Annotated in this window: 100 protein-coding genes, 2 tRNA genes, 1 other RNA gene and 2 pseudogenes (1 of these 105 running past the window's edge); 22 read left to right on the top strand and 83 right to left on the bottom strand. The window is 41.0% G+C overall.

Annotation, left to right across the window (positions count from 1 at the left end; translation table 11 throughout):
• The 4 genes in view from cysC to HNR53_RS16120 are tightly spaced (at most 41 nt apart) and all read right to left on the bottom strand, a layout consistent with a single transcriptional unit that may run on beyond the window.
• Nucleotides 1-472: the 5' portion of an adenylyl-sulfate kinase gene (gene cysC, locus HNR53_RS16135; protein WP_184527851.1), read on the bottom strand. 131 nt of this gene lie to the left of the window's left edge; 472 of the gene's 603 nt are visible here — the first part of the coding sequence; it begins with the start codon at nucleotides 470-472; its stop codon lies off the left edge, out of view.
• Nucleotides 473-513: 41 nt separating this feature from the next.
• Nucleotides 514-1,224, bottom strand: a complete 711-nt coding sequence (locus HNR53_RS16130; protein WP_184527849.1) for a phosphoadenylyl-sulfate reductase — start codon at nucleotides 1,222-1,224, stop codon at nucleotides 514-516.
• Between the two features lie 26 nt (nucleotides 1,225-1,250).
• A complete protein-coding gene (locus HNR53_RS16125) occupies nucleotides 1,251-1,787 on the bottom strand; it encodes a histidine phosphatase family protein (protein WP_184527847.1) in 537 nt (178 codons plus the stop codon).
• Entirely contained in the window at nucleotides 1,769-2,539 is a 771-nt protein-coding gene (locus HNR53_RS16120) for a phosphosulfolactate synthase (protein ID WP_184527845.1), read from the bottom strand. The genes HNR53_RS16125 and HNR53_RS16120 overlap by 19 nt, the downstream gene beginning before the upstream one ends.
• A gap of 166 nt (nucleotides 2,540-2,705) precedes the next feature.
• On the opposite strand from HNR53_RS16120, the gene HNR53_RS16115 reads away from it, so the two are divergent.
• From HNR53_RS16115 to HNR53_RS16105, 3 genes are read left to right on the top strand one after another with little or no spacing between them, the layout of a single operon-like run.
• Nucleotides 2,706-3,950, top strand: a complete 1,245-nt coding sequence (locus tag HNR53_RS16115; protein WP_184527843.1) for an MFS transporter — start codon at nucleotides 2,706-2,708, stop codon at nucleotides 3,948-3,950.
• A gap of 14 nt (nucleotides 3,951-3,964) precedes the next feature.
• Nucleotides 3,965-4,249, top strand: coding sequence for a hypothetical protein (locus tag HNR53_RS16110; RefSeq protein ID WP_184527841.1), 285 nt, complete (start codon nucleotides 3,965-3,967; stop codon nucleotides 4,247-4,249).
• Nucleotides 4,250-4,265: 16 nt separating this feature from the next.
• On the top strand, nucleotides 4,266-5,729 hold the full coding sequence (locus HNR53_RS16105) for a spore germination protein (protein ID WP_184527839.1): 1,464 nt from the start codon (nucleotides 4,266-4,268) through the stop codon (nucleotides 5,727-5,729).
• Nucleotides 5,730-5,798: 69 nt separating this feature from the next.
• Here HNR53_RS16105 and HNR53_RS16100 read toward each other — a convergent pair whose 3' ends face one another.
• Nucleotides 5,799-6,464, bottom strand: coding sequence for an adenylate kinase (locus HNR53_RS16100; protein ID WP_184527837.1), 666 nt, complete (start codon nucleotides 6,462-6,464; stop codon nucleotides 5,799-5,801).
• Nucleotides 6,465-6,510: 46 nt separating this feature from the next.
• Nucleotides 6,511-6,660 (bottom strand): hypothetical protein, encoded by a 150-nt coding sequence (locus tag HNR53_RS16095; RefSeq protein WP_184527835.1) that lies wholly within the window; start codon nucleotides 6,658-6,660, stop codon nucleotides 6,511-6,513.
• Nucleotides 6,661-7,121: 461 nt separating this feature from the next.
• On the opposite strand from HNR53_RS16095, the gene HNR53_RS16090 reads away from it, so the two are divergent.
• Nucleotides 7,122-7,745 (top strand): LytR/AlgR family response regulator transcription factor, encoded by a 624-nt coding sequence (locus HNR53_RS16090; protein WP_246439618.1) that lies wholly within the window; start codon nucleotides 7,122-7,124, stop codon nucleotides 7,743-7,745.
• Between the two features lie 319 nt (nucleotides 7,746-8,064).
• On the opposite strand, the gene HNR53_RS16085 is transcribed toward HNR53_RS16090, so the two are convergent.
• The 8 genes from HNR53_RS16085 to HNR53_RS16050 all read right to left on the bottom strand — a co-directional run bounded on the left by HNR53_RS16085 (nucleotide 8,065) and on the right by HNR53_RS16050 (nucleotide 16,300).
• On the bottom strand, nucleotides 8,065-8,643 hold the full coding sequence (locus HNR53_RS16085; protein WP_184527833.1) for a DUF502 domain-containing protein: 579 nt from the start codon (nucleotides 8,641-8,643) through the stop codon (nucleotides 8,065-8,067).
• A gap of 302 nt (nucleotides 8,644-8,945) precedes the next feature.
• Nucleotides 8,946-9,116 carry a hypothetical protein gene (locus tag HNR53_RS23240; RefSeq protein ID WP_246439616.1) on the bottom strand — a complete coding sequence of 57 codons (171 nt, stop codon included), beginning with the start codon at nucleotides 9,114-9,116 and terminating at the stop codon, nucleotides 8,946-8,948.
• Between the two features lie 164 nt (nucleotides 9,117-9,280).
• Nucleotides 9,281-9,559 carry a ubiquitin family protein gene (locus HNR53_RS16075; RefSeq protein ID WP_184527831.1) on the bottom strand — a complete coding sequence of 93 codons (279 nt, stop codon included), beginning with the start codon at nucleotides 9,557-9,559 and terminating at the stop codon, nucleotides 9,281-9,283.
• A gap of 29 nt (nucleotides 9,560-9,588) precedes the next feature.
• A complete protein-coding gene (locus HNR53_RS16070) occupies nucleotides 9,589-11,091 on the bottom strand; it encodes a YHS domain-containing protein (RefSeq protein WP_184527829.1) in 1,503 nt (500 codons plus the stop codon).
• Between the two features lie 14 nt (nucleotides 11,092-11,105).
• Nucleotides 11,106-11,402 carry an MmoB/DmpM family protein gene (locus tag HNR53_RS16065; protein WP_184527827.1) on the bottom strand — a complete coding sequence of 99 codons (297 nt, stop codon included), beginning with the start codon at nucleotides 11,400-11,402 and terminating at the stop codon, nucleotides 11,106-11,108.
• A 23-nt stretch (nucleotides 11,403-11,425) separates the two neighbouring features.
• On the bottom strand, nucleotides 11,426-12,550 hold the full coding sequence (locus tag HNR53_RS16060) for a ferritin family protein (RefSeq protein WP_184527825.1): 1,125 nt from the start codon (nucleotides 12,548-12,550) through the stop codon (nucleotides 11,426-11,428).
• Nucleotides 12,551-12,865: 315 nt separating this feature from the next.
• Nucleotides 12,866-14,746: a XylR N-terminal domain-containing protein gene (locus HNR53_RS16055; protein WP_184527823.1), complete on the bottom strand. Its 1,881-nt coding sequence runs from the start codon at nucleotides 14,744-14,746 to the stop codon at nucleotides 12,866-12,868.
• A gap of 342 nt (nucleotides 14,747-15,088) precedes the next feature.
• Nucleotides 15,089-16,300, bottom strand: coding sequence for a GNAT family N-acetyltransferase (locus HNR53_RS16050; protein WP_184527820.1), 1,212 nt, complete (start codon nucleotides 16,298-16,300; stop codon nucleotides 15,089-15,091).
• 238 nt (nucleotides 16,301-16,538) lie between these two features.
• Here HNR53_RS16050 and HNR53_RS16045 point away from each other — a divergent pair, with 238 nt between their 5' ends.
• Nucleotides 16,539-17,285, top strand: a complete 747-nt coding sequence (locus HNR53_RS16045) for an SDR family NAD(P)-dependent oxidoreductase (RefSeq protein ID WP_184527818.1) — start codon at nucleotides 16,539-16,541, stop codon at nucleotides 17,283-17,285.
• A gap of 46 nt (nucleotides 17,286-17,331) precedes the next feature.
• Here the strand turns inward: HNR53_RS16045 and HNR53_RS16040 are convergent, their stop codons facing one another.
• The 6 genes from HNR53_RS16040 to HNR53_RS16015 all read right to left on the bottom strand — a co-directional run bounded on the left by HNR53_RS16040 (nucleotide 17,332) and on the right by HNR53_RS16015 (nucleotide 24,567).
• On the bottom strand, nucleotides 17,332-19,140 hold the full coding sequence (locus HNR53_RS16040) for a M3 family oligoendopeptidase (RefSeq protein ID WP_184527815.1): 1,809 nt from the start codon (nucleotides 19,138-19,140) through the stop codon (nucleotides 17,332-17,334).
• Nucleotides 19,141-19,275: 135 nt separating this feature from the next.
• A complete protein-coding gene (locus HNR53_RS16035) occupies nucleotides 19,276-19,836 on the bottom strand; it encodes a YhcN/YlaJ family sporulation lipoprotein (protein ID WP_184527813.1) in 561 nt (186 codons plus the stop codon).
• Nucleotides 19,837-19,899: 63 nt separating this feature from the next.
• Nucleotides 19,900-21,768 (bottom strand): Sec-dependent nitrous-oxide reductase, encoded by a 1,869-nt coding sequence (gene nosZ, locus HNR53_RS16030; RefSeq protein WP_184527811.1) that lies wholly within the window; start codon nucleotides 21,766-21,768, stop codon nucleotides 19,900-19,902.
• Between the two features lie 28 nt (nucleotides 21,769-21,796).
• A complete protein-coding gene (locus HNR53_RS16025; protein ID WP_184527809.1) occupies nucleotides 21,797-22,249 on the bottom strand; it encodes a cytochrome C in 453 nt (150 codons plus the stop codon).
• A gap of 159 nt (nucleotides 22,250-22,408) precedes the next feature.
• Nucleotides 22,409-23,374, bottom strand: a complete 966-nt coding sequence (locus HNR53_RS16020) for a ribose-phosphate diphosphokinase (RefSeq protein ID WP_343065349.1) — start codon at nucleotides 23,372-23,374, stop codon at nucleotides 22,409-22,411.
• A gap of 233 nt (nucleotides 23,375-23,607) precedes the next feature.
• Nucleotides 23,608-24,567 carry a 3-hydroxyacyl-CoA dehydrogenase family protein gene (locus HNR53_RS16015; protein WP_184527807.1) on the bottom strand — a complete coding sequence of 320 codons (960 nt, stop codon included), beginning with the start codon at nucleotides 24,565-24,567 and terminating at the stop codon, nucleotides 23,608-23,610.
• 162 nt (nucleotides 24,568-24,729) lie between these two features.
• On the opposite strand from HNR53_RS16015, the gene HNR53_RS16010 reads away from it, so the two are divergent.
• Together HNR53_RS16010 and HNR53_RS16005 are read left to right on the top strand one after the other, a co-directional pair.
• On the top strand, nucleotides 24,730-25,398 hold the full coding sequence (locus HNR53_RS16010; RefSeq protein WP_184527805.1) for a Crp/Fnr family transcriptional regulator: 669 nt from the start codon (nucleotides 24,730-24,732) through the stop codon (nucleotides 25,396-25,398).
• A gap of 42 nt (nucleotides 25,399-25,440) precedes the next feature.
• Entirely contained in the window at nucleotides 25,441-27,012 is a 1,572-nt protein-coding gene (locus tag HNR53_RS16005; protein ID WP_343065348.1) for a glycosyl hydrolase family 28-related protein, read from the top strand.
• 35 nt (nucleotides 27,013-27,047) lie between these two features.
• Here HNR53_RS16005 and HNR53_RS16000 read toward each other — a convergent pair whose 3' ends face one another.
• The 11 genes from HNR53_RS16000 to HNR53_RS15950 form a co-directional block, all read right to left on the bottom strand.
• Nucleotides 27,048-27,245: a gamma-type small acid-soluble spore protein gene (locus HNR53_RS16000; RefSeq protein WP_184527803.1), complete on the bottom strand. Its 198-nt coding sequence runs from the start codon at nucleotides 27,243-27,245 to the stop codon at nucleotides 27,048-27,050.
• Nucleotides 27,246-27,405: 160 nt separating this feature from the next.
• The gene (locus tag HNR53_RS15995) at nucleotides 27,406-27,846 is read right to left on the bottom strand and encodes a cell wall hydrolase (RefSeq protein WP_184527801.1); all 441 of its coding nucleotides are present in this window, start codon (nucleotides 27,844-27,846) and stop codon (nucleotides 27,406-27,408) included.
• Nucleotides 27,847-28,223: 377 nt separating this feature from the next.
• Nucleotides 28,224-29,702, bottom strand: coding sequence for a 4-alpha-glucanotransferase (gene malQ, locus HNR53_RS15990; protein WP_184527936.1), 1,479 nt, complete (start codon nucleotides 29,700-29,702; stop codon nucleotides 28,224-28,226).
• Nucleotides 29,703-29,907: 205 nt separating this feature from the next.
• Entirely contained in the window at nucleotides 29,908-30,111 is a 204-nt protein-coding gene (locus tag HNR53_RS15985; RefSeq protein WP_184527799.1) for a twin-arginine translocase TatA/TatE family subunit, read from the bottom strand.
• On the bottom strand, nucleotides 30,108-31,055 hold the full coding sequence (locus tag HNR53_RS15980; RefSeq protein WP_184527797.1) for a 4Fe-4S dicluster domain-containing protein: 948 nt from the start codon (nucleotides 31,053-31,055) through the stop codon (nucleotides 30,108-30,110). Before HNR53_RS15980 ends, HNR53_RS15985 begins: the two co-directional genes overlap by 4 nt.
• Nucleotides 31,056-31,063: 8 nt before the next feature.
• Complete coding sequence (locus tag HNR53_RS15975; RefSeq protein ID WP_184527794.1) at nucleotides 31,064-31,750, bottom strand: TorD/DmsD family molecular chaperone; 687 nt, start codon at nucleotides 31,748-31,750, stop codon at nucleotides 31,064-31,066.
• A gap of 23 nt (nucleotides 31,751-31,773) precedes the next feature.
• On the bottom strand, nucleotides 31,774-32,988 hold the full coding sequence (gene nrfD, locus HNR53_RS15970) for an NrfD/PsrC family molybdoenzyme membrane anchor subunit (protein WP_184527792.1): 1,215 nt from the start codon (nucleotides 32,986-32,988) through the stop codon (nucleotides 31,774-31,776).
• 14 nt (nucleotides 32,989-33,002) lie between these two features.
• Entirely contained in the window at nucleotides 33,003-33,626 is a 624-nt protein-coding gene (gene dsrO / locus HNR53_RS15965; protein ID WP_184527790.1) for a sulfate reduction electron transfer complex DsrMKJOP subunit DsrO, read from the bottom strand.
• Nucleotides 33,627-33,640: 14 nt separating this feature from the next.
• Nucleotides 33,641-36,004, bottom strand: a complete 2,364-nt coding sequence (locus HNR53_RS15960) for a molybdopterin-dependent oxidoreductase (RefSeq protein ID WP_184527788.1) — start codon at nucleotides 36,002-36,004, stop codon at nucleotides 33,641-33,643.
• Between the two features lie 405 nt (nucleotides 36,005-36,409).
• Nucleotides 36,410-37,987: a PucR family transcriptional regulator gene (locus tag HNR53_RS15955; RefSeq protein ID WP_184527786.1), complete on the bottom strand. Its 1,578-nt coding sequence runs from the start codon at nucleotides 37,985-37,987 to the stop codon at nucleotides 36,410-36,412.
• A 9-nt stretch (nucleotides 37,988-37,996) separates the two neighbouring features.
• The gene (locus tag HNR53_RS15950) at nucleotides 37,997-38,551 is read right to left on the bottom strand and encodes a 4Fe-4S dicluster domain-containing protein (RefSeq protein WP_184527784.1); all 555 of its coding nucleotides are present in this window, start codon (nucleotides 38,549-38,551) and stop codon (nucleotides 37,997-37,999) included.
• Nucleotides 38,552-38,756: 205 nt separating this feature from the next.
• On the opposite strand from HNR53_RS15950, the gene HNR53_RS15945 reads away from it, so the two are divergent.
• On the top strand, nucleotides 38,757-40,766 hold the full coding sequence (locus tag HNR53_RS15945) for a molybdopterin-containing oxidoreductase family protein (protein WP_184527782.1): 2,010 nt from the start codon (nucleotides 38,757-38,759) through the stop codon (nucleotides 40,764-40,766).
• A gap of 418 nt (nucleotides 40,767-41,184) precedes the next feature.
• Here the strand turns inward: HNR53_RS15945 and HNR53_RS15940 are convergent, their stop codons facing one another.
• Nucleotides 41,185-41,580 carry a hypothetical protein gene (locus HNR53_RS15940; protein WP_184527780.1) on the bottom strand — a complete coding sequence of 132 codons (396 nt, stop codon included), beginning with the start codon at nucleotides 41,578-41,580 and terminating at the stop codon, nucleotides 41,185-41,187.
• Between the two features lie 165 nt (nucleotides 41,581-41,745).
• On the opposite strand from HNR53_RS15940, the gene HNR53_RS15935 reads away from it, so the two are divergent.
• Entirely contained in the window at nucleotides 41,746-41,910 is a 165-nt protein-coding gene (locus HNR53_RS15935; protein WP_184527778.1) for a hypothetical protein, read from the top strand.
• Between the two features lie 111 nt (nucleotides 41,911-42,021).
• Here the strand turns inward: HNR53_RS15935 and HNR53_RS15930 are convergent, their stop codons facing one another.
• The 6 genes from HNR53_RS15930 to HNR53_RS15905 all read right to left on the bottom strand — a co-directional run bounded on the left by HNR53_RS15930 (nucleotide 42,022) and on the right by HNR53_RS15905 (nucleotide 47,717).
• On the bottom strand, nucleotides 42,022-42,273 hold the full coding sequence (locus HNR53_RS15930) for a heavy-metal-associated domain-containing protein (protein WP_246439614.1): 252 nt from the start codon (nucleotides 42,271-42,273) through the stop codon (nucleotides 42,022-42,024).
• Nucleotides 42,274-42,353: 80 nt separating this feature from the next.
• Nucleotides 42,354-42,581: a hypothetical protein gene (locus tag HNR53_RS15925; protein ID WP_184527776.1), complete on the bottom strand. Its 228-nt coding sequence runs from the start codon at nucleotides 42,579-42,581 to the stop codon at nucleotides 42,354-42,356.
• 143 nt (nucleotides 42,582-42,724) lie between these two features.
• Entirely contained in the window at nucleotides 42,725-44,365 is a 1,641-nt protein-coding gene (locus HNR53_RS15920; protein WP_184527774.1) for an acetate--CoA ligase, read from the bottom strand.
• Nucleotides 44,366-44,519: 154 nt separating this feature from the next.
• Entirely contained in the window at nucleotides 44,520-45,701 is a 1,182-nt protein-coding gene (locus HNR53_RS15915; RefSeq protein WP_184527772.1) for an iron-containing alcohol dehydrogenase, read from the bottom strand.
• A 144-nt stretch (nucleotides 45,702-45,845) separates the two neighbouring features.
• Entirely contained in the window at nucleotides 45,846-46,454 is a 609-nt protein-coding gene (locus tag HNR53_RS15910; RefSeq protein WP_184527770.1) for a TetR/AcrR family transcriptional regulator, read from the bottom strand.
• Nucleotides 46,455-46,646: 192 nt separating this feature from the next.
• Nucleotides 46,647-47,717, bottom strand: coding sequence for a phosphotransferase family protein (locus HNR53_RS15905; RefSeq protein ID WP_184527768.1), 1,071 nt, complete (start codon nucleotides 47,715-47,717; stop codon nucleotides 46,647-46,649).
• A 241-nt stretch (nucleotides 47,718-47,958) separates the two neighbouring features.
• On the opposite strand from HNR53_RS15905, the gene HNR53_RS15900 reads away from it, so the two are divergent.
• Nucleotides 47,959-48,915: an alpha/beta hydrolase gene (locus tag HNR53_RS15900; protein WP_184527766.1), complete on the top strand. Its 957-nt coding sequence runs from the start codon at nucleotides 47,959-47,961 to the stop codon at nucleotides 48,913-48,915.
• A gap of 200 nt (nucleotides 48,916-49,115) precedes the next feature.
• Here the strand turns inward: HNR53_RS15900 and HNR53_RS15895 are convergent, their stop codons facing one another.
• From HNR53_RS15895 to HNR53_RS15840, 12 genes are all read right to left on the bottom strand, one after another.
• Complete coding sequence (locus tag HNR53_RS15895) at nucleotides 49,116-49,613, bottom strand: nuclear transport factor 2 family protein (protein ID WP_184527763.1); 498 nt, start codon at nucleotides 49,611-49,613, stop codon at nucleotides 49,116-49,118.
• 97 nt (nucleotides 49,614-49,710) lie between these two features.
• Complete coding sequence (locus HNR53_RS15890; RefSeq protein WP_184527760.1) at nucleotides 49,711-50,775, bottom strand: LLM class flavin-dependent oxidoreductase; 1,065 nt, start codon at nucleotides 50,773-50,775, stop codon at nucleotides 49,711-49,713.
• 236 nt (nucleotides 50,776-51,011) lie between these two features.
• Complete coding sequence (locus HNR53_RS15885) at nucleotides 51,012-52,181, bottom strand: CaiB/BaiF CoA transferase family protein (RefSeq protein WP_184527758.1); 1,170 nt, start codon at nucleotides 52,179-52,181, stop codon at nucleotides 51,012-51,014.
• Between the two features lie 122 nt (nucleotides 52,182-52,303).
• Nucleotides 52,304-53,059: an SDR family NAD(P)-dependent oxidoreductase gene (locus HNR53_RS15880; protein ID WP_184527756.1), complete on the bottom strand. Its 756-nt coding sequence runs from the start codon at nucleotides 53,057-53,059 to the stop codon at nucleotides 52,304-52,306.
• A 42-nt stretch (nucleotides 53,060-53,101) separates the two neighbouring features.
• Entirely contained in the window at nucleotides 53,102-53,899 is a 798-nt protein-coding gene (locus tag HNR53_RS15875) for an alpha/beta fold hydrolase (protein WP_184527754.1), read from the bottom strand.
• Nucleotides 53,900-54,071: 172 nt separating this feature from the next.
• Nucleotides 54,072-54,626, bottom strand: a complete 555-nt coding sequence (locus tag HNR53_RS15870) for an NADPH-dependent FMN reductase (RefSeq protein ID WP_184527752.1) — start codon at nucleotides 54,624-54,626, stop codon at nucleotides 54,072-54,074.
• Between the two features lie 134 nt (nucleotides 54,627-54,760).
• Nucleotides 54,761-55,993 carry an acyl-CoA dehydrogenase family protein gene (locus HNR53_RS15865; RefSeq protein WP_184527750.1) on the bottom strand — a complete coding sequence of 411 codons (1,233 nt, stop codon included), beginning with the start codon at nucleotides 55,991-55,993 and terminating at the stop codon, nucleotides 54,761-54,763.
• Nucleotides 55,994-56,035: 42 nt separating this feature from the next.
• Nucleotides 56,036-56,821, bottom strand: coding sequence for an enoyl-CoA hydratase (locus tag HNR53_RS15860; protein ID WP_184527748.1), 786 nt, complete (start codon nucleotides 56,819-56,821; stop codon nucleotides 56,036-56,038).
• A 61-nt stretch (nucleotides 56,822-56,882) separates the two neighbouring features.
• Complete coding sequence (locus tag HNR53_RS15855; protein ID WP_184527746.1) at nucleotides 56,883-57,653, bottom strand: 3-hydroxyacyl-CoA dehydrogenase; 771 nt, start codon at nucleotides 57,651-57,653, stop codon at nucleotides 56,883-56,885.
• A 56-nt stretch (nucleotides 57,654-57,709) separates the two neighbouring features.
• Nucleotides 57,710-58,861: a thiolase family protein gene (locus tag HNR53_RS15850; RefSeq protein WP_184527744.1), complete on the bottom strand. Its 1,152-nt coding sequence runs from the start codon at nucleotides 58,859-58,861 to the stop codon at nucleotides 57,710-57,712.
• A 358-nt stretch (nucleotides 58,862-59,219) separates the two neighbouring features.
• Nucleotides 59,220-59,807, bottom strand: a complete 588-nt coding sequence (locus tag HNR53_RS15845) for a nitroreductase family protein (RefSeq protein WP_184527742.1) — start codon at nucleotides 59,805-59,807, stop codon at nucleotides 59,220-59,222.
• A gap of 50 nt (nucleotides 59,808-59,857) precedes the next feature.
• Nucleotides 59,858-61,918, bottom strand: a complete 2,061-nt coding sequence (locus tag HNR53_RS15840; RefSeq protein WP_221452357.1) for a sigma-54-dependent Fis family transcriptional regulator — start codon at nucleotides 61,916-61,918, stop codon at nucleotides 59,858-59,860.
• Between the two features lie 234 nt (nucleotides 61,919-62,152).
• Between HNR53_RS15840 and HNR53_RS15835 the strand changes: the two genes are divergently transcribed.
• Both HNR53_RS15835 and HNR53_RS15830 read left to right on the top strand, forming a co-directional pair.
• Nucleotides 62,153-63,208 (top strand): phosphotransferase family protein, encoded by a 1,056-nt coding sequence (locus HNR53_RS15835; protein ID WP_184527740.1) that lies wholly within the window; start codon nucleotides 62,153-62,155, stop codon nucleotides 63,206-63,208.
• A 13-nt stretch (nucleotides 63,209-63,221) separates the two neighbouring features.
• Complete coding sequence (locus HNR53_RS15830) at nucleotides 63,222-63,995, top strand: 2-phosphosulfolactate phosphatase (protein WP_184527737.1); 774 nt, start codon at nucleotides 63,222-63,224, stop codon at nucleotides 63,993-63,995.
• A 166-nt stretch (nucleotides 63,996-64,161) separates the two neighbouring features.
• On the opposite strand, the gene HNR53_RS15825 is transcribed toward HNR53_RS15830, so the two are convergent.
• The 5 genes from HNR53_RS15825 to HNR53_RS15805 all read right to left on the bottom strand — a co-directional run bounded on the left by HNR53_RS15825 (nucleotide 64,162) and on the right by HNR53_RS15805 (nucleotide 71,093).
• Nucleotides 64,162-64,932 carry an enoyl-CoA hydratase/isomerase family protein gene (locus tag HNR53_RS15825; RefSeq protein WP_184527736.1) on the bottom strand — a complete coding sequence of 257 codons (771 nt, stop codon included), beginning with the start codon at nucleotides 64,930-64,932 and terminating at the stop codon, nucleotides 64,162-64,164.
• Nucleotides 64,933-64,947: 15 nt separating this feature from the next.
• Entirely contained in the window at nucleotides 64,948-65,793 is an 846-nt protein-coding gene (locus tag HNR53_RS15820) for a 3-hydroxybutyryl-CoA dehydrogenase (RefSeq protein WP_221452356.1), read from the bottom strand.
• A 28-nt stretch (nucleotides 65,794-65,821) separates the two neighbouring features.
• Entirely contained in the window at nucleotides 65,822-67,000 is a 1,179-nt protein-coding gene (locus HNR53_RS15815; RefSeq protein ID WP_184527734.1) for a thiolase family protein, read from the bottom strand.
• A 171-nt stretch (nucleotides 67,001-67,171) separates the two neighbouring features.
• Nucleotides 67,172-70,447 (bottom strand): fused isobutyryl-CoA mutase/GTPase IcmF, encoded by a 3,276-nt coding sequence (gene icmF, locus HNR53_RS15810; RefSeq protein ID WP_184527732.1) that lies wholly within the window; start codon nucleotides 70,445-70,447, stop codon nucleotides 67,172-67,174.
• Nucleotides 70,448-70,529: 82 nt separating this feature from the next.
• Complete coding sequence (locus tag HNR53_RS15805) at nucleotides 70,530-71,093, bottom strand: TetR/AcrR family transcriptional regulator (RefSeq protein ID WP_184527730.1); 564 nt, start codon at nucleotides 71,091-71,093, stop codon at nucleotides 70,530-70,532.
• Between the two features lie 353 nt (nucleotides 71,094-71,446).
• On the opposite strand from HNR53_RS15805, the gene HNR53_RS15800 reads away from it, so the two are divergent.
• Nucleotides 71,447-72,040, top strand: a complete 594-nt coding sequence (locus tag HNR53_RS15800; RefSeq protein WP_184527728.1) for a helix-turn-helix domain-containing protein — start codon at nucleotides 71,447-71,449, stop codon at nucleotides 72,038-72,040.
• A 400-nt stretch (nucleotides 72,041-72,440) separates the two neighbouring features.
• On the opposite strand, the gene glnA is transcribed toward HNR53_RS15800, so the two are convergent.
• The 3 genes from glnA to nirB (HNR53_RS15785) all read right to left on the bottom strand — a co-directional run bounded on the left by glnA (nucleotide 72,441) and on the right by nirB (HNR53_RS15785) (nucleotide 76,828).
• Nucleotides 72,441-73,775 carry a type I glutamate--ammonia ligase gene (glnA, locus tag HNR53_RS15795; protein WP_184527929.1) on the bottom strand — a complete coding sequence of 445 codons (1,335 nt, stop codon included), beginning with the start codon at nucleotides 73,773-73,775 and terminating at the stop codon, nucleotides 72,441-72,443.
• 294 nt (nucleotides 73,776-74,069) lie between these two features.
• Nucleotides 74,070-74,390, bottom strand: coding sequence for a nitrite reductase small subunit NirD (nirD, locus tag HNR53_RS15790; protein WP_184527726.1), 321 nt, complete (start codon nucleotides 74,388-74,390; stop codon nucleotides 74,070-74,072).
• Between the two features lie 23 nt (nucleotides 74,391-74,413).
• Nucleotides 74,414-76,828 (bottom strand): nitrite reductase large subunit NirB, encoded by a 2,415-nt coding sequence (gene nirB / locus HNR53_RS15785; RefSeq protein WP_184527724.1) that lies wholly within the window; start codon nucleotides 76,826-76,828, stop codon nucleotides 74,414-74,416.
• A gap of 350 nt (nucleotides 76,829-77,178) precedes the next feature.
• Here nirB (HNR53_RS15785) and HNR53_RS15780 point away from each other — a divergent pair, with 350 nt between their 5' ends.
• Nucleotides 77,179-77,508, top strand: coding sequence for a MerR family transcriptional regulator (locus HNR53_RS15780; RefSeq protein WP_184527927.1), 330 nt, complete (start codon nucleotides 77,179-77,181; stop codon nucleotides 77,506-77,508).
• A gap of 147 nt (nucleotides 77,509-77,655) precedes the next feature.
• Here HNR53_RS15780 and nasC read toward each other — a convergent pair whose 3' ends face one another.
• Both nasC and nirB (HNR53_RS15770) read right to left on the bottom strand, forming a co-directional pair.
• On the bottom strand, nucleotides 77,656-79,743 hold the full coding sequence (gene nasC / locus HNR53_RS15775) for an assimilatory nitrate reductase catalytic subunit NasC (protein WP_246439610.1): 2,088 nt from the start codon (nucleotides 79,741-79,743) through the stop codon (nucleotides 77,656-77,658).
• Nucleotides 79,740-82,013, bottom strand: coding sequence for a nitrite reductase large subunit NirB (gene nirB, locus HNR53_RS15770; RefSeq protein ID WP_184527722.1), 2,274 nt, complete (start codon nucleotides 82,011-82,013; stop codon nucleotides 79,740-79,742). The genes nasC and nirB (HNR53_RS15770) overlap by 4 nt, the downstream gene beginning before the upstream one ends.
• Nucleotides 82,014-82,330: 317 nt before the next feature.
• On the opposite strand from nirB (HNR53_RS15770), the gene HNR53_RS15765 reads away from it, so the two are divergent.
• The gene (locus tag HNR53_RS15765) at nucleotides 82,331-83,551 is read left to right on the top strand and encodes a nitrate/nitrite transporter (RefSeq protein WP_184527720.1); all 1,221 of its coding nucleotides are present in this window, start codon (nucleotides 82,331-82,333) and stop codon (nucleotides 83,549-83,551) included.
• Nucleotides 83,552-84,500: 949 nt separating this feature from the next.
• On the opposite strand, the gene HNR53_RS15760 is transcribed toward HNR53_RS15765, so the two are convergent.
• The 14 genes from HNR53_RS15760 to HNR53_RS15695 all read right to left on the bottom strand — a co-directional run bounded on the left by HNR53_RS15760 (nucleotide 84,501) and on the right by HNR53_RS15695 (nucleotide 100,738).
• Nucleotides 84,501-84,950: an SgcJ/EcaC family oxidoreductase gene (locus HNR53_RS15760; protein ID WP_184527718.1), complete on the bottom strand. Its 450-nt coding sequence runs from the start codon at nucleotides 84,948-84,950 to the stop codon at nucleotides 84,501-84,503.
• A gap of 475 nt (nucleotides 84,951-85,425) precedes the next feature.
• Nucleotides 85,426-86,058 (bottom strand): hypothetical protein, encoded by a 633-nt coding sequence (locus tag HNR53_RS15755; RefSeq protein WP_184527716.1) that lies wholly within the window; start codon nucleotides 86,056-86,058, stop codon nucleotides 85,426-85,428.
• A gap of 56 nt (nucleotides 86,059-86,114) precedes the next feature.
• Complete coding sequence (locus HNR53_RS15750) at nucleotides 86,115-87,233, bottom strand: LLM class flavin-dependent oxidoreductase (protein WP_184527714.1); 1,119 nt, start codon at nucleotides 87,231-87,233, stop codon at nucleotides 86,115-86,117.
• 212 nt (nucleotides 87,234-87,445) lie between these two features.
• The gene (locus HNR53_RS15745) at nucleotides 87,446-88,183 is read right to left on the bottom strand and encodes a class II glutamine amidotransferase (protein WP_184527712.1); all 738 of its coding nucleotides are present in this window, start codon (nucleotides 88,181-88,183) and stop codon (nucleotides 87,446-87,448) included.
• Nucleotides 88,184-88,267: 84 nt separating this feature from the next.
• The gene (locus HNR53_RS15740; protein ID WP_184527710.1) at nucleotides 88,268-88,540 is read right to left on the bottom strand and encodes a hypothetical protein; all 273 of its coding nucleotides are present in this window, start codon (nucleotides 88,538-88,540) and stop codon (nucleotides 88,268-88,270) included.
• Nucleotides 88,541-88,577: 37 nt separating this feature from the next.
• Nucleotides 88,578-90,086, bottom strand: coding sequence for a glutamine synthetase family protein (locus tag HNR53_RS15735; RefSeq protein ID WP_184527708.1), 1,509 nt, complete (start codon nucleotides 90,084-90,086; stop codon nucleotides 88,578-88,580).
• 43 nt (nucleotides 90,087-90,129) lie between these two features.
• Nucleotides 90,130-90,711: an aromatic-ring-hydroxylating dioxygenase subunit beta gene (locus HNR53_RS15730; protein ID WP_184527706.1), complete on the bottom strand. Its 582-nt coding sequence runs from the start codon at nucleotides 90,709-90,711 to the stop codon at nucleotides 90,130-90,132.
• Entirely contained in the window at nucleotides 90,708-92,024 is a 1,317-nt protein-coding gene (locus HNR53_RS15725) for an aromatic ring-hydroxylating oxygenase subunit alpha (RefSeq protein WP_184527704.1), read from the bottom strand. Before HNR53_RS15725 ends, HNR53_RS15730 begins: the two co-directional genes overlap by 4 nt.
• 30 nt (nucleotides 92,025-92,054) lie before the next feature.
• Nucleotides 92,055-92,831 carry an SDR family NAD(P)-dependent oxidoreductase gene (locus HNR53_RS15720; protein ID WP_184527702.1) on the bottom strand — a complete coding sequence of 259 codons (777 nt, stop codon included), beginning with the start codon at nucleotides 92,829-92,831 and terminating at the stop codon, nucleotides 92,055-92,057.
• Entirely contained in the window at nucleotides 92,809-94,047 is a 1,239-nt protein-coding gene (locus HNR53_RS15715) for an acyl-CoA dehydrogenase family protein (protein ID WP_184527700.1), read from the bottom strand. The genes HNR53_RS15720 and HNR53_RS15715 overlap by 23 nt, the downstream gene beginning before the upstream one ends.
• Nucleotides 94,048-94,138: 91 nt before the next feature.
• Nucleotides 94,139-95,542 carry a purine-cytosine permease family protein gene (locus HNR53_RS15710; RefSeq protein WP_184527698.1) on the bottom strand — a complete coding sequence of 468 codons (1,404 nt, stop codon included), beginning with the start codon at nucleotides 95,540-95,542 and terminating at the stop codon, nucleotides 94,139-94,141.
• A 120-nt stretch (nucleotides 95,543-95,662) separates the two neighbouring features.
• Nucleotides 95,663-97,432 (bottom strand): hydantoinase B/oxoprolinase family protein, encoded by a 1,770-nt coding sequence (locus HNR53_RS15705; RefSeq protein WP_184527696.1) that lies wholly within the window; start codon nucleotides 97,430-97,432, stop codon nucleotides 95,663-95,665.
• The gene (locus HNR53_RS15700; RefSeq protein WP_184527694.1) at nucleotides 97,425-99,548 is read right to left on the bottom strand and encodes a hydantoinase/oxoprolinase family protein; all 2,124 of its coding nucleotides are present in this window, start codon (nucleotides 99,546-99,548) and stop codon (nucleotides 97,425-97,427) included. The genes HNR53_RS15705 and HNR53_RS15700 overlap by 8 nt, the downstream gene beginning before the upstream one ends.
• A gap of 5 nt (nucleotides 99,549-99,553) precedes the next feature.
• Nucleotides 99,554-100,738, bottom strand: a complete 1,185-nt coding sequence (locus HNR53_RS15695) for a M24 family metallopeptidase (RefSeq protein WP_184527692.1) — start codon at nucleotides 100,736-100,738, stop codon at nucleotides 99,554-99,556.
• A gap of 446 nt (nucleotides 100,739-101,184) precedes the next feature.
• On the opposite strand from HNR53_RS15695, the gene HNR53_RS15690 reads away from it, so the two are divergent.
• On the top strand, nucleotides 101,185-101,895 hold the full coding sequence (locus tag HNR53_RS15690; RefSeq protein ID WP_184527690.1) for a FadR/GntR family transcriptional regulator: 711 nt from the start codon (nucleotides 101,185-101,187) through the stop codon (nucleotides 101,893-101,895).
• An 83-nt stretch (nucleotides 101,896-101,978) separates the two neighbouring features.
• On the opposite strand, the gene HNR53_RS15685 is transcribed toward HNR53_RS15690, so the two are convergent.
• The 7 genes and pseudogenes from HNR53_RS15685 to HNR53_RS15660 all read right to left on the bottom strand — a co-directional run bounded on the left by HNR53_RS15685 (nucleotide 101,979) and on the right by HNR53_RS15660 (nucleotide 109,476).
• The gene (locus tag HNR53_RS15685) at nucleotides 101,979-102,194 is read right to left on the bottom strand and encodes a hypothetical protein (protein WP_184527688.1); all 216 of its coding nucleotides are present in this window, start codon (nucleotides 102,192-102,194) and stop codon (nucleotides 101,979-101,981) included.
• 14 nt (nucleotides 102,195-102,208) lie between these two features.
• Nucleotides 102,209-103,366, bottom strand: coding sequence for a Ger(x)C family spore germination protein (locus HNR53_RS15680; protein WP_184527686.1), 1,158 nt, complete (start codon nucleotides 103,364-103,366; stop codon nucleotides 102,209-102,211).
• A gap of 2 nt (nucleotides 103,367-103,368) precedes the next feature.
• Entirely contained in the window at nucleotides 103,369-104,472 is a 1,104-nt protein-coding gene (locus HNR53_RS23235; protein WP_281391849.1) for a GerAB/ArcD/ProY family transporter, read from the bottom strand.
• A gap of 36 nt (nucleotides 104,473-104,508) precedes the next feature.
• A pseudogene (locus tag HNR53_RS23230) lies at nucleotides 104,509-106,011 on the bottom strand (spore germination protein); the annotation flags it as partial.
• Between the two features lie 209 nt (nucleotides 106,012-106,220).
• Nucleotides 106,221-107,000, bottom strand: coding sequence for an IclR family transcriptional regulator (locus HNR53_RS15670; RefSeq protein WP_184527682.1), 780 nt, complete (start codon nucleotides 106,998-107,000; stop codon nucleotides 106,221-106,223).
• A gap of 7 nt (nucleotides 107,001-107,007) precedes the next feature.
• Nucleotides 107,008-107,799 (bottom strand): IclR family transcriptional regulator, encoded by a 792-nt coding sequence (locus HNR53_RS15665; protein WP_246439609.1) that lies wholly within the window; start codon nucleotides 107,797-107,799, stop codon nucleotides 107,008-107,010.
• Nucleotides 107,800-108,096: 297 nt separating this feature from the next.
• Nucleotides 108,097-109,476, bottom strand: coding sequence for an MFS transporter (locus tag HNR53_RS15660; protein ID WP_246439606.1), 1,380 nt, complete (start codon nucleotides 109,474-109,476; stop codon nucleotides 108,097-108,099).
• Between the two features lie 433 nt (nucleotides 109,477-109,909).
• On the opposite strand from HNR53_RS15660, the gene HNR53_RS15655 reads away from it, so the two are divergent.
• The 3 genes from HNR53_RS15655 (at nucleotide 109,910) to HNR53_RS15645 (ending at nucleotide 113,066) form a co-directional block, all read left to right on the top strand.
• Complete coding sequence (locus HNR53_RS15655; RefSeq protein ID WP_184527676.1) at nucleotides 109,910-111,121, top strand: 4-hydroxybenzoate 3-monooxygenase; 1,212 nt, start codon at nucleotides 109,910-109,912, stop codon at nucleotides 111,119-111,121.
• A gap of 104 nt (nucleotides 111,122-111,225) precedes the next feature.
• Nucleotides 111,226-112,164 (top strand): amidohydrolase family protein, encoded by a 939-nt coding sequence (locus HNR53_RS15650; protein ID WP_184527673.1) that lies wholly within the window; start codon nucleotides 111,226-111,228, stop codon nucleotides 112,162-112,164.
• Nucleotides 112,165-112,217: 53 nt separating this feature from the next.
• Nucleotides 112,218-113,066 (top strand): DODA-type extradiol aromatic ring-opening family dioxygenase, encoded by an 849-nt coding sequence (locus HNR53_RS15645; protein ID WP_184527671.1) that lies wholly within the window; start codon nucleotides 112,218-112,220, stop codon nucleotides 113,064-113,066.
• A 190-nt stretch (nucleotides 113,067-113,256) separates the two neighbouring features.
• Here the strand turns inward: HNR53_RS15645 and HNR53_RS15640 are convergent.
• Nucleotides 113,257-113,601, bottom strand: a pseudogene (locus tag HNR53_RS15640) (macro domain-containing protein); the annotation flags it as partial.
• Nucleotides 113,602-113,724: 123 nt separating this feature from the next.
• Between HNR53_RS15640 and HNR53_RS15635 the strand changes: the two are divergent.
• The 3 genes from HNR53_RS15635 (at nucleotide 113,725) to HNR53_RS15625 (ending at nucleotide 114,337) form a co-directional block, all read left to right on the top strand.
• Nucleotides 113,725-113,815 (top strand) — tRNA-Ser (locus HNR53_RS15635).
• A gap of 9 nt (nucleotides 113,816-113,824) precedes the next feature.
• Nucleotides 113,825-114,188, top strand: a transfer-messenger RNA (tmRNA) gene (ssrA, locus tag HNR53_RS15630).
• Between the two features lie 66 nt (nucleotides 114,189-114,254).
• A tRNA-Leu gene (locus tag HNR53_RS15625) sits at nucleotides 114,255-114,337 on the top strand.
• Nucleotides 114,338-114,510: 173 nt separating this feature from the next.
• Here HNR53_RS15625 and HNR53_RS15620 read toward each other — a convergent pair.
• Nucleotides 114,511-115,185: a metal-dependent hydrolase gene (locus HNR53_RS15620; RefSeq protein ID WP_184527667.1), complete on the bottom strand. Its 675-nt coding sequence runs from the start codon at nucleotides 115,183-115,185 to the stop codon at nucleotides 114,511-114,513.
• Between the last annotated feature and the right edge of the window lie 158 nt (nucleotides 115,186-115,343).

Genomic DNA, 115,343 nt, shown 5'->3' with positions numbered 1-115,343 from the left:
TAAAGTCGGAAATTTCACCTCTCCTTGCTCTTTTATACAAACCTTTCGGATCTCGGTCTTCACACACTTGCAGCGGACACTGGAGATAAACTTCAATAAATTCATCGGTCTCAAACATTTTCCGGATCGTTTCCCGATCCTCGCGAAAAGGAGAAATAAATGCCGTTAAGACAATGAGACCGCTGTCGACAAACAGCTTTGCTACTTCGCCAATCCGGCGGATATTCTCTTTACGATCCTCTTCTGCGAAGCTTAAATCACGGTTTAAACCGAGGCGGATATTATCTCCGTCTAAACAGAAACTTTTGATTTTCTTTTGAAATAAAGTGTAATCTACAGCATTGGCCAATGTCGACTTTCCTGAACCTGACAATCCGGTAAACCAAAGGACACAGCTCTTATAGCCATTTTGCAGCTGACGATCTTTTTTTGACACGGTAGAATGATGCCAAATAAGGTTGGCTTTTTGCATGGTTCTCTCCTTTACTTTTTCGTCAAAATCTCCCTCAGAGATTAGTTCTGATGCAATCCGCATTCCGTTTTGGAAAAGCCTGCCCAGCGCCCTGAACGGAAATCTTCATTTACTGCAGCAGGCAGAGTACAGGCCGTACAGCCTATACTTGGGTAACCCTTATCATGTAACGGATTATAGGGCAGTTCATTTCGGTGAAGATAAGTCATGACATCCTCCCAAGTCCAATGAATCAGGGGGCAAATTTTTATCTTTTTAAACTTCTCATCTTTATTGATGAATTGGATATGACTTCTCGCAGGAGACTGTTCCTTCCGTAAACCGGAAATCCATGCTTTTTTTTCGCTCAATGCTTCCCTTAATGGAACTACTTTTCTCATATGGCAGCATAGATTGGGATTGGTTTTCCATAATTCATCCCCATACCATTTCTCCTGCTGCTGCAGGTTCATTTGCGGTTTGATGAGGGAAATATTTAAGGATGGATAGCGTTTTCTCACTTTGGCAATTAACTCGTACGTTTCAGAGAAGTGAAGTCCTGTATCAAGAAAGATAATCTTTGCTCCTTTGTTTACTTTATGAATTAAATCCATTAATACGATCCCTTCAGCCCCAAAGGAACAGGAATAGATGATCTCATCTCCATATTCTTGATAGGCCCATTTCAGGACGTCTAAATAATCAGAATTATGACTTAAGGCTTTAACCTGTCTTTCTTCAGTCCAATTTTCATAGGTTAGGCTTTTGTTCATCTAACTCCCCCATTTCTTTCCTTCTCTCATTCTGGATTCACTAATAGAGTAAAGCACGCGTTATTGTCTACTGTCACTTTATTCATATCATTAATATGGCTGTATAAGGAATAGGAGATCATGGCCCGGATCCAAGAACCATGTCCAAAGACTAATAGATTGGAGAAATGCTGATATTTTTTTAAAAAGGATAAGATTCGTTCTTCTAAATGCGCCATGCTTTCTCCTAAAACTAATGTTTTTGGCTCCTCCAGCCACTGCTTTCCATATTCCTCATGCAATTCTTCCTTTGACCGTCCTTCAAATGGACCAAAATCTAATTCATCTAATAATGCATCTGTTTCACTTTTATACCCATACACTTCTGCTGTCTGCTGCGTCCGCTTTAAGCTGCTGGAAAGAACGATATCAAATGGAGCGAGTTTCTTTAGGTACCGCTGGTTGTGCCGGATTCCTTTTGCTAATTCTTTTGAAACCGGTAAAAGACTAATATCCATTCTGCCCTGAAGCTTTCCCATTTTGTTCCACTCTGTCGGCAAATGCCTTATAAAGGTAACTTGCATCCTTGCTCCTCCACAAAAAACGTTTCACTTCTTAATCCGCACCGCTGCGTCTCAAGGACCAGTACTTCACTTATTTTCACATTTCCGACATTCACATTTGCTCCGAGTAAATTTATAAAATACATTTGCTGCTTCGGAGTCGGAGCTTCGAAAATAATTTTCATATAATCCACTTCTTCTACAAGCTGATGGATCAAATTAGATTTAATTTGCCCATTATCCTCGTAAATTCCCGAAGTTCCGGAATCTCTTCCCTCTGTTATGACATATTCACTGCCTGCATCGAGTAACTGTTTCATCTCGTTCACCCATTCAAAAACAGTGAGATTATCGCCTGAATCTTTAGACCCCACTTCAGCGATAACATGAAAGTCTTGCTTGATTTCAGAAATCAGTTTAAGGCGTTCATGAAGGGGAATATCAATGGTGCCATTTGAAACTTCAACCCATTCGATCCCTAAATCAGTCAAACTCCTTAAGTATTGGGGCAATTTGTTTTGGTAATAGCATTTTTCAAATAAAGTCCCGCCGCAATAAGGTTTAATGCCGAACTGCTTATACAGGTCAATCTTTTTTTGCAAAATGGGTGTCACATACGCCGAGCCAATTCCTATTTTTGCAATATCGATAAAGGAAGAATAATCCTCTAATATATGGGTCAACTCACCAATGGATGTGCCTAAATCAATAATGGAAGTCAGGCCGTACGTTCGCTCTCCTGAAGTCCGTTGTGGTAAGTCTAAATAGTCCAAAATCAAACGCCTCCTCTATTTTTCTATGATAGATTATGCAGAGACTGGGTGAATGTGTAGATATTGGGCTCATGCCGATTTTGTCATAGAGGAAATGAACTTGTATAAACCATGATCAATTGTCAAACAATAGAAGAGATATTTTGAAAGTCAGGGGTGTAAATCATTGCCAAAGCAAAAACATAAAGGCTTAACCATACTCGCAATCGGTTCAATCCCGCTTATTCTCGTGTTAGGAAATTCAATGCTGATTCCCATATTACCGAAAATGAAATCAGAGTTGGACATTTCTCAATTTCAAGTCAGTTTAATTATTTCCGTTTTCTCTATTGCCGCTGCGATTTCCATTCCTATATTAGGCTATTTATCTGACCGTTTTTCTAGAAAGGCTGTGATTATCCCAGCACTCATCCTTTACGGAAGCGGTGGTTTTCTTGCCGGTGCCGCAGCTGCATGGTTCGCAGGCGCTTATACATGGATCTTGGCAGGGAGAGTCATGCAGGGAATCGGAGCAGCGGGAACCGCGCCGATTGCCATGGCTTTGACAGGCGATCTTTTCAAAGGTGGAGAACAAAGCAAAGTACTGGGACTTGTCGAGGCCTCCAACGGCTTGGGAAAGGTCATCAGCCCGATTATCGGATCATTATTGGCGCTTCTTTTTTGGTATGCGGCATTTTGGGCATTTCCGATTTTTTGCTTTATCTCCGTTTTATTAACGATTTTTTTTATCAAGGAGAAAAAGAAAAACGAGGAACCACCGCCTGTCAGCAAATATATAAAAGGGTTAAGGTCCGTTTTTAAAAGCGAAGGACGCTGGTTATTTGTTACATATTTAACCGGTGCGACCTGTTTATTTACCCTTTTCGGTATTCTTTTTTATATTTCAGATATTCTTGAAACAACCTATCAAAAGGATGGTGTGATCAAAGGCAGCATTTTGGCAATCCCGCTGTTATGTATGACGATTACTTCGTATATTACCGGAAGCAAAATTGGGAAAAACATGCGGCTGATGAAAACCTTAATTATTCTCGGCTTAATTTTTATGACGACATCCTTTGCCTGTTTAATTTTTGTCAAAGGCTTAATCCCTTTTTTTGCTGTTCTCGTTATCAGCAGTATCGGAACCGGTCTGACACTGCCCTGTATTAACAGCTTTATTACCGGCTCGGTTTCCAAAGATAAACGCGGCTTTGTCACATCCTTATATGGGTCTGTCCGCTTTTTAGGAGTAGCCATTGGACCGCCGATTTACGGTACATTAATGGCTTGGTCACGCACAGGAATGTTTTTAGTAACGGGAGGATTGACGCTCGTTGTCGCCCTCCTTTGTCTCCTGCTCATTGACGTGAAAAAGAAAAAACCTTCCAAAAATCAAGACACCTTATTTGAAAAATTACAATTTACTTAAAGGAGCCGGTGAACGTGCAAATATACTTTTCACCCGAGGTCATTACCCCTCATTTTGAAGTATTAAATGTAGTAGATTCTGCACAAAAAGCGGTCGGAACCGTTTCCCTGTTATTTGACGAAAAAAAAATCTATGTATACGGGATTTTGGAGGAACGAGGGGTACGAGAAGATTTTAAAGATTTGTTGACTCCTTATTTAAAAGGGCTGGCTAAGGCAAAAGGAGGAATGGACATTTACTCCTGTCAGTATGTCGGCTGTGAAAAAATTAAGCTGAATGATGAGGAGGAGAATGAATAATATTCGGAGGTGAATTATGGAAAAATTAATGGAAAAGGAAGCGGTCAAACCGAATATTGAAGAAAATGTTGCGTATTTACATAAAGAGCTGGGCGTTGGTAAAAGCTTTGATATTATTCAATTGGAACTTGAGTATGCGGAAACGAAAATGGCGCTTTTTCTTGTCGACGGTCTGGTCAAAGATGACCTGCTCCATTTGCTAATGAAGTTTTTTACTAAAGTAAAAAAGGAAGAAATTGAACCGGACACCCTGGAAAAATTGCTTAAAACCTATATCCCGTATGTGGAGATTAGCACCCAGGATAATTTAAACGAAGTGGTCGATGGTGTGCTTTCAGGTCCCACTGCTCTCGTCGTTGACGGAATCGATCAAGTGATTATGATTGATGCTCGTACTTATCCTGTCCGCGGGCCGGAAGAACCAGATACAGAAAGGGTCGTGCGTGGTTCCCGTGACGGCTTTGTCGAGACCATTGTCTTTAATACGGCCTTAACAAGAAGAAGAATCAGGGATCGTTCTTTAAGAATGGAGTTTATGCAGCTTGGGCGGCGCTCCAAAACCGATATTGTGATCTGTTATATTGAGGATATTGTCGATATGAATATGGTCGAAAAAATGAAAGACAAGCTTTCTAAAATCGACACGGATGGCCTGCCAATGGCCGAAAAAACGATAGATGAGTATATTTCAGGCGGCTTTTGGAATCCTTTCCCGGTGATCCGCTATACGGAACGGCCCGATACGGCGGCGTCACACCTGTTTGAAGGTCATGTCATCATCTTTGTTGACGGCTCGCCATCGGCCATGATTACGCCGGTCACCTTTTGGCATCATTTGCAGCATGCCGAAGAATACCGGAATAAACCATTAAGCGGTGCTTATTTAAGATTTGTCCGCTATTTAGCGGTAATTGCCTCGATATTTATTCTCCCGCTTTGGTATTTATTCAATATTGAACCAGAGCTGCTGCCGAACGGTCTTGATTTTATCGGACCAAATGACAAAGGCCAGATCCCATTGCTAGTGCAGTTTTTATTAGTAGAAGTCGGTCTTGATATGCTGCGGATGGCTGCGATTCACACTCCAACCTCCCTGGCAACAGCCCTTGGTTTAGTAGCCGCCTTAATGATCGGGCAGGTTGCGGTTGAAGTAGGCTTATTTACGAATGAGGTCATTCTCTACTTTTCAATTGCTGCGATTGGAACATTCGCTACTCCGAGTTATGAATTAAGCCTGGCTAACCGATTAATTCGGATCGCCTTATTGCTTGTCACAGCCTTGTTCGGTTCTCCCGGGTATGTTGTCGGTACGATTTTGTTTGTTTTCTTCCTCGTACGGATGCAATCCTTTGGTGTCCCATACTTATGGCCGTTTATCCCGTTTAATATCAAGGCATTCCGTGATGTTCTAATCCGGACCCCGATTCCATTAAAGAACCGCCGCCCGCGTGTGCTTCATCCACAGGATCCGGACAGGTAAAATAAAAGCATGTATATTCAGCAAATTTGACGCTGAATATACATGCTTTCCTGGGATGTCACAAATGAATTATTTATTTTCCTTAGCCACTGCCTGGCAAAGAACCTCTTCAATTTCCTTAAAGACATTGTCAATATGCTGCGAGCCTTCAATATGACGTAAATATCCCTTTTCCTGATAAAAATCAAGAAGCGGCTGCTGCTGCCGGATATTGACCTGCAGTCGCGTTGCAACCGTTTTTTCATTGTCATCATCACGCTGATAAAGTTCGCCGCCGCATTTATCACATACTCCCTCCACATTTACCGGATTGAATATAATATGATAGGTTCCACCGCAGCTGCGGCAAATACGCCTTCCTGTTAATCTGGCCAGCAGCTCTTTTTCTGCCACATCAATGTTCAGCACAAAGTGGATCGTCCGTCCCGTATCGGCTAATATTTGTTCAAGTGCCTCAGCTTGTGCCGTTGTTCTTGGAAAACCATCAAGTAAAAACCCTTTCCCGCAATCATCCTTGGCCAAACGTTCGCGCACAATTCCTATTGTGACTTCATCCGGCACTAAGTTCCCTGCATCCATAAACTCCTTTGCCTTTATTCCAAGTGTAGTTCCTTCTTTAATTGCTGCACGGAACATGTCCCCTGTTGAGATATGCGGAATGTCAAATTTTTCTCTCATTCGTTCTGCTTGTGTCCCTTTGCCTGCCCCCGGCAGTCCCATCAATAATAAATTCATCGTTTTAATTCTCCTTTTGTCATTTTTATCTATATCATCATGAACTCTAATAATGTTCACATTCATGCAATAATGATTCAGCCAGCTGTTTACTGTCTGAATATCCATATAACTTCCAGCCCTCGACGATTTTGTCCATCACCAGGTCGAAATTTTCACAAATGATATCTTCTTTCCCATACATAATGTAGTACATATTCATTTCCCCCTTATCCATTCATAATCAAGAATAAGCAAATCGTTTTAACTTCTGTCCTTTAATAGACCGAGGTTAAACAGATCTTCCAACCAAGAGAATGACATTAGCTGCTGGAGAAGTATACCTAGATGTATAAGGAAACTACTAAGCCTTGAAGTATTTTGAATACTGGAACAAATCAATCATGGGATGGACATCCTCTTTTGGAAGGTTTTCTTGTCTTGCAGTTTGGTTTCAAACGATGAGGAAAGCGCTTTCAATCAAGTTATTTCGTGTTGCTTCTTGTCATTAATTATATAACGATGATGTTTAGATGTCTAAAAAAAAGGATAGAACGGAATATTTTCCGATGAAGCGGATCCTGTGGAAATAGAACAAGATTTTCGTTATAATGTAGATTGAATATTCAGAAGGATGTGAAAACTCAAACGATGAATACTCTTGAGCTGAACAAATTCATGAAAGATTGGGTCCCGCCTGAAGCCTCTATTGCCATTGCCGATAAATCCCAATACATAGATTACATTTCCGGTATTCATGATATAAAAATTCGGCCCGGACAGCCAATCCCTGCGGGGAGTGTCGCTGAGCGGGTGATTAAAGAGCAGGACCGGGTTGAATTTTTGGTGCCGGAGACTGTATTCGGCATCCCTTATTACGGTGTCGGATATCCAATCGAAAACCAAATCGGCTTTCACGGTGCTGTAACCATCATTCTTCCCCCTTCCTTTTCATTAGAAAAAGCAGGTCCCCTTTCCTACCTAACAGGAAAGCAGGGAGAGTTTTGGACACCAACCCCTGTTGCAGAAATTGCTTATATTGAAAGCCACCAAAAGAAAACATGGTTTTATACCGACAAGGGCAAGTACAGCACGATTCAAACACTGAGAGTGCTTGAGGAAAGGCTGCCTGGTACATTCATCCGGATTCACCGTTCCTTTATTGTCAATATTGCTTTTATCCAGCATTTTTCCCGCGATTTATCTTCCAACTTAAATCTAAAGCTAAAGCTGCCGGACACTCCAGAATTAACCGTAAGCCAGACCTATGTAGCGAGTGTCAGGGAGATACTTGGATTTTGAGCAATATTTGGGATTTGCACCACTTTAGGACAGGCTCTGTTTAGTAAAAATGGAGCCCTCTTAATAATTTTTACATATTGAATCCAAATAATGGCGCATGTACGGTTGAAATGAATTTGTTTCACATGCTATCTTCTGTATTTGCTTATAATATTGTTCCGTTTTCTTAATGGCGGACCCTTTCTGACGTTTATCATCGACTTTGAAGTATATATCGTCGACTTTTGCTCAGATTTCGTCTTTTCTAAAAATCCGTTCAAATGCCTTTAAAAAGAGGCATCTCCTCTGCCAATAAATGGAGAGAACATACCTCTTACCTTCACTCTTTCGTTGATGTCATCCCTCCGGAAAGAATAAATTTCATCGCATCTTCCGGCTTCACATCGATAATTTCTACTTTTTCCTTGGGAATTAAAAAAGTCATCCCGGCAATTTGGAATGTCTGCTGGATATAGATGGCCACATGATCTTTTAACGGATTATAGAAGCTTTCCAAATCTTCGGAAGTAATAAAGCCGATCGTTTTTACTTCTGTTCCGGGAATCGTGATAATCGCCACCTTCGAAAATGATTTTTTCTCCCCGAAAAATGAATGGATGGTATCTTTAATCACGGAATAAAGCGTTTTGACTAACGGTATTTTTTCCAGAAGTCTGTCAACAATGCGGAGGATCCTCCCCGTAATAAACTTCGTCGACATCCATCCCAATACGGAAATCAAAACAAACGTAAACAATAGACCGAAACCAGGGATATAATCATCATGCAAAAACGGTTTTAAGAAACTGCCAAGAATTCCGTCAAGAAACATAAATATTTTATAAATGACGAAAATAACTAGAACAATGGGGACAATCGTTAAAACCCCTTTTACAAAATTACGTAAAATACTTTTCATCCTTCTACTCCTTCAAATGCCAAGGTCGTGTGCAGAGGCAGCCCTTGTATCTTCCAAATTCTAATTCCTTCCTGCCAACTCAACTATTATATGTGCGAAGCTGTTTTGCAAGCAAGTGTTATGTATTCGGACAGCTTTTCTCTTTCCAAGCTCTATTCTGTCCGAATCTCCTGCAAAAAAGCAAAAAACATAAAAAGCAGAAGATCTGCTTCGATCCTCTGCTATCATCTCAACCATTATTGCTTCTCCTTCTGCTAATCTCGTATGGTTGGAGATACGTGTAGTTGTGCAGCCGGATCGCTCTACTTGCTTTCATAGTAAGCTAAGTCATCGAGCATCTCCACTTTAAAGGCTACATAAGCTACACCGGCACTTTTTGCTTTTGTTAAAATCAAAGAATGATGATCGTATTCATCCCAAGCCTTAAAATAGACGCTGTCGCCAACACGGCCAGTTTCTTCAAGCCCGATCACATTTGTATAGTAATCTACTGATTTCTCTAAATCTAATACTTTAATTCAATGCGTCCCATGCGCATGATTCTTGCCATCTAATTTCCCCCTTTGTTCAATAAAAGGCGGCCTCACATGAATCACGAGGCCGCCTCAAGGGTATCATTTTTGAAAGTTCCGACTAGTTAAACCGCAATGATTTCTAAAAAATCTCCATTGCGAAACCCTGCTTCTTTTAACGTTTTATCTAATGGGATTTCAACATCACCATTTTCTCGTTTAAATACGAAACGGTAGTTTTTTCCTTTATCGGCCTGATAGGTGTCCAAACAGGCCTTCAGCAATTCATTCGTTGTCATATCATAATGAGTTGGCAATCCAATATTACTACGATTCTGTTCTGTTTCTCGTCTCATGACATGCCAAACAATTAGTTGATTTTCATGCTTTAAATAGTTTGCCATTTAAATTCCTCCTATTCCATTTACACTTTTTAGAAATATATCTTGTCCAATCCTAAATGTCTGCGGTGCTCTAACCAACGGGCATGATCCCTTGATGTATAGTGCTCACCCGTTTCTTCCGGAGTTAACCCGGTATATTTAAACATTCCGGCGATTGGATCCTCGCCAAATTCTCCACCTAAATATGCTTCTGCCGGCCACCAGAATTGGCTGTATTTTTCAGGCTCGTTATCAAAAATATGTTTACATCCCGGTGAACAAGTCATATACGTTTTTCCCTTGTATTCACTGTACTGTGTCAACAGCTCTAGCATATTATCCGGATTCGGAAATTCTGCCGGAACCTGACATACAGAACAAACAGCCGGAAGACCAGGATGACTATTCGCATGGATGTCCTCATCGTTATTATGGAAAAATGATGCATAATGCTGTTCAAACATCGGATATTCTTTCGACAGCCACTCATAGTCATCCGGCTGGAGTGTAAATACCCGATAAGGATTGGCCACTTTGTATTGATCAAGCAGGCGCATCACCGAATGAGAATAGGTTTCTTTTTCTTTGATGCTATCTTGGGCAAATTTTGGCAGACGGATGCCGTATTTTTTCAAATCTTTAAATAAGCCATTAAATACCTGTTCTTCAATATAAGTTTCAAACGCTTGCTTCCATGAGATTGGACGGATGCGCGGGTAATAATCGACAAGGGCAGCCAGTACACAGAACATACGGTATGCTCTCCAATACCACTTATCAAGCCATCCCTGGATAATTGGAACATTGCGCTCATCTTCTTCAAGAAGCATTTTCAGCGCAGCCATTCCTAATGCCATATGCCTGGATTCATCGGATTGCACCGTTTTCCCTACTGCGGCAAAGTTTTCATCCCCTACTGCTCCAGCCGAAGAAGCAAACGGTAAAAACAGAATATTGGTAAATACATACTCAAATGAGAACGAAATGGCGATAAGTGCCTCAAACGGACCTGCAGTCATCGCATCATCAAAGAATGATTTAACGACCGTATTCACCCATAGGTTTTGCGATGTACGAGGAATATTATGCAGCCCGTCCATTTGCTTACTCATATGGGCGTAATGTTTAATTTCAATTTGTGCATGGCGCAGCTCATCAATCGCTTGATTAAAGGTCGCAAAGCGAATCGCTTCAATTGGAATATGGCGCCCAATATAAGCCATTAAGCGGTGAGCTTGATATTCGCCCGGCTGCACGTTAACGGCAAATAATTTTACCCCTTCATACCAGCGGGAATCGACTACTTTTGCATGACCATCGTTTGCTTCAAAAGCATTGCGGACTGAATGATAAATGCCATCCTTCTCTGATTGGATCTTGACATATTGGTTGTAGGCCATGCGAAACGGGTCTTCCCATCTGCTTGGGTCCTTCAGGATGATTCCTTCTTTTTCAATCAAAGGATAGACTACTTTTTTATCATAATTTTGCGGATCCCACATTAAATCCCTTGTCATTGCATGATATTTTTCTTTAATTCCTAATTTTGCCATTATTCTTTGCCTCCTTATTCTGCTTCTGTCCATTCAATCGTGATCTGCTCTTCATCCCAATCGGTGATAAATCCAAAACAGGATGACATGTAAATGTGTAATTGATCCATGTCAAAATCAGCCCCGAGATGCTCTTCTACCGTTTCCCGGTTTAACACCATTTTCCTGGGGGATTTTACCTTTTTATAGACCATATAGTCTTCCACGATAACTCCTTCATTATCTTCTTCAATCGCGGAAATGATCGCTGTCACAATGGATCCGCCGCTTGTATCTAAATCCATACCAACATAGGCTTCTGTCACTGCCATGATTCTACTCCCTTTCTTCCCTCTTAGTTAATAGCTATTTCATATTGTTTTAGTGGTAATTTGTGTTTTTTATACACTGGAACGATATGTTCTTCTTCAATCTTTTTCAATGTTTCTTGAAGGTTGATTTCGACACCATTTTTCTCAAATAATGGGGCTAAAGCCAGCACGGCCTCGTATGCTTTTGGATACCACTTCTCTACCCATTCCTGGATAATTTCCAGATTTGTCTGCGTTTCTTCCGGAGTTTCTCTCGGGTCACTCATGATTCTGCCCCAGCGGTAATCGCCTTCCCAATCTTCATAGCCCATCGCTTTTAAATAATCCCAGCGGCTTTCTGCTTCATCCTTTGCCAGCATTCCTAAGAGCGATACAGCCCAGTCACGACTCCAATCCAACTGCTTGCCAATTACGAGGTTCAACAGTGATAAATGTGTATCCCCCTGTTTGACAGCTTCTTTATTAAATTCGCGGTACATCAGGTTTCCTAATAAAAGATCCAGTGTTAAATTGGTTGCGACAAGAACTTCTGCCCAGTCATCTGTCACAAGAACATCTTCAACATAACCGCGAAGGAGCTGAAATGCAGGTTCTGTTAAGAGAACTTCTTTTCCTGCTTTGAGGAAATCACCGTGATGCTCTTCCATATTGATCGCCCACTGCGTGATCCATTGGGCTCTGCCGATTTTGTCAAAAGCTTGGTATGTTGCACATTGTTCAATTGCGGTTCCCAAAGAATAACGAATGACATACTGCATTTGCACACTCTCGCCATATTCAAGATGGCGCAATGGTGTATAGAGTTCTCTTAGTGCGTCTACCCATAGCGGGGAAAGATTTTCAATCACGCCTAATTCCTTTGCATAATTAAACGCATTCTCTGTCTCTTCTGCCATTTTTTTACGATTATTGACATAAGTCGTATACCAGAATTTTTTTGGATCCCGAAAAGCTTCCCAGTCGGATGATTTTAATTTAGTATAACGAGGGTCATAGATATCAAAATCCTTCCCATCGTATTTGTGACGGTAATGCATGTGTACATACGGCTGCATTCTTAGCGTTACTTCTTCATACTCATTTTTCGTTTTAAAGTCCCAAGGCTGATCCCTGATCGTTTTCTTAAATCCAGTTTCTTCTTTTGTCATCACTTTTTCCTCCCTTGTCCATGCAAAAAATTCTATATAGAACTGACAAAACAAAACTCTGTATCCCCGTTTGTTTACAGGGAATTATATTTATTTAGGCTCTGTCAGAGCAGACACAATGTAAACGTTTTAACTTATTAAACTGCCGCGTTTCTTAATCACATTACCAGGTGATCAGATTACTTGCAGAATATTAAGCCAGGATAGATGGAATTCACAAGCTTATCGTCATCAGCTTGTTTTCTATCTTTACAGACTGCCCTTTTTTGAAAAAGAAAGGCAGTCTATAAAGACAACAAGTATGTTTACATTTGGTTAGTTCAGTATTTCCAGCCATTCATCATCTAAAATGATTAATGCCTTAAGCGCTAACAGCAATTGAAATCTTCTTTCCGGCTCGCGTAGGTCGCTTCCTAAAAAACTTGTGATTTTGGTTAGGCGGTAACGCAGGCCGCTGATCGAAATGGCCAATTGTTCTGCCGTTTGCTCAAAATTTCCGCCATTCGTAAGAAAGGTATACAGCGTTCCGATCAATTCGACTTTCCCCTGATCGAGATCTTTGTATAGATTCCCAAGTGTTAATTCAGCCATATTGCGAATCGCCACTTTATTGTCCTGCGTAATCAGAACCCCAAGGATGCCCAGTTCCTGAAAAAAGGTCATCGGCACTTCTCTAGTTGAGAGTTTTACTGCTGTGTACGCTTCGCGGAACGCACCTTGTACTTCTTCCAAAACTTTACTATGCATTAAACTAATCCCGGCAAACCAAACAGTATCTTTTAGCCTCTTTCGCAGAAAAGACATGAAAGGATACATCATCTGCCCTATTTGTTTCCCGCCTAACTGCTTTTGCGGCAGCAGCAGCTGCAAGCTGTCTGTTTTCTGCCCGATTAACACCCGGATATTTTGCTCCGACATATATTTGGTAACGCATTCAAAAATTTCATTATGAAAATTAGGGTTCAGTTTGTTTGGTCCAGCTGTGATATGATATTTAAGATGAAGCGCATAATATCCCCCTGTAAAATCCAGGTCGATAAAGAAAGCCTTCTGTAATACCTCCTGCTCTGATTGATATTTTCCATTCATGATTTCCTCAAAGAAATACCCTTTCACCCGTTCCATCGATTCCAATCTTACTTTTTCATTCAGCAAAATGAAGGAACAGACGGTAGACAGCCTGCGGATGATCATCGAATCTACTTCTTTGTGAAGCTTATCCTCTACATCATAAAGAAAGGAGCAATAACCAACCATTTTTTCTTGCAGGAAAATAGGAGTAACCAGCCGGCAACAGTCTGAGTGCTGCAATGTTTTAATATATTGTAAGGCATTTTTTTCGAGGAACCCTTTAAATTCGCTTTGAATCGGGTCGTACTCTTCTTTCGTAATTCCCTTTACTTTCAGTATCTGATGAAAGACATCTTCAACAATAACAGGCCTCTTAATATGTTTTTCCACAATGCACAATATGGTCTCGATATTATTTCCTTTCACGACTGCATCTGTCAGTTCATGCTCAATTTTCATGACTAGTGAAAGATTATTTTTTTCATACAGAAGTTTTTCATAGGTTTGTTCGAGTTCTTTTAAAATAGGAAGCTCTGAATTATTGATAAACTCTTCATAGGCTGATTCTTCCCAATCCGACAACATACGACCTTCCCATGTACAGTAAGAATCTCCGGCGCCTTTGCATTGGTGCTCTTTAAAAAAGACTTTTTCACCTAATATATGGGACATACTCCCGCTGGCGTAGCCGGTCAGCGTATAACAAATAGGATGATCCGCGATTCCTAAATTTTTTATATGCTGTTCCGCTTCATAGGATTCTTCCCAATATCCTTTAAGGAGGAACTTTACAACCCGATCACCGTCTGTTTCCAATTCCTGTTCGGTGATTTTTGCTACTACATGCCCTTTTAATGAGTGAAAAATTGGTGCCACTTGAATTTTTTCCATCAGACTAATGGATAAGTCCTTCGTAATTTCTTTTGCGTCTTCGATGCCGATATTCCAGCCGTAGCGAAAGAAAAAGGTTTTCATCCTCTCCAAACCAATATTCTCAATGAGTTCGCGCTGCAGAATGCCAAATGAACTGCTTGGAATTAAGAGATGCCGTATTTCATTCACATAGAGCAAATCATTTTTTTGATTAAGGTTAAATAAGTGATTTAGTTGATTCAGCTGCTCCATCCATTTTTATCCCCTTCACCTTCAATAGAATGAGAATGAATACTCAGATTCTTCTATCTATTAGTATACGTTAAAAATAATAATAAAGGGGATGCAGTCTGTCTAGAAAAAAATGAACCTTTTGGATAAATCTCTCACTCCTGTCATCTAAATTTACCAATGATAATGGACAGTACATTAGGTTTGCTCATCAATCATTTTTCATGTCGATGATAGACTTATTGTAAGTTTTCTGAATATTATAAACAATGACATAGATCTACGAAATTTTTTAAAAAAACTGTAGGTTTTATTTAGTTATCACGATAGAAAAGAAGAAAACTGCCGAATTGAGCGGCAGCTTTAAAAATAATCTGAGAAGTAAGGGGTTTCTCGTTCAATTAAGTGCTCCAAAATTTCCACCGTTTCTTTATTGCCGGTAAGACGGCCGATATTGGACAAATAAGAGGGTCTTTTGTAGCCAAGCAGCATCGTGGTTAGTGATTGAATATTTAACACAAAGTCCGGCGATCCCCCGCCTTGGGTTAATTCTCCTTCACCGGTACTAGAGACATGAAGGGTAAACAGCCCCTGATTCCACTCCAATATCGGGTCATCCAGCTGAAACGCCAATTTAATTTCTGTTCCCACTGCCTTAAAGGGAAATTGCACAATAAATTGTTTCACATCGACAATACGCGCCATGTAATACGGAGCGATCGTTTCTTTAATATCTCCGTCCTCGAGCCAAAAGGCCAATGGATCATTCGTGTATGTGTTCCCAACCACTTTTGAGACCATAGAAAAATGGGCACTGATGAAATTCCACAGTCCTGTCCGTGCCTCTTGATTAATATAGACCATTTCCTTCACGTGCAGCACATCTTTGGAAATCCAGTAAAGCAGGTACCCTTGCGGCTTATGTGTGGCATCATAATAAACGGCCGCTGTTAAATCGTCCAAATCCCATCTCCAGTACTCATCCCAAGCTAAATCATTACGAATCATCGCCGCATGGCGCATTTGCGAAAATCGTCTGTACACCATGCGCACATCCCGGTGTTCTGTATCGAGTCTTTCTACATAGCCAGGAACCTTTTTGGCTTTCGGCAATTGGTGATCTTGTATTTCAAAAGTCATCTTATCGGTTATGACCTCCCAGCCTTTGCGGCGGTAAAAAGGAAAAGAATAAGGATATAAGTAAGAAATGGACTGCTTTCTATCCCGCATGTCCTGTAACGCCTGCCGCATCAGCCTATTCATCAAACCCATATTGGCATATTCGGGATAAGTACCGACACCCGTCAAACCGCCCATTTCAAAGACTCTACCAAAAATATTTACTTGAAAGGGATAAACCGCCAGCTGGGAAATCAGTTTTTCCCCATCAAACCAGCCGAGCACATCCGCTTTTTCTAATACAGGGAGCTTGGCAAGGGCTATTTCACGTTCTTCCCACCCCACCATTTGTAATTCTTTTTTTGTTACTTGAAATACATAACGCAATAACTCATTAAACTGTTGAAAATGTCTTGTCTCCACTTGCCCCATTCGGAGTCTATCTAACCGGCTCATCCTCAAACCTCCAAACCAATAATTCACTTTTTTAAGACTCATTCACACTATTTTTCCCTCTACTTCATCTAATTATTTTTATTTTAGCCAAAACTCCATTTAGAATAAAAATGAGGACTCAATGTTAGTGATAAAACTCATTGTAATTCTATTACTTTTGGATTGAAATGAAGAAAGGGATGTTTCAAACGATTTAGAGCTTTGCGAACGATTACATCATAGAAAAGGAGAATGAAACATGCGTTTAGATGGTAAAAAAATGATCGTAACCGGTGCCAGTCAGGGAATAGGAAAAGCCATAGCGATTATGAGCGCCACATATGGTGCGGATGTTTGTATTATAGGCAGACATTTAGATAAGCTGCAGGACACTAAGGAGGAAATCGAAAAACTCGGGCGCAAATGTGCCGCAATCCCTGCAGATGTTACAAATTATGATGCGGCTAAAGAAATGGTTAAACAAGCACAGGAAGCAATTGGAAAAATCGGTATTTTAGTGAATAACGTCGGCTGGGATTCCATTGAGCATTTTGTGAAAAACACGACGGAGTTTTGGGATCAGGTCATCGATATTAACTATAAATCGGTGATCTACTGCTCCCGTGCAGTACTAGATGGAATGATGGAAAATAACAGCGGTAAAATTATTAATATTGCAAGTGATGCCGGCAGAGGCGGCAGCTGCGGAGAAACGGTGTATGCCGGAGCAAAAGGGGCTGTAATTTCCTTTACGAAATCGCTGGCTCGGGAAGTGGCAAGATATAAAATCAATGTGAATTGTATTTGTCCTGGTCCAACCAATACCCCGATGTATTTGGGGCAGCCGGAAAAAATTCGCGAGTCACTGCAAAGAATCATCCCGTTAAAACGGGTCGGTGAACCCGAGGATGTAGCAGGGACAGTTGTATTTTTTGCTTCTCCATTATCCGATTATATTACCGGTCAGGTGATCAGCGTTAGCGGCGGTTTAACGATGTACGGATAATAAAAATGACCTGCAACTCCAAAGCGATGCAGGTCATTTTTTCTATTTATTTTCTCACTTCATTGGTTAAGCTAATAAATTCCTCTACGTCTTTTTCCATTAAGCCGATACCAGCTTCCCAAAATGCGGGTTTCGTTACATCAACACCTAAATGCTTCATCGCTAATTCTTCTACCTTCATCGCACCGGTATCGCGCAATAGAGCAATATATTTGTTCTCGAACCCGTCTGGATTTTTCAAAAACTCCGCATAGATGCTAAGGCTAAATAAATAACCAAAGGTATACGGAAAGTTATAAAACGGCACATCATCGATAAAGAAGTGCAGTTTGCTGCACCAAAAATGCGGATGGTAGCCTGCTAAAGAATCACCATACGCTTCTTTTTGTGCCTGGAGCATTAATTCATTGATCCTGGTCTCCGATACAATTCCTTTTGAACGTTCCTCATAGAACGCTTTTTCAAAGAGAAAACGGGCATGGATATTTAGAAACATCGCCGTTGCATTTTCGATTTTGGCATTTAATAAGGTGATTTTTTCTTCCTTCGTTTTCGCATTCGCTACCGTGGCATTGCCAATAATAGTCTCGGCAAAGGTACTCGCGGTTTCGGCCACATTCATCGCATAATTACGGTTTAATGTAGGCAAATCACGCAAAACATAACTGTGGAAGGCATGCCCGAGCTCATGAGCTAACGTGCTGGCATCCGACGGTGAACCGGTAAACGTCATAAAAATCCGTGATTCTTGAAATTCAGGCAGTTCCTCACAATAACCGCCAGGTCGTTTATTCGGACGATCCTCCGCTTCTACCCAGCGGTTTTCCAACGCATTTTTCGCAAAGGATGATAATTTTTCACCAAATGCAGCAAAATTTTCGATGATAAAATCACAAGCTTCATCGTAGGAAAAACGCGGTGGTTCAGCATCGCCTAAGACAACCGGAGCATCCACATCCTGCCAGCTTAATTTCTCCATACCAAAGATTTTCGCCTTTTGCTTTAAAAAGTCAAGAAAAGACTGCTTGCGTTTGGACACGGCCGTCCACATCGCATCTAGAGTCTCTTGTGTCATCCGGTTATATTCCAACGGTTCATCAAGGTAGTGTTCCCGCTTATGAACTTTCTGCAACGTCAGCCGATAACCGTCTAAATGATTTAATGTGTCAGCAAAAATCGGGGAAAATTTCGTCCAAGCTTCTTCCCATTTTTCAAAAAGCTGTTTTCTGACTTCTGGGTCCGGGTCAGAATACATCCGGTTCATCGCCTGGCCTACGGAAAATTCCGTTGTTTTTCCCTCTTTATCCGTATATGAGATCGTCATGATCGAAACAGCGGTATCATATAAACGGCTCCATGCCGTGATACCATCTTTATTTAACTCGGTGATGATTTTTTCCTCTTCCTCTGATAAAAGGCGCTTTCCTTTATCACGGATTTCATTCAGGGCGAAGGAAATGTGCTGCAATTCCTGATCCTGTAAAAGATTTTTCCACTCTCCATCCGAGATGGAAACAAGTTTTTTGGTAAAGATATTCGAAAGATTTTCTTCTTCACTCGCTAAATCGAGTACCTGTCCCATCACCACATTGGCATGTTCATCATCCATATAGGCGTCCTGCCACATCTGCACAAATGTACCTGCCTGCCCTAATCCTTTATCGATGATTTCCTGCTTTTTTAATATCGCTTTCAGCGGATCCGCTAAATTTTTATCGGTCGCATTCCATTCCTGGATGAATGCTTCGTATTCTTGTATTTCATTCTTGATCGTATGTAATTTTTTCTGTAATTCCGCTGATTTCGTTCCTCCGGGAAAAATCACTTCTAAATCCCACGTGTCTACATATTTCATCTGCCTCACTCCTTCTCTTCCCATTTTAACCCTTTCTTACATGATTACAAAATTTTAGGCACCCCCCAAAATGGCAAAACGCAGGAACGTTTTCCCTGCGTTTTGCCATAGCTGCAGTGATATAAATCTCATTTACTATCGGGCATTCGTGCGGCCAATATCATATATGATTTTCCCAATTCCTGTAGTAACATTACTTGTTTTTACATTATTCATATTGGTAAACAAAGTGCGGATCCGTCCACTTATATCTTCATCTGCCGTGGCATAGACATTGTACCCTTGTTCACTTCTTGATACGGCACGAGTAACTTTATGTTCCAGCATACGCACGTTAGCAAGATTTTCTGGTTCAATGCCGACAACGATATCGATTCCCTGCACAACGGCAACGGCACGTTCAACACCAGCGACTTTTTCTGCTGCTTCAGCAGCACGTGAAGCCACTTGCTGGGCGGAACGAATGTCATTCGTCATGGAAGTATTTTGAACTCCAGAATAGTCGCCATTATAGTTATGATTATAGGGATGATCATATCGCTGTGAGACATTGGCTGCATTTATTCCATTGCCGCCAGTATTGACCTTACCATTATTTTCACCGATACGTGGCTGTGCTGATTCATCATCATTGTTATTACAGCCGGTCAAAGCCGTCAGTACGATGAAAGCCGTCATCATTAATTTTTTTCGCATCGTAACGCTCCTTTTATTTTAGCTGATGTTCTTTTAACAAAATCCTTTATCCACGGCTCTTCTTTATGCTTTTGGTTCCACTAATAAATAACCGTTCATTTCCTGATGCAAAGCTGAACAGAAATTCGTACAGTATAAAGGATAGGTGCCGGCTTTATCTGCAATAAATTCAATTGTCTGTGTCTGACCCGGCTGAACCTCCATATTCAAATTATAGGAATTGATGCCAAAACCATGGGTAATATCCTGATCCAAGTCAATATTGGTTAAATGGATCACAACTTTATCCCCCTCTTTTACCGAGATAACATCCTTTCTTTTCGCGTTGCTGTCAAAGATAAATTTTGACCTTAATGCCACGCCATGTACTTCCACTGTGTTGCCGTTCCTGGTAATGCGGGCATCCTTTTGGGTCCAGACGCTGTTTGGTCGTTTTTCATCTTTTGGATAAACAACTAGCGGGGACAGTTTGTCCGCCTTTATCATTTGCGCATAATGCGGTTCCGGATCAACAGGAGCCGATTGAATAATCTCCATTTTTTTCCCGGTCAGGTCAATTAATTGCATCGATTCCGGATGAGAAGGACCGACCGGCAAATAAGTATCCTTGGCAATTTTATTTAAAGCAATAATATATTTTCCGTCTGGGCTGACGGTATCTCCTTCAGCAGAAGCGGCATGACCAGGCGAATACTGAACCGGCACCCTGTCAACGGTTTCTCCTGTAGCTACATTCCATTTGACAATCTCAGAAGAAATAAACATCGTCGTATAGGCAAAGCCTTTGTCATCAAATTGAGAATGCAGCGGTCCGAGAGCATTTTCCGGGTTTACTTCCCTTTCCATAACGGATTTATAGTCTAAAACAGGAATTCCATTTCTTTCACCGGCAAACTTTTTCTCATTAATGGCCTTGAAGGCTTTTTCAAAAGAAAAGACTGTCATTGCTGGAGCTAATTTTCCGGAAGCTACGAAACGGGTTCCATCAGGTGTCACATCAACTCCATGCGGTGACTTCGCGGTTGGTACTAGATAGATAGCCCCTTTATGCTTTTCGGGATCCACCATTTTGATGCCGTTTAGCTCATCAAATTGTCCATCTGCCACCATTTTCTCCAATTCCCTCCAATTAAACAGAACAATATAATCTCGGTCTGCTTGGGAGGCATTAATTTCCATCTCTGTCGTCGATTCCTCGGTATTATAAGTTGTCATGACCGCCCAATCCTTGGAGATTTTTTTTCCGGCATCAGACAAATCATAGGACCAAGGCGGCAATGCCACTTGATAAGCTATCTCAAGCTTTTTCTTCTCTTCATTAAATGTAACAGCAGACATAACCCCTTTATATTTCGTACTGAATTCATCTAAAGAGGCGTATTCCCTTCCCAGTGGAACGGCAAACCGGGTCGGTAAAAATAAATATTCCGTATTCGGTGTCACGAATGCGGCACAGTGCGGGCCGCCGATGTTGGGAACCTCTAAAATATCCGATACGGAAAATGTCTTTAAGTCCATGACAGCCGCACGATTATTCGCCACATCCGTTGCAAATAGATATTTCCCATCATAATCTCCTTCTGTTTCAGATAATGCCGGATGGTGTAAATCACCCCAGCTGTACTTGCCCATTAATGCTTTTGAATGCTTATCATAGCCCCACCCTGTTGCTGAATCAGGCGAGAATACCGGGATCGTGCGAATATGCCTCATCGAGGGAACCCCATAAATAAACATCTGTCCGGAATGTCCGCCCGAAGCAAATAAATAATATTCATCTTTTTGCCCAAATGGAACATACACTTTTTGCGCATTCGTCGCTACATTAGCCTGATCTGCAACCTCTTCCTTCGGGTTAAAATCAGCAAAAATGAGGATGGAGACAAGAGCACCCGCTGCTAACCCTAAAATACCTGCAATCCACTTTTTCATATACTTTTCCTCCAAAAATCAAGCATTGTTACTTCTCTGAAGCAGCTTTCAGCGCTGCAATTACTGCTGCTCTTTCATCATCTGTCAGTGGATCTCCGCCGAGCACACTTGACATCACCGCGGAAGTTGGTTTTTTGAGAAATTCTTCGAGTGGTACACCATGCTTTCCCTCCACATTTACATATGCTTGTGAAAGGTCCGGACCTGTAGCCCCGCCTTGTATATTTAGTGCTGAAACACTATGACAAGATACACATCCGCGCTGCAGAAAAATCCTGCCTTCATTATTAGAAGCATCTCCCTGCTGTTGTGCGATCGCCCCTTCCTTTACAGCCAGGTCGGTCCTTTCCGCGCTTTCAGTTGTTTCAGCAGACTGCGCTGTTTCATTTTTTTCCGGACCTTGAATAGCATCAATAATAAAATAGCCCGCTCCAAACGCAACAATAAAGCATATCAAAAATATGATGATATTTTTCCCCATGTGATCCCTCCTAATTGTGGATTCTTTTACTCTAGTTTTTCTCCAGATTTTTTTAATATTCTCAAATAAATGAAGGAAATTTAGCCTAAAAATGGCATTAAAAAATCCCTAAACGCTGGTTTAGGGAAGGGGAACAACATATGCTATCTGCTTGTTTTCTTACTTATTGCTTAATTCAAATAAAGGACTGACAGCTTTTTCATTATGGATCCGATCGATCGCTTCAGCCAGCAATGGTGCAACGGAAATGGCTGTAATCTTTGGTATTAATTTTTCCTCAGGAATATGAACGGTATTCGTCACAACTAATTCTTTTATCGGGGAGGATTCGATTTTTTCTATGGCATTCCCGGTGAAAATGGGATGCGTGCTGCAGGCATAGATAGATGCTGCACCGTTTTCTGCCACAGCTTGTGCGGCTACAGTGATCGTTGTTGCTGTATCAATTAGATCATCAACGATAATCGCCGTTTTATTTGTTACATCTCCGATCACACTGAGAGTTTCTGCACCGCTTAGCTCATCTTTTCTTTTATCCACTAGTGCCAGCGGGGCATGCAGAATATCGGCCATCTTTCTTGCTCTTCCGATACTGCCGTTATGTGGAGCAATGACAACCATATCTGTTAGTTCTTTGTGTGAAAAATATTCAGTGAGAACGGGAATTCCAGTTAGATGCTCGACAGGGATATCAAAGAAGCCTTGAGTTTGTGCCGTGTGGAAGTCTAATGTGAGCACTCTGTTTGCGCCGGCTCTTTCCAATATATTCGCAATCAATTTCGCCGTAATCGGCTCCCGTGAGCGTGCCTTGCGGTCTTGACGTCCATATCCAAAGTAAGGAATCACCACATTAATGACACCTACAGAAGATCGCTTCAAAGCATCAATCATAATCAATAGCTCCATCAGATGTTCATTAACCGGGGCAGAAGTTGATTGGACGACATATACCTCGCAGCCTCGTACATTTTCTTCGATATTTATTTGAATCTCACCATCACTGAAGCGCGATACGGAGCATTTTCCTGCCGCACACTCTAATTGTTCTGCCAGTTCTGCCGCCAGCTTAGGATTGGAACTTAAGGTAAAAAATTTAAATCTAGTATTTAATTGATGCATCGTCACTTATGATATCCTCCACACTCTATATTCTATAACAGGCTTTTCTTATCCATTTTATTTTATTATATTTATCAGGATTATGATAGAAGAATTAATGGCAGAGAGCAAAATGAGAGATTTTCACCGAGGAAATATTCAATTCCAGAGGATAACGAAAAAAAGGAGTTGATAAAATAAACCAACTCCTTTTATATTTATTTTACAATGGTGAATACTTTGGTGTCTTTAACACTATCTTATTTTGCAGGAGTGGTTTCCTTTTTTGCCTCTTTTTGCTGAATAAGCTTTAGCAGATCAAGGAAGTTATCATCACGTGTATGGATCGCTTCTGCGCCTAAATCGTCATATTCATAGAAACCTTTGTTAGAACGGATACCAAGTTGCTCGTTGTTTACCATTTCTTTTAAGAAGTCAGGAACATCTCTTACATTTGAAAGATCTTGTTCGATGTTATAAACCATCGCTTGAGTGGTTTGCAGACCGGCTAAATCCTGGCTTTCCATTGGTCCGCAGAATGCCCATTTGAAGCCCATGCTTCCTTTTACAGCGATATCAATATCTTCGGCAGTACATACTCCGAGTTCAATTAAGTTGAAGCATTCACGAAGAAAAGCTACTTGAACGCGGTTCACGATAAAGCCTGTGATCTCTTTTTTCAGTACTACTGGGGATTTTCCAATTTCTTTCATTAGATCATATGTTTTTTGTACTACGTTTTCATCCGTCTTTTCGAATTTAGCAATTTCAACGATTGGCACAAGTTGTGGCGGGTTAAAGAAGTGTGTAATCACAAATCTTTCCGGATTTTTTGCTCTTTGCGTTAATTCTTTTAATGGAAAAGTAGAAGTATTGGATGCAATAATCGTTTTTTCAGAGACAACGCTTTCAATGATGTCATAAGTATCCAATTTCAGTTCAAGTTTTTCTGGAATCGATTCAAGAATGAAATCAGTGTCTTCGATCGCTTCACGCAAGTCCGTTGTATATTTAATATTAGCTAAAGTCTGATCCATTTTATCTTGAGTCAGCATTTCTTTTTCAACCATAATCTTTAAGCTGTTTGTAATAAGTTCTCTTGCTGTTTCTAGTGAAGTCTCGCGGCGAGCCTGAATACGTACATTGTATCCTGCTTGAGCAAATAATTGAGCGGCTCCATGGCCCATAATTCCTGCGCCAAGTACTGTCATGTTTTTCATGTTCATACCCCATTTCCTTTTGTTCATTATTATATACTTTTTTCTTTATTTAAATATAAAGTATTTTAGCAATTGCTGCTATATTTCTCTTCATAATAATAACATTATCACTACCAAAAGATTGTAATCTACGTTACAATCTAAGAAAGGAGTTGGAAAAAAATGAGTCAATCCAACATTCTAAAAGCATTATCGAAAGAATCGAATCTCTATACTGCGATTGAAACGATTGGGACTTTACAACGATTCAAAAAAAATGAAATTATTTATTTACAAGATGATGAAGCCTGTAACTTCTTCTTACTGAAATCAGGACGTGTCCGTCTGTTTTTTACGGCAATGACCGGGAATGAATTAACGATGAAAATATTGGGAGCTGACGATATCTTTGGCGATGCCTCTTATTTCAGTCATACAGCGAGAATCACATCCGCGAGTGCGCTATCCGACGTTGAATTATATTCCGTCGAATTAGATGACCTCGTTCCACACTTAACACAACATCCTGAATTGATCGCTGAATTGCTGGACACGATGGCTCAGACCATCCGTCTTTTTTCGATTCAGGTATATAGTATGGGATTCCTCTCAGCTGATAAAAAAGTAGCCCATCTACTTGTCCAGCTGGGGAGTTATTTTAAACAGTACGGCTCTGATCAAGAATATTGTATTGATTATTCCCATCAAGAATTAGCTGATTTAATCGGGATTGCCAGAGTAACGACAACAAAGGAACTAAAAAAGTTTGAAAACAAAGGCTGGGTCTCATTAGCCTACCGGAACATCCAAGTCCTTGATGAAACTGCGTTAAAAGATTATTTATTATCTTAGAATGTCAATAAATAATAGATATTTTTATCTTCTGGAGTGAAAATGATGCTGCCTTTTGATCGAACACATGACCCGCGGATGAACGCCGAATTGTTAGCGCAAATGACGCAAAACCAACTGCCCCTCAAACAGATGGTCCAGGAAACGGAGGAGCTGTTCGCTGATATCTGTCAGCATACTGCTCCGATTGTGCCGGAAAAATTTCCGCCACCCCGCTCCTTCTCTGAAAAAATAAAAGAAGGAATTTTTCGTTTCTTTGCCAAACCAGCTGTACTTTTAAATTCCAGCAGGATCTTAGTTGATGAAAAAGACAATGTGGTGCCGGATTGGAAAGGTCTGCTTGATAAAGAATTACAGCAGCTTTTCCAGCAGATCACCCGCGAAGTCAACGTAGTCGATTTCGGTGCCGCAGGAGACGGACAAACAGATTGCACGGTCGCTTTTCAAAAAGCGATTGGAGATGGTCGGGTAAAAGTCATCGTGCCTGAAGGAGTTTTTATCACAAAGGGAATCAGACTGCCTTCTTGGACATTCCTGCAGGGCGCCGGAAAAAGTGCCACCACGATAAAATTACACCCTCAAGCTGCGAAAGGAACAAGATTAATCACCAATGCCAACCACTGGAGGGGCAACCATCATCTGTTTGTCGCGGGACTTTGTTTGGATTGGAATAGCGCAAGATTGGGCAATACAGAGAAAACAAGTACATGGGGAAATCATTCCAGCTGTTTAACCTATGCAAATGTTACATACGGCTGGGTCCAAGAGGTCGAAGGAATCAATCCCGGTCTCCATTGTTTTGACATTTCTTCTACTCTATATAATTATGCCGGTGACGGCTACAGAGCCCGGGGCGGAAGCCGCTACATCTGGCTCGATCGATTAACAGGTTATGGATTTGGCGATGACGGGATTACCACCCATCACAGCGACTATATCTTTATTTCCCATTGCCATATGTGTGACCCAAGCGGGCGTTCACATAAACAAGGATTTTCCAATTCCAATGGCATTGAAATCGATGACGGATCGCGAAATGTATTGCTTGCCCATAATTCTACCGCGAGATGTTTTGGCGGTGTTGAAATTAAGGCGCATCAGAATTCTTCCGCAGCATCGAATGTCCAAATCATCGGCCATATTTCTGTCCATGATAACCGCTCCTATAATTTCCGTCATATCGGTCATCATAAAGATGCGGATACGAAGTCGAAAACAGCTTTCAATATTCAAGCCGCCGGTCTTGTTTCGTTCCAGCCCGTCTATTGTGATTTGTACAAGGATTCTACGCCGCGCAGTTTAGTGGTTTCAGGCTATCAAAATGTTGTCATACATCACTTTTACTCTATAGGCGATTGCGTCTATGACTTTCAAAATAATCCTGTTGCCGCGATTCAGTACCGGGCAAGAAATATCATTCTAAATGATTTAACGGTTAAAAATTATCATCATGCAGGTCCGGCGCTCAAGATATTCGGCGGAGAAAACCGTGCCGATTCCATTAAAATTCGCCATGTAAAGACCGACGATACCATCGCCCAAGTTTTGGATATTGGTTCAGGCATTGCCAAGATTCAAGTTGATCATGTGACGAAGGAAAAAGTTCAGGTTTGAAATTTATTTCATAATCGGATAAATGTTGGGTGAAACTAGCTTTGTTCCAGCGCATGCTGATTCTTTGCTCTCACTTCTTCGATATTGGTATCGCTGTAGATTCTTGTCCCGCGTCCACCGGTGGTTTGCGCCAGCAGTTCTTTTGCCTCATTATACGACAAGCCCGACTTGGCATTTAGTCTTTTTACCTCTTCAATGTCTGTTCCCGCTGCGGTATATTGTTTATTTTTCATCGTAATATGATGTCCTCCATTCTCTTTTCTCTTATTTTGTCTAAGAATGGACCGATATTATCCTTTCCAATGAAAATTTTGCATCAGGCATGGATCCCATTATTTAATTTATATTAGTTTTAAATAAATATTCAAGCTCTTACCTCAAAGGTCAAACCTATCAACCGCGATAAACACTGTCACATGTTCCAGGCGCAGGTTCATAAAAACAATGTTGTTTAAATTGACCAGTAAAAGGTTGGTCGTACCATGTTGGAGGACACGGAGCATATGGATTAAAGTACCAAAGGGAGTATTTTGCTGGGTGGTCCCTCCAATATTCCAAGTTTTGTCTGGCTAATCTTCTTTCAGATTCTCTTGCTCTTTGATAGAATACATTACCTTTTTGAACCGCTTCAAAAGAGAAATTTCCTCCTTGTACATGAAAAATGACTTGTTCAATTGTTCTCAATTGTTTAAAGTCAGTACAATCTGCTACGACACGGTTAACGATTACATTTCCAACATACAGCATTCCCTGTTTTCCTTCGCCTTCAGCTTCGGCTCTCATCATTCTTGCCATTAAGGCAATGTCTGCACTTCGGTAAGCCACTCTTGCCATTTTTCCACCTCCGAAAAATAGTATGAAAGTTAAACTTAGCTTGAATTACCGCAAACATATCCCATAAAAATTCCCTTTGGGGATGTTCCAAAGGGAATTTTATGGTGTCTTTTATAAAAGGTACATCTTTATTTTAGAATCACCTTAAATTCGCTTCGTCCATTTATATGTTTTTAATTCATTTTTAATTCCTCTAGTGCCGTCTTTTAGAAAATACCTGCAGGGTAGTGATATTTAGAATTCTTTCAAAAAGATAAACTCCGCTAACAATCTTGTTAAGAAAAAAAGCACTGGTAACGTCCAGTACTTTCATTCTTGTTCAATAATTTTTTCAATTAATTTATCTCTTAATTAATCAGTCGTTGCTGCGGTATTTTTCATCTATTATATTTTTTCGTTGTTTCATGGATTTTTTGTGCCAACTCACTATCAAACGCTTCTCGCTGTACTCTCCACACCCAGTTTCCGTAGGTTGTGCCTGGAATGTTCATTCTTGCTTCACTGTCTAATTGTAAAAAGTCTTGCAGTGGAATAATCGACAACATACTTTCAGCACTCATGACTTTTTCGATACATGCCCAGACGATATCATCCTCCGCAGAAGTTCCTAAATAAGATGTTAGAAAACGCTTTTCATATTCACTGGCATGGCTGAACCAGCCTAGAAGGGTGTCATTATCATGGGATGAGGTATATATGACTGAATTTCTTTCACAATGATGTGGCAGATAAGGGTTATTGGCGTCACTTAAAAAGGCAAATTGCAGCACTTTCATTCCAGGGAAGCCCGTATACTTTTTCAAATCCATGACCTCTTGGGTAATAAATCCTAAATCTTCTAAGATGATATCTACATCGCCGAATTGCTCTTTAATTTTAGCAAAAAATTCTCTGCCGCATGCCTTTACCCACCTTCCATTTCTCGCTGTCGGTTCCCCTGCGGGAATGGAATAAAAACTTTCTAATCCGCGGAAATGATCGATGCGCATACAGTCATAAAGCTGTAAATTTCGCTTTAGTCTCTTCATCCACCAAGCAAAATCGTTCTTTATTAGAAAATCCCACTGAAAAACAGGCATCCCCCATCTTTGTCCATCAACAGCAAAATCATCCGGCGGGCAGCCGGCTACATGCAGCGGCTGCAAATCAGCGTCCACATCAAAAACTTCAGGATTCGCCCATACATCAGCACTGTCACCGCTCACGTAAATGGGCATATCACCAAATATGTGAATACCTTGATCGTTTGCATACTTTTTCAGACTCATCCATTGCTTTTGGCAAAGATATTGGAGGAAAATCCAGAAATCCACTTCATCTTTTTCTAATAGAGAATAAAATGCTGCGTTTTTTCTCTTCACTTCTGCATCCCAATTTTGCAAAGAATCGTTAAAATAAGACCTAATACTCATGAATGCCGCGTAATTATCGATCCACTCTCTATTAGTGGCAACAAATGAATTCCATCCATCCAAGCTTTTTGCTTTACGGTTTTCATAAGCCAGCATTAAAATATTCATTTTATTTTGCGTGATTTTTACATAATCGACTTTAGTTGGATCACTGCCAAAATCGAGATGCTGATAGTCACTTTCCTGCAGCAATTCATCCTTTTTCAGTAAGTCTAAATCAATAAAATACGGATTTAAGGCAAATGCCGAATACGTCGAGTAAGGTGAATTCCCCTCTGCAACAGGATTCAGCGGCAGGATTTGCCAATAGGTTTGACCCGCTTTCTTTAGAAAATCAACAAAATCATAGGCCTCTTTTCCAAACGTTCCAATCCCATAAGGATTGGGTAAAGATGATAGATGAAGCAGAATTCCTGAACTTCTATTCCTTAACACGGGTATCATCTCCTTGAACAATTCAGCTAATCCTTGCTCATTCTAATATCGTACATTCTTCATTAAATGATGTATTTATATCATTTTACCAAAATGGGCTGTGATCAATCATATTATATTGTCAGATGATCCTTTTGTTTCAGGTTTCTAAAAAAAGGAAGACGATTATCTACATTCAGTAGAAAATCGTCTTCCTTTTCCATAATGGGTTTCATTATGATTTTGTATCTTCTGTTGCTTTAACCACCTTTTCATCTGACTCATTTTCATCGATGATTAAATCCTTGGTGGAATTTTTAAATTCTCGTAATGTTTGACCGACAGCACGCCCAAGTTCAGGTAATTTCTTCGGACCAAAAATGATCAGTGCCAGAACTAAGATTAATATTAATCCGGGAACTCCGATATTGGATATCATGATTCTTTCACTCCATTCTGCTCGAAAATATGAAGTTTTGTACAGGCTGGGCATGTCTCATCCTCTTCTCGTAATGTTTTAAAAGGGTGTTGGCATGCCTGGCACACTATCTCATAGATTGGAAAGTGGATCTCTTCCGTTTTTATTATTTGCTCTTCAAAGATAATCGCCTTTTCAGGACAAATATCTGCGCATAACCGGCACGCTGTACAATCTTTTATTGAGAGTGAAAAGTGTTCATCGCCGATATGAAAGCATTTTTTCTCACAAATTCTCTGACAAACCTTGCAAAGTGTACATTTTTCGACATCAATGATGATTTTAGTAAATTGGTAATTCGGATAATACCGACGTAAATTTAAGGAGTTTTGGTTAAAACGCCACTTAGCAGGAGTCATCTCTTTCATCAGTGATTTGCTGTCCTTTTTCCACAGAGATAAGAGCTCTCTTCTGGAGCAAACATCTTTCTCTGCAACAGAATGAACAGAAACAGAAAACGAAGATTCTCCAAGACACTGGAGCATCTCGTTCACCTGCTCAATCCGTTCCTGACACAGTTGGAAAAAGGATTCATCTTCACAAATAATCGATCGGATCCCTTTTTGATAGAAGATAAGTAATTCGATTGTTGTCGGGAATTGATCTTCAGATACAATAAGCTGCCCCTGAATGATTTTTCTTTTTGGCAGGATGCCTGCTATCCCTTGAACAGGACAAGCTGCCATACATTCACCGCACTGTACACATTGACTATGATCGATAACCGGCTTTCTGTTTCGGATGGTAATGGCCGATTTTTCACATGCCGCGACACATTTCGAACAAGCAGAATAATGGCTTTTATGGCGTGTACAGGAAGGTAAAATTTCATATTCATAATCTAAACTTTCTGCCCAACTGCTAAATAACCCCATATCAGCCACCTTCTCCTTTACTTTATCCATGTTTTCTCTTACACACTTGATACGAATGCCTGCTCATGACTCTTCACAAACTCTTCCAGGAGTTCGCGATCCCAGAGAAGCACTCCCCAAATCAGTTCAATTAAACCGCCATAAAAGCCTACGGTAGCATGTTCTTTTGCATCACGGCATAGTTCGTGAATCCAGGAAAGCAAATGTTCATCGATAAATGCAATCTGCTTTCTTATCTGCGAAACTTGCTGTTCTAATTCACATTTGGCTATGTTGTCACTAAATACGGACAGCAGCAGCAGCTCAAGTCCGATATGGTCTTCCGGCTGCTGATTCTTATGTTTACTTTCTAAACCATGGGCAGACAACATGGCTTTCATTTCAAATGTTGTCCGGCCAAAGTAGATTTTTTCACTCGTCCGGTAGAATGATTCCCAAAGTGGCGCATTGGGCAAACCTGGTCCAAGAAAAAGACTTGTATATTCTATCATGACTTGTTCCGTTGCCTCTTCCTTTGAAAAAGCCTCCAGTTTCGCTGCACAGTTTAACAGCCATTCTATACCAGACTGCATCTGCGGATTTGCACATTTTATTGGAAAGTTATTCCAAGAGTTCTTTGTGAATACTACTGTATTCGATCCTTGTATCGGCTCTAGCAAACTATTAGCGAAAAAGCTATACAATGCTGAACGCAAACTCCATACATCATCCCATGATTCTTTCATGATGAAACCTCCCTATTGATGTGCTAATTCGCAGCCTCATATTGAGTGGATTCTGATTGTGCTGCTCCTGTTTCCTTACTCATGAGGATCCGGCGGGATAGATAGATAAAGAGCAAAGCTCCAAACGAGATCATTCCAAACACAACCATTAACTCAATGAGTGTCGGCGCATACTGTCCGTGAAGTGTCCAGAAGCTTGGAAATACATTTGCACTTTCACTTGGTGTATAAGTACCGAGGGTGATTCCCGGTGCTCCCTCCACATGCGGATGGATAAACGAAGTAAAAAGAAGCCATACCCGTTTAAAAAATACTCCGATTACAATCAATACAGAAGAAAAAATGACCAAGCCTGTTTTTTCACGATTCTTTTTAAATAGCAGAATAGCAAGCGGAATGACAAACCCTAAAATCACTTCTCCCCAGAAAAATGGAGCCATGGTGCCCTTCAGCATTTCATTTAACACAAGCATAACGGATTCTTCCTGAGGATAAAACATCGTCAATATTTCCGAGAAAACGAAGTAGGCGTCGACCGCTACACATGTAACTAAAAGTCCCGCTAAAGTTGTAATCAATTTTTTCTCTACTATAAATACTTTAAATTGAATCAATAGAACAAGAACAATGATAAGCAGCGCAAGACCCGAATCTAGAGCAGATGCTACGAACAACGGTGCCATAAGAGCACTGTGCCATCCTTCACGGGCAATTTGCAGACCAAAAATCCAAGCCGTAACCGAGTGCACAAGAATCGCAACCGGCAGTGCCACACAGGACATGATTTTCAAGAGCTTTTTATTTTGAACTGCTCGAGTCATTAAATATAAATAGAGAACATTAATGGTTAAATAAAGCGAAATGACACAAACATCCCACATTAATGGCGATTTGAATTGCGAATGTAAAAGGAGATTCAAAACTCTGAAAGGACTCCCTATGTCAACCATAATGAAAATGCCTGCGACTATAATACAAACCGTTGAAAGAATGGTAGCCGGCTTTGCTACTACCTTAAATGAAGGAATATTAAACACCGTTGCCGATGAAGATACAATTAATCCCCCGGCAGATAGACCTACAAAGAACATAAACATCGTAATGTAAAGACCCCAGGAGGTGGCATTATTCATCCCCGTAACACCCAGTCCATTTACGAGCTGATAGCCCAGGGCCCCGAAGCCGGCTAAACTGAGGAGGCCTAAAGCCCCCATCCATATTGATAGATTTCGTCTCATCTATGATCCCCTCCTTAAGACAAGCCCAAATAATAGACTTGTGGTTTCGTGCCTTTTTCTTTTAATAGCGTTTCCCCGTTCTTTTCCCGAATCAAACGGGACACTTCGCTATTCTGATCATCTAGATCGCCAAATATTCTTGCTTCAGCCGGACAGCAGACCACACACATCGGATTTAATCCGTCATCGGTTCTTTCTTTACACATCGAGCATTTTTCCACGACCCCGACTGGACGGACAGGCACTTTGCTGTCACCATAATTAAAGCCAGGGTGACGAACGGCTTCTTCCCAATTGAAGACACGGACATTATAAGGGCATGCCGCCATACAATAGCGGCAGCCGATACAGCGGTCATAGTCAATTAAGACTCTGCCATCTTCCGCTTTGTAGGTAGCCTCAACTGGACATACCTTTACACATGGAGCATTTTCACAGTGCTGGCATGCCACTGGGACATATTTCTTTTGCACATGTGGATATTCTCCTGAAACACCGTCAAGTACTTCGGAGCCTTGCGTAAGAACCCGATTCCACAACATGCCCATTGGGACATTATTCTGCATTTTACAAGCATTGACACAGGTTTGACATCCTACACAACGATTTAAATCAATGACCATTCCTAGTTTAGTCATACTATCACCACCACTTAAATTTTCTTCACTTCTACCAAGGTATCATTGTAAGGTATAACCGGGCCGTAACGTAGCTTATACTGACGGGGGTTAAATTGATCATTTGTGACATTTTGCAGATTTCCCCCCACCATATGCTTGGTCCACCAGCCTTCATACAATCGTATTTGTCCTGGGCGAAGGGCTTCTGTCAGCTTACAGTGTGCTTTGAAGCTGCCGCGATCGTTAAAAACTTCGACGATTTCCCCATTTTGTATTCCCCGGCTTTTTGCATCTTTAGGATTAATTTCCAACTTTGGACCCTGATCAATTTGGTTAATCCATTTGGCATTGGTAAATTGCGAATGGACCCGATATTTTGTATGCGCCTGACTGAATTGGAGCGGATATTTTTTACTTAATGAATTTTCAGATGATGCCTCACCCGGTTCGTCAAATGTTGGCAGTGCCTGATGGTCTTCTGCCATTTTTTCATGGTAAAGTTCTAATTTCGTAGAAGGCGTGTCATACTTTTGATCCATAAAGCCACGGTAAGGTTCGTCCGGTACATTTAATCGCATAATGCCATTATTCTTGATCAGGGCTTCAATAGTGATTCCCTTTAGTGCCGGATCGTCGGAATTCAGACGGGCCCTTTGATATTCTTCCGGTGTTTTCGGTAGATATTGATCCAAGCCTAATTTGGCTGCCAATTCCTTTTCAATTTGAAAATCCGATTTGCTTTTGTGGAATGGCTCAATGACTTTCTGTGAAAGAAGGACATGGGAGCGATTGACTTGCATGTTCTTGATCTCATATTCACTTTCGAAGCTTGTACTCGCCGGAAGGACGATATCTGAGAAGTTCACGCTCGGATTATGGAAAGGATCAATGGTTACGACAAAATCTAATGTATGAATCCAATCAATTGTTTTACTTAAATTAGCAAAATGCTGCTGCAGCGTATTACCAATGTTAATGACGGCTTTTACATTGTTCGGTTTTTCACGAAAATCTTGTGTCGTCATCTGCAGCGGTGTCGCTTTAAACTGTTCAGGAAGCTCCCATGTACCAAGCTTTGCACTCCAGGATGTACCATGGTATAAAGCGTTTCCAACAGAGCCCCCAACCCGGCCAATATTGCCGGTTAAGGCACCGAGGATGGCGCCGGCATGACCTGTCACATCGGAATTCGCCCACTTATCACCACCGCCAAATCCCCAGCCAAGAACAGCCGGTCCGCGGGTAGCATAATCACTCGTTAAGCCATAGATGATCTCTTCAGGAATTTCTGTTTTCTCAGATGCCCATTTTACGGTATATTGCTTTTGGTTTTCTTTTAGGGAAGTAAATACGGTTTTTACTTTGATCCCATTAACCGTAAACTTGCCTTCTAATTGTGCCTTCACTCCTGCAGCATTGAAAGGACGAGCTGACCCACTGTTCGTATCCCAAACAAGGTAAGGATTTTTTTCTCCGCCTTCTGCAGCATCATTGACCTTTAGTAACTGCTGATTATCCTCTCTTACTAAAAATGGTGCGGATGTATTTTGCACTAAATAATCCTGCTGATACCAGTTGTTTTCAAGAATCAGGCTAATCATTCCAAGCAATAATGCTGCATCTGTACCAGGTTTAATCCCAATCCACTGATTAGCTTTTGAAGCCGTTGTCGTATACGTTGGATCAATCACGATGATTTTCGCTCCGGCATCCTTTGCTTTAAAAAAGAACTTCGAATCCGTTAAGGTAGTTTCAAGAATATTACAGCCTAAGTAGATAATCGTTCTTGAATTTACCCAGTCGGATGTTTCGTTTTGGACATAGCCATATGCCTGTCCGCCGATACACTCTTCCAACCCATTGGCTAAGCCAATATCAATTCCGCTTTCAATGGCAAATTGCGCACCCAAGAGAGATGGGAGGAACGGATAGCCATATTCAACAGTTGATGAACAACTGAACAGAATGGAGTCACCGCCATGTTTACTTTTTAACTCTTTTAGCTTATTAGCAATCGTCGTCAGGGCCTCATCCCATGAAATCGGAACAAATTTCCCTTCTCCTCTTTCGCCCACACGCTTCAATGGAGTTTGCAGACGGTCTGGGCTGTAGATTCTCTCCAACTCGCTCAGTCCTTTGAGACAAACTGTTGAAAACCGTTTATCTGTCCAATTATTAGGGACGATTTTTACCAGCTTGCCTTCCCTCACGGTACATTGGAAAGCACAGCGTCCGCCACAATTGGTTGTATGGTAGGTGAAAGCTAATTTTTCCTTTGACTCCTCTTTAGCGGCAGCGGTCTGAAACCAATTTTTTGAAAAAAGAGAGCCTGAAAGTCCCAAGGCTGCGGTTCCAGTTGCACCCGCTTTAATAAAATTTCTTCTTGATATATTCATTGTGATTCTCACTCCATTTCAATTTCCATAAATAAGATTAGTAGAAAAGAATACATTTCGACGTTCATCCATATTTGAGTGATATTTCTGCTACAAATTGATTTTATTACGAATTATTTAGAATGAGGAGTGTGGCCTTCACTAGACTTACACAGGCTAATTTGTGTTCGATTCATAACCTTTAATAATATTTATGTAGTGACAACGGACAGTTATTGAACATTATGTGAATAGATATCAACTATTAGCCGAGTTTATCAGGTAAACAAGTGTTTAACATGGCACTCACCCGTCACAAAACAGACAAATTCTACAATTTTGTTAACAAGTATCCCAACCAATTTTCAAAATGAAAAGGGCATCCGATTGCTGAAAAAGCGGCTAATCGAATGCCCAAAAAACATATTAAGATAAAAACAATGAATAATGGATTTTAACAGCAACCATTAAGTTCAAATATTCTGTCGTGTTCTGCAGATTCACGCCGGTAATCTCTTCAATCTTTTTAAGCCTGTTTCTTAACGTATTCGGGTGAATGTACAACGCATCTGATACTTCATTCGTAATTCCTTCAAACTGAAAATAAGCTTTTAGTGTTTTTAGGTATTCTGTTCCATTCTTCACATCGCTTTCCATTAAGGACGCTAAGTATTCTTGACAAAAATCAGATAAAATCTCCTTGTGAAGATGGATAATGAGATAAATAATTCCCAGATCATTGATATGGAAGACATGATGATTTTCAAACCAAACTTGGCCAAATTGTAAAGCCATTTTAGCTTCCTGATAACTTTTATTAAGATTGACACTGTCCTGATACCATTTCCCAATTCCGATATGAAATTGACAGTCGGACCAGAGACGCGAAAGTTCTTGTTCCATTAAAACAGCCTTTGCAAAGACAAAATTCTTTCTTTTACTTGGATTGTGGCTTTCATCATCCTCTAAGAGAACAACCAGTTGATCTTGAAAAGGAAATAAAATAATGCCATCCGTCTGTGAAAATTGAGTCTCGATATGAGACATCATTTCATCCATCCACTCTAAATGGAGCATTAATTCCTCCGGAATGGTGACATCAATGATGAATAAATGATGCGGCTTATCCAGATCCCAGCCCCAGGACTTTCCTTGCTTTACGAGAACCTTCTTCGATTCGAACTTGTGATAAAGAAGGTCATAAATGAAATGCTCCTTCATTTTTTCCTGCTGCCCGCGAATCATTTCATCGGTTTGAAAAAAAAGGGCTGTTAAGCCGATGAATTTATCCATCATCAGCCTCTGCCATTCCGAAAAATTCGAGTAGGTGACTAAAGATAATTGGACCTGTCCCGCGATATTGATTAAGTATAGGTCATAAGGTTCCACTGTCTTTCCAGCGAGGTTTTGCTCACTTAATATGAATCGAGCTTGGTTTACCCCCCCGCTATCCTTCGCATTGGTTTTTAACCACTGCAGCGCTTTTTCAATCTCTTTTTGTGAACCGATTTGCCACAGAAGTTGATGATTTTCATCGATAAAGAGGAATGGTGCGTCTAAAGCAATAGAAAGATTAGTGGCCACATCCATAAACCCTTTATTCATAAAACCATTTAGCTCCAAGCTCAGCATGCTAAAAGAATGAGGATGTCTATTCGTTTGTAAAACGGGAAGGGATAAAACTTCTTCCGTTCGCACAACAGGCACTTTGCAATCGCTTAAAAGTGACAGACAATGATCATCAAACAAAAAATTCTGCTCCTGACAAATGATGATCGCCACGAGATTCGAATCTTGAATTAATTGATTGACGTATTTAATATTGTTCAACTTTGAACATTCCTCGTCTGAATCAAGTACGAGTAAAGTGGAACTTTCAAACCAATGGTCAGGAATAGTTGTCGATACGGTTTCATAATAGAGTTTCTCCTGCGGCAAAGGAGTCAAAAAGGTAAGTTGATAGAGCGGAATCGATAAGAGCATATCCTGGTATAACCGCTTCATTAAGATTTATCATCCTTCCCTTAAAAATATCTGTCCCTTTTGTTTTTTTAATATATGGATAGAAGGATTAGTGTAAGCAACAATAGGTATGTCAGCATCTTGAAAATGATTGGACTTCATTTCATTCGCATCTACCTTGATGATGCTCAGAGCACTTGTGATACAGTTTTCCACACATATTGGGCGCATACCTTGTTCAATCCGGTCAATACAAAAATTACATTTATCCGCACAATTTGTTTGAGGATTTAGTTTTAAGGCATCGAAAGGACATGCTTCAATACAACGCTGGCAGCCTTTACAGCGGCTTGGATTATGCACAACAATCCCGTCTTCACGCACTTGGAAATTATTCTCAGGGCAAATATAAAGACAAACAGGATTCATACAATGATTACATGAAATTGAAATATGGAGTGGATGTAGATCCGCTTCTGTTTCGAAAGTAACAACATTTCTTCGATGATTCCCCATCAAACCATAGAAATCATTACAGGCCATCTCACAGGTTTTACAATTAATACATCGATTAAGGTCAATGGAAAATACTAAACGTGATGACATGAAGTTCTCCCTTCTTTCTTAAATATTCCTTAAAAAAACCCTTTTATCCCCCATGAATACATAATAAAATATGTTTATATTGAATAAGTTCATCATAACCTAATGTATAAGAAATTTTATTGTCGATTTTGTGAAAGGATATCGTCTTATGATGACGAGCCCTGCAAAAATAGGCTCTTACGACTGAGATGCGAGGAGAGTAAGCATGAATCATCATCCAGCAAGAAAATGCCAGAATGTTTGTCCGAGAAATTGTCCAAGTTCATGCACGATGATTTCCTATGTTGAAAACGACCGCCTCCTTCGTATTGCCGGCGATTTCAACCATCCTTATACAAAGGGAAAGCTTTGTGCAAAAGGATTTTCTTACACAGAAAAAAACACCCACAGTGAACGCCTAAAATACCCTTACTATCAAAAAATTAAGGGATCAGGGAAATTTATTCAAATAACATGGGAAAAGGCCTTTCAACTGATCGTTAGTGAAATGTTGAACATATATAAACATTTTGGAAGTTTTCTTCCTTTTGCATGGTTTAAAGGTTCTGGGAATATCGGTGTTCATCATTTTGTGGCCGATGATTTTTTTTCAAGTATCGGAGAAACAACCAGGTTGATTGGTTCTTCCAGTTTATTTTCCGGGTGCCAAACCGTTGAAAATGGTCATGATGCACTAAATCGATTTAACCCTTCTGGGATCAAAGAGGCTGCAACGATTATCATTTGGGGGGCAAATCCGGCTGCAACCAATATTCATCTCATCCCTTTTATCTTCGATGCAAAAATAAAAGGCGCCAAAATTGTCGTCATTGACCCGCTTTTTACCCAAACAGCCGAGTTAGCCGATCTCTATATTCAATTACGACCGGGTTCAGATGGAACATTAGCCTGTTTATTGATTAAACACTTAATAGAACAGAATGCAGTCGATAAGAGCTTTGCTCCGATTCACTCTGTTGAAAATCATGATTTTAGCAAAAACATGGATGTAAAAGAATATTTGTTAAATTGCGATGTATCCGAAGAGGCTTTCAATCTGTTAGCTGGGTGGCTGACAAATGCTAAAACAGCAGCTTATGTGGTCGGGACCGGATTGCAAAAACATGCTAACTTCGAACAAACCATTCATTCCATTGAAACATTAGCGGAAGTTCATGGAGATACGGGAAAAATGGGCGGGGGTATTTATTTTAGAAGGAACAACACGCTGCTCTTCAATAATCAGCTTACTAAACAGGGAGTTGAAAAAAATCGGCTGCTAAACATACATGAAATGAGTAAACGGAATTCATCGCCCAACCAGCACCCTGTGCAAATGTTATGGGTAACATGCGCAAATCCATTAACACAAGAGCCTAACGCAAATGAAGCAAAGCGTTGGCTGAAGGAAATACCCTTGGTTGTAACGGTGGATCAATTCATGACTCCTACCGCACAAATGTCAAACCTGATCCTGCCAACCACAACCCATTTTGAAGAAATGGATATCGTTGCAAGCAGCTGGCATAAAGAAATTGCGTTAAATGAAAGAGCCGTTTCTCCTTTTTACGAAAGCAGAAGTGAATGGAGGATCATGACAGAATTAGCAGAAAGACTGAAGCAGCACTTGCCGTCACATTGTACTTTTCCGCTGTATCCTTCAGAAGAGGAATATCTTAATGCGCAATTTAATGAGCAAGTGTTTCGTCATTATTCCATTAGGAACGTGTTAGATTTAAAAGAAAGACGGATGACGGGGGTTATGGCGCAAGATGTATTGTCTGATCGTCAAGCTTATTCGGAAACGAAAGATGACCAGCCTTCCGGAAAAACAACTGAATCACCTTCATTGGATAAATCTGTGTTAGGGAAATACCCGCCAAAAGAGTATCCCTTTTGGCTGATGACTCCTCACCATCCATATGCATTCAACTCTCAATTTCATTTTTTACAACTCTCTGATGAGACAGAAGCATTTGTGGGAATCCACCCCAAAGCGGCTAGTGCTTTAGGCATTAAGAACGGGGATATCGTTAAGGTTTATAACCAGCAGGCTTGTATCGAGATAAAGGCAGTTTACAGTAAACAGGTGGCAAAAGATATTGTCCTGATCTACCAAGGGTGGTATCCAGAGTCAGAAATAAATATAAACGAGCTTGTAACCAACCAGCACCCTGAAAGCGGAAACGAAACGGCGGCATTCTTTGATACATTCGTGAATGTGCGGAAGTTATAAAAATCTGAACACTGTTGGTAAATAGCGCCGTCAACGCATTTTGAAATGCTCCATTTTAACCAAAAAAGGAATCTGATTATCTGCCCAATGTAGATAATCAGATTCCTCTATATTAAAAGAGGAAAAGTCCTCTTTCTAATTTGAAAGAGGACTTTTTTGCTAAAGGCTCTGTTAAACTTGGTTGTTGATTTCCGTTCCAGGCACTTCGCTTTCCGCGGGCGACCGCCGAGCCTCCTCGCCACTTCGTGCCTGCGGGGTCTCGTCTGTCTCGCTATTCCCGCAGGAGTCTTCGTGCCTTCCACTCCAATCAACAAAGTCCTCCAAAATCAACATTGACCTTTAACACAGCTTTGCTAAAAAAGACACTTTTAGTCAGTGAGCTACCCCTCATTGAATTCAATCCTTACGCTGCTGACTTTTATTTTCCGAAGGTTTCCTTCAACTTCGCGAAATTATCCTCGAGTTCATTCAGCGCTCTTTCATTTTGCGTCTCTCTATGTATGTTTACAGTATGAATAATCGTAACGATTTCGTTTACCATATTCTGCTCTGCCTCATTATATTGATCACTGTCACCCAGCAGAACTTCATTTGACATGTTCATATAATCCTCTAAAAATTTTTCTTCCTCAGCAGTTAATTGGAAATCTTTATTCACAACATAATCCGAGGTAATCTCATAGGCTTTTAAACTATCATCCCAAATTTTTGGGTCAATGTCTTCTTGTTTTGTTTCACTTTGCCCACATGCTGTTAAGATTATTCCAACTAATAAAAATGAACAAATATATAATACCTTCCTGAAGCGATTCATCGATATCCCCCTCATCCTTTCTATACCATTTCATTTTACCATTCAAAGCGGAAAGAATTGTTACTATTTTCTTAATTAATGTAATTCGATTGAAATACATGTTTAAAAGGAAAAATGGAAAAGGTAAATATCTAAGGAATGCAAAAAAGAAAGGATGAAATCTAAATGCCTGAATACAACAATAATAAAGAACAAACGAAAAATGTCGAGAGTGGGATGGATCGCGGAGAAATTGAAAATAACTTGAGCAACGATAACGCCTTTAGCGACCAGGGATTGGAAAATGCCAGTAAACTTAATCATGCTATGAAAAAAGGAAATGCAAAATGATCGACCACAGCCGGTGACACCGTTCAGTGACGGTCGTTTTTGCGATAAACTTCTTTATGAAGAAACACCCGGGTGTGCACTTTATCCCGGGTGTTTCTATATTCAGAAAGCTCAATGCAAATGTAAGCCGTGCTGGCGAATTCTGTTTTTAATCATTTCGTCATTCACCTGGGACTCATTATAAGTAATTTTTACCTCGCCATCAGTTATGTCTACCAAAGCCCTTTCAATTCCGTCCATTTGCATTAATATCGTTTCTAATTCTTGGATTGGTTCTTCTCTGGTTGCTTCTTTGATAATAATCGTCATGTCTTTCAATTTCCGTACTTCCTTCCTCACGTTTTTCTCAATAGTCATGCTCATTTGATATGGTGCCCATAAATATATCATATCCATGCTTGCGGCAAAATTTTTATGGTGTAATAGAAAAATTGAATAGACACTTATAAATCCCGATTTTTCACAAGTTCTATAACCCCGGCAATCGCTTCCTTCAAAGCCTCCTCCTTTGTATCACCGAATCCATTATGGCAGTACCATTCTGCGTTTTCTGCCACTGCTACTGCGTGCCAATAATTTCCATTTTGGAAAATGTCAATTAATACACCGCATGTTGGGTCATCATAGTGCAGCCGTTCCGTTTGGCTTAGCAAATCCATACTGATTCTCATGTTTATCGCTCCTCTGCCTTTAATGCATATCAGGATGGTTGCTTTTAGTTTGTGATAGAAATAATTAGAAAACAATTGGCAATTTCCACCAGTGCATTTGTCATAGAAAAAGACCATGATAGCAACTGATTTAATCGCATTTATTAGGGAAACAAGAGAACCGACCCCATGTTTTTCTGCTTCTTCAATAGAAATCGTTGAATTTTTCCGCTTGGGGTCTTTGGGAGTTGTTCAACAAATTCAATTTCCCTCGGGTATTGATGTTTGGATAGTTTATTTTTCACAAAAATACTTAATTCTTTTGCCAGCTGTTCGGTTGGTTCATAGGTTGGGGAAAGGACGATAAATGCTTTAACGATTTCTCCCTTCGCTTCATCCGGTTTTCCGACGACAGCTGCTTCCGTTACGGCAGGATGTTCAATGAGACTGCTTTCGACTTCAAATGGACCAATACGGTACCCTGCACTGGAAATGATATCATCAGCGCGTCCTTCAAACCAAAAATATCCTTCCTCGTCTCTGCTGGCTAAGTCCCCGGTCAGAAGCCATTTGCCCCTGATCTTTTCTTTTGTTTTCTGCTCATCCTGCCAATAGCCGAGGAAGAAATTGGGGAAAGCAGTCGTGTCAACGGCTATTTGACCAATTTCACCTTTCTTGACGATGGTTCCATCTTCATCTACAAGGGCAAGATTAAATCCGGGAGAAGGAAGCCCCATTGAGCCTGGCTTTACCTTCATATCTGTTACATTAAAGTTATCAACGATCATCCCGGTCTCCGTGCAGCCATAATGATCATAGATTTCTCTGCCAAAATTTTCTTTAAAGAAGCGCACTACTTCGGCATTTAATGGTTCTCCGGCAGAGCTGAATTTTTTTACCTGGATGTGATACTTTTTGATCAGCTCAGGTCCATATGTCAGCATCATTCTGTAGGCTGTAGGGGCATAAGCAAAATTGGTAATCTGGTATTTTTCTAACAGTCGATAGGTTTTTTCGACATCGAAAGAACCTTTATAGCAAAGGATGCTGACACCATAACTTAATGGAACAAAGGTGCAATTAATCAACCCAAATGCCCAGCCTAAATCAGCCCCGCCATAAAAACGATCCTCATCCTCCACTCCAATCGCATAGCGAACATAAGGATAGGAACTAAGTAATATTTTATGTGCCCAAACAGCTCCTTTTGGCAATCCTGTTGAACCCGAAGTATACTGAATCACACATGGATCCGTTATTTTGGTAGGCACTGTTCCATGATCAGACGAAAAAGATTGCACAAATTCCCAAAATGTCTGCCCCGTATGGGTCAAACCGTCCTTTAAGAGGATTTTGGCGGAAAGGTCAAGATCGGTTATTTTCGCCGCCTGTTCTTGATTCGTTACCAATACTTTGCATCCTGAGTTTTCCAATCGATAGCGAATGGCCTCAGGTCCAAAGGCCGTAAACATCGGAACATAGACAGCGCCAATTTTCCAAGAGGCTAAAACGGTGATAATGAGTTCCATTTCTTTTCCCAGCAGACCGGCCACCCGATCCCCTTTTTGGACTCCAAGTGATCGTAAGGCATTGGCCATACGATTGGATTGCTCTTTCATACGCTTGTACGTCCAAACATCTTTATTCCCTGATTCATCTTCCCAATAAACAGCTATCCGCTCCGGATCATCTGCCCATCGATCACAACATTCATGTGCCATATTAAACTTCTCATGAACATTCCAAGCAAAAGTCTGGATTACTTTTTCCCATGAAAATGATTCAAAAAGCTCTTCGTATTTCATTGACAACCACTCCTTGAACGGTTTATTGGTGGATGAACAACAATTTATTTTTTGACTATTCGGAATTTTTATTCCGCAAAATGGTGAAAGAATAGAGTGTCTGACATTATTTCTCCAATTTGTTTAAAAGTCCTTTCATTAAACAGAATTATTACTACCATGCTTGGAGTAATAGAGTTGTTATTTCTTCTTCTAGATCTCCTGTTCCTAATACAAAGCGATTATTTTCTCCGCGAATATCAACGAGAATATTTCGGACTAATTCAGGGATACTGTCTTTGGCGATATCAAAGTCTCTCAATCGGTGCGGAATTTCTAATTTTTCAATGAGTTCGCTGATTAGCTCAGGTGCCAATGCTGCTTCTTCTACCCGATCGCCACTTTTAGCATGACCTAGTACTTCCGTAATCAGCGCCTGTTCTTGGGATGTTCTTGGTAAAAGAAAGCGCATGACGTGCGGCAGCATAATCGCGGATGTCATTCCATGCGGAACGTGAAACAAAGAACCTAATTGATGGCCGATGCTGTGCGATAATCCGAGTTTAATATTCACCACCGAGAATAATGAAAGCCATGCGCCCAGCTGGCATTCTAGACGGTATTCCAGATTAGACGGCTCTTTTTTACATAGAGGTAAAGAAGTATACAATTTTTTTAAGGCTTGTAAAGCTAAACCTGAATTAATAGGATTTGGTTCAGGTGAATAAAGGGTCTCTACAGCGTGATCGACGGCACGAATCCCAGTGGATATCCACAGCCATTCGGGTGTATCGATCGTAAATACCGGATCTAGAAATACGCTCTTAGGAGTCATGTGTATATGAGAAAACTTGTATTTGATTTTGTCTTCCTCATTTGTTACTCCTGCAATGCTTGTAAATTCTGAAGCTGATAAGGTGGTTGGAATCGCAATATGTGGAATATATGGCTTCATGTGAATGGGCTTATGATTCACCGTATGATCGGAGTACTGGTAAATCTCCTCCTCTGTTTGAATCCCTTGGGCTAAACAAAAAGAAAGAATCTTTGCTCCATCAATTGGACTTCCACCGCCGCAGCTAATGATCAAATCAGGATGATAATGATACATCTCTTTAAGATCCTGCAATAATATACTTCCTGGAACATGCTGTTTTGTACAGATGGTGAACGTTTTAATCGAATGATTGTGAAGGGACTGGACCATTTCCATAAAGGGATGAGACTTTAACAGACTATTTGTGGTAACAATTAGTACCTTTTCCGCGTTAAAATGACAGACCTCATCTATTAATTTTTGCGCCGTGCATTGAATCCCATAATGAACGCGTTCGACAGGTAGATAGTGATAAATCATGAACTAACCTCCAGAATAAACTTTAACACGCCGAATCGATGGATGCTTTGTTTTTACATACCAACGATGCCCTTTATTGATGAGGATTCCTCGTCTTTTGAGCTGTCATAGACATTTGTATACATGATTAGTACCTGATAAGAATTAGAGCAAAACTTTACTCATAATCCCTTGGAGAACAAATTTATTAAACTGAACCGATATTTCCTGTAAGGTATAGCCATGATTAGGTGAATACCAGCGCTGCATGTAATTAAAAACACCAAATATGGCAAACGTAATCAGTTTCGGATCCAAATCACGTCTAAACTCGTTTTTTTCAATCCCTTCGCTGATGATTTGACGGAACATGTGGTCAATTTCGTCTCCTAACGTGGCAATTCTCCCGCCAAATTCAGCCTTAAACCACTCAATTGAAATCCACACAAATAATTCGCTTTGATACCGTTCAAAACCATTGATATGGTTAATCAAAGCCTTTTCAAGCTTGAGTGTCGGCGAATCATTTGTCTGAATAATCTTTCGTAGATTTTCGGTCATTTCATTCAATGGTCTTTCCACAACGGAGTAGAGCAAATCTTCTTTTTTATCAATATAATAATATAAGCTCCCTTTCAACATCCCGACCGCATTGGCAATATCCTCTAATGTCGCTTCTTTATAGCCTTTTTCACGGAATACTTTTGCCGCTGCATCGACAATTTTCATATATTTTTCATTTGACTTTTTTGTTGTTTTTACATTTTTACCCATAATAACGACTCCTTCTCATCTTTAAACCTTATACCCATTGAAAAATCTGATTGATTTATAAATGTTCCTTCATAAAACAATCACTTGTTTGAATAATATTTTACATTGTTGTCTTTATTTTCACAATATTTATTCAGGTATCAAAGTTTATTATAGATGGAACTTCTTCAAGTTTTATCAATAATCATGATGCTAGTCATTACAGGTGTTTGCTATTTCAAAGGCATGAAACATGAGGTGCTTTACTTTTGTCATAAAGTCAGCAAAACGCGGGTCTACCGCCTGCCCTACTTTCCAGCGATAGTAAATCTGCTGCAGGACAACGGCCAATTTAAAATAGGTAAAAGAGAGATAATAATTGACATGTGGAATATCCCTTCCCGTTTTCTCTGCATACCTCTCGAGGAACTCTCTCCGCTTGATAAAACCGGGAAGAACAGTAACAGTTGGCAGGCTCTCTTTGAGATAATCCGGATCGTTATCTTCGAGCCAATAGCCTAATGCACCTGCTAAATCAAAAAGAGGATCCCCAATGGTTGCGATCTCCCAATCAAGGATAGCCTCAATCCTTTGGTAATTTTCTGAAAGCAGCATATTATTCAATTTATAATCATTATGGATAACCGCAGCCCCTTCTGACGCAGGAAGATGATCGATATACCATCTGGCTAATGGGGCAAAATAAGGAATTTCATCCGTTGCATATTTTCGGTAGCGGCTGATCCAGCCATTCACCTGTCTTTCTAAAAATCCATTGGGGAAACCAAATCCTGCTAGATTGGCTCTTTCATAATCAATCGAATGTAATTCGGCCAGCGCATCCACTACAGCATAGGACAGGTTTTGGCAAAGTTCTGCTGTGGGTGTAAAACCTTCGGGAAATTGATCATCTAGTACAACGCCTTTTTTTCGTTGCATGACATAAAATGGTACCCCGATAATGGATTTATCCTCACAGTAAACATAGGGTTTAGGTACATAAGGAAATACCGGAGATAAACTTCTTAATAAATCTGATTCCCTTTTCATATCATGAGCTTTAGGCGGCAGGGGCCCTGATGGAGGCCGGCGCATCACTGCTTCCCATTCACCGCTTTTAATCAAATAGGTCAAATTGGATACACCGGTTGGAAATTGTTCCACCATTAACTCCCGGTTTGGAAAGTCTTCGACATGTTCATATAAGTAATTTCTTAATGCCTCCTGATTAAAGTTCTCGCCATTTCGAATCGGAATCGTTTCTACTGCTTGTTTATTTTTCATCCTTCCTTCACCACCTAAGTAAAAGTTGAATAAAGTTAAAAATCTAACGTTTGTTTGATTTTATTATAACAAGTAAAATAGGATGATTCAATTTAATTATCTGAAAAGTACAATTATTTTAGCGTATTCGAAGTGCTCTTTATATTTTCTGAATTTTCCATTAACTACCTTGATCTATCCTTCCTTAAGCGATATAATTTTAGTTGTAAACGATTTCAAACTAAAAACTGGAGGTATATGGATGCCATTACAACCCCAAGTAAGAAATCTATTGGATCAAATTGCTGCGGCAAAAGCCACTGGTGTAAAAGCCATTGAGGAAATGACGGTACAAGAAAACCGTGATGGTTTGCTTGCTTTCTATGAAGGTGTCGTTGGGGAACCCCAGGAGGTAGGAAAAGTAAAAAATCTCACTATTCCAGTGGATGGCGGTCAAATCGGCTTACGTCTTTATTCTCCAAAAGGGGAAGGTCCATTTCCGGTCTTTGTTTATTACCATGGCGGCGGATGGGTGTTGGGCAATTTAGATGTGATCGATCCGATTCTTCGTTCTGTCAAAAATTCTACCAAATGTTTGGTTGTATCCGTAGATTACCGCCTTGCCCCTGAGCACAAATTCCCGATCCCTGCAGAAGATTGTTATGCAGCAACCAAGTGGGTCGCTGAAAACATTGCGAAACATAATGGCGATCCCAGCCGCATCGCTGTTGGCGGTGATAGTGCCGGGGGAAATCTGGCTGCTGTTGTTCCATTGATGGCAAGGGAGCGCAAGGGACCGTCTATCGCCTATCAAGTTTTGCTATACCCTGTAACGAATTTTTCTTTTAATACGCAATCCTATATGGAAAATGGCAAGGATCATTATTTGGAAACACCTGCCATGCATTGGTTTGCGAATCATTATTTAAATAATGAAGAAGATAAATATCATCCTTATGCCTCACCACTGCTTGCGGATGATGTATCCGGATTACCGCCGGCGCTCATAATCACAGCGGAATATGATGTCCTTCGCGATGAAGGTGAGGCTTATGCTGCCAGATTAAAAGAAGCAGGAGTACCAGTAGAACAGACAAGATATAACGGGCAGATTCACGGTTTCTTCTGGATGCCGGTGATTATGGACGATGCCGGGAAAGCCCTCCAGCAAATAACAGAAGCGCTTAATAAAGTATTTTCTTCAAGCGCCGCTCGATAATCTCTGTCTAAAAAAAGCCAATTACCTTCTAACTAATAGGAAGTAATTGGTTTTTATTCTGAACAAAAAAGAATGAACCAACTTGAATTGTCCATTCCACAAGTACAAATGTCCATTTTTGGTGTCAGGCACCAGAAGAAGCTGACATCAAAAAGCGAATAATAAACTTTTTAAGTCAGCTTCTTCTTATACATTATCTATTATTCTAATTTAGGATTGATACGTGACTCCGGTTTGTCTGACCATGGCTCTAAGACAGGGGTCATGTAATGAATTTTGATTTTTCTTTCCGTCAAGCGCCATTTTCCGGTTTTATTGCTATATTGATCCCAGTTCGTGGCAGCAATGACTAGCGCAACTCCATTAGCATTTGTCGCGGTACAATCGACATCAGATACGCATGAAGCCGTACCATTTTCGATATCCACGTTAATCACTTCATTCATCCCGTAATGATGGGTTTCAGGAAGTCCTTGCCAAATCGCTCTGATTTTCTCTACAATCTCCTGCTTCCCATTGCAGACTCCCCACGGGTCGCCAATATCCCATACAGCATTTTCTTCCCACTGATCCATGAATAATTTTTCGTCCAATTTATCGACCCCATGGTTATAGTTGGCAATGATTTCCTTAATTTGCTCTCGAGCCTCTAATTCTAAGATTCTACCTTCAAGCGTTTTAGCAAATGTTTGCTGCATATCCATCACTCCTCAAATTATTTTGTTGTTTTAAATCCTGTTTTTAACCTGTTCCACAATGAACCTGAATAGAGTCCATTATTTAAATATTGCGATATTATAGAACATTCGCCTTTTGCACAGGTGATTTGAAATATGGAAGCACTTCATCGGCAAAGCGTTTCATCGCTCTCATGACTTTCTTGTGTTCCATATCCCCCATTCTAAACCAGCAAGACATACTATTAATGCCAGCCTGTTCAACTACTTCCAGTCGATTTACGGCTTCTTCAGAACCCGATAATAAGGCCACTCCTGATTGATTTAAGGCCCCAACATTGATTGGCCCGTCAAATTCTTTGGCGACTTCAGCGAATCTTTCATAGGTTGCAGGAGCTTGTGTTCCTTTAGCACCCGGAATGAGCTCAAGCACTTTATTGAAATAAATCGCCATTTCTTTTTCTACATTTTTAATGGCCTGATCTGTATCGTCAGCAATATTCATTTGCAAATTCATATGAACGGATGGAATAATCCCTTTTTGCAACAAGCGATCCCTTGTCCGTCTTGTATATTCCAGCACGTCATCCATGACCATCAGGGTTGGCGTAACCATAAATTCCGGCGCCCCCTTTTCTACTACTAAGTCAAAGGATTCAGGACTGATACAAGCATGATAGAATGGAATTCTTTCTTGGATTGGTTTTGGTGTTAATCTCAAGCTGTCGAATGAATAAAACTCGCCGTTATAGCTGAAGGTATCGTTATTCCATAATCCTTGGATAATTTCAACGTATTCCCAGAAACGCTCTCTCGTTCTTTCGAGGCTGATACCAAGCCCCTTTGCTTCACTTGGCTGATAGCCGCGTCCAGCTCCGAATTTTAAGCGTCCATTACTTAAAACATCTACCATGGCATAGTCTTCAGCAATCCGAACGGGATTATCAAAGTTCAAAATGCTGACGCCAATTCCAATATCCATCTTCTTTGTTATTTGGGAGATGGCCGCCGCAGCGACTTGAGGAGATGGCATGCTGCCATATGCGCTAAAATGATGCTCTGCTAACCATACACTTTCAAAACCAAGTTCTTCACCATATTGGATTTGTTCCAGCATTTCTCCATATGCTCTTTCATAGTTCTGATCGTGACACTCATTAACATAGAATAATCCCATTTTCATCCTTCAACACTCCCTTAATGATTTTGTTTATATTAATTTATAGAACAAACATGATAACAAAAGACAGATTGGATGCGTTTACATTTAAACAGCAAGGGGTGGATCCAATTTCGTTATCCCTCCTTTAAAAAGAGCAACCAATAAAACAAACAACCATTTGATTTATATTATAGCTTAACACCATTAAATTTTCAAACAATTCAGATAATTAATCATTAAAGAATATCTTACATGGATTAAATTATACCTTCCTGTATATAGGAATCTATTTTCTCCTTTTTCATGCCCAATGCTTTATAGATCTGCTCATTATGCTCGCCTAATTTAGGGGCAATCGATTGAATGCTGCCTGGTGTGTCAGACAATTTAATTGGAATTCCGATATGAGTCCCATCTAATCCCGGTATTTCTTGAATCATCCCGCGCTCTCTTATTTGTGGATCTTCAGTCATTTCAGCAAAAGTTAAAACCGGAGAAATACAAGTTTCAAAGTTTGCAAAAACATTTAACCATTCATAAAGCGTTTTCGTTTTCATAATTTTCCCTATTTCGAGCTTTAATTCATCTTGCTTGTTTTGCGGAGCATGAAGATCTCCAATAAAATCTACCCTCTCAATCCCTTTGCAAAATTCCACCCAAAATTTTTCTTCAAGTGCAGCCACTGATAAATACCTCTGATCAGCAGTTTCATACACTTCATAACAGGCTTTACTTCCCGATAGAGGCAGTTCCCCTCTTTTTGGCAGCTCATGATTTGCCAAGTAGTTTGGCAGGATCGTTTGCAGCCATGAAACAGTACCATCCAACATGGAAATATCAATAAACTGACCTTTTCCTGTTTCGTTTCTTGCTATCACTGCCGTAAGAATCCCCATAACAGCCATTAAAGAGCCTCCGCCAATATCGGCAATCTGAACAGGAGGCGGAAAAGGCTTTTGCTTCCTTTCACCTTGAAGCTGGAGCAGCCCTGCATAGCTTAAGTAATTCAGATCATGACCTGGCATCTTGGCATAAGGACCAGTTTGCCCAAACCCGGTAATGGCACAATAGATCAGTCTTGGGTTAATGGTCTTTAAGGTATCATAGCCCAAACCTAATCGGTCCATTACCCCGGGACGGAATGATTCGACTAACACATCCGCCGTTTTGATTAACTCTTTAAATAGTTCTTTCCCTTGATCTGACTTTAAATTAAGGGTTACACTTTTTTTATTTCGATTTAATGAGGAAAAAATGGCGCTGTCCGTTTCCGCTTTTGGTTCTTCCCATCTTGTATAGTCACCTAGAATCGGTTCCTCGATCTTAATCACTTCTGCCCCGAAGTCAGCAAGAAACATCGTACAGTAGGGTCCAGGCAATAAACGGGTCAGATCGACAACTCTTATCGATTGGAGCGGTCCGTTCATCTAGTTCGCCTCCATTCATATGTAGGAATAAAGGACCGGCTCTCTGTTTATTCAATTATTTTCCAATAAAACAAATAGTTGTTTGAAATATAATCCTACAAGAGCCGGTACCTATCCTTTTGCTATTCTGATAGTGTACCCCCATCGATAAAGAATGTTTGCCCTGTAATATAATTTGAGGCTTCTGACACAAGATATAAAGCAATTTGGGAAATATCCTTTGGCGTCCCTAATCTTCTGAGCGGTATGGCTTTTACCGCCCCTTCAAGCCATGTTTTGTTCTCCATCTCCGATTTATTAATTTCTGTACTAATCAGTCCCGGAGCAATCGAATTCACATGGATATTATAACGGGCCCATTCTGCAGCCAGCGATTTGGTCAGATGAATCACAGCTGCTTTTGTCGCCGTATAAGGGGCAATCCGCTTATATGGTTTTACCCCGCCGACAGAAGAGATATTGATGATTTTTCCTGAACCTTGTTCCCTCATCAGCTTCGCTGCTTCCTGACAGCTGAAAAATACCCCCTTCATATTCACATCGTTGATATAATCCCAATCCGCTTCGGTCACTTCCAAAGCGGGTTTTGTCACATTGGCGCCGGCGTTGTTCACCAGCACGTCGAGTCTGCCAAATTCTTCTTTCACGATCCGATATAAATGGTAAATATCCGCTAGTTTCGATACATCACAGGACACCGTCAAGGCGTATCTCCCAAGCTGGCGGACTTCATTGGCTACGACTTCACAGCTTTCTTTATTGCGGCTTGCTAAGATAATATCAGCGCCTGCGGCAGCAAATTCACGGGCCATCTCCGCCCCTAGACCCCTGCTACCCCCAGTAATCAGAATGACTTTTCCACTTAAATCTAGGTTCATCTCCGCCATCCTCCTTTTATATTTCTAAGACTATTAAGTTCCTTAAGATTCAATAAAGGAAACTAGTTCTTCATTGAAACGATCAATTTCCTCAATAAATGGCGCATGTGAACTGTTTTCAAAAACGACTAATTTAGCTCCCGCTATTTCCCTGGCTGAATACTCAGACAACTGGAGCGGAACAACTCCATCATGGAGGCCGTGGAAAAATGCCACTGGAATCGTAATATCTCGCAATCTATTGCGTAAATCGATTTTCCCCAGATCCTCCATGGTCTTCTCCGTAAACCAGCTTTGTTCCATAAAGTTATTGAAAAACCAATCTTTCATTGGCTGCCCGACATCCTGATGAAAACAGCCATCAGCAATGTTCCGAATTAATGCAGGCCGATTTACACGCATCGCTGCTAATGTTTGCTCTACAGCCTCCTGCGGAAATCCAAGCTCGAATCCCTTTGCTGACGTATACCTTGGAACCGCTCCGCCAACGGACACTGCTTTCTTGACAAATCTTCCGCCATACCGTGTTACATAATCCATGACAATCGAGCCCCCGGCAGACCAGCCAACAAGAACAGCATTCTCTAAATTTAGTTCTTGCATAAATTGATGAAGATCATCGGCTAATTCAGAAATTTTATAGCCATGTGCAGGTTTAGAAGAGTTTCCGCAGCCACGGCAATCAACCGTAATCACGCGGTATTTATCGCAAAGATCAATCGCTTGTCTTTCCCAAACCATCCGATTCATGCCCCAGCCATGAACAAAAACAATCGGCGTCCCTTCTCCTCTGTCTTCATAATAATATTGAATTCCATTTTCAATATTGACGTACGGCATACCGAATTCCTCCTTTATTTTTGACCATCTTATTAGAAAAACCTCTTAATAAATTCATAGAATGTTATAGCGAATGGATATAATATATGAAAAAATAAATCTACCGGTTGTTTGAATTTATTATAACAAGCATTCAAAATCGGGGCAATTATTTTTCGTAATTTTCTGATAACTATTTTAAAGGCTGCTGGTTAAGACTTAAACTGGTAAACATATAGGAAAAATCATGTGAAAATAATTTAATGTCCTCTATTAATTTAGGATCAATCATTCGATTTAGACTATCAAATTGCTTATTTTGGGCAAAAATATAACTAGGGGTTACAAAAGTCTGTAAATACCCCGCAATGGGCTTCAACTGGTTTTCAATCACGAGATAGTGCAGATGATTCCCGCCAGTAGCAGCAAAACCCATGACTTTATGGTGAAACGCCGAGGGAGGAACTAAATCAATTAAATTTTTTAACACCCCACTAAAGGAGCCTTGAAAAATAGGGGTGCCAATGACATAACCATCGGCAGAAGAGATCATGTCAATGACTTTTGCCGTATCCCCGGTATAATCCTCTGTCGGACGTCCATCACAAAACTGAATCTGATATTGTTTCAGATCTAATAATTCTACTTCCACTTCGGGATTTGATTTCTTTATTTCTTCTAGAACTTTATTGATCACGATTAAGGTTTTTGAACCTGTAATCGTACCCGATATCCCCAGTATTTTCATCTTTTCCACTCTCCCTTCTATTCATCTCTAAACAACTTGGTGCCAAACATGGCCAAATCCATTACATAAGTGGAATTGACAGGGTATGTTTGACACCTTCAGAGTTGGGTCTGGTTCAAAGATGCTGTTTTCGCTTATTTATAGGAATAATGCTTTTCCATATTAGCCATCCTTCTTAATTCTAATTTCGCCACTGCTTCTTGGTGTACTTCGTCCGGGCCATCGGCAAGTCTTAGGGTGCGGGCATGAGCCCAAATCTGTGCCAACGGGAACACATCACTTACCCCGCCTGCTCCATGAACCTGGATCGCCCGATCTATCACTTTGAGGGCCATATTCGGGACAATCACCTTAATCATCGCAATTTCTTTCCTTGCTGCTTTATTACCGACAGTATCCATCATATGGGCAGCATTTAATGTCAGCAATCTTGCCTGATCGATTTCAATACGGGAATCAGCAATCCAGCTGCGGATCACCCCTTGCTCAGCAATCGGCTTCCCAAATGCCACCCGCTCATTCGCCCGTTTACACATTAATTCTAAAGCCCGTTCCGCCATGCCGATCAAGCGCATGCAGTGATGAATCCGTCCGGGTCCCAATCTGCCTTGGGCGATTTCAAAGCCCCTGCCTTCACCGAGGATCATATTGGAAGCAGGGACACGCACATCGTTAAATTCGACAATTGCATGTCCGTGCGGCGCGTCATCATAGCCGTAAACCGGAAGATGCGATTTAACTTCAACCCCCGGTGTTCCGACTGGAATAAGGATCATCGATTGCTGTTTGTGTCTTTCGGCATGGGGATCACTTTTCCCCATCAGGATTAAGATTTTACAGCGCGGATCCATAATCCCGGAAATCCACCATTTGACGCCATTAATGACATACTCATCACCATCTCTGACAATGGAGGTAGAAATATTGGTTGCATCGGAAGAAGCCACATCGGGTTCCGTCATCACATACGATGAGCGAATTTCTCCATTTAATAACGGCACAAGCCATTTTTCCTTTTGTTCCGGAGAGGCATATTGTTCCAAGAGCTCCATATTCCCCGTATCCGGTGCCGAACAATTAAATACTTCAGGACCAATTAAGGAACGGCCCATGATTTCCTTCAGCGGTGCATATTCCAGGTTGGTTAAACCGGCCCCGTTTTTACTTTTTTGTAAAAAGAGATTCCATAAACCGGCTGCTTTGGCCTGCCTTTTCATTTCTTCCATAATCGGCGGGATTTCCCAGCGGCTGCTGTCTGACTTCAACTGTTCTTCATAGACACTTTCACTTGGTAATACCACTTCGGTCATAAATGCCTTTACCTTTTCTTCTAACTCTCTAACTCTTGCACTTTTTTCGAATAACATATAATAATCCTCCTCTATTTTAGTTATATTTTTAAATTTCAATTATTTATGTGTAAATTTAGCCGAACGCTTTTCGATAAACGCTTGCACACCTTCTCTGACATCCTCGGTTTTAAAAATATCGAGAAAAAGATTGATCTCCAGCTCAAGTCCCGATTGTAAATCCATTTCTATTCCATCATTGACAGCCTGTTTGATGCGGCTTAAAGACTGTAGAGAAAGATTGGTCATTTTTCCTGCCATTTCTTTCGCTCGTGCCAATCCCTTTCCTTTTGCGACAACCTGATTGACTAAACCAATGGTTAAAGCTTCTTCCGCCGTTACCGGTTCACCGGTAAACATTAATTCCTTTGCTTTTGCTTCACCGACTAATCTTGGCAGCCTTTGTGTTCCTCCGGCTCCTGGGAATAAGCCTAATTTCACTTCAGGAAGCCCAAGCTGTGCCTGCACCTCAGCAATGCGAATATCACAGGCTAAAGCCAGTTCACAGCCCCCGCCAAGGGCAAATCCATTGATCGCGGCAATGGTTGGCTTTGGTAAATTTTCCAGCATCGTAAATACTTCATGATTAGCTGTCGTAACCTTCCGCAATTCCTCTTTTTCTAAATGAATCCATTGCGGGAATTCTTTAATATCGGCGCCGGCCATAAACGCACGCTCTGCAGCTCCTGTTAGTATGACAACGATCACGTTGGGATCATCATATATCTGTGAAACGACTTCCTTTAATTCTCTCGTGAGATGACTGCTTAAGACATTCATGGGCGGATTATCAATCGTGACCACCGCGATCCCTTGCTCTATTTCAAGCTGCACTAAACGATTCATAAGCTTTCACCATCCCTTTCATGTTATGTTCCAAAAGTTAAACCTCATGTCTATGACTCTATTATTTCGGCTGCATCCGGATCGCTCCGTCTAAGCGTATTGTTTCTCCATTCAGCATGGGATTCTCGATAATGCTTGTGACCAGCATGGCAAATTCAGATGGATAGCCAAGCCGCTGCGGAAATGGAACCGATGCCCCAAGGGACTCTCTTGCTTGTTCCGACAGCGTATCAAACAACGGGGTATGAATCAGACCAGGGGCAATCGTCATCACCCTGATTCCATGCCGGGCTAATTCCCTGGCAATTGGCAGTGTCATGGCAACAATTCCGCCCTTGGATGCGCTGTAGGCCGCCTGCCCAATTTGCCCTTCAAAAGCCGCGACGGAGGCGGTATTAATGATCACACCTCTCTCCCCTTCATCATTCGCAATATTTTCAATCATGATTTCAGCCGCTAAGCGAATGACATTAAAGGTGCCAATCAAATTGACTTGGATGGTCCGATTAAATCCTTCAAGGTCATGCACCCCTTCTCTGCCAACGACTTTTTTCGGCTGTCCGATTCCGGCACAGTTAATGACGGTATTAATTTTGCCAAACTTGACAATTCCCTCCTGTAAAGCCGCTTTAATGTCTTCTTCATTTGCTACATCTGCTTTTGTAAAAATGACATTATTAGAGCCTAATCTTTGCACAACTGCCGCTCCTTTTTCTTCTGATAAATCAACAATCACCACTTTGCCGCCGGATTCAACGATCCGTGTGATGGCCGCTTCACCCAAACCGGAACTTCCGCCTGTTACAACCGCTACACAATCTCTTACGTTCATCAGCCATTCCTCCTTATTTGTTTTAATCTATTACTTTTTGCTTTATTAATATGAAGTTAATGAATTCTTTCTATAATCGTGGCATTCGCCATTCCGTTTCCTTCACAGATCGCCTGCAGGCCAAATTGTCCGCCTGTTCGTTCCAATTCATGAATCATCGTGATCATCACCCGGGCGCCGCTGGCTCCTAATGGATGACCAAGGGCGATAGCCCCGCCATTTGGATTCAACTTTTGCGGATCGGCTTTAATTTCTTTAAGCCAGCACAGCGGCACTGGAGCAAAAGCTTCATTGACCTCAAATACATCGATATCTGCAACGCTCAAGCCCGCTTTCTTTAATACTTGTCTTGTTGCTTCGATTGGACCCGTTAACATGAGAGTTGGATCGGAACCGACAACAGTGCGGGCGGTGACTTTAAACCGCGGTTTGAGTCCTAATTCTAGCGCTTTTTCTTTCGCCATAAGCAGCAAAGCACCGGCACCATCACTCATTTGGCTGGAATTTCCTGCATGAATGATCCCGTTCTCCGTAAAAGCTGGTTTGAGGCTGGAAAGCTTCCCTATCGTGGTATCTCTGCGCGGGCCCTCATCTTCTGTAATAGCTTTTTTTGCCCCGTCTTCTAGCGTCACTTCAATGGGCATGATTTCTCGTTCAAAATGACCTTGCTCTTGAGCGATAATGGCTTTTCGATGACTTTCTAAGGCAAATTCATCGGCTTCGCTGCGGGTAATGCCCCATTTTTCAGAAACGGCCTCTGCGGATAAACCTTGATGGATCAGGTTATACTGTGAGGTTAGGCTCTCACTCCACTTGGTCTTTTGCCAATTGGATAACATCGGCACACGCGTCATGCTCTCCACTCCGCCGGCAATGACAATATCCATATCTCCACTCAAGATCGCTTGTGAGGCAAAATGAACGGCTTGCTGGCTGGAACCACATTGCCGGTCAATTGTTGTTCCGGGAACATGAATCGGAAATCCAGCTGTTAATGCAGCGGTCCGGGCAATGTTCATCGCCTGCTCTTCTACTTGCGTCACACAGCCTAAAATCACGTCCTCTACCAAATCCCCGGAAATACCGGCTCGATTGACTAGTTCTTTTAATACTTTCGCCGCTAAATCATCGGGGCGAACGTTGCTTAGCACCCCTTTTCGTTTTCCAACCGGTGTTCGGACTGCTTCGACAATCACGACCTCACGCATATGTATCCTCCTTATACCTATAAAAAGTAAATACCTACTATTTGTTTGATTTTGCTGTTCACTTTTTATAATGCAAAATCCATGCCAACTCATCAGGAAACAGAAGAAATTCTGTCATTTTATTTGGGATCACCATCATTAAAAGGTTCATGCCATACAAATTTTATTATTCCGTTCTTTTTTGATAGATGCTTGATTATTCTATTCTTAATTGAATGTAAGATTTTTTGACTTCTTTTTCATTTTGCTGTCTGAATTTCAAACAATAGTTTGAAATTTCAGACAGCAAATACTTTTTTACATAAAAAAAACACACTCAATCCTCAGCAAAGGGACAAGTGTGTTTTAACCCGTAAATTTAATAGTTAGTTGTATCTGCTTCGATCCACTTCGTCGATTCTCTAAAAGAAACTCTCTTTCCCTCCCGTTGGGGCATGTCTGGATAACCAATATAAATAAACCCTAGCACCTCATCCCGTTCCCTTAATCCAAATAATTGTTTCATTTTTGCATGATAGGCAGGTTTTCCTGTACGCCAAATTGCGCCGAGTCCGAGAGCATGAGCAGCTAAAAGCATATTTTGAATGGCAGCGGTTACCGCCCCTGTCTCTTCGATAGCTATGACTTTTGGATTATTAGACGGAGTTACTGCTACTGTAATGATAACAGGTGCCCGAAACGGTTTTTCCTCCGTTTTTTTTAACTTCTCTTGATTTTCCTCTGTTGTTGGATCATCTATATCTTCTTTTGCAATTTCAGCCAATGTTCTGCCTAAAGGGCGTCTCCCCTCCCCAGTTAAGACAAAAAATTTCCAAGGTTCCGTATGATAATGATTGGGAGCCCAAGTAGCTGCTTCAAGTAATTTTTCAATTTTTTCTTTCTCGATTGGATCTGCTTTCACTTTGCCGATACTTCTTCTTTGGAAGATGGCTTCAAAAATATCCATGTTAGACCCGCCTTTCATTTATATACTTACGAATGTAAATAGAATAAAGCTTAAATCGCATCAGAGACTTCATATTTCTTTAATTTATCATAGAGGACAGAACGACTGATGCCAAGTAATTTACATGCTTTGCTTTTGTTTCCATCAGCCTGCTTTAATGCCGCTCTAATGGCCATTTCTTCAGCTCTTTCCAATAATGGCTTTTCCATCCCGCTCTCATCTTCTTCTAAAAATAAATTGAAGCCGATCTTCTTCAATAAATTATCCGGCAAATCTTCAACATGGATCATTCCATTATCAGCAAATATCATGGCCCGTTCACATACATTTCTTAGTTCACGCACATTTCCCGGCCAATCATGCTCTAGCAAAGCTTGTTCTGCCAGCGGATCCCACCCCGTGATACTCGTGCCATTTTGTTTATTTAATTCTTCCATAAAGGACTTGCATAATAATAAAATATCCCCTTTTCTTTTGCGTAATGGAGGGATTTCAAAAGAAATGACATTGAGTCGATAAAAAAGGTCTTCCCTAAATTCTCCTTTTTCCACCATTTCTTCTAAATTTCTGTTGGTAGCCGCAATAATACGAATATCGACGGTGATTCTTTCCGTACCGCCTACACGATAAAACTCCCTTTCTTGCAGCACCCGGAGTAATTTTGCCTGCAGCTGCAGCGACATATCTCCGATTTCATCGAGAAAAAGCGTACCGCCGTTGGCCATATCAAATTTCCCGCTTTTCCCTTTCTGTTTCGCTCCGGTAAAGGCTCCCTCTTCATAGCCGAAAAATTCCGACTCCAATAAATGCTCCGGGATGGCCGCACAATTGACGGTGATGAAAGGGGCATTTTCTCGATTGCTAGAGCTGTGAATCGCATGGGCGAAAAGCTCCTTACCCGTCCCGCTTTCACCGCGAATCAGGATCGTCGTTTTTCCTTTCGCCGCCTTCATGCCGCTTTTAAACAATTTTTCCATCTGTGGATCTTTGGATAGTATTTCATCAAAGGAAAAACGCGAAGATTCCGCGGGTTTTTTCGCCGGGATATTTCCCATTTCCTTTCTCTCATATCGTTTAAAGGTTTCCCGCACCTCATGCAGCTGTCTGTAGACAATTTTCCCAATCGCCCCAATAATTTGCTCGTCTTGATAAACTGGAATCCGATAGACAAGATAATTGATCCCTTTAATCTCCATAAAATCACTGATATCTGCTACCCCTGTTTTCAACACTTTCGTTAATTCGAACTGAGGAAAAATCTCTTCTATTGGAATATCTGCTGTTTGATTATGCTGCAGTTCAAACAATTCCAGAAGTGAGGGGCTGGTAAAGGTAATCTTTCCCACTGCGTTAATCATTACTAACCCATCATAGGAATGATCAATCACGGTTTGCAGCAAACTCTTTAAAGTTTTTATCGTTGCCAGCTCTTGTGCCATATTTTCAAGTTCGGAAATATTTTGAAATAAGGCGATCAATCCTTGTTTTCCATTGGTCATATTGAATTTCGACAAGCGAATCATAAAGGTTTGGGAACCAATCTTTTCTTGAAAATGAACTTCGTTGACTCCCACTGGTATAATCCAATCGGGAAAAACATCTATTACCTTCTTATTTAAAAGAGTGCTTTCAGGAACACCAATCATCTTCTCTAAATTGTCATTGATAAAAATAATCCTTTGAGCATCATCAGCCATAAAGGCGCCTAAATTGGAATTTTGCAGGATCCTTTCTAATTGTTCCTTTAGCATTCTTGTTTTTTGCAGAAAACTTTTCACAGCGGCAGACTTTGAGATCAGACCAATGGGAACCCCTTCATCATTGACGACAAAACCGGTTCCAACTTCACTTACGGCAATATACTCTTCCAACTGTTCAACCGTTGTATGATTAGAAATTGTGCCAATATCTTTTTTGACATAGTTTCCAATTGGTGTATCCATGCTTTCATGGGATAGGAGCATCTGAAAAAGGATACTCCTCGTAAACACGCCTACTAGTTTGTTGGCTGAGTTTACGACCGGCAATGTATTCCATTTATATTCGTTCATATAAACGATTGTCTCTAGTAAAGTATGCTCAGATGTGAGACATTTATCAACCGGCGTCATATAATTTTTAAGCGTTTCTATCTTACATTCCCCCTTTCAACAGATTGTTTCTATCCATTACAGCCGTACCTATGAATTGTCTGGAAAAAATACACTTATGAAAAGAAAATGTCCGTATATATGATGATAGCAAGGCAGGAATCTATGAAACCTTGCTCTATCAAGCTATTTTGCTTTTGGCATGTTTTTTGCATATAAAAGGGTATGCAAATGAAATGTGATGGAGGTTACGATATGTTAGAGCAAAAAATACTGGTATCAGCCCAAGCTGAAACCGATATAAACTGGCCAGCATTAGAAGTATATATTCGAACTCATATCAAAAATTTGGACTCGTCTCCTATGGTCGTCAAGCAATTTTCAGAAGGCTATTCCAATTTAACCTTTCTCATTCAAATAGGGGACTGGGAAGCGGTCATGAGAAGACCGCCATTCGGGAAAATCCCGCCCAAAGCTCATGATGTGGAAAGAGAATTTCGCTTGCTGGAAAAAATAAACCCCGTTTTTCCATATGCTCCAAAACCTTACCTCTACCATAAAGACCTTGAGATTATGGATAAGCATTTTTATCTGATGGAAAAGAAAACGGGAATTGTTTTAGATGATACGATCCCGCAAGACTATGATGAAATCCCTATACTCCGTGAGCTTATTTCTGAGTCAACCGTTGACACATTGGTTCAATTGCATGAAATTGACTACAAAAAAGCAGGTTTAGCGAATCTTGGCCGCCCGGAAGGATACCTGGAAAGACAAGTTCACGGATGGTTTAAACGCTATCAAAATAGCAAAACAGATGAATTGGTGCTTTATGATGATATTGAAAAATGGATCTTAGCCCATATCCCTGATTCGCCAAGTCCTACTATCATCCATAATGATTTCAAATTAAATAATATGATGTTTTCGCTAACAGACCCAGGCAAACCTATTGCTGTCTTTGACTGGGAACTCTCGGCAATTGGGGATCCGCTGACGGACCTCGCCTCCGCAGTCGCCTATTGGAAGGATGAACAGGATCCGTTCACAGGGATTAATTCTGTTACCTCATTAGGCGGGTTCTATACAAGACAGGAATTTCTGAAACGATACGCGCAAAAAAGCAACCGAGATCTTTCCAATTTTAATTTTTATCTGGCATTTGCCTATTTCAAAATTGCTGCCATTCTCCAGCAAATTTATTACCGCTGGGAAATGGGCTATCTGCTTGATGACCGTTTTAGCGATTTACACGAAGGCATAAAAAATCTATTGCTTTTATCACATGATGTGATCCATGTAAGAAAGTGAGACAGAAGATATCATGGTAAAAATTCATGTATTAACTCAAAAAGAAATGATTAATCCATTAAAAATAAAAAATTGTACCGCCGTCATTTTTGATGTTTTATTAGCAACTACAACCATTACAACCTTGTTTCAATATGGAGCGAAAAAAATTATCCCTGTATTAAATGTAGAGGAAGCATTGGAAGTAAGTCAAGAATTATCTGAATATTCATATATTTTATGCGGAGAAAAGAAGGGTTTAAAGGTTGAGAATTTTCTTTATCCTTGTCCGTTAGAATTAAAAAAGAAGAATATCCTCGATAAAACGATCATTTTATCTACCACAAATGGAACGGTAGCCTTAAACCATTCCTTTCCAGCTTCCTTTATTTACGCGTCTTGTTTCTTAAACAATCATTATATGGCTGATCATCTTTTGCAAAATCATTCCGAGAAAACGATTCTGCTTGTCTGTGCCGGAAATCATGGGAATTTTTCGATGGAAGATTTTCTCGGCACCGGACATTTGATTCAAGAGTTTTATCGAAATGCTGGAGATGAAGAAAACATCCATTTATCTGATTCGGGAGCAGCGGCCTATCATTTTTACAGACAGCTTCACGAAAAACAAATGATGAATTATTTCTTAACCTCACAAACAGGTAAACTACTAACCTCTTTAGGTTACCGAGATTCTATTTATCATGCCTTTCAGCGCGACATGTATGAGGTGATTCCAATCTTAAGGAAAGGGAAATATCCCTATTTGGAAAACCTGCAGATAGCTGAAAAGACACCAGTCTATTGAAACTGGTGTCTTTTCAATTTTTTCTAACTAAAGAGAACCCTTTAATTAGAAAATAACCTTGGTACTAAATTTATCCAAGGAAAATCAACCTAATGAAGAAATCCATTAAAGATTGACCCCTATGTGGTGCTCATCTATCCTTCCCTCTTATTAATTCCCGTAGGACTCACTTAAATTGAGGAGCACGTTTTTCATAAAAGGCCTGAATTCCCTCGGCAAAATCTTCCGACTGCATCAAATGTGCCTGAATCATATTTTCCTGTTCTAACACAGCATCCCAGCTTAACTGGACGCCATGGTTCAGCATCTTTTTGACGTATTGATTGCTTAGCTGCGGCCCATTTACAATAAACTGGGCGAATTCAATCGCTTCCTGAAGGACATCCACTTCAGTGATCCGGTTCACGATCCCTAAAGCTTTGCCTTCTTCAGCTGTCATGATTTTTCCCGATAAGATCCATTCCTTCGCTAAGTTTACAGGTATCCGTTCGCTCATGAGCTTCATTAACCCCAAGTCAGGGATGACGCCGACATTAACAAAACTTAAACCAAACTTGGCTGACTTGTGGGCGACAATAAAATCGGAAGCAAGCGCCAAGCTATAGCCCGCTCCTGCGGCAAATCCATGGACAGCAGAAACGACATATTTATCCAGGTTCAGAATGGTTTTCGTTAAAGCTGAAGTTTTTCGCATATACTCCAGCTTGTCATTTGCCTGTGTTAAATTTTTCATCGTCTCTAAATCTCCGCCGGCACAAAAACCTTTGCCTTCGCCCGATACAATAATGACCTTCACCTTTTCGTCTTTCCCTAGCCTTTCTAAGTTATGAGTAAAGGATTCAACTAAATCACTCGATAATGAATTAAGTTTCTCCGGGCGGTTTAAGCGAATAAATCCCATTCCATTTTCAATCTTTACTAATGTTGCTTCATTCATGTACTCCACCTGCTTTTAATATTGATGAAATCCTTTGCCTGTCTTCCTGCCTAAATGTCCGGCACGTACCAGCTTTTTCAATAATGGAGCTGGACGGTATTTGCTGTCAGATGTTTCATTATATAGTGTTTCGATAACAAACAATAAAGTGTCTAAGCCAATCAGATCGGCGAGTGCCAGCGGTCCGATCGGGTGGTTGGCGCCCAATTTCATGCCTTCATCAATGTCCTCAGCACTGGCCGTTCCCTCCGCAAGAACAAAAATGGCTTCATTGATCATCGGAACCAAAATTCGATTCACGGCAAATAATGGCGCATCCTGTACCGTGATTCCTTTTTTGCCAAACTTCTCAGCCAAACGTTTCGCCGCTTCATAGGTTTCAGCGGATGTTTCCTGTCCGCGGACAATCTCAACCAACTCCATGACGGGTACCGGATTGAAAAAATGCATGCCAATCACTTGAGCTGGACGGCTTGTACAATTTCCGAGTTCCGTAATACTCAGACCGGATGTATTGGAAGCGATAATCGCATCCGGCTTGCACAGCGTATCCAGCTGTTGGAGCAATGACTTTTTGCTTTCCATGTTTTCAATGATCGCCTCTATGACGATATCCGCCTGTGAAAGATCATCAATCTGAGTCGTTCCGGCAATGCGGGCAAATGTTGCTTCAGCTTCTTCCTTTGGAATTTTTCCTTTTTCCACAGACCGGTTTAGATTGTGTTGAATAGTATTTAGCCCTCTTTGTAAAAAGCTCTCCTGGACATCCTGCAGGATCACTTGGAATCCAGCCGCCGCCGCTGTCTGCGCAATTCCATTTCCCATCGTACCCGCACCGATGACGCCAATTATTTTCACCATTCCATAACCCTCCCTTAGTATTTTCGTTTTACAGCGCCTCCACAATCATAGCCGCTGCCGGCCCGCCGCCGGCACAAAGAGAAGCACAGCCATAACGCGAACCGCGGCGCTGCATTTCATGGATTAACGTGACCAAAAGTCTTGCCCCTGTACAGCCAACAGGATGGCCCAATGAAATACCGGAACCGTTGGCATTCACTTTCTCCATTGGGAGCTTTAGTTCACGGTTTACCGCCAAAAATTGTGAAGCAAAAGCCTCATTAATTTCCCAATAATCAATTTCATCCATGTGCAAGCCGGCAAATGTTAATGCTTTTTGAACTGCCGGTACTACCCCAATTCCCATTACCTTCGGATCGACCGAAGCGGAGGCAGAAGCCACAATTCTCGCTAATGGCTTTAGTCCCAGCTCTTCCGCCTTTTCCTTTGCCATGAGGATGACAGCAGCTGCGCCGTCACTCAGCGTGGAGGCGTTCCCGGCCGTGACTGTTCCGTCTTTTTTAAAGGCTGGGCGTAACTTGCCCAATGCTTCAATACTTGTATTCGGATTTGGATGTTCATCCGTATCAATGATTTCCGCAGCCCTTTTCGACTTCACTTCAACAGGGGCAATTTCTCCTTTGAATTTTTCATTGCGAATGGCTTCGCATGCTCTTTGGTGACTAAGGAGGGAGAGTTCATCCTGTTCTTCGCGGCTGATGTTATACTCTTCGGCAAGAGTTTCTGCCGTAACACCCATGTGATATCCATTGAAAGCATCGACCAGCGCATCATTCAAGAGGGAGTCAACAACACTGTTATCCCCCATCTTATAGCCGCTCCGCGCTTTCAGTAACAGGTAAGGCACATTTGTCATACTTTCATAGCCGACTGCTGCTCCGATATCAATCTTACCCAGCATGATATTTTGTGAAATGATCTCGACTGCACGTAATGAGGAAGGACATTGCTGATTAATCGTTGAAGCGACCGTTTCTACCGAACACCCTGCCCCTAATGCCACTTGGCGAGCGGTATTTCCTTTACACCCGGCCTGATAGATATGACCTCCTGCCACTTCTTCTATTTGCTTCGCATCCATCCCGGCTGCGTCGATAGCTGCTTTAAGGGCTTGGATTCCTAAATCAACGGCTGATAAATCTTTAAACGCTCCGAAATAGTCACCAATCGGTGTTCTTTTCCCACTTACAATGACAACTTCACGCATCGTATTTTCCTCCATTTATTAAGAATATTTGTCTATCAAACTCTTAAATGTGCGATCTCATTTCCCAAAGAAGCAGCTAGTCTGCCTGTCAAGGATTTAACCAGCCCGCAAAACGGGCTGGCATATTCAAGATTGGGAGATTTTAGGGAAACAGGAGAACCATCCCCGCGTTTACATATTTCTTCGGTATTGGCCTCCTACTTCATATAAAGCAGCGGTGATTTGTCCGAGGGATGCGACTTTTACACATTCCATCAGTTCCGCAAACAGATTGCCATTTTGCCGTGCCACTTCTTTTAATTGCTGAAGGGCACGCGGACAGTCGTTTTTGTTTCTTGACCAGAATTCGTGCAGATGGCGAATTTGTGTTTCTTTTTCTTCCGTTGTCGAACGTGCCAGCTCAATCTCAAAAGCATTTTCATTTTGATTTGGATTAATGAAGGTATTGACCCCAATAATCGGCTGTTCCCCTGAATGTTTCTTATGCTCATAATAAAGCGACTCTTCCTGGATTTTCCCGCGCTGGTATTGGGTTTCCATCGCACCTAACACACCGCCGCGATCATGGATACGCTGAAATTCCTGCAATACCGCTTCTTCCACTAGATCGGTCAGCTCATCAATAATAAAAGAACCTTGTAAAGGGTTTTCATTTTTCACGATCCCTAATTCCTTATTGATGATCATTTGAATCGCCATTGCCCTGCGTACCGAATTTTCTGTTGGTGTCGTTATCGCCTCATCAAAGGCATTCGTATGCAAGGAATTGCAGTTATCATAAATGGCCATCAAGGCCTGCAGGGTAGTACGGATATCATTGAAATCCATTTCTTGCGCATGGAGAGAACGTCCCGATGTCTGGATATGATATTTAAGCTTTTGGCTTCGATCATTGCCGCCGTATTTATTTTTCATCACCGTTGCCCAAATCCGTCTCGCCACACGACCCATGACGGTATATTCCGGGTCTAATCCATTGCTGAAAAAGTAAGACAGATTTGGGGCAAAGTCGTCAATATGCATGCCGCGGCTTAAGTAATATTCGACAAATGTAAAGCCATTCGCCAGAGTAAAAGCCAATTGGGAAATCGGATTCGCTCCCGCTTCGGCAATATGGTAGCCGCTGATACTAACAGAATAGTAGTTCCGTACTTTATGGTCAATAAAATACTGCTGAATATCCCCCATCAGCTTTAGGGCAAACTCGGTTGAGAAAATGCATGTATTCTGACCTTGGTCTTCTTTTAAAATATCCGCTTGGACCGTTCCGCGAACCGTTTGCAGCGTCCATTCCTTGATTTGTAAAAATTCTGCTTCATTTGGCTGCCTTCCATTTTGCTGTGCAAATTTTGCAACCTGCTGTTCAATGGCCGTATTCATGTACATCGCGAGGATGATTGGCGCCGGTCCATTAATGGTCATCGAGACACTTGTAGACGGGTGGCAAAGATCAAAACCCTGATACAGTTTTTTCATATCATCGAGGGTGCAAACATTGACACCGCTGTTGCCAATTTTCCCATAAATGTCAGGGCGGTAATCCGGATCCTGCCCGTAAAGGGTGACACTGTCAAAGGCAGTGGATAATCGTTTCGCCTCATCATTTTGACAGAGAAAGTGGAATCTTCTGTTGGTACGATCCGGAGTGCCTTCCCCGGCGAATTGACGTTTCGGATCTTCATTGGTCCGTTTAAACGGAAATACTCCTGCCGTATAGGGAAAATAGCCGGGAAGGTTTTCCTTTAAAAGCCAGCGCAGAATTTCCCCTTGATCTTCGAACTTCGGTACGCTTACTCTTGGAATTCTATTTCCAGATAATGATTCCGTATACAATTCCGTGACAGTCTCTTTATCGCGAACTTTTGTCACTAATTGTTTTTGCTGATAAGATTCGCGGACTTTTGGCCATTCTTCCACCAATCTTTTACATTCCGGATGAATTTTGATTTCAAAATAAGCGATCATTTCATCGAGCTTTGCCGAGAAAAGTTCAGTTTCTTCCTTTGACATCCAGTTCCCGCTGTTTTGTTTCATTAATGCCTTTGTACCCTTTAGCTGATACCATTTGCGCACAAGATGGACCTGCTCCTCCGAGAACTTTCGATACTGGTAAACCGTTTGCACGATTTCCCCTAAATAAGCGGTACGGTCTGGAGGAATAATTAAGTTTTGCTTTGTGACTTTCTGGATTTCGCTGTCATAATTCGTTGACCAGCTGCTTCCTGTCTTATGCTCCACCATTTTCATTAAATTGGCAAAAAGCACGTTCGTTCCCGGATCATTAAATTGGCTGGCAATCGTGCCAAAAACAGGTGTTCGCTCATCGCTCATATTCCATAAATCACGGCTGCGCTTATATTGCTTCCGTACATCACGTAAAGCATCCTCTGAGCCGCGGCGTTCAAATTTGTTGATGACGATTAGGTCAGCGAAGTCAATCATGTCGATTTTCTCAAGCTGCGTGGCCGCACCAAATTCACTCGTCATCACATACATGGCTAGATCACAAATGTTCACGATTTCAGAATCTCCTTGCCCAATGCCGCTCGTTTCGACAATGACAAAATCATACCCTGCTGCTTTGACAATATTGACAGCGTCCTTCGTGGCATGACTTAATTCCGTCTTCGACGCGCGAGTCGCCAAACTACGCATATAGACGCGCGGATTGTTGATCGCATTCATGCGGATACGGTCACCTAATAGTGCCCCTCCTGTCTTCATCTTCGATGGATCAATGGAAATAATCGCGATCGATCTCTCCGGAAATTGTTCCAAGTAACGGCGCACCAATTCATCGGTCAATGAACTTTTTCCCGCTCCTCCTGTGCCGGTAATCCCTAACACCGGTACTTTCGGGGCGTTTACAAGCATCGGTTCTAAAGCAGCCGAAACCAATTCCTTACTATCCATTTTCAAGTGATTTTCTTCTGCCAGTGTAATTAATTTCGCAATGGAGCCCCAGTTGTTCTCGTTTAATTTGGCTATTTCTTGTTCGATCTGCTTGGGCGTAGGAGCGTCAGTTTCGCGAATCATATGGTTGATCATGCCCTGCAGCCCAAGCTCCCGCCCATCATCTGGTGAAAAGATTTTTGAAATCCCGTACTGATGCAATTCCTTCATTTCAGAAGGGACGATGACCCCGCCGCCGCCGGCAAAGATCTTAATGTGGCATGCATCTTTTTCCCGAAGTAAGTCGTACATATATTTCAGGTATTCAACATGACCGCCCTGATAAGAGCTGATTGCAATCCCTTGAACATCCTCCTGGATTGCAGCGTTTACCACTTCATCTACGGAGCGGTTATGACCTAAATGGATGACCTCTACACCTGAAGCCTGTAAAATCCGGCGCATAATATTAATCGCCGCATCATGTCCATCAAATAAAGCTGAGGCTGTGACAAAGCGAACTGGATAAGTCGGACGATAAATTTCTATTTCCATGTGTATCCCCTTTCTTGTTCTAATTAACAAAGTAAGCGCTTTAATTTTTAAAATATAAAAATAGTAAGAGGCTGGAAGTTCTTTATTTTAATAGTTTGATGATATAGTCACTGTATAATGAAACGATTTCGTCTTTTGCTAATCTGCCATTTTGTTTATACCATTGCTGGATCCAATTCAATCCGCCAAGGATAAACATCCTTGCCGTCGTGGCTTCCTTTGTTTGAAATTCGCCATTTCGTATTCCTCTTGAGATGATCTTGGCAAACAGCTGCTCATAGTTTTTCCATAGTTTTTGAACGAGCTCCAGCTGTTCCTGATTAAAGAACTGCTTTGATTCCATGATTAAGTTAAAGGTTTCTTTTTCCTCTATGGCGTACTCAATATGGATGGCCACCATTTTAGTGAGAATTTCGGCTGCTGTCCCTTCACTGTTTAGAATCTCTTCAAGATCTTTTATCGCCTGAAATACAACAAACTGATGGCATTGATACAAAAGATCACTTTTATTTTTAAAATAATAATATAAGGAACCCTTTGTCATGAATAGCTCTGCAGCGATTTCCTCCATCGTCGTCCCAGTGTATCCCCGCCGATTGATGATTTCGATGGCCGAAGTGAGAATTTGCTCTTTTTTTCTGATCAATTTTTTCTCTGACAGTTTTATCGTTATCACCTCCAAATACCAAGTAGCTGATTTTACAAAAAAACTTATCTGCAATTTTTCAAGTGAAGTGTATGTAAATAAGGAAGCATTGTGAGAAATAAATAAGATGAGGCGTAAAATAATTTTCTGATAATTCTCATAATTAAACTTTAACAGTTGTATTACCGGAAAGCAATATATTTTTGAATCCTGTTTAAATATTGAATGGCGTTTAAATTATATTTTTATTATGGGTTTTATGAAATATTACCTGATTGCGGGACTCTACGGAGCGTTTGTTGCTATTAACCATATAAACTTCTAAGATAGAATTAGAGCAGGAGGAGAAAATAATGGATAATCGTAAAGTTGGAGAGTTAATTTATCATTTGCGGAAGGAAAAAGGGCTGACACAGAAACAATTAGCAAATCAAATGAATATTTCTGATCGTACGATCTCGAAATGGGAGCGTGGATATGGCTGTCCCGATGTCACACTACTACCAAGTTTATCTTCCCTATTGGGAGTAAATATAGAAAATATTTTAGATGGTGAATTATTGTCGAATGATTTTATAGGAGGAAATATGAAAAAGTCAAATTATTACGTCTGTCCTTCATGTAATAATATTGCATTAGCAACTGGAGATATAACTATATCTTGCTGTGGAAGAAAGTTAAAACGATTAGAAGCAAAAAATGCCACTGAAGAAGAGAAGCTATCAATTACTGAAATTGATCATGAATGGTTTATTTCAAGCGAACATCCTATGACAAAAGATCATTATATTTCTTTTATTGCTTTTGCTACCGGTGATCAAGTCAAGATTATTAAACAGTATCCCGAATGGAGTTTACAAACACGGATCCCGAAACTGAAACATGGCAAATTACTATGGTATGATACTCAATTCGGTTTATATTATCAGCATTTTAGGAATTTTTAGTTAATTATTCATACGCGAGTTATGTTTGATTTAACGTCAGGAAGAGACGGATATACAACGATAACGGATACTAGAAAGCCCAGTTTGTCTGAAAATGAATAGAGAAATTGGGATTATTAAAGAGGACTATTAGCCAATATAGTGCCCCAATAGCTGGTTAAACTTGTCACGTTCTTCCCAGAAAGGCCATGACCGCTGTAATAAAACGGAACAAGCTGTGAATACCTGGTTCTACATGAACATAGTATCCCAAATCGATTCCCCCGTATAACTAGAATCACTTCAACAATAAGATACTCACTTAAGCAAACATAGGTGAACAGCCAAAAAAGAAAAGACCACGTAAGCAGTTCACGTGGTCTTTTTCACAAAACAGAATTCTATTTATGATTTCGAGTCATCAATATAAAGCGAGATACTGCTCCCTTTCCCAAGGATGGACGGAGATTCGAAATTGATCCCATTCCATTTCTTTTGCTTCGATAAAGTGGTCTAATAAGTGTTTTCCTAGTGCTGCTGTGATGATTTCATCCTGTTTTAAATTTTCCAAAGCTTGAGCTAATGTGGCCGGCAAGTCGACAATGCCATTTTCAACTCTTTCTTCCTTTGTCATGGCGTAAATATTGCGATCAACTGGTGCCGGCGGTGTTAATTGATTTCTAATCCCGTCAAGCCCTGCGGCGAGGAGAACAGCCATTGCTAAATAGGGATTGGCTGTCGGATCCACGCTGCGGACCTCTATGCGGGTACTTACCCCACGGGATGCAGGAATACGAATCAGCGGACTCCTATTTCTTGCCGACCAAGCAATATAGCATGGTGCTTCATATCCCGGAACTAGACGTTTGTAAGAATTGACAGTCGGATTGGTAATCGCTGTAAAACTTGGCGCATGCTTCATAATTCCGGCGATAAATTGTCTTGCCGTATCGCTTAGCTGCAAATCTCCTTTTTGATCAAAAAATGCATTTTTCCCCTCTTGAAACAAGGATAAGTTACAGTGCATTCCCGAACCATTCATGCCAAACAGCGGTTTTGCCATGAAAGTAGCGTGCAGGCCATGCTTGCGTGCAATCGTCTTTACCACCAGCTTGAACGTTTGAATATCATCACAGGCTTTCAAAGCATTCTGGTATTTAAAATCAATCTCATGTTGTCCTGGTGCCACTTCATGATGAGATGCCTCGATTTCAAAGCCCATTTCCTCCAGTTCTAACACAATATCACGGCGGCAGTTTTCCCCAAGATCCGTAGGGGCTAAATCAAAATATCCGCCTTGATCATTTAATTCAAGAGTAGGTTCTCCTTTTTCGTTTAATTTAAAAAGGAAAAATTCCGGTTCAGGGCCGACATTAAATTCTGAAAAGCCAAGTTCCTTCATTTCATGCAGCATTCTCTTTAGGTTGCTTCGCGGATCACCTTCAAATGGAGTTCCATCTGGATGGTAAATATCGCAAACGAAACGGGCCACTTTCCCTTTTTCTACTGTCCATGGGAAAATGACAAAGGTATTCAAATCAGGATATAAATACATATCCGATTCCTCAATTCGTACAAAGCCTTCAATCGATGAACCATCGAACATCATTTTATTATCCAACGCCTTCTCTAACTGGCTCACCGGGATTTCCACATTTTTTATCTGGCCGAATAAATCGGTAAATTGTAAACGAATAAAACGAACATTTTCCTGTTTCACTACTTTTAAAATTTGTTCTCTTGAATACGACATTATTTTGCCTCCCCTTGATCAAATTCGCCTCGGCGAATTTGTGCCCGATTTTTTCACGCTTCAAAGCGCCACATCCTGTCCGTCGTCGAGCTCGCTCAAAAAATTTCCTTTGAAAAATGAATATTCTATACAAACTACCTATAAAGATGGAGTGTGATTTCATTGATTTATATTCCGTCGCTTTCAATCTAAATAATATCATCTTCATTTTAAATTAATCTATTTTTGATATCATTTAGGTTTTAATCACCTTCCTTAGTTGCTCTAAATCACAGTAACGCCCTGAAATTCGTTGAATTAGTGTAAAAAAATGTATACATCGTCACCTTCCACTTCAACCCGGAAGGTTTTCACACAGCCATTATCCGGCTTCTGAACCAATCCATCTACGACACTAATTTTCCAGTCATGCATCGGACAAAAAACATGGTCCCCGCAGACGATCCCTTCTGCTAAAACGCCGCTTTTGTGCGGGCAGCGATTTTCGATTGCGCGAAATTCTCCGCATGCCAAATGAAACAGTGCTATTTCAATCGCGCCAATTTTAATTGTTTTGCCAATATTTTTGGGCATCTCACTTACTTTTGCCACCTTAACCCTTTGAATAATGGTTCTCATTACGTTTTCCCCCTCCTTTATGATTAGTTTGTCGTCACAGCAATATTTACTTTCTCGTAGTATTCCTTTTTCATATTTTCATTGTTAATAACCTCTTTCCATGGGTCACTTAAAACGGCCAAGGCCTCATCTAAACGCTGATTCAACTCGATTACTTTCTCTTTATCATGAAGGACGGTGTTTATCGTTTCTAATCCCACTCTCTCTACCCAGACAGAGGTTCTTTCCATGTAATTTGCCGTTTCACGATAATATTGAAAAAATGCACCTGTCAACTCCATCACTTCTTCACTCGTTTTTACTTTGCAAAGTAATTCAGCTGCCCTTAAGTGAGTACCGCCGTTACCGCCTGCATAAATCTCCCAGCCACCGTCAACACCTACGACACCCAAGTCTTTAATTCCAGACTCTGCACAGTTACGGGGACAAGCAGATACAGCCATTTTCACCTTATGCGGGGTGCTCACACGCTCAAGTCTCTTTTCCAAGGCAATTCCTAACCCAATCGAGTCTTGTGTGCCAAAGCGGCAGAAGCTTTTCCCGACACAAGTTTTAACGGTGCGAAGCGTTTTTCCATAAGCATAACCGGATGGCATATCCAAATCGGCCCAAATACTTGGGAGATCATCCTTTTCTATTCCGAATAGGTCGATCCGTTGACCGCCAGTCACTTTTACCAGCTTCGCGTTATATTTCTCTGCTGCATCTGCAATTTTCCGTAATTGCTCCGGACTTGTGACACCGCCATACATTCTTGGCACCACCGAAAAGGTACCATCCTTTTGAATATTTGCATGAAGACGTTCATTAACGAATCGCGATTCCCTTTCATCTTCATGTCGAAGGGGATGAATCATGCCTAAATAGTAGTTCAATGCAGGCCGGCACTTCGAACACCCGCCATCTGTTCTCCAGTCTAGAACATTCATGACTTCTCTCGTGTGAGTCAAATGCTTCTCCCGGATTTCAGCAACCACTTCGTCCCTCGATAATGTGGTACAGCTGCAAATCGGTTCCTTTTGGCTAGATTTATTAAATTCGTCTCCCAGTGTCAACTGTAAAAGGTCAGCTACCAGACCTTTACAACCTCCACAGGAACGGGAAGCATTTGTACAACCTTTCACCTCTTCGATATTGGTTAAACCTTGTGTTTGAATAGCGGAAACAATTTCTCCTTTTGTAACCCCATTACATCCGCAAATAATTTCTTCATCTGACATCATGGCAATAAAGCTTACACTAGATGCTTCCCCCTTATCTTGTTTAAAGTACTCTGCCGCTTCAGCCCCTTTATGGATCTGGCTTAACAATTGATTTCCGTCGGAAGTATCACCGAATAATACCGCTCCTGAAATTTTCCCATCACGAATAAGTACTTTTTTATAGGTATTATCCCATTCGTTATATTCTTTAACGGATTTCGTCCTCTCATCTGCAAAAATTTCGCCCGCAGAAAATACATCGACCCCAGAGACTTTTAATTTAGTAGATAAAACGGAACCTTCGTATGGACTGCCTTCTAGAGCGCAAATTCTCTTCGCTAAAACCTGCCCTTGGTCATACAGCGGCGCCACCAAGCCATACACCACTCCGCGATGTTCTGCACACTCGCCAACTGAGTAAATATGTGGAATATTCGTTTCCAAAAAGTCATTGACGACAATTCCCCGGTTAACGTGAATGCCGCTTTCGCAGGCTAATTGGATATTCGGTCTAATTCCTGCCGCCATCACCACTAAATCTGCCTGGATTTCCTCACCGTCACTAAAACGTAACCCCTCAACATCATGTTCGCCAAATATTTCTGTGGTTTGTTTTCCAAGTAAAAAGTTCATTCCCTGCTGCTCAAGTTCCTTTTGCAGCATCTTTCCGGCAGTTGAATCTAATTGCCTTTCCATCACATAGTCAGCCAAGTGAACGATATCGACTTTCATTCCTAAATTCAATAACCCCCTTGCCGCTTCAAGACCCAGTAATCCGCCTCCGATTACAGCTGCCTTTCTATAAGACCTTGAATATTCAATCATCTTCTCGCAATCCTCAATATTCCTAAATGCTGCAACTCCCTTTTTATCTGCCCCAGGAATCGGAAGAATAAAGGGAACTGACCCTGTTGCTAAAATTAATTGGTCATATTCAACTGCTCGATTACGATCGGAATAAACCATTTTCTTATCGGGATCAACCTTTGTGACGGTTTCGCCTGTATACAATGTAATATGATTTTCTTTGTACCAGTTCCAATCATTGATCGTGATATCTTCTACCGTTGTTCCCCCTTGTAATACAGTCGACAGTTGAATGCGATTATAATTCGGATGATGTTCACTTCCGAAAACAGTAATGTCAAAACTCTCCCGTCTCAGTTTCAATATTTCCTCTATACAGCGAATTCCTGCCATCCCATTTCCAACCAGCACCAATTTTTTCCTACTCATCTGTCCTATATCCCCCAATCATTATTTGTGAAAAAAGAACAAAACTCAGTTTTATTTCTTACAAAACTTACAGTTACATGCGATATAGAGCTGTCAGCCCCTTATAGTTCGGGTCTGTAAAAAATAGCCGTATTCCAACATTCTATAAGTAACTTCTCATTCTTTTTTGAAAGGTTAATATAAAATGATTATAGTATTCTTCAAGATAAGCAACAACGAATATGTGAGGTTATCTAACATAAAATCGTAATGATTTTTAACATTTCCATGCAAATAAAGTTCAAATCTTCAGTTGATTACGATATAATGAATAAACAAAATAGTTTGATTTCTTAGTGAGGTGAAAAATCATCAGTGAGCCAAACCCCTCTTACAAAGAGAAAAAAGTCATTTCCATAGGAGTCGTGAGTGAATTAACCGGATTATCTGAAAGACAAATTCGTTATTATGAAGAGCGAAAGTTGATCTTTCCCGAACGTTCAAAAGGAGGAAATCGAAAGTATTCATTTTCCGATGTAGAAGCACTAATGGAGATTGCAGAAAAAATTGAAGACGGGATTCAAACATTGGAAATCCGACGTGAAAAAGTGAAAGAAATGAAGAAAATAGAAGAGGAGAAAATACGCAAGAAAATGATTCAAGGACAAATAAATGCCCAATTCGGGCTTTGGAAAAAATAATATGATCCCCCTATCAAACTATTGGAATAATGATTCATATCATTATTCTTTTTGTCATCTCAGAATTAAAAAGGAGGTTTCTCATATGGTGCGGACATTCACCGCTATTGCGATGACTCGTTTCACCAATGAGGAAACCTCCTTTTATTAGGTTAATAAAGGTTCTATCGATACCGCACATATTTTAAAGCCAGGCATTTTACATGTCGGATCCAGTTCTTCACATGTCAGCTTATTTACATTTTGCAGGCCTCCCCAGTGCATTGGAACAAAAACCGTATCCTCCCGAATCGAATCTGTCAGTTTACTGCGGACCACGATTTGCCCCCGCCTTGAGTTCACCTTGACTAAGGTATCATCCTTTATCTTCCACCTTTGTGCTGTCTTTGGATGAATTTCAACAAAAGACTCCATTTTCCGAGATGCCAATACAACACTCTTCCTCGTTTGCACTCCCGTTAAATAATGCTCTAAAACACGGCCTGTTGTCAGAATAAGAGGATATTGTTCATCCACTCGCTCCTTCGGATAATGATGATTAACAATAGCGATCTTTGCCTTTCCATCAGAATGAGCAAAAGCCGCAGTAAACAGACGCTTTTCTCCGGGATGTTCGAGAGTAGGACAAGGCCAGTAAATCCCTTCCTCCTTCCGCAGCCGATCGTATGTGATCCCGTAATAATCCGCCATTCCCCCTCGACTCGCTCTTCGTAACTCCGCAAAAATCTCCTCTGCGCTTCCATATGGAAAGTACGAACCTTTCCCCATCCTTCCTGCTATATCGCACAAAATCTCCCAATCCTGTTTTACCATCCCCGGTACCGGACGAGCGGCCTCTCGCAGGAGCACCCGCCCCTCAAGATTCGTAAGTGTACCTTCATTTTCAAGAAAAGAGGCGGCAGGTAATATCACATGGGCCAGCTGAGCCGTTTCAGATAGAAACATATCTACCGCTACAAGAAGGTCTAACTTTCGGATCCCTTCTTCGACAAAGCCGGCATTCGGATTGGATAAAATCGGATTGGACCCCATTAAAAACAAGGCACGAATTTCCTGTGCATGCACCTTTTTCATCATTTCATATGCCGATACGCCTTTATGCGGAATCTCCGATGGATGAACTCCCCATATTCCTGCCATATATGCACGGTCATTATCATTCTCAATATAACGGTAACCGGGAAGCTGGTCAGCTTTTTGTCCATGTTCGCGGCCGCCTTGACCATTAGCCTGACCGGTAACGGCGCCATAGCCGCTGCCAGGTTTGCCGATCTTACCTGTTACAAGAAGCAGATTGATATAATTCCGAACAGCCAAATAGCCATCTGTTTGCTGCTCCACTCCTCTCGCAGTCAGAATCATCCCGGATGCTGCACTTCCAAAACGGATGGCCGCCTCTTTCAGATCTTCTAACGAAACGCCTATTTTGCTGACGAGTTCATCAAAATCGAGTGCCGCAACATGTTTTTTTACCTCGGCAAAACCGGTTGTTCTCTCTCGTACAAAGGAGTGATCCACATATCCTTCTTCTAACAAAATTTTTAACATTGCACTCGCTAACGCAACATCGGTGCCCGGCTTCACTTTTAAGTGTAAGTCCGCCATCTCCGCAGTCGCCGTATCGCGCGGATCCACCACAATGATATAAGCCCCATTTTCCTTTGCATCCATAAAATAAGGCATGAGTGTTGGCTGGCATTCGGCAATATTGGTTCCAGCCAAAATGAGACATTTTGTTTTTCGGATATCTGAAAGCGGGTTGGTTAATCCTCTATCCATGCCGAATGCGGCATTACTTGCCGCTGCGGCGGCCGACATACAAAAGCGGCCATTATAATCAATATATTTTGTTTGCAGTCCAATCCGGGCAAATTTCCCAAGGAGATAGGAAGTTTCATTCGTTAATGAACCGCCGCCATAAACGCCAATAACATCATGCCCAAACCGCCCCTGTATATCGCGGAATTTTTTTGCGATGAACTCATAGGCTTCTTCCCAAGTTACAGGTGTAAAAACCCCATCCTTATTCAGCAATGGTTCGGTCACCCGTTCTTCACTCAAACCATGCTGATAGGCATTCATTCCTTTTATACAAAGTCTGCCTTCGGAAGCCGCATTTGCTTTCGGCTGTACCGTATAAGTCGTTTTTCCAGCTTCCTCTTTTTCCATAATCTGCATTTTGCATTGGACACTACAGAACGGACATTGTGTATCCATTACCTTTGATGCCATCATCCTTCCACCTGCCCTACGGTAACTATCTTCTGTTTTTCTTCACTCATCCTGAATTTTCTTTGAAAAATTTCTTCCCGTACCGCAACGATTCCAACTCTCGTTACCCATTCATGCAGCTTTTCTAAATAGTAAGCCCGTTTACGATAAATGTGTACAAGCGCTGTTGTCATCGCAATCGCTTCGTCTTCCGTTAGTCCAGAGAAGAGTCGCTCTTGTTTCACCAACAACTCCCAGCCTCCCGGCGCTCCCATTAACCCCGCATCCTCTCGCGCGACGTAGGCCTCGTCACGCGGACTAGCTGATACAGCCAGCGTAATGTTGGCTGGTAATAGAAGAGATTCCAGCAGGCGTTCTAGTTTTGCCCCGAGCTGAATCGAGTCTTGCATCGCATCCTTCGCATAGTGAATCCCTGCACATGTTGCAACGGCCTGGAGTGACCCGCCTTCAATCGGGACAGATACTTGTAACATCCCGCGAATCCTCTCTACATCCTTTTCTTGAACACTATATAGCTCCATTCTTGGACCTTGTGCCAGTTTCACTAACGGAATCTTAAATCTTTCCACCACATGTGCTATTAATCTCAATTGCTCCGCACTTGTTTCCCCGCCATACATTCTTGGAGCAACCATATAGGTTCCATCAGCTTGTTTCGTTTCGGTCATTTCAATATTTGTTCCGCTATGAACACTTATATAATAGCGCAAAGCAGAGCGACACCTTTCACAACCCTCCGTATTTTTCCATTTTAGCCGCTGCATGATTTGCTCTTTTGAATCGCAAGGAAACTGCCTGATTGTCTCGATAACGTCTTCATGGTCCGCCCCAGTACAAGCACAAATCGATTCTTTCACTTGCTTTTCAGCAGCTCCATGACGCTGTACATAATCTAGCAGACTAGCAAGTACCCCCCTGCAGCCTCCACAGGAGCTCGATGCTTTTGTACAAGCCTTAATTTCCGCGACATTTGTTAGGTTTTGCTTACCTATCGCCTCGACAATTGTCCCCTTTGAAACACCATTACACTGGCAAACTTTCTCATGATCGGCCATTGCTGCAATAAAGTCAGCCTGCTCATGCGCACCATTTATCTCTTTTTCCAGCTCCCGATAATCCATTCTCTTTTCGATCATTCGCGTGAATCGGCTTCCCTCTTGGATATCGCCAAATAACACAGCACCAACAAGCTTGTTGTCACGAAATACAAGTTTTTTATAAGTGTTATTGATTCCGTTGTACCATTTGATTGCGTGATTTCCTTCGGCTTCCATGAACTCTCCAGTTGAAAAAACATCCACGCCTGAGATTTTCAATTGCGTCGATAAAACGGTCCCTTGAAACCCGCCCGAAACTTCGCCCCCTAAATATGCCGCCAGCACTTTTCCTTGTTCATACAGAGGAGCAACAAGACCATAGACAATCCCCCGGTGTTCCGCACACTCCCCAACCGCATAGACGTTGGCAGCATTTGTGCGCATAAAATCATCTACGACAATAGCGCGATTCATTTGAATCGGTGTTCTTTCAGCAACTTTTATATTTGGCTTCACCCCTACGGCCATGACAATTAAATCCGCTGCCCGCCAAGTGCCATCTGAAAAGCGAAGACCCTTGACCCGCCGGTGGCCTGTAATTTCGATCGAGTTCTTTTTCAAGAGAAAATTCATCCCTTGCTTCTCAAGCTCTTTTTGCAGCATGTTGGCCGCCGTTTCATCTAATTGACGGTCCATAATATAATCGCCAATATGGACAACATCTACCTTCATCCTCAGATTTAATAATCCCCTCGCTGCTTCAAGTCCCAGCAGCCCGCCGCCGATCACAATGGCTTTCTTGTATTTTTTCGCGGCTTCCACCATCGCTTCACAATCTTGAATATCTCGAAATGCCATAACACCTGACTTATCGATACCTGGAAGCGGAAGGATAAAAGGATTAGAACCCGTCGCCAAGATTAATTCATCATAGCCAGCCTTTCTTCCTTTTGAAGACTTCACCCATTTTTCTTCTGTATTTATCTCCACAACAAATTCATCAGTACATAATGTAATCCGATTTTCTTCATACCATTTCCAATCGTTTAATATGATCCTTTCAACATTTGTATCCCCTTGAAGGACCTTCGATAACATCATTCGGTTATAATTCGGATAAGGCTCTTTGCCAAAAATCGTGATTTGAAAAGCCTCTTGATTGATCTTTAATATTTCCTCAACACACCTTACCCCTGCCATCCCATTTCCAACGACAACTAATCTCCTCTTCCGCATTCAGAATGCTCCCCTTTCTGTTTTTCAAGATGTAATAAAGGAAGAATCCGGCATTGTCTTATGATGATTCCTTATGTTAAGTGTTGCAATATCGTCCTTATGACCCATTCGGCAGCATTTAGACATCATACCTTTCATTTCGGACACTCCTTGTAAATTTGATGTTATTTTACTTTACACGATAAAGAAATACAAAAAGAAAGTCAATTTGTTTTCAGTATTTTCCGAAGAATGTATGTAAGATAAACTAACACAAGTGTAGAAAACATGCTCTGCGGATTATATACTTCGTTTATCAAATGAAAGGGGAAAAGAAAATGAAATTAATCACAAATTTACGACAAAGTGGTCATGCACCATCGCTGTTGGCATCCTTTTTATACTTCGATGTCAGTTTTATGATCTGGGTTCTGCTAGGTGCTCTTGGGGTATTTATTACAGAGGATTTCCAGCTATCTCCTGCCGAAAAAGGGCTGGTTGTAGCCATTCCCATTCTGGCTGGTTCTTTCTTCCGTATAATCATGGGAGTTTTAACAGACCGAATTGGTCCGCGTCCAACAGCTATTGGCGGTATGTTGGTAACGATGGTTCCATTAGTTTGGGGCTGGTTATTTGGAAATCAGTTGTCAGAACTCTTTTTTATCGGAATTTTGCTTGGAGTAGCTGGTGCCAGCTTCTCTGCAGCCCTGCCCATGGCAAGCAGATGGTATCCTCCTCACTTACAAGGGGTGGCAATGGGAATTGCCGGGGCGGGCAATAGCGGAACCGTACTTGCAACATTATTTGGTCCTCGTCTTGCCGAACAGATTGGCTGGCATGGAGTGATGGGGGTTGCCCTTGTTCCTTTGGCATTCGTTTTCATTACTTATATTCTTTTTGCCAAGAATCCTCCTGCACAGCCGGAACCACAGCCAATGATGAATTACTTTAACGTCTTAAAACAGAAAGACACCTGGTATTTCGGCATGCTTTACAGTGTTACATTTGGGGGCTTTATTGGATTAACCAGTTATCTCAGTATTTTCTTTTCCGAACAGTATGGTTTAAGCAAGGTTCAAGCGGGTGATTTTGTCACCTTATGTGTCATTGCCGGCAGCTTTGTCCGTCCGATTGGCGGCTTTATTTCTGACAAAGTCGGAGGGCAGAAGGTGTTAACTGTTTTGTTTATTCTTCTGGCAGTTTTTATGTTCGGTATCAGTACGCTGCCTTCGCTAACATTCGTAACGATTCTCTTATTTTTAGGGATGATGTGTCTGGGGATGGGAAATGGAGCTGTCTTCCAATTAGTTCCGCAGCGTTTTCAAAAAGAAATTGGCATGATCACAGGGATTGTCGGGGCCGCCGGAGGGGTAGGAGGATTTTTCGTGCCAAACTTACTTGGTACCTTAAAACAAACGACAGGAACTTATGCCACAGGATTTATGGTCTATGCCTTTATTGGCATTGTAGCCATTATCGTATTGATGATGGCACAATACTCATGGAAAAAGACATGGGTGGTTAAAGGGGATGTAACAATCAAGAATGAAACAGTTTAAACAAGTAATTATTCAACAAGTGTACTATTCGAATCCCAACTTTCTGATGAACATCATGGGAAGAAATTGCCGATATTCACTAGCCTCTTTTAATCAAAAAAACTTATGATATTTGCAACTGGTAGGATTTAGGGAAATACCGGGAACCGTATCCGCGTTTCCAAACATTTTTCAAAAATAGTTCATAAATAGTATATTCAAAGCCTAGACATTCCATTTTCCCAAGTTTATCATTAATTTAGATATACAAATTAGTATATTAGAAACGTTTTTTCTACCAAGAACGATGCAAAAAGGATGCGGATCTGCAAGAGGAAAGAAGATGGTCGTTTAAGTGGTGTTCAAGGATATTATTTATTTTGTCATTTTTACCAATTTGATCATTTTTATGGTTATAATTCTTCATTTTCGGTTTTCTTGGAAAAGTAAAAAGTTGCAATTGGAGCAAATTGAAGAAGGATGGAGGCTAAAACACGAAGATTACAGCAATTCCACTATAAGTAATAAATAGGATAAATCTTAAGTGTGTTTTTATCTAATAAATAGCAGATTACTGCCCATCCAAAGAAGTTAGAAAGTTTTTTGAAAAAGTTCTTAGTGGTATATAAAAACAAAAGTTGAAAAAGACCACGTAAACATTCATGTTTATGAGGCCTTTTTCTCCAACAAGAAAACTAAATCCTCCTCGATTTTCATTGTAAACCCTACCCTAAGGGTGGAGTCAATTTAATCATAAGAGCCAGCATGTTCAATGAAGATCTGCCCTATTCACTAATTTTCCTATATTATTAAATGCCAAAAAAAGACTTCTGTTAAACAGTCCATTATTCCATAATTATATCATTATAGATCATTAATTTAGGGAACGAGTTACACAACTTACTGGTCCCGAATGAAAAACGAGCGCTAATGAATGCGCCCTTTGGTTTAACAATGTTTCGAAGTTAAGTTACAGGAGTAACTGCCTTAACTCTTCCGTCATTTCCTCAATTAACTCGGGTCTTCCATGAAACTGAGCAGGGGTATTTTGAAATAGCTCAATACACCAGGCACCGTCCTTTTTTATAGCAACTAGAGTTTGATGGGCATTTACTGTAGGCTCAATATCTGATTTTCCAGGCGGAATCATCCCTGCGATAGCGTATAGAATGGCAGCATCAGTTCCCAGAGGCCGTATATCTTTAACTTTAGTAACAAACGGAGCTGTAGGATGGTTTTCAAAAATGGGCTTGAGGTGCGATAAGATTTCCTCCTGACCAATTAACTTACTTCCATCAAACCCAATTTGGACTCCGTGATCTGCGAATTGTTCAGACATTCCCTGTGCATCACGTCTATTCCATGCATCAATTAGTTTTTGATATAAATCTTGAACTTCTTTATGAAATGAAGCTTTCATGTCCGATTCCTCCTTAAATGTGAGCAGTCCCTGCGCATTGTTAATAAGAGGTGTTATTCAGCGTCCTCGACCGTCCCCGTTTTTACATCCTTTTCTTCGGTAATATCACCGACAGCAATCATCACTATCCGTACTATCTACACAAATCTGTTATAACCGTGCTATTTGTTCAAACTGGGCTATCTGCTCTAACTGCGCTGACTGTAATTTTTTGTTGCCTTTATCCAGACAGAAAATATTTGCTATGGAAATTTTTAAGAAGGATTATCCTTTACTTCCCTTCGATATTTCTTCCATTTTACCATGCTTGGAATGAATCAAATGTATGGATATCTAATTCAAAAACCATCTCAACATGAGAGATGGTTTCAAAGTGTTGATAAAATATGTTTCAGAAATTACTGACAATAAAAGGAAGTCCCTACTTTTTATTGTCAGTATATACTGTTTCACTCATCTGAATTTCTTCTCAACCTTACTTATTTTTGCTTTGCGGTTCTTTGTAAATAGTAGTTTTTCCGCAGCACAGCCCGTTGTACCCATCTTCTGACTTAAAAACATCCCAGCCCCATTCTCTTGGCATCATGTCCATCCACAATGGAGTGTGGACACAATAGTAAGGGAAATTTCCTCTATCGCATGACCATTTGTACGGCTTTTTCGTTGTTCCCATATTGACGGAGTGATTTGGATTTCCTTCGATTTTCCCTTCCTCCATCATCCGTCCGCCACTGCCACAATAACTTGAGTAGAAAACGACTTTTTCATGATCCTCTTCTGCATAAAACTTATAGCCATGTGCTCGGAGAAAAGAGGCATAAACCTCAACCAGCGCAGCGGTCCCGCCGTTTTCCTTCACCCCCATAAGCACTGGCTTCCACAGCTCATTCCCGATCATCCTCCATACATCCTCTACTGCTTCTTCTCCCAGCTTGTCGGCGATATACGTACAGAATAAAGCACACATATCCCCGTACAAATCATGGAGTGGGCGGCCTTCATCCCAGATTTCCCGGGCATATTTCTTGGCCAGTTGTTGCTCCCCCCTATCGATAGCCTCCAGTGTTTTGTCTAATGGATGTTTCGCTAAATCCTCTCGGTTCCGCATGTTTTCACCTCATTACGATCCATTTTTCTGTTATCTAATAGACTCACCTACTCGTCTTACAATACGTTCATATTGGATTTATCACTTTTACGCAATCCTCGTTTTTCAAGAATCGGTAATACCTCGTCACGGAAATACGGGAATTCCTTATTGTAATCAACGAAGGATAAAGTTGTCCCTTTAAATCCTGCCTCCGCAAGTGCGGTAATGCCGTCCGCTACTTGTTCCGGTGTTCCAACCAGCGGGAATCCGCCGTGCCCTAAAGCGAAACGGTCACGGAGCGTAGCCAGTACTTCATGCGGGAAGGAGTAACAGTTTTCAAATTGCATTTTGATGACATTTTCTACAGCTGTCCAATCGGCATTGGTCTTAGCGGCATATTCCATATACTCAAGAGCCTCCGCTTCTGTCGGACGGCAAATCACATGAGAGAAGGTCAGCACATCCACTTCGCGTCCCATATTCAACGCTTGATTCTTCAATTCTACAATTTCTTTTTTCGAATCTTTCAAATCAAGAGCGGGAGTAAATAAAAAGTCAGCATTTCTAGTCGCAAATTCGCGTCCTTCTTTCGAACCTGCCGCATTGATGATCGGCACATCAATGGTTGGACGAGGATCACTCTTCACTCGTTTTAGATTAAAGTGCTCTCCGTTCCAATCAAAATAATCCTCTTCCTGCCAAAGCTTCTTAATCACATCAAACCACTCCTGCGCATATGCGTAGCGTGTTCCATTATCTTCCGGTAAAGTAAGTCCTAATGCTTCATACTCAGGGCGATGCCATCCGGCAACGATATTCAAACCTACACGACCTTGCCCGATTTGACTCATAGTCGCTAACTGTTTCGCTAATACGACCGGATGATTCACAGCCGTATGAATCGTCGAGATCACATTAATATTTTTGGTTGAGGCTAACAGCCCTGCTGCCCAAGTAATCGTTTCCAGAACGGAACCGTGAAAGTCAATTTCCTCGCCAGGGGTCCCAATCCAGCGTGCCACCGGAAGCATAAAATCAACATCTGCTTCATCGAGCATTTTCGCCAGCTTTAGATTGTTTTCCCAAGAATTCACCCATCTCTCCGGTACTTTTGTCATCGCCATCCCATTTGAACAATTTGAACAGAATGTTCCTAGCAAAAACCTGTCTTTTCTTAATAATGAACTTCCCATTTTTAAAATCCTCCCCTAGAAATAAAAATATATATGCTACTTTAAACATTTTCTATTAACCAGAATTGCACGACCTAAGATCGATGCAAAAGTAGATTAATAGAATATGAAAAAGGTAGTTTCGCTTTCAAAAATTCTTTAAGTGACCTTTACTTATGTTAATAAATAGGAATAATAGGAAATGATTCAAAAAACTGTTGTATTTAAAACTCTCATTTTTGCTCCATGGAACATTCTTTAAATGAGAATGGAGCCTTTTGAGCTGCTGTTAATTCACATGAAGTAAATAAAGGGATTTGCTGAATATTAGAGGCTGTCGGAAAAATGGTCTGGAAAATAAAATCATCTTGGCTGTGAAGCGATGTGGCAGCACATTGGATCCCTTCGAGATTAAACATGTACATCCTGTTATCATCATTTCCCGCATACAGCAGTGACCCAGCCTCTTTGCGGAGGACCATAAGATTTGCTTTGCCTCCTAATTCTTGATGGGTTAATTCTAAGGAAACTTGTGGACCAAACTGATCCTTTAATTTCTTTAGATAATACTGATAACCCACCTCACTATCAGATGTACCTTCCAACTGTTCCGCAAAATAGGCACGGTGCTGTTCGTGGTGTATAAAATATCCATTATGGGCAAAAGCGAATGATGTCTCATAATTTAAATAGGGTTGGGAATTATAATAAGCAATGGATTTCATTAAACTTGGTTTGCGTAAATGAACCAGATATTCCTTCGACTGTATCCCTCTTAACGTTTGCGGCGCCAGGTTATCATTCTTAATTCCTTCAACGGCTCGATATCTTTTTATCTCCCCATTTTCATTTTTCCAAGCCACTCCCCAGCCAAAGCCGGCAAATCCATATTCCTCCAGCAGCTTAGCATAATGGAAAATCCATTCAATGGGTATGTTTTCATCACCTTTTACAGTTAGTAATTCACACATGTATACACCTCTAACCTATTATTTTGGTTCATCAGGTTGTCCCATAAGGGGGACTTTAGCAAATCCCCGCAAATGGAATGTTCTTTATTTTGTCATTCGAGGTTGAATAATTTGGTTCCACGGATTACATAAATCTAGTTTTGCAAGAATGGCCATCATTTGAGCGTAATCCTCGCGATGGATGGAAAGCCATTCTTGATCTTGCTCACCGTCATAGATACTTCTATCTATGACAGTCGCCGTACGTATCTTCTCGGTCAACTCCTCGTAAGTCTTAAGATATTGTTGGAGACGTTGAATTTGTTTGATAAGTTCTGTGTCTGAAGCTGACTTAGTGTGCTTATTTCTATCTATCATTTTCCTCACACCTTCATTATGATTACAGGAAATGGAATTAGAATATTTCAAAATACTCCCGGTGCTCCCACTCTGTCACTACATTTTGATAATCCTCTACTTTTTCCTGTTCCACAAAAGCCATATAGCGGGAAATCTCACTTTCTTTCATCTTGATTATATAGTCGACAAACAGTTTGCCCATTTTATCTTGGAACAGACGATTTTCACGTAATGAATCAATAGCTTCTTGAAGGCTTTTCGGGATTGCTTCACGTTCATCAATGTAAGCTTCATCACTCGGTGCACCAGGATTTAATCGATTTTCAATACCATCCAACCCGGCAAATATCTGGGAGGAAAAATAAAGATAAGGATTTGCCGCCGGTTCACCTGCACGATTTTCAAAATGGGTACTTTTAATTCCATAGCCGCCAAGGACACGAACCATGGTGCCGCGATTATCCACTCCCCATCCTGCTCGGTCAGGGGCCAACGAGTTAGGCTTAAATCGTTTATAACCATTTACTGTTGGAGTGGTAAAAACAGTGGCTGCTCTGGCATGTTTTAGGATACCGGCAACATATTGTTTGCCAAGAACTGAGAGGGATTCTGTTTCCACTTCGGGAATAAAAAGATTCTCTCCTGTTTTCATATCGATCAGTGATTGATGTAAATGCCATCCGCTTGAGAAAAAGCCCGGGATAGAAGGCCGGCACATAAAGGTCGCTATATACCCATGTCTTTTGCAGATTTGTTTCACTGCTGTTCTAAACAAAAGCATGGCATCAGCTGCTTCAATGCCTCGCATAGGAGCAAATGTTACCTCAATTTGACTTGGGCCCCACTCATCTTCAATCGTGCGCAATGGCAGTCCTAGATCCTCAATATTCTGAACAATTAATTGCAGGATTTCATCTATTTCATCATTATGAGCTTCCAACTGATATTGATATCCTCTCGCCACAGGTCTCACCTTTGGCGGTTGGGCAGGACTTCCCGGAGCACCTAAGAGCTCTGGATTAATCTCATCATTAACAATTTTCGTTAACGAAAACTCTACCTCTAAACCAGCATATAAATCATAGCCCTTTTCATGCAGTTCTTTAAATGCTTTACGGGCGATCTGGCGGCTATCAAAAGGTAGCGGATCTCCTGTTTTTAAATACGCATCACATAAAATCCAGCCTGTTTGCGGCGCCCACGGCAGGACGCGGAATGTTAATGGATCCGGGACAAGCGCATAGTTCGGGCATCCGGTCAATTCCTCGAGATCAAACCCTCCGCCTTTAATAAAAGGATTAAAGACAATGGCGTTCGCTGTATCAAAGAATAAAGGACCTGTATTAAAATCAATCCCATCTTCAAGAGCACTTAAAAAAGCTGGAATTGTTAATGTTTTCGCTCTGGAAATCCCGTGTTGGTCAGCCCAGGCCACTCGAATCAACCGAAGATTATGTTCTTCAATCATGTTGAGAATACGTCCAACGGTCTCAATTTGCTCATTATTCCATAATTGATGACGAGCAATAAATCCATCTTGATTAACCTGCAAAGTTTTATTCATAAGTTCATCTCCCATTTATTTATAATTTAAATATTCAGATAATTTAAATTATAAATGTCAAATTTTCATGCCCTTGATCAGAATCAATTAAATGGACCTGTTTCACGATAATCTTCCATTCCCCGTTTTCCTTTTTCAAACGGTAGCCGCACCAACCGGAATACATCTTTTGTTTTCCACTTCTTAATTCACTTAGGATGAAATTGGCGCGGACTCTCAGCTCGTCGTCTCCTCCATCCTGCCAAGCTTCAACATTCCCAATCACGCGAATGGTGCGCGATGGTGGAATTTGTGACCACGCATAACCGGTGCGCAGCCGGAAAATACGGTCCTCCAGGCGCCTGCGGTCATCAAATGCCGTGGAAACTTCCTTTAGTGGATTCCCGCCGCCAGGAGTGATGGGGATCCAATAAAGGCACTCGGAACTAAACAGATTCAACCAATCTTCCAGTCTTCCTTGATCAAGGAGCCTGCTTTCCCGAATGAGAAAACGTTCGATCTCATCTTGAATTTCCAGTGAGGCATAGCCCGTTTCATTTTCCCAATCTTTCATTCCATCTAATACTTCTCGATAGAAATCATCATTTATATAATAGGAAACTTTTGCACTATCATTTGTCATCATGATGACACCCCCTTCAAACTTTCTTCAGCGGTTTGGACCCCTGCATCTTCACTCATCAGCCGCTTCCACTCCTGATAATAATTACGAATATGCAATTCGTCTGTAACCGGCCCCGAAATGACCCCGTGCCCGTCCATCGTTTGCCGTCCTGGCACACCGAGCCCGCGTCCTGTATGAATCCACTCCACCTCTGGAATCGTCAAGCCTAGATGGCACTCTTCGAAATTGGTCATGTCGTCAGGCTCACCAAAGGCAGGGAAATCCTCCTGAGTCCGCATCCGTAAGAGATTGATTTCTTCCGGAAGTCCTTCAACCGTTGTTGAGTACCAGATTAACTCTGTCTTGTCGACTGCATATGGCTGTATGACTTGGATTTGATTTCCAATCAAGCAGAGATTAGGGAAAATATTCAAATTCATTTGCGCCCCAATTGCCTGGTCCAGTAATCGATCTGCTTCTTCCTTATATCGTTCTCTGATCATCTTTTCATAAACTTCACGCCCAGGCTGCGGACGCTGCTGCTTCCAATAATCACCTGGCTCTTTATAATTAGGACGCTGATCGATTAACGTGTGGCCATTGCCCAGATATTGAACAGTCATCTCACTATAATCCGGGTTTTCCGCAAAATAGGTCATATCCTTATTTTCCCCCATCCTCGCAGCCGTCTCGAACAAGGAACGGTGTGAGAACATTACATGATAGCCATCAGCTGCGTTATCATAGGTTAGCTTCCAATTCCCGTTATACACCATGCGGTGCGGGTTCCCAACCTCAATGTTTTTGCCGTCATAGCGGTCCAGCCACTGATCCAGATAGTCACGTGCAGGTCCCAAATAATCAATCAGGCTGGGAGCTTGCAGATTTAAAGTTCCGAAAATAAAGCCGCGATAACTTTCCACCCTGATCTGTTTCAATCCCCATTCTTTTTTGTCAAAATCCTCCCCGTACGCTTTTGGCCATGGTACACCGGCCAGCTCGCCGTTGTTCTTAAAATTCCAGCCATGGTATGGACAGGTAAATATTTTTGCTGTTCCTTGATGATTGCGGCAAACCGTAGCGCCACGGTGTGTACATCGATTAAACAAAGCCCTGATCTTGCCGCTGTCATCCCTCACCACAATAATGGGTCGTTTTCCTAAGTAACCGGTTTTATAGTCATTAGCATGCGGAATTTCACTCTCATGAGCTAAATACACCCAGGTCTCACCAAAAATCTTGCTTATTTCTTCTGCGAAAATTTCCGGATCGGTGTACAGTTTCTGATGGACCCGATCAGGTTGGATAAGTTCATCCCATTTCATTTTTGCCATCTTCATTCTCCTCCATTTCTTCTCTTAATGTTAAAGCGCTAAATAGCCCCCATCAGCAACTAAAGATGTACCGGTGATATACGATGCTTCGTCAGATGCTAAAAATAGAATACAATTCGCGATTTCAACAGGATCTGCATATCTGCCCAGCGGCTGCACCGCTTCAACTGCCTGCCAAAACCCATCCAAATCAGGCGTATGCTCGGTCGTGATTTGATTCGTCTTTGTAACACCAGGTGCAACACAAGTAACACGGATGCCGTCTTTTGCGTAACGGGTCGCAAGTGATCGGGTCAACTGCAAAATGGCCGCCTTTGTCATGTTATACAGGAACGTACTTTTCCCTAACATTTCTTGCCCCACATAACCTGATACCGAACTCAAGTTGACAATCACCCCGCCATTTTCCTGCTTCAACATCTCCGGAATAACGGATTGACAATTCAAAAACATGCTTTTCAAATTGGTATTGATCACATGGTCAAATTCTTCTGAAGTGGTTTCAGTTATATCCTGAATCCAATGAATCCCTGCATTATTTACAAGAATATCAATCTTGCCAAATCTCTCTAACGCCGTTTCCTTTAACGCTGCCGCCGTGCTTTCAAGTGAGACATCCCCACTAACCACGGCACAGTTTTCTGGAGAATGTATTTCTGCCAACAATTCCTCCAATGCAGCGGAATGGAGATCATTTAAAACTAACTTTGCCCCTTCTTCAGCAAAGCGTTTTGCAGTCGCCCGGCCGATGCCGCTCGCAGCCCCCGTAATAATCGCCACTTTATTAGTTAACCGCTGCAATATCATCAGTCGTTTCCTCCTTTAAAAAGGGTGCTAATTGAGTTGGATCAAGTCCTAAATCGATGACGCCGATTTGATCTAACACGGCATCTTCATTTGGCGGCATAATCGGTGCGGTAAAGGCATCACGAACCATTCGTTCAAACGGCAGCCCTTTCACCAACCCATGAGCACCGCAAGCGATAGACGCAGAACGGACTGTTTTGCTTACCGCTTGCATCATAATATACTTTGCTCTTAAACACGCCGCATAGGTTTCCGGTCCAGCCCCCTTTGTATCATGAGTCCATGCCGCATAATAAACCATTAAACGGGCCGCTTCCATCTCAGAAAAAATCTCACCGGCACGGAGACGCATGGAAGGATGATACCCCATCGACTGCGCATATCCTTTTGGTTTACGAGTGGTCAATGTTTCTTTCACCCAATTGGCGATCCCGCGTCCGATGCCGTAATACATAGAGGCAAAGGTCCCGAACGCCCATGCGGCATTTTTCATAATAAACGATTCTAAAAAGGCATCTGTTTTATGCAGCACTTGACTTTCCGGTACAAAAACATGATCGTATTCTACCGTATTGCTGCGGGTAGCCCTCATCCCTAATGTATCCCATACATCATAGACCTTGATGCCTTCAGATTTCGTGGATAAAAGAAAACCAATGCTGCTTTGCGGATTTGGATCATTTTCCGGATGGGCAAAAAGATAAACATAGTCACTAGCTTCAAACATAGAGGCAAAGGCCTTTTTCCCATTTAATAGATAGCCTCCCTCAACCTTCTTCGCGATCAATGACGGCGTATAGGATTGACCGATTAAGCTTGATGAGGTTGGTTCAGAAACAGATTGACAAAGGAGTTTTCCTTCTTTTGTTACCAAATCTGCCACATACTGTTTCATCTCTTCTGCTATATCCGGGTTTTCCATAATGGCTGCTGTTCCCGCCGCATGCATATTCCATGACATCGCCGTTGCCGCACATCCTTGGGCTAACTCCTCAATGGCAATCGTATAGCCTAAAAACCCCGAGCCTAAACCACCGTATTTTTTGGGAATCGTCAATCCAAACAGACCCGCTTCATAAAGTTTTCGATAATTTTCAACTGGCGAGGTCCTCTCCCGGTCATGTTCTGCTGCTCTTAAAGCAAAATCCTGTGCCAGCTCTTTACATATTTGCTTCCATCGCATTTGTTCTTCCGTTAATTCGAAATTGATTCCCATTCTCCATCTCTCCCATTAACAAATTTTTGATTATATGCTAAAAAATGAAACCGCTATCAAATGGTTGAATCAGATATTATTCTCCCCTTGATCAAATATCCGCTTGTTTCTCTTTAGACAATGAAACTTGTGCTTTCATCAAACCCAATACGGCATAAAGCCCAAAAGCAAGCGGTACAGAAATCACAACAGGGATGCCAAACCAATTGAATTGATAGAAGGTCATGCCGATAACCGTACTAATCACAAGGGTGATAATCCCTTTCCAATTCACAGCCGGAATATCAGCTAGCTTTTCAATGCCTTGTTTCCCGATGTTCATTTTTCCGCGGATAAGATAATAATCTGTTAAGACAATCGTGACCCAGACACATAACAGGACACTGCCTAGTGTTAAAAAGGCTTCAATATAGTGAAGAATGTTGCCAAAGATAAATAAAAGGGAGATCAAATTAGCCAATACCACCATCACTGCTCGTCCCGGCCGCCAATTAAACCCAGTATCAAACAAATTCACCAGAGCAAGTGCTCCTTCATAAGAGTTCCCAACCTGAACCTTTGACTGGGAAAATATTATCGTTAAAAGACCCCAAATCCCGCCACCGAGCACAAGCATCATTCCTGGGTTTGTTATAGCAGACAGACCCGCTGCACTGGGTGTCATACCTTGGTTCAGAAAGTAATCATAAGTGATCTGATAGCCAAAGTAAGTAATGATAGCACCAAAAACCATCGTGACTCCATATAATGACAAATTGGAAACGACGCTAACCTTTACCACATCCTTGGTAGATCTGGAAAAACGGGTAAAGTCAGAAACGACAATGGCGAGTAAACCGGCCATCACAATGGTCGCATTTAAAGCAACTGCAAACCCTTGGCCAAGAGTCATGTTTGGAATCAGAATTCCATGTGTGACCGCATCTACTAGCGATCCTTCATTCATAAGGAGATAAATCATAAATAACAACATCAGAAATAGTAATGGAATCATGATTTCCGCAACACGGGAAACCAACTTATTCCCAAATAATGAGAGGGTAATCCAAATACCTGTTAGGATTAAATAAAAGACTAGTTTGACGCCAAAAGTAGGTTCAATATCAAAATAAAAAAGCACAGAATTTCCGATTAACACACTTTCCATCCCAAGAAATCCGATAATCATAAAAGCCCAAATTAAAGATCCAAAGGCAGAACCTCTTGTTCCAAAAGCATAAGCGCGAGAAATAATATTACTCGAATAACCATCGCGAAAGGAAATGATGCCTAATGAGATGGTAAAAAAAGTACTGACCAGAAAAGCGATAAAAGCAGCTAGCATTCCCAGCCAAAAACCAGCCATATAGGTGATCAGTCCCCCAGTCATCAAGATGGCAAGACTGGAGCCAATTCCCGCCCCAACTGCAGCTAGTTCTTTCCAAGGTCTTCTCATGTCTTTAGGAACGGCTTCAAGAGAATAATCCTCCATCATGCTTTCTAATTTTTTTGACATTCATTTTCCCTCCAAACGTTTGAAATATCCCCTAGTCTGTCCCAAGAAGGAACCCGTTTCATAAAGCATGATCCCGCACCTTCTTAGGACAGCCAGGGAAAAGAGCATTGACTCACTTTGTTAGGCTGACATTTGCTTTCTTAATTTTTCAGTTGCTTCAAGATCCACATGGCCTGTCGCGGCATCAATCGCGACTCCATATTCTTGCATCGCTTTTTCGATAGATAGCAATCCAGCTAAGACTTCCTCTTGTACTTTTTGTGGATCACGTAACAGTGGAGAGCCATAGCCTCCTCCACCCCCGCTGTACATTTCCAGCCAAGAGCCTTGTGGTACCTGAAAGACCATATCTTTAGATCCTACTTTTTGGCTGCTGCCATCCGGGAAATGCAAAATGTAATTATTGCTTGTCCCCCTTCCGCCGCCAAATAAGCCTTGTGGTAACTCTGCTCCTTCATACTGCATGCCATCGCCAAGCGTACCGACTGAATTGTTTTCCCCGTCAATTCGCATTTTAACGTACGTTCCATACCCACCTCGGTATTTACCAACTCCTGCTGAATCCGGCAGATACTCATAGGCCTCCATGAAGAACGGATCTTTAATTTCTAACATCTCCGGATCCTGTGACCGCATACAGCCGGCAGCTCCCGCAAAACCGATGCCATTAAAGCCATCAAATCCTTTTAGCGCTCCCTGTCCGCTTTTTGCCATGAAACCGAAGTCAAAGTATGGTTCATTTTTGCGCGGATCGGTGCCTGAGAATACCGGGGGACATGCTTTACACCAGCCAGCCGTTACTTGATCCGGGACCGCTTCCTTGAACGCCATCATGATCGCTTCCAGCAGGACATCAGCAATTTGGTTGCCGACAATCGTAGCAGCCGGGAAGTTAGGATTCAAAATACTGCCTTTTGGAAAATAACATTCTAATGAAGAAAATAGTCCTTCATTCGAAGCAATCTCCATCCCCGGGTTAATCAGCATCAAATAGGCAATGGCACAAGCGGCTTTTGCTCCGGCCGGGGGCATATTCGTAAAGCCGGGGGCTTGTTTATCGGTGCCGGTAAAATCCATTTTCACTTTTCCGTCATCAATCGTAATCTTGACAGCCACTTTATATTTCCTTAATGGATCGACGCCGTCAGACACCATGTAGCTTTCACCGTAGTACGTGCCGGGCTTCCATTTGCGCACGATTTCCCGCGTCTGCTTTTCAGTTGCTTCTATAATATAGTCTAAATGGCTGCGGAATGTTTCTAAGCCATATTTTTCTATGATATTTAACAGTCCGCGTTCCCCAATGTTGCAGGCACCAATCATCGCCTTGACATCTTCTTCCACGATTTTGACACGCGTATTGGCAAACAGCATTTTCCATACATCCTGGATGATCTTGCCCTTTTTTACAATTTTCAGGCCTGGAATACGGATCGCTTCCTGCCATGTATCCGTATGCTGCGGGTTGTAGCCCCCTGGAGTGGCGCCGCCAAGATCAGATAAATGGCCTTTACTGACCGTCCAGCCAACCAATTCATCTTGAAAGAAAACCGGCTTATAAATACCCACATCATGCGTCTGATTGCCACCCTCATACACATCATTATGAACGATTACATCACCCGGATAGAGGTTATCTTTAAACGATTCCATAATATAAGGCAAAGCAGGCTGAGCGCCAAAACCAATGATCGGGATATTCGCACTCTGTTCCATCATTCTTGTTTGATGATCAAATAGTCCTGTTACAAAATCACCGGCTTCATTGAACACGGGAGAGCGGGATGTTTGCTGCAGCACCTTCGCCATATCTAGTGTAACGGCGTTTAAGCGGCGTTGAATAACAGAAGCCAAAATCGGATTGATGTTATTTTTACTGGTTTCACTCATATATGACCCCTCTTTTCTCTTCAATAAAATGTTGAACGGATTCTTTAGAAGCCCCTTTATGATGCATAATATAATTATCATTTTTATCGACAATGACATTGAAGCAGGCTGAGACAATAATCGTTGTCACTTTTTGTTCAATGATGGCTGGTCCCATGACCGTATTGCCATGAACAAGCGCATCGCCGTCATAGACAGGGGTGTCCACTAATTGCCCGCCCTCTCCATGTGACATTGGCCGCATTCCTTTATAAGCATGTTCAGGAGATTGCCCCTGAAACTCTGTGTGTTTTATGTTTGGTTTTTGCGTAATCCCTAAAGCGGAAAGATTGAAATTGAGAATTTCCACTTCCATTTCCGGCGTACTGTAGCCGAATAACTGATCATGCCATTGATGAAACTTATCTTCAATTGCTTGAAGCGAAATCTCTTTCATTTCTTCTGCTGTAAAAGGTACATTGACTTGGAAGTATTGTCCTTTGTACATCATGTCCAAACTATAATGAAATTGCATGTCTTCTCCTTTGACCCCATCACCTTTTAGCTCCCGGGCTCCTTGCACTTCCAGCTGCTGAAAGGTATCTAAAACTTCACCCAATGCGGCATTTTTCGTTGATGTGCGAAACACCTTCACAAAGTCATGGCGTAAATCGGACATCAGCATGCCGGCGGCACAGAAAATGGAAGATTCTTTTGGAATAATGACCAATGTACTTTCCAATTCTTCAGCGATGGCTGCTGCATGCAGCGGTCCCGCTCCTCCGGCACAAACAAGCGGAAACTCACGCGGGTCATAACCCCTTTTTGTCGTAATTTCACGGATTCCGTTGGCCATATTGACATTCACCATGTCAATGATCCCGCGCGCTGCTTCCTCCACAATCATGCCTAATTTATCAGCTACCTGATTCTTTATCGCTTTTCTTGCTGCATCTAAATCCAGTTTCATTTTCCCGCCAAGGAAATAATCCGGATTTAAATAGCCAAGTACTAAATTGGCATCCGTAACCGTCGGTAATTCCGAGCCAAACCCATAGCAGGCAGGTCCGGGATGGGCGCCTGCACTTTTCGGACCGACATGAAGCAGTCCGCCTTCATCCACCCAGGCAATCGAACCGCCGCCGGAACCAATCGTATGGATGTCAACAGTCGGCAGGGAAATCGGCCAATCGGCAATTTCTCCCTCAGTACGAATTAATGGGTAGCCATCTTTAACTAGAGCCACATCAAAACTAGTGCCGCCCATATCCATCGTTAAGGCATCCCCAATTCCATGAGGCTTTAGATACCAGCTGCCGGCAACCGGTGCGGATGCAGGACCGGAGAGCAATGTGTTGGCTGCTTTAGCGATCGTCGCTTGCGGCGTTGCCACTCCGCCATTTGATTGCATGATTAACAACGTTCCACTAAACTGAAGCTCTTCTAATTTCTGCATCAAATTGGTTAAATAGTTTTTAATAATGGGACCGATATAGGAATTCAATACCGTCGTACTGCTCCTGTCATATAAGCGGGCACGTGGAACCAGTTCGCTGGAAATCGTCACATAATGATCAGGCAACTGTTCTCTCACGATTTGACCGGCTCTTTTTTCATGCTCAGCATTTGCATAGGAATGCATAAAGCTAATTGCTACCGCTTCTACCCCTTGCTCACGAATTGTCTTGATCGCATTAAGAATATCCTGCTCGGATAATGGCGTTACTTCCTGTCCGGAACAATCGACTCGCTCTTTAATCCCCATTCGCAAATGGCGGGGAACAAAAGGTTTTGGTGAGATATACTGATTGTTATAGGCATCAGGACGTAATCCTTGACGCATCTCCAGCACATCGCGAAAACCCTTCGTTGTTAACAATGCCGTTTTCGCCCCTGAATAAGTAAGAGCTGCATTCGTGCCGACCGTTGTCCCATGGACAATTAACTCGATCTGTCCAATAAACTCTTGCAGATTCATTCCGTGATCCTTTGCCATTTCTGTCAACCCATTGAAAAATCCAATCGTAGGATCCTTAGGAGTGGACAAGGTTTTATAAACGGTTGAGTTGCCTAACTGGTCCGTTAATAAAAAATCAGTAAATGTACCTCCTACGTCAATGCCAATACGATATTTCATGCATTTCACCTTCCCTTTATTAAAATGACTTCATGATTTCGGCTGGATAACCGCTGGGCGCCATCAACTGTTATCACAAATACATCAGACATGTAGGCTGATTTTTTCATATCCGGATTCATGATTTGCGGATGGAAGCTAATCACCATTCCTTCCTTTAGATACAAGAGCCCTTCATCTTCTTCCCCTGGGACCTCGACACCAATAAAGGAAGTTCCCGTTTGTCTTGCAACAAATGGACGCTCGATGACATCCATCCCGATTCCATGTCCGGTCAAGTGCCCGCATACTGTTCCTGCTTCTGCGGCCATTTTTTCCAGTTCTTCCTGAATGTCTGTCACTTTCACACCCGGCTTCATCGTTTTTTCTGCATATTCAATGCCTCTTGCTACTAATCGTGCCAGTCGTTCCATTTCCTCATCACGAGTTCCAAAGCAGAACATACGAGAATGCTCGACCCAATGACCGCTGGGACCGGTAATTTCAAGTGAGACGATTAAATAATCATTCTCTTTAATCACTTTTGGGCGAGGATTTAAAAAGATCGGCTCGACTGCACCAGGTTCCTCACTCGATAAGGTCAAGAACAGCGTGTCCCTAGCACCCAGCGCATGAACGGTTGAATAGGCGACAGAAACAGCTTCTTCTTCTGTCATTCCCGGACGAATATGTTCAATGATGCTGTCAAAACCTGCTTCAATAATGGTATTTGCTTCTTTTACTCCTTCAATTTCCGTTTTACTCTTGATTGAGCGAACCTCTTCAAAAGCGACACTCGCATCGACCCATTGAATATGGGGAAGCTCTTGTTTGAGATAGTCGTAATCTTCGATTTTCATCGTATTATTTAATCCAATGACCCCAACAACGCCTTCGGCAATGTTTTGTTTATTGAATATTCTGACAATTTCTAACACTTCATGATCCTTTGGATAAATGGTATCCGGAACCCGCCTGTCGGTACACCAATGTAACCCAGATGGAAGAATTTGATATTGACCTTCTTCTAACACTAATCCATAGCCATAGCGATGAATTAAGTGATTATCAAACAAATACCGTAAGGAGCCTTTTTTACCAAGATAGGAATCGGCAGCAAATAATAATGCTTTGTATCCTTTATCTTTTATGAGGGATCTTACACGACTTAATCGTTGTTCCCTTTCTGATTTTTCGATTGAGATAATCACTAGTTAATCCTCCTTCTATTTATCTGAATATTTATAATTTTATGATAATTTATAGTATTTACTTTGTAAATGCTTTTAAATGTTAATAATTTTTACCTTTAAACAAGAAGGTTAAGGTCTAATTCTAAACTTTTCTATCTATATTGCTCGCTGCCAATCCTTTGCAGTCAAATTTATGATTAGCAAATTAGTGTAAAAACGGCATTTTCCGATATCCATATTGATTTCTTTCAAATAAAGGGAAACAAATTAATTGATATAAATTTATTTGAATTTTATAATTATTACAATTATTCTAAATGTATATTATTATTACCTTTCTCTCTATTGAACCATTTTTCCCTTTAAGTGAATTAGGGATGAACAGATTCCATCGTATTCTACTTTTTTAGAGACATCAGTTTATGAAAATGACGCCTACAATATATTTCGAGGTGAGATGAAGAATGAAATTAATTAATAAAAAACTCTTAACCTTATCTGAACAAATTGCCGAACAAATAAGAGCAGCAATTATCAGCAGAGATTTAAGTCCTGGAGACAAACTGCCGCCGGAACAAGATTTAGCAGAGCAATTTCAAGTCAGCAGACCAACGATACGTGATGCGATTAAACTTTTAACAGCCGCCAAATTAATCGTGACAAAATCGGGCGCAAAAGGAGGTCATTTCGTTGCCGAAATTGATTTGAATGCCCTAATGAATGATATTAGTGATTATATTTCTCTATCTCTTAGTCTGGAAGGAATGACAATCGATGAAGTTTTAGAAGTACGAGAAACCGTCGAACTGAAATCCTGTTCCCTTGCGGCATTAAGACGGAGAGAGGAAGATTTGCAAGTGTTAAAAGATACGCTTGCCGGTATGGATGCGGCTATTTCCAGTAAACATTTCTATGAGCGAGATTTTTTATTCCATAAGGCGATCGCTAAAGCCACCCATAATCGAATGGTCATTACAACCATTGAAGCGATCATTCTTTCTTTAACTAGATACTTTAACCATACTGATTGTCCCATTGAACTTCGTGATCAATTAACCAGGCAGGCCTATGATATTTATGAAGCCATCGAACAGCAAAAACCTGAGCTTGCTGCTAAGAAGATGGAACAGCATCTGAACCTTTTTACAGACTTTTTACCATCCATTTCTTCTTAAAAACCAATCAATCAAAAGATCAAAGATACTTTATGACAAGTGTAATTGGAAGTATTTAAGGAAACGCTGCCCCTGCGTTTCCTCTATTGCTTCACCCATTCAAAATAAGGAAATATGGGTTCAAGTGGATTGGGTAAATCTGGATAAAATAACAGCACGATGGAGAAAATCCACTCAAAGATAAAAAGGAGCAAAAATAGGTTTTTCTCCTTTTTTGAATTCTGTTTCATTTGCGGCCATTCAAATAAAATAAGCACAGCAACTATGAGTGTAATCCAAAATAATTGAAATACCTTCATACGGGTTCACTCCTTTAATGAACGGTTCCTACACCACTAGATCGAATATTTACTTTCATATCATACTTTACTTCTACTGTAGGATATATCTCTTCCCAGCGATCTTTATCCTTGTTCCACCGTTTAGGGTACTTGCGATTAAAAGCCTCTCCAAATTCAAAAATGCGTATTTTCTTATCTTTTTGCACATATTTCACCGTGCTTGCCATTTTCTTTTCTATTTCCTTGGCAAATTCTTTTTCCAATGTATCTATCGTTTTTTTATCTTTAACATTCAGTTCGGATTCACTAGAGATGATGACTCCTGATGCACTTCCTTTAATCATAATGCTCCACTTGTCCCCCTTAATCTCTGGTACGAACTTTGTATTTGCATTAAGGACATTCAGTACAATTGGTTCATCTTCATTTTCGGGTTTCCACATAATACGATCTTCTTCTATCTCATTACGTACCCACATCGCTCCTCTTGTTAAGTAATCATCTAAAGAACCAATCATTTTATCTTTATTAAAAATAGCAGTATGGTTTAGAAAAGGAATGGTTTGATTGGGCTTTTTCCCTTTCTCTGCGGGCAATTTTTCAATCATGGGGATAGCGGTATCCCTTTTTTTTAACATTTGATAAACATCTAATACGGTAGTTTTCATTAAAGTATCCGTTCTAGCTATATTGACCATAATATCAACAGGACTATATAATTCAGTTTGTAATGCCAGCAATTCCTTCGCACTTCCTTTAGAGATAAATACAAATGTATTGGTACTTGGACCACGATGGCGTAAAAAGACATCAAAATGATCTTTTATGCCTTTTTCCGCTACTTTTTCACTAAACACAATCGCTCGAAGGTGTCCCAAAAATATTTTACGTGGAATTTGTGTTTGTAATTGATCAAATGCTTTTGTGATGGTTGGTGCCTTAGCATGTCTAGTAAGTATCATATACGTGCCTCCCCCTGCTCCTCCTCCCCCTCCGGCTATTTCTCCTCCTCCAGCGGAACTATTTGCTTTTGGAACTGCAATTGAAACCGTTACCTCGACCTGGCCATCTTCTGCTTGATCGATCCCAATACCATTAATTAAAACAAGCTCATTCAATTCTTTTTGATCCCAGCATCCAGATAACAGAAACAGACAAATAAGTAAGGAAAAAGCATTGATTTTCTTCATGTCTATTGCACCCTAGGCGTCTTTTTCTGTTTTTTCTTTTTAAAATAAGCAATCAATAAAAGCAGGATCGGAAATAGGCTTGATAAATGTGCTGCAGCAGGTGCTATTGTAATAATATTCAAGTGATACGCTGGTCCATTTTTTATTTGCCAGATCGCAAGTAAAGTGACCAGAAAAATGGCTGGGATGACAAATGGACGATAGTCTGATAAGTTATACCATTGTGCCCATCCTAATGTAAGCATATAAAATAACAAAATCATTTTAATAAAAGCACCCATAATCCAAAATGCCATTACGAGCGATTCTAAATGGGTAAAGAATTCCCCAATGTTAATAAACTGGACGGCAGTCGCAAAAGGGACGGTAAACCCTTCCAATGTCTCCCCCAGTATTAATAGAATTACCATGCTAATCATGACAATTGACACCATGGTAGACATACAGCAAAGCATTACCCATTTTTTACCTCCCTGATGATTATCCAAAAATGGCAGTAAAAAACCAATATATATAAATTCGCTAAACCAAATATTTGAGAAGTACGTTGCTTTAAGTAAGGGTAATACTCCATTTCCAAGTATCGGGAACATATTCCTTAAATCTATTTCTGTCAGAAGAAAAAGAAAAAGGACCATAAATAGAATCATTAAAAGCGGCGTAATCAGTTGCGCTAACCTTCCAATGGTTTCTACACCACCGCGTACAGCAAACGCGCAAGCAGCAGCAATACTCCCCATAATCACCGTTTTCGGGGTGTCAGGAAGATAGTAATCATTAACAAATAAGGCATAGGCATTAAATGACATGTAGGATTGGTATAACAGATTCAATAAAATGAGCAAACTGACTATTTTTCCTATACCTTTACCCAGAATAGAACCACAATATTGAATGATCGTTTCTTTTGGATAATATCTTTGCAATTTACACATGACACTTACCAAAATGAATCCTAAAAGCATGGACAAAATAGGAGCCATCCAGAAATCTCTTTCTGCGAAAAGATAGGTAATAATGGGTAAGAAAAGAATACCTGTAACAACAATGGATGTATAAAGTAACATGGCTATCTGTACAGCAGATATTTTCCCCTTTTCAATCATGCTGCGCTCCTCCTTGAGTTGGGTCAGATTCGCGCTTTGACGATGCTTGTTATACTCTCCCGTTAAATGTGGACGAGTGGATAACTTCCATATCGGGGCTCGCACAAGTACATCTTTCAGTTCTTTTACATTTAACGGCGCTAATGGGGTTAAATATGGAACGCCAAAGGAACGCAATTTACATAAATGGGTAAGGATAACCAATACCCCTAGGATGATCCCTAATAGACCGAGTGTTCCAGCAAGAAACATCATCGGAAACCGAAGCAGCCTTAATGTAGCCCCAAAGTTATATTGAGGAATAGTAAAAGAGGCAATTCCAGTTAATGCCACTACCATCACCATGGGAGGAGATACAATTCCTGCTTGAATCGCAGCTTGTCCAATCACTAGTGCGCCTACGATACTAACTGCTGCTCCAACTTGTTTAGGTAATCTGATTCCTGCCTCACGTAATGCTTCAAACGTAATTTCCATGATTAATGCCTCAACCACAGCAGGAAACGGCACATTTTCTCTTGAAGAAGCCATGGTTATGATCAGTTTAGTTGGCACCATTTCTTGATGATAGCTTAAAACAGCAACATACAACGAAGGAAGAAAGATGGAAAAAAACAAAAAAAGATAGCGCAGCCACCTAATAGCTGTACTTATCATATAACGTTGATAATAATCTTCATTTGCTTGTAAAAATGAGAACAGTGTAATTGGTAAAATTAAGGCTGAAGGGGAACCGTCGACAAGAATAACTACTCTTCCCTCCAACAAATTGGCTGCACAAATATCTGGACGCTCTGTATTATATATTTGCGGAAAAGGCGAATATGGCATATCTTCAATTAATTCTTCAATATACTGGCTTTCTAAGATAGCATCTATATCAATTCGCCTTAATCGATTCTGTACTTCTTCAATTAAAGTTTCATCTGCTACCCCCCTAATATAGGTGATCACCACTTCGGTTTGACTGCTTCTGCCAATTTTCATTGATTTTGTTTTCAATTGAGGACTTTTAATTTTTCTACGAATTAATGATAGATTCACACCGACAGATTCTGTAAATCCTTCACGAGGTCCTTTGACAATCGTCTCTGATTCAGGGGGTTCGATCGAACGCTTCTCCCATTGCGCAAGCCCTAGAGCAAATCCTATGTTCTCGTTTTCTAACAACAGAACAGTATAGCCGATTGAAATGAACCCAATACACTCATCCACTGTTTTAACTTCTGTCACTTTAGCAATGGATAATTTTTCTTTCATCCAATTTGAAACATTCAATGGAGTCTCCTTCATTTCCTTCAACAAGAGAGAAAGTACACTGGCTTCTAATTCTTGAACATTGACTAACCCATCAATATAAATGACTGCTGCCCGAAGCGTTTCTCCAATGCGAAAAGAACGAAACACCACATCCGAACAATCTTCATAAAGGGAATGTATTTTGTTTACATTTTCAGAAAAATCAGAGGTTAATGAATCGGTTGGTCTTTCAGGTTGCTGCTGGATCATTATTTTTTGACTTCGTCGTTTAAAAAGCATGAATACCCCTCTTCTCCTGAAACAGCGGAATACTACTATACATTTTTTCCTACGAGTGGTATTTCTATGTATGATTTGTGAAATATGGAAAGTGATAGGTTGGCACAATATTTATCATCTTACTGTTCTATATTGCATGAAATTTTTCCAGAAAAATTATAAATAAGAGAGAATACACCGGGACAATGAACAGTCCCCGCGCCCCTTGTTCATCTTTTTCTACTTTGAAATTTCTTTGTTACTTCATCGGCTGCTTGTTGAACTTGTTTGATTAATTTTGGAATAGTATGCAGGTTTATTCTGCCATTAGGCCCAGCAATACTAATAACGGCTATGACCTTTCCTTCTTTATTCTTTACAGGAGCAGCTATTGATACAACCCCTTCATGAAGTTCTTCTTTACTTACGGCATATCCTTGTGTACGTATTGTTTGCAGTACATTCTTTAGCTTAATAGGATCTGTTATGGTTTTAGAAGTATAGGATGTGAGCCCCTTTTTGATCACCTGTTCGATGATAAAATCCGGTTGGCAGGCTAACAATACTTGTCCAGTACTGGTACAATGAAGCGGATTTTTCCTCCCTGCGTGTGACAATAGATGAACAGGATAGGAACTATCAATTTTCAGGAGATACAAAGCTTCATCATCCTTGAAAACAGAAATATGAGCCGTTTCTCCCGTTGTTTCTGCTAATTTCTCGACAATATCCAGTGACAAATCACATAAATCTACCTTTGTAATAATCGTATGGCTATAGGCCAAAAACGATGCAGCAAGACGGTAAGATTTAGCCGATACATCTCTCACAATGAAGCCTTCCTCCATCAGTGTATGAACCAACCGATAGGCGGTACTTTGACCAATTTCTAATCTACATGCCATATCTTCTAATTGTAATTCAGGTTCATTAACAGAAAATAAATTGAGGAGACGAAGAGCATTTCTAAAGGATGAATAATGGTATTCATTCACAGCAGGATATCTCATTTAATGGTCAACTCCTTCCTAGCTGTCCTTGAATATATCCTAGTCTTTTAGAAATCTCATCTGACGCCCCTGTCATCCTTTCGATAAAATAATTGATTTTAGAATCAACCATTCTATCCCTTGTTCCCACTATGGTGACCGCCGCAACCACATCATCGGTATAGTCTCTGACAGGTGCCGCTATACTCACTACATTTTCATGCATTTCATCGATGCATATCGCATATCCTTGTTGTTGAATTTGACTTAATTGCTGCTTCAATGCATTGGGATCTGCCGGGCTATTTGGCCCCATCTTCGGTAGACCTTCATTTATAATACTATCAACGATATACTGCTTTTTCTGATAGGCTAATAAAACTTTGCCGGCACTTGTACAAGTAACCGGGTTCCTCTTTCCAATCGAGGATAGCAGCGGAACTGGATTTATGCATTCTACTTTATGTAAATAGGTAATTTCTTTTCCTTCTAAAATAGCAATATGGGCTGTTTCCCCCAAATCGGACACTAATTCTTTTAATACATCTTTCGATTCCCGGTGAATTTCTAAATGGGAAGTGACGACTCCGCTAATCGAAAGCAATGAGAATCCAAGACTATATTTTCTCCCTTCTTTTTGTAAAAAACCCTCAGTAACTAACTCGCTCACCAGCCGGCTAACAGTACTTTTATTCAATAAAAGGGTGTTGGCTATTTCGGTTAATCCCCATTCAGGTTTTTCGACTGTAAAAAGCTTTAATATCTGAAGCCCATTTTGAACGGATTGTAAAACATCCGTTTTCTTTTTAGTTGGGATCAATAAAATCACCTCAAAAGATTTCATTTGTTGTAAATATAAGAAAATAGCTTAAACCATTTTTCATTATAGTTTATTTATAAAAAATTTTAAATATTTTGAATTATACATTTACGAAAACAGAAAAAGAATCATTCGCAACAAACGTATTAACCTTTATCCAGAATACAGGAAAACTCCATCACCTTTGAGCCCCCTGACTAAAAAAAAAGAAAGGTTTAGGTGACTTGACATACCTGAACCTTCCAATCCTACCTCATAAATTATGGTCTATATTAATTTACCCATACTAAGATTTCATTAAGATTGAATCACCTTTCTATTCTCTTCTAACGCTTTATCATTCAACTCCATTTCCGCTGTTAGTCTATCAAAAGAGCCATATTTCTCTTGCACTAAAAGATAACCAAGGGCTGCCAAAATACTTGGTACAGCAAAGGCAGCAAAGGCCATTTTTGGAGCGATCCCTGTCACAAGAAGCATGGCAATTAAAGTTGGCGCGAGGATGGAACCGATTCGTCCGATTGCTTGAGCATATCCCATTCCGGTTGCCCGGATTTCACGCGGGTAATATTCGGTAATGTACGGATTCCCTAAGTTCATTACCCCCACTGTACTTGCCCCTCCTAAGAAAATCAAAATGTAGACAAGCGCTACATTGGTCGTCATACTCAAGGCAATAAATGTCACTACGCCTATTAAATAAAGCGAAACTAGCACTTTTTTATAACCAATCTTCCCTGCCATATAACCGCCTGCTAAAGTACCGCCAATTTGACCGAGGCAAAGCATAATGTTAAATGAGAGACTTGATGTAAGACTAAAACCTGAATTCTGCATTATTTTTGGCAGCCAGGTGTTTAAGCCATATGCCATCATCATCGTACAGAAAATGGCAACCCAGAAAGCAACTGTGCTAAAGGTCCGATTGTTTGTGAACAGCTTTTTAACCGGAAAGCCCTTCCCGTCTTTTGCAGCTGCATGAAGCTGATAATCATCTTTTTCGTTAAAATCTCCGTCAGGTTTTACTTTATTTAGGATGCCAACCACTTTCCCAATCTGTTTTCTAGCTAAATAATATGAAAGCGACTCAGGAAATTGTTTGATAAAAAGTGGAATTGTTAATAACGGAATTGCACCAATATAATACAGCACACGCCAATCTGTAAGCGGGACCAAATACATGCCAATTAATGAAGCCAAAATGCCGCCAAGTGCATAGCCAATATAAATGGCTCCCACTAGAAGGGCACGTCGTTTTTTTGGTGAATACTCTGTCATGAGTGAAATACAGTTAGGCATCAAACCGCCCATACCAATCGCTGCAAGAAAGCGCATAACGGTAAACCATGTAATATTTGGAGCAAGACCTGCTGCCAATGTAAATACACTAAATAATATCATACATATGACAATCACATTTTTTCGTCCAAACTTATCTGCAACTGGAGCTAATATAAGAGCACCAATCATCATGCCAAATAATGAATAGCTGCCTATTGCTCCTGCCTGCAGGGCGGATAAATTCCACTCCTCCATCATCCACGGCAATCCCACACCATACATCGCAATATCATAACCATCAAAACCAATGGCATAGAAGCACCACAAAAACACAAGCAAATGAAAGCGGTTAAATCTACTTGCAGAAACAACATCCTGGGCATTAATCGTACGCATTTTCATCTCTCCTTCGCTTTATATTATTATCGTTTTCATAGTGTAAATAGTATATTATGAATAACAGAAGCAAAATCGTTAACTTCTTACATATAAAACTTTTTGAATTTTTTTTATATTCATTTTATTAATTTGATTATTATTTTAATTTATTTAGTTGTTTGAATATTGCAAAGTAAAAAAAGGACATCCGTTTTGTTTGTAGCTCTTACATACCTGACGGACGTCCTCTTTTATATAAAGGGAACCAATGAAGAATAGATTAGATTCATTCCTCATGACTATTATTCTATTTCATACTATTTCATGAGCTAACAGCAAAAAAATTATGATTTGTTTCGTATAAAAGAAGTGGATTATATTTTTCTGAATATTTTTATTATAACATTTGTACTGTGAATAATATAAAAACGATTACAAAGGGGATGGAACTATGCGTACACAAGTAGGAATTATTGGGGCCGGACCAGCAGGTCTGATTCTAGCTCAACTACTACATCAACAAGGAATTGATTCCGTGATATTAGAACGTAAATCAAGAGATAATATTGAAGGAACAGTAAAGGCTGGGATTTTAGAGCAAACAACCATCGACATTTTAAGAGAAATTGGCGTGGGCGATCGTATGGATCGTGAAGGACATTTTCATAATGGAAACTACTTTCAATTTAATGGTCAAAGACGCCGAATTGACTTAAAAAAATATTCCGGCGGAAAGCAAGTCGTAGTGTATCCGCAGCATGAAGTCATAATCGACCTCGTTAATGCCCGTTACAAAAATGGCAAAGATATTATTTTTGATGTTGAGGATGTTACGTTACATGATATCGATACAAATCAGCCAAAAATCAGATATCGTAAAAATGGCATGGATGAAGAACTTATATGTGATTTTATCGCCGGTTGTGATGGGTATCATGGACCAAGCCGTAAAGCCATTCCGGACAGTATCAGAAAAGAACATCTTCATATGTATAAAGATGGCTGGTTAGGGATTCTATCTGATTCTGCTCCGGCAGCAGATGAACTCGTTTATGCTAACCATTCATCAGGATTTGCTCTATTGAGTACACGTACTCCAATATTACAACGTCACTATCTACAAGTGGATGCAAACGATGACATTGTCAATTGGTCTGATGATCGGATATGGACCGAATTAAATCAAAGAACGAAAACCTACGATGGCTGGCAAATACCAGATGGACCAATTAACTCAAAAGGAATTATCCAAATGCGCAGTTTCATATGTGAAACGATGCAATATGGCCGCCTCTTTATCGCGGGTGATGCTGCTCACACCGTTCCGCCTACAGGGGCAAAAGGGTTGAATTTAGCTGCTACAGATGTCAAAGTAATGTCCCGTGGATTGGCAGAATTCTATCAAACTGGCAGCAACGATATATTAAATCGTTATTCAGAAATATGTCTTCGTCGTGTGTGGAAAGCAGAGCGCTTTTCGTCCTTTATGACAAAGCTTCTTCATTCCAATCCAAATTATGATTCATTTGAACGTGGAATTCAGTTGGCTGATCTGGATTACTATACTTCATATGAAGCAGGATTAAGAACGATTGCAGAAAACTATGTAGGCTTGCCTATTGAATGGGAAAAAACAGAAGGCTTACAGTTGACCACAAAATAAATTAACCTTTATATTTAAACATTAGAACACGTAATTACCTGAATTTTCAAATTAATATGATCGATAGTTTGCCTGATTTGTTATAACAAGGAGTGAAGGGGTTCATGCATGACTTTCATACTCATTTCATCCCAAATGATGTACTGAACTGGCTGAAAGAAAATAAAAATATCGTAAATGCTGAATGGGTTAAAAAAGATAACAATAAAGAGGATTTCCTTTTCATCAATCAAAAATGGGGATTTGAATTAAAAAAGCCCTTTATTGATTTTGATTTATATATGCATAACCAAGAAAAAGCAAATGTTACACATTCAATGATTTCTGCTATCCCGCAGCTCTTTCTGTATGATTTTCCAATCGATATTGGAATAGAGATGTCAAGAATCTATAACCAATCACTGGCACATTTAATAACGACGAGCCCTGATAAGCTTTCTGCCGTGGGAACAGTTCCAATGGCACATCCCGAAAAAGCAGCTGAGGTTTTAAATGAGGCCGTGAATATCGGATTAAAGGGAGCCATTATCGGACCGGGAATTGATCAACATATGCTGTCCGACAGCTTTTTTCAACCATTTTTTGAAGAAGCTGATAGATTAAAAGCGATTATTTTTATCCATCCGTTATTATGTGAGGATCCCCGCTTAAAAAGGAGAATGATGCCTAATTTGATTGGGGTTCCGTGGGAAACAACCGTTTGTGCAACAGATGTACTTTTAAGCGGGATAATTGATAAATATCCAAATGTGAAAATATTATTCGCTCATGGAGGCGGATTCATGCCCTACCAAATAGGCCGATTAGGTAAAGGCTACGAGCAATGGGAACTGGTTTCCTCCAATCTGCAAGCCCCGCCTTCGGAATATTTAAGACGGTTTTGGTATGATACAGTCCTTTGGGATCAGGATAGTATTGACTTTCTTGTAAAAAAAGTTGGTGAAGATCGAGTGGTAGCAGGTTCAGATTATCCATTTGATTTATGTGTATGGCCTCCAAAAGAAATAAATGATAAAGGGGCACACGCTCTACTAGGTTCGTAATAAATGAAAGATTTGGAATACAGCTACTATTTTTCAAAAATGGAGGAATGAATATGTCAATTGAATTAAGCATGCTTGTACCACATGCCCCAAGCCTTTGTTACGAGGAGCATGCCCCGGAATTCCAGCAAAACATCGTGTCTGGTTATAAAGAGGCTTCTAAGGAAATTTCTCACATACAACCCGATGTGATTGTTTTAGTTTCTTGTCATTGGCCGTCTACTTTCGCCCATTATGTCGACTGTAATCCCGTTCATCAAGGGCTGCTGACCGCACAAGAAGCCCCTGATATGATTAATAATGTACCCTATCATTTCCAAGGAGACACAGCTCTTGCAAAACAACTTGTTGAAGCAGGAAAAAAGGCCAATATTCCTGTAGAAGGAGTATATAGCGACCATTTCGAGTGGGATTATGGTACGATTGTACCTTTGCGTTACCTTGTTCCAAAAGAAGATATTCCTGTTATCAATCTATCTGTTACGTTAGCTGCTAATCTCGAAGAAACTTATAAATGGGGTCAAGAAATCGCTAAGGTTTTACAGGAAACGGAGAAGAAAGTGGTTTTCGTTGCCAGCGGCGCCCTATCACATAACTTAGTCCGGGGAAGACATCATATGCCAACTCCTGCTGAGCATGCTCTCGATAAAGAGTTTGTCCATTTGTTACTGAATAAAAATTATCAAATAGCTTATCAAATGCTGCCACAATATGCAAGTATGGCAAAAGTAGAATCAGGCGGCCGCCATGTAGCCATGTTACTTGGTATTATTGGTGAAGATGATACTCCGGTCTATCTTGCAGACGGACAATCATCAGGAAGCTGGAATCCCCTTATCACATTTAGAAAAACAGAGGTTTCTAAAAATAAAGAAACTGCCGTTCAAGAATACGTAAAGTAACATATAGAACATAAAAAAACGCCGACTCACGAAATGAGCTCGGCGTTGCTCATGTTAAAGACGAGATTAGAATCTCCTCTTTTGGTCCATCTTCCAAAAATCCTCTTTTCTTCTGATTTTCCTCTTTCCTGTAATTCTCGTTTTATATTCTTGATGACACTCCAAGTGCCGCCTTCTATTTCATACTAAACTAGACAAGTTTCAATTTTTTGCTTAAACAGAATGAATTTTTATCAAAAACGACAAAGTAAACAAGAAGGTCATGCTGGAACAAAAAGGAACTTATGGCGGATACTGCTATTTGTAATGCTTCCTCTTTAGGATAACCATAAATACCAGAGGAAATCAGCGGAAAAGCAATCGAATCACATCGATGGTTCACAGCTAATTTTAAAGAATTCTCGAAAGATGCTTGCAGCAGTTCTGCTTCCTTTTTTGATCCCCCTTGCCAAATGGGACCCGGTGTATGAATGATATATTTGGCAGGCAGATTAAATCCGTCTGTCAGCACGGCTTGCCCAGTCGGACAACCGCCAAGTTCACGACAACAGTTAGGATAAAAGCCCTTATAATGCCATTATTTACAGATACATAATGTTGTTGTTTCGTGCTATATTCTTCTTACGCTGATGTGAGATACATTGAGCATAATTCTTATAGAGAAGTACCCAAGCGGCTCAAGGGACTCCCCTGCTAAGGGAGTAGGCCGGGTAACCGGCGCGAGGGTTCGAATCCCTTCTTCTCTGCCATTTTATAATGGGGTTGTTTTAGGTATCGACAGGGATAGTTGAAATTATATGGCGAGTCGAGTGGACGATCTCGGTAAAACCGTCAAAGCCGATAACTGGCAAACAACAAAACAACTTCGCTTTCGCTGCCTAATACCAGTCGATAGCGGTTCCTTCCTCCATCGTCCATGTGGCAGGATAAGGGACTTAAATTAAGTGGACTACGCCTGATTTCCACCGTCTGAGGAAGAAGGAAGAGACCAACCAGACTAGCATCTTCCATGCCCGTCAGTAGGCTAAAGGAGAAGGCGAAGGACAATATTACTGACTACACTCGTAGAAGTATAACGGACATTATCTTTGCACACCGGTTCGAATCCGGTCAGCTCCACTTAATTGCACCTATTAAGTTGGGGGCAAGTCCCCCAGCCGGCACCACTGTTTTTATGTTAACCATCATGCGATCGTGGCGGAATGGCAGACGCGCTAGGTTGAGGGCCTAGTGAGAGCAATCTCGTGGAGGTTCAAGTCCTCTCGATCGCATTTTCATGCAATGTACGCTAGCTCTTTTTATATTAATCCACTATTAAAATTGTTGACTAAATAACAAATGTCACACAGCCACTTGTCGATTTTAATCCTTTATGACATTCCTCCAATTCATGAAAGATATCCGTATAAATCGTATTCTTTTTACAGTCAGCAAGAAACTGGATTCATATTTTAATACGAAAAACTTTATTTGTCATAGGAACCATAAATTTAACTCCTCTTTTAGTCAGCATATCCCCCACAATGTGAGAAAGATAAGAAAGAGAGGAGATGAGCGTCAGCCCTTTTATTCCTGTACTTTCTTCCAAAAGATAGGACATGACACCCCAATAAATGAATACCCAAATAGTATGTGTTGCACCTCGATGTGAGAACCAGCCTGCTCCGCCAATATATAAACCAAACATCACCAACCACCAAAGTTCATTACTAGCAGCATAATAAATTAGCACAAGGCCAATAAGACTCATAAGGATATTTTTTAATGTTTCCAGTTTTCTTAAAGCAAAGCTTAAAATTATAGCTCCTAGTACAAACATAAGGAGTTTGTTCTGGAGGGTAAACCAACTTTCATTTAATAAAGGCAGGGAGTTATTTTCTAAAAATAGGGAAACTACCGAAAATATCATTAAAACTAAAGCAGTTATTAAACCAAATTTTCTGAACTGCTTAGCTGTTTTTGTTACTCGTTTATTTAATAAATTGTTTCCGTCTAAATCAGGCGCTAATGAAGCAACTCCTGATGTAATCATAACAATTGGTATAAAAGCAGCGGGTTGATTAAATGAAGCAATCACTCCAATTCCAAGTCCAACCGCTAAATGTGTCTGTCCCTTCACAATATTACCTCTCTATCTTATTAACCCGCTAGTTGATTATACTTCCACAATCACATGCGAATCTGGTATGTCAACACTAAACTAGACAATTTTTTTATGGTCTTTGTTCCTATATTCGACTGGGCTTAAATAATCAAGGGTACTGTGAATTCTGATAT

This window comes from Bacillus benzoevorans (assembly GCF_014207535.1).
Classification (GTDB): Bacteria; Bacillota; Bacilli; order Bacillales; family Cytobacillaceae; genus Bacillus_BD; species Bacillus_BD benzoevorans.
This window is presented reverse-complemented; position numbering and strand designations above follow the sequence as displayed.

What these genes read in the sequence shown, in the direction of transcription:
- malQ (WP_184527936.1), bottom strand. Translation starts at nt 29,702, where the DNA reads ATGATACCCGTGTTAAGGAATAGAAGTTCAGGAATTCTGCTTCATCTA.
- HNR53_RS15955 (WP_184527786.1), bottom strand. Translation starts at nt 37,987, where the DNA reads ATGAAGCGGTTATACCAGGATATGCTCTTATCGATTCCGCTCTATCAA.
- HNR53_RS15890 (WP_184527760.1), bottom strand. Translation starts at nt 50,775, where the DNA reads ATGAAAATGGGATTATTCTATGTTAATGAGTGTCACGATCAGAACTAT.
- HNR53_RS15915 (WP_184527772.1), bottom strand. Translation starts at nt 45,701, where the DNA reads ATGATTTATCACTATCTACCTGTCGAACGCGTTCATTATGGGATTCAA.
- HNR53_RS15735 (WP_184527708.1), bottom strand. Translation starts at nt 90,086, where the DNA reads ATGAATAAAACTTTGCAGGTTAATCAAGATGGATTTATTGCTCGTCAT.
- HNR53_RS15645 (WP_184527671.1), top strand. Translation starts at nt 112,218, where the DNA reads ATGTCAATTGAATTAAGCATGCTTGTACCACATGCCCCAAGCCTTTGT.
- HNR53_RS15995 (WP_184527801.1), bottom strand. Translation starts at nt 27,846, where the DNA reads ATGGCAAGAGTGGCTTACCGAAGTGCAGACATTGCCTTAATGGCAAGA.
- HNR53_RS15750 (WP_184527714.1), bottom strand. Translation starts at nt 87,233, where the DNA reads ATGGGAAGTTCATTATTAAGAAAAGACAGGTTTTTGCTAGGAACATTC.
- HNR53_RS15910 (WP_184527770.1), bottom strand. Translation starts at nt 46,454, where the DNA reads ATGGGTAAAAATGTAAAAACAACAAAAAAGTCAAATGAAAAATATATG.
- HNR53_RS15655 (WP_184527676.1), top strand. Translation starts at nt 109,910, where the DNA reads ATGCGTACACAAGTAGGAATTATTGGGGCCGGACCAGCAGGTCTGATT.
- HNR53_RS15765 (WP_184527720.1), top strand. Translation starts at nt 82,331, where the DNA reads ATGAAATTAATCACAAATTTACGACAAAGTGGTCATGCACCATCGCTG.
- HNR53_RS16105 (WP_184527839.1), top strand. Translation starts at nt 4,266, where the DNA reads ATGGAAAAATTAATGGAAAAGGAAGCGGTCAAACCGAATATTGAAGAA.
- HNR53_RS15925 (WP_184527776.1), bottom strand. Translation starts at nt 42,581, where the DNA reads ATGAGAATCAGTATGGATTTGCTAAGCCAAACGGAACGGCTGCACTAT.
- HNR53_RS15670 (WP_184527682.1), bottom strand. Translation starts at nt 107,000, where the DNA reads ATGAGATATCCTGCTGTGAATGAATACCATTATTCATCCTTTAGAAAT.
- HNR53_RS15740 (WP_184527710.1), bottom strand. Translation starts at nt 88,540, where the DNA reads ATGATAGATAGAAATAAGCACACTAAGTCAGCTTCAGACACAGAACTT.
- dsrO (WP_184527790.1), bottom strand. Translation starts at nt 33,626, where the DNA reads ATGACTAAACTAGGAATGGTCATTGATTTAAATCGTTGTGTAGGATGT.
- icmF (WP_184527732.1), bottom strand. Translation starts at nt 70,447, where the DNA reads ATGGAAATAGAAATTTATCGTCCGACTTATCCAGTTCGCTTTGTCACA.
- HNR53_RS15745 (WP_184527712.1), bottom strand. Translation starts at nt 88,183, where the DNA reads ATGTGTGAATTACTAACTGTAAAAGGTGATGAAAACATACCCATTGAA.
- HNR53_RS15905 (WP_184527768.1), bottom strand. Translation starts at nt 47,717, where the DNA reads ATGAAAAATAAACAAGCAGTAGAAACGATTCCGATTCGAAATGGCGAG.
- HNR53_RS15800 (WP_184527728.1), top strand. Translation starts at nt 71,447, where the DNA reads ATGGATAATCGTAAAGTTGGAGAGTTAATTTATCATTTGCGGAAGGAA.
- HNR53_RS15935 (WP_184527778.1), top strand. Translation starts at nt 41,746, where the DNA reads ATGCCTGAATACAACAATAATAAAGAACAAACGAAAAATGTCGAGAGT.
- HNR53_RS16090 (WP_246439618.1), top strand. Translation starts at nt 7,122, where the DNA reads ATGAAAGATTGGGTCCCGCCTGAAGCCTCTATTGCCATTGCCGATAAA.
- nirB (WP_184527722.1), bottom strand. Translation starts at nt 82,013, where the DNA reads ATGCGGAAGAGGAGATTAGTTGTCGTTGGAAATGGGATGGCAGGGGTA.
- HNR53_RS15710 (WP_184527698.1), bottom strand. Translation starts at nt 95,542, where the DNA reads ATGTCAAAAAAATTAGAAAGCATGATGGAGGATTATTCTCTTGAAGCC.
- HNR53_RS15980 (WP_184527797.1), bottom strand. Translation starts at nt 31,055, where the DNA reads ATGGATAAAGTAAAGGAGAAGGTGGCTGATATGGGGTTATTTAGCAGT.
- HNR53_RS16070 (WP_184527829.1), bottom strand. Translation starts at nt 11,091, where the DNA reads ATGGCAAAATTAGGAATTAAAGAAAAATATCATGCAATGACAAGGGAT.
- HNR53_RS15760 (WP_184527718.1), bottom strand. Translation starts at nt 84,950, where the DNA reads ATGAAAGCTTCATTTCATAAAGAAGTTCAAGATTTATATCAAAAACTA.
- HNR53_RS16100 (WP_184527837.1), bottom strand. Translation starts at nt 6,464, where the DNA reads ATGAATTTATTATTGATGGGACTGCCGGGGGCAGGCAAAGGGACACAA.
- HNR53_RS15860 (WP_184527748.1), bottom strand. Translation starts at nt 56,821, where the DNA reads ATGAATCGTTTAGTGCAGCTTGAAATAGAGCAAGGGATCGCGGTGGTC.
- HNR53_RS16050 (WP_184527820.1), bottom strand. Translation starts at nt 16,300, where the DNA reads ATGAGCCGGTTAGATAGACTCCGAATGGGGCAAGTGGAGACAAGACAT.
- HNR53_RS16055 (WP_184527823.1), bottom strand. Translation starts at nt 14,746, where the DNA reads ATGGAGCAGCTGAATCAACTAAATCACTTATTTAACCTTAATCAAAAA.
- nasC (WP_246439610.1), bottom strand. Translation starts at nt 79,743, where the DNA reads ATGATGGCATCAAAGGTAATGGATACACAATGTCCGTTCTGTAGTGTC.
- HNR53_RS15755 (WP_184527716.1), bottom strand. Translation starts at nt 86,058, where the DNA reads ATGCGGAACCGAGAGGATTTAGCGAAACATCCATTAGACAAAACACTG.
- HNR53_RS16025 (WP_184527809.1), bottom strand. Translation starts at nt 22,249, where the DNA reads ATGGGGAAAAATATCATCATATTTTTGATATGCTTTATTGTTGCGTTT.
- HNR53_RS16060 (WP_184527825.1), bottom strand. Translation starts at nt 12,550, where the DNA reads ATGACAAAAGAAGAAACTGGATTTAAGAAAACGATCAGGGATCAGCCT.
- HNR53_RS15730 (WP_184527706.1), bottom strand. Translation starts at nt 90,711, where the DNA reads ATGATGACAAATGATAGTGCAAAAGTTTCCTATTATATAAATGATGAT.
- HNR53_RS15680 (WP_184527686.1), bottom strand. Translation starts at nt 103,366, where the DNA reads ATGAAGAAAATCAATGCTTTTTCCTTACTTATTTGTCTGTTTCTGTTA.
- HNR53_RS15835 (WP_184527740.1), top strand. Translation starts at nt 62,153, where the DNA reads ATGTTAGAGCAAAAAATACTGGTATCAGCCCAAGCTGAAACCGATATA.
- HNR53_RS15700 (WP_184527694.1), bottom strand. Translation starts at nt 99,548, where the DNA reads ATGAAATATCGTATTGGCATTGACGTAGGAGGTACATTTACTGATTTT.
- HNR53_RS15815 (WP_184527734.1), bottom strand. Translation starts at nt 67,000, where the DNA reads ATGCGTGAAGTTGTCATTGTAAGTGGGAAAAGAACACCGATTGGTGAC.
- HNR53_RS15865 (WP_184527750.1), bottom strand. Translation starts at nt 55,993, where the DNA reads ATGTTATTCGAAAAAAGTGCAAGAGTTAGAGAGTTAGAAGAAAAGGTA.
- HNR53_RS16085 (WP_184527833.1), bottom strand. Translation starts at nt 8,643, where the DNA reads ATGAAAAGTATTTTACGTAATTTTGTAAAAGGGGTTTTAACGATTGTC.
- HNR53_RS15950 (WP_184527784.1), bottom strand. Translation starts at nt 38,551, where the DNA reads ATGTCATCACGTTTAGTATTTTCCATTGACCTTAATCGATGTATTAAT.
- HNR53_RS16125 (WP_184527847.1), bottom strand. Translation starts at nt 1,787, where the DNA reads ATGCAAGTTACCTTTATAAGGCATTTGCCGACAGAGTGGAACAAAATG.
- HNR53_RS15650 (WP_184527673.1), top strand. Translation starts at nt 111,226, where the DNA reads ATGCATGACTTTCATACTCATTTCATCCCAAATGATGTACTGAACTGG.
- HNR53_RS16075 (WP_184527831.1), bottom strand. Translation starts at nt 9,559, where the DNA reads ATGGCAAACTATTTAAAGCATGAAAATCAACTAATTGTTTGGCATGTC.
- HNR53_RS15940 (WP_184527780.1), bottom strand. Translation starts at nt 41,580, where the DNA reads ATGAATCGCTTCAGGAAGGTATTATATATTTGTTCATTTTTATTAGTT.
- nosZ (WP_184527811.1), bottom strand. Translation starts at nt 21,768, where the DNA reads ATGAAAAAGTGGATTGCAGGTATTTTAGGGTTAGCAGCGGGTGCTCTT.
- nirB (WP_184527724.1), bottom strand. Translation starts at nt 76,828, where the DNA reads ATGAGTAGGAAAAAATTGGTGCTGGTTGGAAATGGGATGGCAGGAATT.
- HNR53_RS16065 (WP_184527827.1), bottom strand. Translation starts at nt 11,402, where the DNA reads ATGGCAGTGACAGAAGCCTATGTTGGTATGGATTTAGATACAAGCGGC.
- HNR53_RS15725 (WP_184527704.1), bottom strand. Translation starts at nt 92,024, where the DNA reads ATGGCAAAAATGAAATGGGATGAACTTATCCAACCTGATCGGGTCCAT.
- HNR53_RS15855 (WP_184527746.1), bottom strand. Translation starts at nt 57,653, where the DNA reads ATGAACGTAAGAGATTGTGTAGCGGTTGTAACAGGCGGAAGTTCCGGT.
- HNR53_RS16005 (WP_343065348.1), top strand. Translation starts at nt 25,441, where the DNA reads ATGATGCTGCCTTTTGATCGAACACATGACCCGCGGATGAACGCCGAA.
- HNR53_RS15715 (WP_184527700.1), bottom strand. Translation starts at nt 94,047, where the DNA reads ATGGGAATCAATTTCGAATTAACGGAAGAACAAATGCGATGGAAGCAA.
- HNR53_RS15845 (WP_184527742.1), bottom strand. Translation starts at nt 59,807, where the DNA reads ATGGATATTTTTGAAGCCATCTTCCAAAGAAGAAGTATCGGCAAAGTG.
- HNR53_RS16010 (WP_184527805.1), top strand. Translation starts at nt 24,730, where the DNA reads ATGAGTCAATCCAACATTCTAAAAGCATTATCGAAAGAATCGAATCTC.
- HNR53_RS15820 (WP_221452356.1), bottom strand. Translation starts at nt 65,793, where the DNA reads ATGGTGAAAATAATTGGCGTCATCGGTGCGGGTACGATGGGAAATGGA.
- HNR53_RS16000 (WP_184527803.1), bottom strand. Translation starts at nt 27,245, where the DNA reads ATGAAAAATAAACAATATACCGCAGCGGGAACAGACATTGAAGAGGTA.
- HNR53_RS23235 (WP_281391849.1), bottom strand. Translation starts at nt 104,472, where the DNA reads ATGATTGAAAAGGGGAAAATATCTGCTGTACAGATAGCCATGTTACTT.
- HNR53_RS15720 (WP_184527702.1), bottom strand. Translation starts at nt 92,831, where the DNA reads ATGATATTGCAGCGGTTAACTAATAAAGTGGCGATTATTACGGGGGCT.
- HNR53_RS15685 (WP_184527688.1), bottom strand. Translation starts at nt 102,194, where the DNA reads ATGAAGGTATTTCAATTATTTTGGATTACACTCATAGTTGCTGTGCTT.
- HNR53_RS15850 (WP_184527744.1), bottom strand. Translation starts at nt 58,861, where the DNA reads ATGCGTGAGGTCGTGATTGTCGAAGCAGTCCGAACACCGGTTGGAAAA.
- nrfD (WP_184527792.1), bottom strand. Translation starts at nt 32,988, where the DNA reads ATGAGACGAAATCTATCAATATGGATGGGGGCTTTAGGCCTCCTCAGT.
- HNR53_RS15945 (WP_184527782.1), top strand. Translation starts at nt 38,757, where the DNA reads ATGAATCATCATCCAGCAAGAAAATGCCAGAATGTTTGTCCGAGAAAT.
- HNR53_RS16040 (WP_184527815.1), bottom strand. Translation starts at nt 19,140, where the DNA reads ATGAAATATGTAGACACGTGGGATTTAGAAGTGATTTTTCCCGGAGGA.
- HNR53_RS15880 (WP_184527756.1), bottom strand. Translation starts at nt 53,059, where the DNA reads ATGAACCTAGATTTAAGTGGAAAAGTCATTCTGATTACTGGGGGTAGC.
- HNR53_RS15705 (WP_184527696.1), bottom strand. Translation starts at nt 97,432, where the DNA reads ATGAGTGAAACCAGTAAAAATAACATCAATCCGATTTTGGCTTCTGTT.
- HNR53_RS16045 (WP_184527818.1), top strand. Translation starts at nt 16,539, where the DNA reads ATGCGTTTAGATGGTAAAAAAATGATCGTAACCGGTGCCAGTCAGGGA.
- nirD (WP_184527726.1), bottom strand. Translation starts at nt 74,390, where the DNA reads ATGAGAACCATTATTCAAAGGGTTAAGGTGGCAAAAGTAAGTGAGATG.
- HNR53_RS16035 (WP_184527813.1), bottom strand. Translation starts at nt 19,836, where the DNA reads ATGCGAAAAAAATTAATGATGACGGCTTTCATCGTACTGACGGCTTTG.
- HNR53_RS15885 (WP_184527758.1), bottom strand. Translation starts at nt 52,181, where the DNA reads ATGAACGGACCGCTCCAATCGATAAGAGTTGTCGATCTGACCCGTTTA.
- HNR53_RS15960 (WP_184527788.1), bottom strand. Translation starts at nt 36,004, where the DNA reads ATGAATATATCAAGAAGAAATTTTATTAAAGCGGGTGCAACTGGAACC.
- HNR53_RS15920 (WP_184527774.1), bottom strand. Translation starts at nt 44,365, where the DNA reads ATGAAATACGAAGAGCTTTTTGAATCATTTTCATGGGAAAAAGTAATC.
- HNR53_RS16015 (WP_184527807.1), bottom strand. Translation starts at nt 24,567, where the DNA reads ATGAAAAACATGACAGTACTTGGCGCAGGAATTATGGGCCATGGAGCC.
- HNR53_RS15825 (WP_184527736.1), bottom strand. Translation starts at nt 64,932, where the DNA reads ATGAATGAAGCAACATTAGTAAAGATTGAAAATGGAATGGGATTTATT.
- HNR53_RS15985 (WP_184527799.1), bottom strand. Translation starts at nt 30,111, where the DNA reads ATGATATCCAATATCGGAGTTCCCGGATTAATATTAATCTTAGTTCTG.
- HNR53_RS15870 (WP_184527752.1), bottom strand. Translation starts at nt 54,626, where the DNA reads ATGAAAATACTGGGGATATCGGGTACGATTACAGGTTCAAAAACCTTA.
- HNR53_RS15840 (WP_221452357.1), bottom strand. Translation starts at nt 61,918, where the DNA reads ATGACGCCGGTTGATAAATGTCTCACATCTGAGCATACTTTACTAGAG.
- HNR53_RS15895 (WP_184527763.1), bottom strand. Translation starts at nt 49,613, where the DNA reads ATGCAGCAAACATTTGCTAAAACGCTTGAAGGTAGAATCTTAGAATTA.
- HNR53_RS15930 (WP_246439614.1), bottom strand. Translation starts at nt 42,273, where the DNA reads ATGAGCATGACTATTGAGAAAAACGTGAGGAAGGAAGTACGGAAATTG.
- HNR53_RS15975 (WP_184527794.1), bottom strand. Translation starts at nt 31,750, where the DNA reads ATGAAAGAATCATGGGATGATGTATGGAGTTTGCGTTCAGCATTGTAT.
- HNR53_RS16095 (WP_184527835.1), bottom strand. Translation starts at nt 6,660, where the DNA reads ATGTACTACATTATGTATGGGAAAGAAGATATCATTTGTGAAAATTTC.
- HNR53_RS15690 (WP_184527690.1), top strand. Translation starts at nt 101,185, where the DNA reads ATGAAATTAATTAATAAAAAACTCTTAACCTTATCTGAACAAATTGCC.
- HNR53_RS15830 (WP_184527737.1), top strand. Translation starts at nt 63,222, where the DNA reads ATGGTAAAAATTCATGTATTAACTCAAAAAGAAATGATTAATCCATTA.
- HNR53_RS15875 (WP_184527754.1), bottom strand. Translation starts at nt 53,899, where the DNA reads ATGCCGTACGTCAATATTGAAAATGGAATTCAATATTATTATGAAGAC.
- HNR53_RS15660 (WP_246439606.1), bottom strand. Translation starts at nt 109,476, where the DNA reads ATGCGTACGATTAATGCCCAGGATGTTGTTTCTGCAAGTAGATTTAAC.
- HNR53_RS15900 (WP_184527766.1), top strand. Translation starts at nt 47,959, where the DNA reads ATGCCATTACAACCCCAAGTAAGAAATCTATTGGATCAAATTGCTGCG.
- HNR53_RS16130 (WP_184527849.1), bottom strand. Translation starts at nt 1,224, where the DNA reads ATGAACAAAAGCCTAACCTATGAAAATTGGACTGAAGAAAGACAGGTT.